Origin of the sequence: Sphingomonas sp. URHD0057 (assembly GCF_000620665.1) — a bacterium.
Classification (GTDB): domain Bacteria; phylum Pseudomonadota; class Alphaproteobacteria; order Sphingomonadales; family Sphingomonadaceae; genus Sphingomicrobium.
Map to the genome: position 1 here is coordinate 223923 of NZ_KK211162.1, position 107340 is coordinate 331262.

At 64.1% G+C, this 107340-nt stretch carries 134 protein-coding genes and 1 tRNA gene (1 of these 135 cut by a window edge); 87 read left to right on the forward strand and 48 right to left on the reverse strand.

The window, feature by feature from the left end; translation table 11 throughout:
• Nucleotides 1-13: 13 nt before the first annotated feature.
• Both N539_RS16480 and N539_RS0109775 read right to left on the reverse strand, forming a co-directional pair.
• A complete protein-coding gene (locus N539_RS16480) occupies nt 14-565 on the reverse strand; it encodes a L,D-transpeptidase family protein (protein WP_051531709.1) in 552 nt (183 codons plus the stop codon).
• A gap of 333 nt (nt 566-898) precedes the next feature.
• Nucleotides 899-2974: a hypothetical protein gene (locus N539_RS0109775; RefSeq protein WP_028970111.1), complete on the reverse strand. Its 2076-nt coding sequence runs from the start codon at nt 2972-2974 to the stop codon at nt 899-901.
• Nucleotides 2975-3093: 119 nt separating this feature from the next.
• On the opposite strand from N539_RS0109775, the gene N539_RS0109780 reads away from it, so the two are divergent.
• A complete protein-coding gene (locus N539_RS0109780) occupies nt 3094-3726 on the forward strand; it encodes a PilZ domain-containing protein (protein ID WP_028970112.1) in 633 nt (210 codons plus the stop codon).
• 10 nt (nt 3727-3736) lie between these two features.
• On the opposite strand, the gene N539_RS0109785 is transcribed toward N539_RS0109780, so the two are convergent.
• Nucleotides 3737-4105, reverse strand: coding sequence for a hypothetical protein (locus tag N539_RS0109785; protein WP_028970113.1), 369 nt, complete (start codon nt 4103-4105; stop codon nt 3737-3739).
• Between the two features lie 51 nt (nt 4106-4156).
• The gene (locus N539_RS0109790) at nt 4157-6445 is read right to left on the reverse strand and encodes an ATP-dependent helicase (protein ID WP_028970114.1); all 2289 of its coding nucleotides are present in this window, start codon (nt 6443-6445) and stop codon (nt 4157-4159) included.
• Nucleotides 6446-7447: 1002 nt separating this feature from the next.
• Between N539_RS0109790 and N539_RS0109795 the strand changes: the two genes are divergently transcribed.
• The gene (locus N539_RS0109795) at nt 7448-8047 is read left to right on the forward strand and encodes a hypothetical protein (RefSeq protein WP_156029867.1); all 600 of its coding nucleotides are present in this window, start codon (nt 7448-7450) and stop codon (nt 8045-8047) included.
• A gap of 6 nt (nt 8048-8053) precedes the next feature.
• On the opposite strand, the gene N539_RS0109800 is transcribed toward N539_RS0109795, so the two are convergent.
• Nucleotides 8054-8425, reverse strand: coding sequence for a cupredoxin domain-containing protein (locus N539_RS0109800; RefSeq protein WP_156029868.1), 372 nt, complete (start codon nt 8423-8425; stop codon nt 8054-8056).
• Nucleotides 8426-8769: 344 nt separating this feature from the next.
• Here N539_RS0109800 and N539_RS17810 point away from each other — a divergent pair, with 344 nt between their 5' ends.
• From N539_RS17810 to N539_RS16495, 5 genes are all read left to right on the forward strand, one after another.
• Entirely contained in the window at nt 8770-9180 is a 411-nt protein-coding gene (locus N539_RS17810; protein ID WP_156029869.1) for a hypothetical protein, read from the forward strand.
• The gene (locus tag N539_RS0109810; RefSeq protein WP_231463006.1) at nt 9080-10432 is read left to right on the forward strand and encodes a DNA-packaging protein; all 1353 of its coding nucleotides are present in this window, start codon (nt 9080-9082) and stop codon (nt 10430-10432) included. The genes N539_RS17810 and N539_RS0109810 overlap by 101 nt, the downstream gene beginning before the upstream one ends.
• Nucleotides 10433-10505: 73 nt before the next feature.
• Nucleotides 10506-11330, forward strand: coding sequence for a hypothetical protein (locus N539_RS16490; protein WP_197018397.1), 825 nt, complete (start codon nt 10506-10508; stop codon nt 11328-11330).
• A 72-nt stretch (nt 11331-11402) separates the two neighbouring features.
• Nucleotides 11403-12863 carry a phage tail protein gene (locus tag N539_RS0109820; RefSeq protein WP_028970118.1) on the forward strand — a complete coding sequence of 487 codons (1461 nt, stop codon included), beginning with the start codon at nt 11403-11405 and terminating at the stop codon, nt 12861-12863.
• A gap of 153 nt (nt 12864-13016) precedes the next feature.
• Nucleotides 13017-13859 (forward strand): outer membrane protein, encoded by an 843-nt coding sequence (locus tag N539_RS16495; RefSeq protein ID WP_051531712.1) that lies wholly within the window; start codon nt 13017-13019, stop codon nt 13857-13859.
• 162 nt (nt 13860-14021) lie between these two features.
• Here N539_RS16495 and N539_RS0109830 read toward each other — a convergent pair whose 3' ends face one another.
• Nucleotides 14022-15365: a L,D-transpeptidase family protein gene (locus tag N539_RS0109830; protein WP_081774306.1), complete on the reverse strand. Its 1344-nt coding sequence runs from the start codon at nt 15363-15365 to the stop codon at nt 14022-14024.
• 129 nt (nt 15366-15494) lie between these two features.
• Between N539_RS0109830 and N539_RS0109835 the strand changes: the two genes are divergently transcribed.
• Nucleotides 15495-16274, forward strand: a complete 780-nt coding sequence (locus tag N539_RS0109835; protein WP_028970120.1) for an SDR family oxidoreductase — start codon at nt 15495-15497, stop codon at nt 16272-16274.
• Entirely contained in the window at nt 16271-17101 is an 831-nt protein-coding gene (gene cysQ / locus N539_RS16500; RefSeq protein WP_081774307.1) for a 3'(2'),5'-bisphosphate nucleotidase CysQ, read from the forward strand. Before N539_RS0109835 ends, cysQ begins: the two co-directional genes overlap by 4 nt.
• Here the strand turns inward: cysQ and N539_RS0109845 are convergent.
• Nucleotides 17098-17361, reverse strand: a complete 264-nt coding sequence (locus tag N539_RS0109845) for a hypothetical protein (RefSeq protein ID WP_028970121.1) — start codon at nt 17359-17361, stop codon at nt 17098-17100. The two genes, cysQ and N539_RS0109845, sit on opposite strands and share 4 nt — an antisense overlap.
• Nucleotides 17362-17542: 181 nt before the next feature.
• Between N539_RS0109845 and N539_RS17815 the strand changes: the two genes are divergently transcribed.
• The 3 genes from N539_RS17815 (at nt 17543) to N539_RS0109860 (ending at nt 19379) form a co-directional block, all read left to right on the forward strand.
• Complete coding sequence (locus tag N539_RS17815; protein WP_051531713.1) at nt 17543-18442, forward strand: MarR family winged helix-turn-helix transcriptional regulator; 900 nt, start codon at nt 17543-17545, stop codon at nt 18440-18442.
• Nucleotides 18443-18565: 123 nt separating this feature from the next.
• Nucleotides 18566-19252 (forward strand): S24 family peptidase, encoded by a 687-nt coding sequence (locus N539_RS0109855; protein ID WP_028970122.1) that lies wholly within the window; start codon nt 18566-18568, stop codon nt 19250-19252.
• A 51-nt stretch (nt 19253-19303) separates the two neighbouring features.
• Nucleotides 19304-19379: transfer RNA gene (locus tag N539_RS0109860), tRNA-Val, on the forward strand.
• Nucleotides 19380-19438: 59 nt separating this feature from the next.
• Here the strand turns inward: N539_RS0109860 and N539_RS16510 are convergent.
• The 17 genes from N539_RS16510 to N539_RS17830 form a co-directional block, all read right to left on the reverse strand.
• Nucleotides 19439-20182 (reverse strand): tyrosine-type recombinase/integrase, encoded by a 744-nt coding sequence (locus N539_RS16510; protein WP_051531714.1) that lies wholly within the window; start codon nt 20180-20182, stop codon nt 19439-19441.
• Between the two features lie 59 nt (nt 20183-20241).
• Nucleotides 20242-20553, reverse strand: coding sequence for a helix-turn-helix domain-containing protein (locus N539_RS19190; RefSeq protein ID WP_156029870.1), 312 nt, complete (start codon nt 20551-20553; stop codon nt 20242-20244).
• Nucleotides 20550-20825: a hypothetical protein gene (locus tag N539_RS16515; protein ID WP_037552728.1), complete on the reverse strand. Its 276-nt coding sequence runs from the start codon at nt 20823-20825 to the stop codon at nt 20550-20552. The genes N539_RS19190 and N539_RS16515 overlap by 4 nt, the downstream gene beginning before the upstream one ends.
• Complete coding sequence (gene thyX, locus N539_RS16520) at nt 20822-21514, reverse strand: FAD-dependent thymidylate synthase (RefSeq protein ID WP_051531716.1); 693 nt, start codon at nt 21512-21514, stop codon at nt 20822-20824. Before thyX ends, N539_RS16515 begins: the two co-directional genes overlap by 4 nt.
• Entirely contained in the window at nt 21507-21734 is a 228-nt protein-coding gene (locus N539_RS18795; protein WP_037552850.1) for a DUF3310 domain-containing protein, read from the reverse strand. Before N539_RS18795 ends, thyX begins: the two co-directional genes overlap by 8 nt.
• Nucleotides 21731-21934 carry a hypothetical protein gene (locus N539_RS18800; RefSeq protein ID WP_028970124.1) on the reverse strand — a complete coding sequence of 68 codons (204 nt, stop codon included), beginning with the start codon at nt 21932-21934 and terminating at the stop codon, nt 21731-21733. The genes N539_RS18795 and N539_RS18800 overlap by 4 nt, the downstream gene beginning before the upstream one ends.
• A complete protein-coding gene (locus N539_RS0109890) occupies nt 21931-22311 on the reverse strand; it encodes a hypothetical protein (RefSeq protein WP_197018399.1) in 381 nt (126 codons plus the stop codon). The genes N539_RS18800 and N539_RS0109890 overlap by 4 nt, the downstream gene beginning before the upstream one ends.
• Nucleotides 22290-22487: a hypothetical protein gene (locus tag N539_RS0109895; RefSeq protein ID WP_028970126.1), complete on the reverse strand. Its 198-nt coding sequence runs from the start codon at nt 22485-22487 to the stop codon at nt 22290-22292. The genes N539_RS0109890 and N539_RS0109895 overlap by 22 nt, the downstream gene beginning before the upstream one ends.
• The gene (locus N539_RS17825; RefSeq protein WP_156029871.1) at nt 22484-23452 is read right to left on the reverse strand and encodes a hypothetical protein; all 969 of its coding nucleotides are present in this window, start codon (nt 23450-23452) and stop codon (nt 22484-22486) included. Before N539_RS17825 ends, N539_RS0109895 begins: the two co-directional genes overlap by 4 nt.
• Nucleotides 23449-24147: a lambda exonuclease family protein gene (locus N539_RS0109905; protein WP_028970127.1), complete on the reverse strand. Its 699-nt coding sequence runs from the start codon at nt 24145-24147 to the stop codon at nt 23449-23451. The genes N539_RS17825 and N539_RS0109905 overlap by 4 nt, the downstream gene beginning before the upstream one ends.
• Nucleotides 24147-24386, reverse strand: a complete 240-nt coding sequence (locus tag N539_RS0109910) for a hypothetical protein (protein WP_028970128.1) — start codon at nt 24384-24386, stop codon at nt 24147-24149. Before N539_RS0109910 ends, N539_RS0109905 begins: the two co-directional genes overlap by 1 nt.
• Nucleotides 24373-24588: a hypothetical protein gene (locus N539_RS0109915; protein WP_028970129.1), complete on the reverse strand. Its 216-nt coding sequence runs from the start codon at nt 24586-24588 to the stop codon at nt 24373-24375. The genes N539_RS0109910 and N539_RS0109915 overlap by 14 nt, the downstream gene beginning before the upstream one ends.
• On the reverse strand, nt 24588-24731 hold the full coding sequence (locus tag N539_RS0109920) for a hypothetical protein (protein WP_156029872.1): 144 nt from the start codon (nt 24729-24731) through the stop codon (nt 24588-24590). Before N539_RS0109920 ends, N539_RS0109915 begins: the two co-directional genes overlap by 1 nt.
• Nucleotides 24732-24772: 41 nt before the next feature.
• Nucleotides 24773-25066: a hypothetical protein gene (locus N539_RS0109925; RefSeq protein WP_028970131.1), complete on the reverse strand. Its 294-nt coding sequence runs from the start codon at nt 25064-25066 to the stop codon at nt 24773-24775.
• The gene (locus N539_RS0109930; RefSeq protein WP_156029873.1) at nt 25063-25308 is read right to left on the reverse strand and encodes a hypothetical protein; all 246 of its coding nucleotides are present in this window, start codon (nt 25306-25308) and stop codon (nt 25063-25065) included. The genes N539_RS0109925 and N539_RS0109930 overlap by 4 nt, the downstream gene beginning before the upstream one ends.
• Before the next feature lie 93 nt (nt 25309-25401).
• Complete coding sequence (locus tag N539_RS16530; protein ID WP_051531718.1) at nt 25402-25674, reverse strand: hypothetical protein; 273 nt, start codon at nt 25672-25674, stop codon at nt 25402-25404.
• Nucleotides 25674-26387, reverse strand: coding sequence for a S24 family peptidase (locus tag N539_RS17830; protein WP_197018400.1), 714 nt, complete (start codon nt 26385-26387; stop codon nt 25674-25676). The genes N539_RS16530 and N539_RS17830 overlap by 1 nt, the downstream gene beginning before the upstream one ends.
• A gap of 94 nt (nt 26388-26481) precedes the next feature.
• Between N539_RS17830 and N539_RS0109945 the strand changes: the two genes are divergently transcribed.
• From N539_RS0109945 to N539_RS17850, 17 genes are all read left to right on the forward strand, one after another.
• Nucleotides 26482-26700, forward strand: a complete 219-nt coding sequence (locus N539_RS0109945; RefSeq protein WP_028970133.1) for a hypothetical protein — start codon at nt 26482-26484, stop codon at nt 26698-26700.
• Nucleotides 26701-26938: 238 nt separating this feature from the next.
• Nucleotides 26939-27322, forward strand: a complete 384-nt coding sequence (locus N539_RS17835; RefSeq protein ID WP_028970134.1) for a helix-turn-helix transcriptional regulator — start codon at nt 26939-26941, stop codon at nt 27320-27322.
• Nucleotides 27319-27840 (forward strand): HNH endonuclease, encoded by a 522-nt coding sequence (locus N539_RS19195; protein ID WP_081774310.1) that lies wholly within the window; start codon nt 27319-27321, stop codon nt 27838-27840. Before N539_RS17835 ends, N539_RS19195 begins: the two co-directional genes overlap by 4 nt.
• Nucleotides 27834-27974 (forward strand): hypothetical protein, encoded by a 141-nt coding sequence (locus tag N539_RS18540; protein WP_156029875.1) that lies wholly within the window; start codon nt 27834-27836, stop codon nt 27972-27974. The genes N539_RS19195 and N539_RS18540 overlap by 7 nt, the downstream gene beginning before the upstream one ends.
• A 138-nt stretch (nt 27975-28112) precedes the next feature.
• Nucleotides 28113-28349: a transcriptional regulator gene (locus N539_RS18230; RefSeq protein WP_156029876.1), complete on the forward strand. Its 237-nt coding sequence runs from the start codon at nt 28113-28115 to the stop codon at nt 28347-28349.
• A gap of 157 nt (nt 28350-28506) precedes the next feature.
• Nucleotides 28507-28896, forward strand: coding sequence for a hypothetical protein (locus tag N539_RS0109980; RefSeq protein ID WP_028970136.1), 390 nt, complete (start codon nt 28507-28509; stop codon nt 28894-28896).
• A complete protein-coding gene (locus N539_RS18545) occupies nt 28893-29606 on the forward strand; it encodes a hypothetical protein (RefSeq protein ID WP_156029877.1) in 714 nt (237 codons plus the stop codon). Before N539_RS0109980 ends, N539_RS18545 begins: the two co-directional genes overlap by 4 nt.
• Complete coding sequence (locus N539_RS0109990) at nt 29603-29854, forward strand: hypothetical protein (RefSeq protein ID WP_028970137.1); 252 nt, start codon at nt 29603-29605, stop codon at nt 29852-29854. The genes N539_RS18545 and N539_RS0109990 overlap by 4 nt, the downstream gene beginning before the upstream one ends.
• Nucleotides 29851-30411, forward strand: coding sequence for a hypothetical protein (locus N539_RS0109995; protein WP_028970138.1), 561 nt, complete (start codon nt 29851-29853; stop codon nt 30409-30411). The genes N539_RS0109990 and N539_RS0109995 overlap by 4 nt, the downstream gene beginning before the upstream one ends.
• On the forward strand, nt 30411-30875 hold the full coding sequence (locus N539_RS17845; RefSeq protein WP_051531721.1) for an HNH endonuclease: 465 nt from the start codon (nt 30411-30413) through the stop codon (nt 30873-30875). Before N539_RS0109995 ends, N539_RS17845 begins: the two co-directional genes overlap by 1 nt.
• Nucleotides 30872-31141, forward strand: a complete 270-nt coding sequence (locus N539_RS0110005; RefSeq protein ID WP_028970139.1) for a hypothetical protein — start codon at nt 30872-30874, stop codon at nt 31139-31141. Before N539_RS17845 ends, N539_RS0110005 begins: the two co-directional genes overlap by 4 nt.
• The gene (locus tag N539_RS0110010; RefSeq protein WP_028970140.1) at nt 31138-31653 is read left to right on the forward strand and encodes a DNA N-6-adenine-methyltransferase; all 516 of its coding nucleotides are present in this window, start codon (nt 31138-31140) and stop codon (nt 31651-31653) included. Before N539_RS0110005 ends, N539_RS0110010 begins: the two co-directional genes overlap by 4 nt.
• Nucleotides 31650-31847, forward strand: coding sequence for a hypothetical protein (locus N539_RS0110015; RefSeq protein ID WP_028970141.1), 198 nt, complete (start codon nt 31650-31652; stop codon nt 31845-31847). Before N539_RS0110010 ends, N539_RS0110015 begins: the two co-directional genes overlap by 4 nt.
• Nucleotides 31844-32287, forward strand: coding sequence for an XF1762 family protein (locus N539_RS19030; protein ID WP_028970142.1), 444 nt, complete (start codon nt 31844-31846; stop codon nt 32285-32287). Before N539_RS0110015 ends, N539_RS19030 begins: the two co-directional genes overlap by 4 nt.
• Nucleotides 32284-33723 carry a replicative DNA helicase gene (locus N539_RS16565; protein WP_051531722.1) on the forward strand — a complete coding sequence of 480 codons (1440 nt, stop codon included), beginning with the start codon at nt 32284-32286 and terminating at the stop codon, nt 33721-33723. Before N539_RS19030 ends, N539_RS16565 begins: the two co-directional genes overlap by 4 nt.
• 53 nt (nt 33724-33776) lie before the next feature.
• The gene (locus tag N539_RS18235) at nt 33777-34796 is read left to right on the forward strand and encodes a DNA cytosine methyltransferase (RefSeq protein WP_443027628.1); all 1020 of its coding nucleotides are present in this window, start codon (nt 33777-33779) and stop codon (nt 34794-34796) included.
• Nucleotides 34796-35548, forward strand: a complete 753-nt coding sequence (locus N539_RS17850) for a YdaU family protein (protein WP_028970144.1) — start codon at nt 34796-34798, stop codon at nt 35546-35548. The genes N539_RS18235 and N539_RS17850 overlap by 1 nt, the downstream gene beginning before the upstream one ends.
• On the opposite strand, the gene N539_RS18810 is transcribed toward N539_RS17850, so the two are convergent.
• Complete coding sequence (locus N539_RS18810) at nt 35527-35967, reverse strand: hypothetical protein (RefSeq protein ID WP_197018402.1); 441 nt, start codon at nt 35965-35967, stop codon at nt 35527-35529. The two genes, N539_RS17850 and N539_RS18810, sit on opposite strands and share 22 nt — an antisense overlap.
• On the opposite strand from N539_RS18810, the gene N539_RS17855 reads away from it, so the two are divergent.
• The 23 genes from N539_RS17855 to N539_RS0110160 all read left to right on the forward strand — a co-directional run bounded on the left by N539_RS17855 (nt 35957) and on the right by N539_RS0110160 (nt 59072).
• Nucleotides 35957-36313 (forward strand): hypothetical protein, encoded by a 357-nt coding sequence (locus N539_RS17855; protein WP_051531723.1) that lies wholly within the window; start codon nt 35957-35959, stop codon nt 36311-36313. The two genes, N539_RS18810 and N539_RS17855, sit on opposite strands and share 11 nt — an antisense overlap.
• Entirely contained in the window at nt 36303-37835 is a 1533-nt protein-coding gene (locus N539_RS0110055; protein WP_028970146.1) for a hypothetical protein, read from the forward strand. The genes N539_RS17855 and N539_RS0110055 overlap by 11 nt, the downstream gene beginning before the upstream one ends.
• 44 nt (nt 37836-37879) lie before the next feature.
• A complete protein-coding gene (locus tag N539_RS0110060) occupies nt 37880-38059 on the forward strand; it encodes a hypothetical protein (protein WP_156029878.1) in 180 nt (59 codons plus the stop codon).
• 146 nt (nt 38060-38205) lie between these two features.
• Nucleotides 38206-38355, forward strand: a complete 150-nt coding sequence (locus N539_RS18550) for a hypothetical protein (protein ID WP_156029879.1) — start codon at nt 38206-38208, stop codon at nt 38353-38355.
• Nucleotides 38356-38551: 196 nt separating this feature from the next.
• Nucleotides 38552-40306, forward strand: a complete 1755-nt coding sequence (locus N539_RS0110070) for a portal protein (RefSeq protein ID WP_051531724.1) — start codon at nt 38552-38554, stop codon at nt 40304-40306.
• A complete protein-coding gene (locus N539_RS0110075) occupies nt 40303-40515 on the forward strand; it encodes a hypothetical protein (RefSeq protein WP_028970149.1) in 213 nt (70 codons plus the stop codon). The genes N539_RS0110070 and N539_RS0110075 overlap by 4 nt, the downstream gene beginning before the upstream one ends.
• Before the next feature lie 77 nt (nt 40516-40592).
• Nucleotides 40593-40802 carry a hypothetical protein gene (locus tag N539_RS18555; protein ID WP_197018403.1) on the forward strand — a complete coding sequence of 70 codons (210 nt, stop codon included), beginning with the start codon at nt 40593-40595 and terminating at the stop codon, nt 40800-40802.
• 22 nt (nt 40803-40824) lie between these two features.
• On the forward strand, nt 40825-41523 hold the full coding sequence (locus N539_RS0110085; RefSeq protein WP_028970150.1) for a hypothetical protein: 699 nt from the start codon (nt 40825-40827) through the stop codon (nt 41521-41523).
• A 5-nt stretch (nt 41524-41528) separates the two neighbouring features.
• Entirely contained in the window at nt 41529-42563 is a 1035-nt protein-coding gene (locus N539_RS0110090) for a major capsid protein (protein WP_051531725.1), read from the forward strand.
• A gap of 25 nt (nt 42564-42588) precedes the next feature.
• Nucleotides 42589-43032, forward strand: a complete 444-nt coding sequence (locus tag N539_RS0110095) for a Bbp16 family capsid cement protein (protein ID WP_028970152.1) — start codon at nt 42589-42591, stop codon at nt 43030-43032.
• 13 nt (nt 43033-43045) lie between these two features.
• Nucleotides 43046-43612: a hypothetical protein gene (locus N539_RS0110100; protein WP_028970153.1), complete on the forward strand. Its 567-nt coding sequence runs from the start codon at nt 43046-43048 to the stop codon at nt 43610-43612.
• Between the two features lie 82 nt (nt 43613-43694).
• The gene (locus N539_RS0110105) at nt 43695-44201 is read left to right on the forward strand and encodes a hypothetical protein (RefSeq protein WP_156029881.1); all 507 of its coding nucleotides are present in this window, start codon (nt 43695-43697) and stop codon (nt 44199-44201) included.
• Complete coding sequence (locus N539_RS0110110; protein WP_028970155.1) at nt 44198-45007, forward strand: hypothetical protein; 810 nt, start codon at nt 44198-44200, stop codon at nt 45005-45007. Before N539_RS0110105 ends, N539_RS0110110 begins: the two co-directional genes overlap by 4 nt.
• Nucleotides 45007-46650, forward strand: coding sequence for a hypothetical protein (locus N539_RS0110115; RefSeq protein WP_156029882.1), 1644 nt, complete (start codon nt 45007-45009; stop codon nt 46648-46650). Before N539_RS0110110 ends, N539_RS0110115 begins: the two co-directional genes overlap by 1 nt.
• A gap of 53 nt (nt 46651-46703) precedes the next feature.
• A complete protein-coding gene (locus N539_RS0110120; RefSeq protein ID WP_028970157.1) occupies nt 46704-47357 on the forward strand; it encodes a hypothetical protein in 654 nt (217 codons plus the stop codon).
• Nucleotides 47348-47656: a hypothetical protein gene (locus N539_RS0110125; RefSeq protein ID WP_028970158.1), complete on the forward strand. Its 309-nt coding sequence runs from the start codon at nt 47348-47350 to the stop codon at nt 47654-47656. The genes N539_RS0110120 and N539_RS0110125 overlap by 10 nt, the downstream gene beginning before the upstream one ends.
• A 4-nt stretch (nt 47657-47660) precedes the next feature.
• On the forward strand, nt 47661-48317 hold the full coding sequence (locus N539_RS16590) for a hypothetical protein (protein ID WP_051531726.1): 657 nt from the start codon (nt 47661-47663) through the stop codon (nt 48315-48317).
• Nucleotides 48314-50128: a hypothetical protein gene (locus tag N539_RS0110135; protein WP_028970159.1), complete on the forward strand. Its 1815-nt coding sequence runs from the start codon at nt 48314-48316 to the stop codon at nt 50126-50128. The genes N539_RS16590 and N539_RS0110135 overlap by 4 nt, the downstream gene beginning before the upstream one ends.
• Nucleotides 50129-50178: 50 nt before the next feature.
• Nucleotides 50179-50583: a hypothetical protein gene (locus N539_RS0110140; protein ID WP_231463012.1), complete on the forward strand. Its 405-nt coding sequence runs from the start codon at nt 50179-50181 to the stop codon at nt 50581-50583.
• Nucleotides 50576-51085 carry a virion core protein, T7 gp14 family gene (locus N539_RS0110145; protein WP_028970161.1) on the forward strand — a complete coding sequence of 170 codons (510 nt, stop codon included), beginning with the start codon at nt 50576-50578 and terminating at the stop codon, nt 51083-51085. The genes N539_RS0110140 and N539_RS0110145 overlap by 8 nt, the downstream gene beginning before the upstream one ends.
• Nucleotides 51086-53491: a hypothetical protein gene (locus N539_RS0110150; protein ID WP_028970162.1), complete on the forward strand. Its 2406-nt coding sequence runs from the start codon at nt 51086-51088 to the stop codon at nt 53489-53491.
• A gap of 50 nt (nt 53492-53541) precedes the next feature.
• The gene (locus N539_RS0110155; RefSeq protein ID WP_028970163.1) at nt 53542-56610 is read left to right on the forward strand and encodes a hypothetical protein; all 3069 of its coding nucleotides are present in this window, start codon (nt 53542-53544) and stop codon (nt 56608-56610) included.
• Nucleotides 56607-59072, forward strand: coding sequence for a hypothetical protein (locus N539_RS0110160; protein WP_028970164.1), 2466 nt, complete (start codon nt 56607-56609; stop codon nt 59070-59072). The genes N539_RS0110155 and N539_RS0110160 overlap by 4 nt, the downstream gene beginning before the upstream one ends.
• 1 nt (nt 59073) lies before the next feature.
• Here N539_RS0110160 and N539_RS0110165 read toward each other — a convergent pair whose 3' ends face one another.
• Nucleotides 59074-59298: a hypothetical protein gene (locus tag N539_RS0110165; protein ID WP_028970165.1), complete on the reverse strand. Its 225-nt coding sequence runs from the start codon at nt 59296-59298 to the stop codon at nt 59074-59076.
• A 77-nt stretch (nt 59299-59375) separates the two neighbouring features.
• Here N539_RS0110165 and N539_RS0110170 point away from each other — a divergent pair, with 77 nt between their 5' ends.
• From N539_RS0110170 to N539_RS0110205, 7 genes are all read left to right on the forward strand, one after another.
• Entirely contained in the window at nt 59376-61907 is a 2532-nt protein-coding gene (locus N539_RS0110170) for a hypothetical protein (RefSeq protein WP_028970166.1), read from the forward strand.
• A gap of 214 nt (nt 61908-62121) precedes the next feature.
• Nucleotides 62122-62505, forward strand: coding sequence for a hypothetical protein (locus N539_RS0110180; RefSeq protein WP_028970168.1), 384 nt, complete (start codon nt 62122-62124; stop codon nt 62503-62505).
• Nucleotides 62502-63116 (forward strand): glycoside hydrolase family 19 protein, encoded by a 615-nt coding sequence (locus tag N539_RS16595; RefSeq protein WP_037552731.1) that lies wholly within the window; start codon nt 62502-62504, stop codon nt 63114-63116. The genes N539_RS0110180 and N539_RS16595 overlap by 4 nt, the downstream gene beginning before the upstream one ends.
• Entirely contained in the window at nt 63113-63367 is a 255-nt protein-coding gene (locus N539_RS0110190) for a hypothetical protein (RefSeq protein ID WP_028970169.1), read from the forward strand. The genes N539_RS16595 and N539_RS0110190 overlap by 4 nt, the downstream gene beginning before the upstream one ends.
• A gap of 2 nt (nt 63368-63369) precedes the next feature.
• The gene (locus N539_RS18560) at nt 63370-63744 is read left to right on the forward strand and encodes a hypothetical protein (RefSeq protein WP_156029883.1); all 375 of its coding nucleotides are present in this window, start codon (nt 63370-63372) and stop codon (nt 63742-63744) included.
• Between the two features lie 11 nt (nt 63745-63755).
• Nucleotides 63756-63992: a hypothetical protein gene (locus tag N539_RS0110200; protein WP_028970171.1), complete on the forward strand. Its 237-nt coding sequence runs from the start codon at nt 63756-63758 to the stop codon at nt 63990-63992.
• 4 nt (nt 63993-63996) lie between these two features.
• A complete protein-coding gene (locus N539_RS0110205; RefSeq protein ID WP_028970172.1) occupies nt 63997-64200 on the forward strand; it encodes a hypothetical protein in 204 nt (67 codons plus the stop codon).
• Nucleotides 64201-64366: 166 nt separating this feature from the next.
• Here N539_RS0110205 and N539_RS0110210 read toward each other — a convergent pair whose 3' ends face one another.
• The 7 genes from N539_RS0110210 to N539_RS0110230 all read right to left on the reverse strand — a co-directional run bounded on the left by N539_RS0110210 (nt 64367) and on the right by N539_RS0110230 (nt 67312).
• Nucleotides 64367-64552 (reverse strand): hypothetical protein, encoded by a 186-nt coding sequence (locus N539_RS0110210; protein ID WP_028970173.1) that lies wholly within the window; start codon nt 64550-64552, stop codon nt 64367-64369.
• A gap of 9 nt (nt 64553-64561) precedes the next feature.
• The gene (locus N539_RS18565; protein WP_156029884.1) at nt 64562-65062 is read right to left on the reverse strand and encodes a hypothetical protein; all 501 of its coding nucleotides are present in this window, start codon (nt 65060-65062) and stop codon (nt 64562-64564) included.
• Nucleotides 65055-65426 carry a hypothetical protein gene (locus N539_RS0110215; protein WP_028970174.1) on the reverse strand — a complete coding sequence of 124 codons (372 nt, stop codon included), beginning with the start codon at nt 65424-65426 and terminating at the stop codon, nt 65055-65057. The genes N539_RS18565 and N539_RS0110215 overlap by 8 nt, the downstream gene beginning before the upstream one ends.
• Nucleotides 65423-66097 carry a hypothetical protein gene (locus N539_RS18570; protein WP_156029885.1) on the reverse strand — a complete coding sequence of 225 codons (675 nt, stop codon included), beginning with the start codon at nt 66095-66097 and terminating at the stop codon, nt 65423-65425. The genes N539_RS0110215 and N539_RS18570 overlap by 4 nt, the downstream gene beginning before the upstream one ends.
• Nucleotides 66094-66303, reverse strand: a complete 210-nt coding sequence (locus N539_RS0110220; protein WP_028970175.1) for a hypothetical protein — start codon at nt 66301-66303, stop codon at nt 66094-66096. The genes N539_RS18570 and N539_RS0110220 overlap by 4 nt, the downstream gene beginning before the upstream one ends.
• A complete protein-coding gene (locus N539_RS0110225; protein ID WP_156029886.1) occupies nt 66296-66595 on the reverse strand; it encodes a hypothetical protein in 300 nt (99 codons plus the stop codon). The genes N539_RS0110220 and N539_RS0110225 overlap by 8 nt, the downstream gene beginning before the upstream one ends.
• Nucleotides 66596-66748: 153 nt before the next feature.
• Complete coding sequence (locus N539_RS0110230) at nt 66749-67312, reverse strand: helix-turn-helix domain-containing protein (RefSeq protein ID WP_028970177.1); 564 nt, start codon at nt 67310-67312, stop codon at nt 66749-66751.
• 93 nt (nt 67313-67405) lie between these two features.
• Here N539_RS0110230 and N539_RS0110235 point away from each other — a divergent pair, with 93 nt between their 5' ends.
• The gene (locus N539_RS0110235; protein WP_081774312.1) at nt 67406-67909 is read left to right on the forward strand and encodes a DUF6456 domain-containing protein; all 504 of its coding nucleotides are present in this window, start codon (nt 67406-67408) and stop codon (nt 67907-67909) included.
• Here the strand turns inward: N539_RS0110235 and N539_RS18575 are convergent.
• Nucleotides 67906-68052, reverse strand: coding sequence for a hypothetical protein (locus tag N539_RS18575; RefSeq protein ID WP_156029887.1), 147 nt, complete (start codon nt 68050-68052; stop codon nt 67906-67908). The two genes, N539_RS0110235 and N539_RS18575, sit on opposite strands and share 4 nt — an antisense overlap.
• Nucleotides 68053-68133: 81 nt before the next feature.
• Here N539_RS18575 and N539_RS0110245 point away from each other — a divergent pair, with 81 nt between their 5' ends.
• Nucleotides 68134-68784, forward strand: coding sequence for a glutathione S-transferase family protein (locus N539_RS0110245; RefSeq protein ID WP_028970179.1), 651 nt, complete (start codon nt 68134-68136; stop codon nt 68782-68784).
• A 55-nt stretch (nt 68785-68839) separates the two neighbouring features.
• Here the strand turns inward: N539_RS0110245 and N539_RS17860 are convergent, their stop codons facing one another.
• The 4 genes from N539_RS17860 to rpsF form a co-directional block, all read right to left on the reverse strand.
• Nucleotides 68840-69388 carry a hypothetical protein gene (locus N539_RS17860; RefSeq protein ID WP_028970180.1) on the reverse strand — a complete coding sequence of 183 codons (549 nt, stop codon included), beginning with the start codon at nt 69386-69388 and terminating at the stop codon, nt 68840-68842.
• Nucleotides 69389-69554: 166 nt separating this feature from the next.
• Nucleotides 69555-70232 (reverse strand): 50S ribosomal protein L9, encoded by a 678-nt coding sequence (gene rplI, locus N539_RS16605; RefSeq protein WP_051531727.1) that lies wholly within the window; start codon nt 70230-70232, stop codon nt 69555-69557.
• A gap of 12 nt (nt 70233-70244) precedes the next feature.
• A complete protein-coding gene (gene rpsR / locus N539_RS0110260; RefSeq protein WP_028970181.1) occupies nt 70245-70469 on the reverse strand; it encodes a 30S ribosomal protein S18 in 225 nt (74 codons plus the stop codon).
• On the reverse strand, nt 70469-70870 hold the full coding sequence (rpsF, locus tag N539_RS0110265; protein WP_028970182.1) for a 30S ribosomal protein S6: 402 nt from the start codon (nt 70868-70870) through the stop codon (nt 70469-70471). The genes rpsR and rpsF overlap by 1 nt, the downstream gene beginning before the upstream one ends.
• 204 nt (nt 70871-71074) lie before the next feature.
• On the opposite strand from rpsF, the gene N539_RS16610 reads away from it, so the two are divergent.
• Together N539_RS16610 and N539_RS0110275 are read left to right on the forward strand one after the other, a co-directional pair.
• Nucleotides 71075-71554 (forward strand): OsmC family protein, encoded by a 480-nt coding sequence (locus N539_RS16610; RefSeq protein WP_051531728.1) that lies wholly within the window; start codon nt 71075-71077, stop codon nt 71552-71554.
• Between the two features lie 55 nt (nt 71555-71609).
• Nucleotides 71610-72785 carry an aromatic ring-hydroxylating oxygenase subunit alpha gene (locus tag N539_RS0110275; RefSeq protein WP_028970183.1) on the forward strand — a complete coding sequence of 392 codons (1176 nt, stop codon included), beginning with the start codon at nt 71610-71612 and terminating at the stop codon, nt 72783-72785.
• Here N539_RS0110275 and N539_RS0110280 read toward each other — a convergent pair.
• Nucleotides 72712-74076 carry an amino acid permease gene (locus N539_RS0110280; protein ID WP_051531729.1) on the reverse strand — a complete coding sequence of 455 codons (1365 nt, stop codon included), beginning with the start codon at nt 74074-74076 and terminating at the stop codon, nt 72712-72714. The genes N539_RS0110275 and N539_RS0110280 overlap by 74 nt on opposite strands.
• Before the next feature lie 67 nt (nt 74077-74143).
• On the reverse strand, nt 74144-75445 hold the full coding sequence (locus N539_RS0110285) for an APC family permease (protein ID WP_028970185.1): 1302 nt from the start codon (nt 75443-75445) through the stop codon (nt 74144-74146).
• Nucleotides 75446-75521: 76 nt separating this feature from the next.
• Between N539_RS0110285 and fabD the strand changes: the two genes are divergently transcribed.
• The 4 genes from fabD (at nt 75522) to dnaJ (ending at nt 80455) form a co-directional block, all read left to right on the forward strand.
• Entirely contained in the window at nt 75522-76460 is a 939-nt protein-coding gene (gene fabD / locus N539_RS0110290; protein WP_028970186.1) for an ACP S-malonyltransferase, read from the forward strand.
• Nucleotides 76460-77200, forward strand: a complete 741-nt coding sequence (gene fabG / locus N539_RS0110295; RefSeq protein WP_028970187.1) for a 3-oxoacyl-[acyl-carrier-protein] reductase — start codon at nt 76460-76462, stop codon at nt 77198-77200. Before fabD ends, fabG begins: the two co-directional genes overlap by 1 nt.
• Before the next feature lie 137 nt (nt 77201-77337).
• Nucleotides 77338-79275, forward strand: a complete 1938-nt coding sequence (gene dnaK, locus N539_RS0110300) for a molecular chaperone DnaK (protein WP_028970188.1) — start codon at nt 77338-77340, stop codon at nt 79273-79275.
• Nucleotides 79276-79339: 64 nt separating this feature from the next.
• A complete protein-coding gene (gene dnaJ, locus N539_RS0110305; RefSeq protein ID WP_028970189.1) occupies nt 79340-80455 on the forward strand; it encodes a molecular chaperone DnaJ in 1116 nt (371 codons plus the stop codon).
• Here the strand turns inward: dnaJ and N539_RS0110310 are convergent.
• Both N539_RS0110310 and purB read right to left on the reverse strand, forming a co-directional pair.
• Entirely contained in the window at nt 80452-81306 is an 855-nt protein-coding gene (locus N539_RS0110310) for a hypothetical protein (protein WP_028970190.1), read from the reverse strand. The two genes, dnaJ and N539_RS0110310, sit on opposite strands and share 4 nt — an antisense overlap.
• 82 nt (nt 81307-81388) lie before the next feature.
• Nucleotides 81389-82714 carry an adenylosuccinate lyase gene (purB, locus tag N539_RS0110315; RefSeq protein ID WP_028970191.1) on the reverse strand — a complete coding sequence of 442 codons (1326 nt, stop codon included), beginning with the start codon at nt 82712-82714 and terminating at the stop codon, nt 81389-81391.
• Between the two features lie 69 nt (nt 82715-82783).
• On the opposite strand from purB, the gene N539_RS0110320 reads away from it, so the two are divergent.
• The 3 genes from N539_RS0110320 (at nt 82784) to N539_RS17865 (ending at nt 86776) form a co-directional block, all read left to right on the forward strand.
• Entirely contained in the window at nt 82784-83317 is a 534-nt protein-coding gene (locus tag N539_RS0110320; RefSeq protein WP_156029888.1) for an RNA polymerase sigma factor, read from the forward strand.
• 681 nt (nt 83318-83998) lie between these two features.
• Entirely contained in the window at nt 83999-85702 is a 1704-nt protein-coding gene (locus N539_RS0110325) for a vWA domain-containing protein (RefSeq protein WP_231463014.1), read from the forward strand.
• An 84-nt stretch (nt 85703-85786) separates the two neighbouring features.
• On the forward strand, nt 85787-86776 hold the full coding sequence (locus N539_RS17865) for a hypothetical protein (RefSeq protein WP_051531730.1): 990 nt from the start codon (nt 85787-85789) through the stop codon (nt 86774-86776).
• Here the strand turns inward: N539_RS17865 and radC are convergent.
• Nucleotides 86773-87471: a RadC family protein gene (radC, locus tag N539_RS0110335; RefSeq protein WP_028970194.1), complete on the reverse strand. Its 699-nt coding sequence runs from the start codon at nt 87469-87471 to the stop codon at nt 86773-86775. The two genes, N539_RS17865 and radC, sit on opposite strands and share 4 nt — an antisense overlap.
• Before the next feature lie 114 nt (nt 87472-87585).
• Between radC and N539_RS16620 the strand changes: the two genes are divergently transcribed.
• The 8 genes from N539_RS16620 (at nt 87586) to N539_RS0110375 (ending at nt 93954) form a co-directional block, all read left to right on the forward strand.
• Nucleotides 87586-90801, forward strand: a complete 3216-nt coding sequence (locus N539_RS16620) for an intermembrane phospholipid transport protein YdbH family protein (RefSeq protein WP_197018404.1) — start codon at nt 87586-87588, stop codon at nt 90799-90801.
• Between the two features lie 25 nt (nt 90802-90826).
• Nucleotides 90827-91018: a YnbE family lipoprotein gene (locus tag N539_RS0110345; protein WP_028970195.1), complete on the forward strand. Its 192-nt coding sequence runs from the start codon at nt 90827-90829 to the stop codon at nt 91016-91018.
• Entirely contained in the window at nt 91015-91377 is a 363-nt protein-coding gene (locus N539_RS0110350; RefSeq protein ID WP_028970196.1) for a YdbL family protein, read from the forward strand. Before N539_RS0110345 ends, N539_RS0110350 begins: the two co-directional genes overlap by 4 nt.
• Before the next feature lie 135 nt (nt 91378-91512).
• Nucleotides 91513-91854 (forward strand): AtpZ/AtpI family protein, encoded by a 342-nt coding sequence (locus N539_RS16625; RefSeq protein ID WP_051531732.1) that lies wholly within the window; start codon nt 91513-91515, stop codon nt 91852-91854.
• Between the two features lie 34 nt (nt 91855-91888).
• The gene (locus N539_RS0110360; protein ID WP_037552732.1) at nt 91889-92638 is read left to right on the forward strand and encodes a F0F1 ATP synthase subunit A; all 750 of its coding nucleotides are present in this window, start codon (nt 91889-91891) and stop codon (nt 92636-92638) included.
• An 18-nt stretch (nt 92639-92656) separates the two neighbouring features.
• Nucleotides 92657-92893, forward strand: coding sequence for a F0F1 ATP synthase subunit C (locus N539_RS0110365; RefSeq protein ID WP_028970198.1), 237 nt, complete (start codon nt 92657-92659; stop codon nt 92891-92893).
• A gap of 28 nt (nt 92894-92921) precedes the next feature.
• Nucleotides 92922-93413, forward strand: a complete 492-nt coding sequence (locus N539_RS0110370) for a F0F1 ATP synthase subunit B family protein (protein WP_028970199.1) — start codon at nt 92922-92924, stop codon at nt 93411-93413.
• Nucleotides 93406-93954 (forward strand): F0F1 ATP synthase subunit B family protein, encoded by a 549-nt coding sequence (locus N539_RS0110375; RefSeq protein ID WP_037552733.1) that lies wholly within the window; start codon nt 93406-93408, stop codon nt 93952-93954. The genes N539_RS0110370 and N539_RS0110375 overlap by 8 nt, the downstream gene beginning before the upstream one ends.
• Before the next feature lie 126 nt (nt 93955-94080).
• Here N539_RS0110375 and N539_RS0110380 read toward each other — a convergent pair whose 3' ends face one another.
• The 3 genes from N539_RS0110380 to N539_RS18240 form a co-directional block, all read right to left on the reverse strand.
• The gene (locus N539_RS0110380; RefSeq protein WP_028970201.1) at nt 94081-94509 is read right to left on the reverse strand and encodes a CBS domain-containing protein; all 429 of its coding nucleotides are present in this window, start codon (nt 94507-94509) and stop codon (nt 94081-94083) included.
• A gap of 62 nt (nt 94510-94571) precedes the next feature.
• The gene (gene paaZ, locus N539_RS0110385) at nt 94572-96593 is read right to left on the reverse strand and encodes a phenylacetic acid degradation bifunctional protein PaaZ (protein ID WP_028970202.1); all 2022 of its coding nucleotides are present in this window, start codon (nt 96591-96593) and stop codon (nt 94572-94574) included.
• 87 nt (nt 96594-96680) lie between these two features.
• A complete protein-coding gene (locus tag N539_RS18240) occupies nt 96681-96836 on the reverse strand; it encodes a DUF3309 family protein (RefSeq protein ID WP_231463016.1) in 156 nt (51 codons plus the stop codon).
• 90 nt (nt 96837-96926) lie between these two features.
• Here N539_RS18240 and N539_RS0110395 point away from each other — a divergent pair, with 90 nt between their 5' ends.
• On the forward strand, nt 96927-97889 hold the full coding sequence (locus N539_RS0110395) for a threonine ammonia-lyase (RefSeq protein ID WP_028970203.1): 963 nt from the start codon (nt 96927-96929) through the stop codon (nt 97887-97889).
• Here the strand turns inward: N539_RS0110395 and paaG are convergent.
• Nucleotides 97876-98655 (reverse strand): 2-(1,2-epoxy-1,2-dihydrophenyl)acetyl-CoA isomerase PaaG, encoded by a 780-nt coding sequence (gene paaG / locus N539_RS0110400; RefSeq protein WP_028970204.1) that lies wholly within the window; start codon nt 98653-98655, stop codon nt 97876-97878. The two genes, N539_RS0110395 and paaG, sit on opposite strands and share 14 nt — an antisense overlap.
• A gap of 26 nt (nt 98656-98681) precedes the next feature.
• Here paaG and paaI point away from each other — a divergent pair, with 26 nt between their 5' ends.
• Complete coding sequence (gene paaI, locus N539_RS0110405) at nt 98682-99104, forward strand: hydroxyphenylacetyl-CoA thioesterase PaaI (protein ID WP_028970205.1); 423 nt, start codon at nt 98682-98684, stop codon at nt 99102-99104.
• Here the strand turns inward: paaI and N539_RS0110410 are convergent.
• Nucleotides 99097-99693, reverse strand: a complete 597-nt coding sequence (locus N539_RS0110410; protein WP_028970206.1) for an HdeD family acid-resistance protein — start codon at nt 99691-99693, stop codon at nt 99097-99099. The genes paaI and N539_RS0110410 overlap by 8 nt on opposite strands.
• A 78-nt stretch (nt 99694-99771) precedes the next feature.
• Between N539_RS0110410 and paaA the strand changes: the two genes are divergently transcribed.
• The 7 genes from paaA to N539_RS0110445 all read left to right on the forward strand — a co-directional run.
• On the forward strand, nt 99772-100752 hold the full coding sequence (gene paaA / locus N539_RS0110415) for a 1,2-phenylacetyl-CoA epoxidase subunit PaaA (RefSeq protein ID WP_028970207.1): 981 nt from the start codon (nt 99772-99774) through the stop codon (nt 100750-100752).
• Nucleotides 100753-100841: 89 nt separating this feature from the next.
• On the forward strand, nt 100842-101126 hold the full coding sequence (gene paaB, locus N539_RS0110420) for a 1,2-phenylacetyl-CoA epoxidase subunit PaaB (protein ID WP_028970208.1): 285 nt from the start codon (nt 100842-100844) through the stop codon (nt 101124-101126).
• Nucleotides 101126-101869, forward strand: coding sequence for a 1,2-phenylacetyl-CoA epoxidase subunit PaaC (gene paaC, locus N539_RS0110425; RefSeq protein ID WP_028970209.1), 744 nt, complete (start codon nt 101126-101128; stop codon nt 101867-101869). The genes paaB and paaC overlap by 1 nt, the downstream gene beginning before the upstream one ends.
• A 7-nt stretch (nt 101870-101876) precedes the next feature.
• A complete protein-coding gene (locus N539_RS0110430; protein ID WP_028970210.1) occupies nt 101877-102950 on the forward strand; it encodes a 2Fe-2S iron-sulfur cluster-binding protein in 1074 nt (357 codons plus the stop codon).
• A gap of 19 nt (nt 102951-102969) precedes the next feature.
• Nucleotides 102970-104169, forward strand: a complete 1200-nt coding sequence (locus N539_RS16630; RefSeq protein WP_051531735.1) for an amino acid aminotransferase — start codon at nt 102970-102972, stop codon at nt 104167-104169.
• Nucleotides 104170-104171: 2 nt separating this feature from the next.
• Entirely contained in the window at nt 104172-106223 is a 2052-nt protein-coding gene (locus N539_RS0110440) for an alpha-ketoacid dehydrogenase subunit alpha/beta (protein ID WP_028970211.1), read from the forward strand.
• A gap of 75 nt (nt 106224-106298) precedes the next feature.
• Nucleotides 106299-107340: the 5' portion of a dihydrolipoamide acetyltransferase family protein gene (locus N539_RS0110445; RefSeq protein ID WP_231463018.1), read on the forward strand. The gene runs 164 nt beyond the window's last position; only the first 1042 of its 1206 coding nucleotides appear in the window; its start codon is at nt 106299-106301; its stop codon lies beyond the right edge, outside the window.

Genomic DNA, 107340 nt, shown 5'->3' on the forward strand with positions numbered 1-107340 from the left:
GGCGAACATGTCGTCACGCGCCGATATAGACCGGCGTGCCGACGTCGGTGACCGAGAACAGCTTCTTCGCGAATGCCGGGGGCAGCCTGACGCAGCCGTGAGAGGCAGGGACGCCGGGGTTGTAGCCGGCATGCAGCGCAACCCCGTAGTCGGTGACGAACTGCGCGAACGGCATCGGCGCGTTGTCGTACTTTTTCGAACGATGCATCGGGGTCTTGGACAGGATCGAGAAGGTACCTGTCGGCGTGTCCCGCCCGGCCTGGCCGCTTGAAATCGTCGAGACGGCGACCAGAGTGTCACCGCGGTAAAGGAAGGCAAGCTGGTCGGACAGACTGATGACGACCCGTTGCCGCCCGCCGGCCGAAACGTTTCGCCACAGATACTGACCGGGCTTAAGCGCCTTCGGTCCGAACGCATCGAGCATGTCGATCCGCGCTTGAGACGCCGCGTCGCTCGCGACCATTTGTGCTTCGAAGGTTTCCAGCGCTGAAGCGGGTGTTGCGGACACGGAGAACCCAAATACGCACGTTCCCGATAGCGCCAGCATGAGGGCCAGCCGCTTCATTTTCACACCTGAACTTTTCTGTTGACTTTTGCGGCAAGAATGCACTGCCTCCGAGTCGGGTTCCCAGAAAACTGCGGTAGGTGCTCAGAGTGGCCGCCTCTCGGGAGGCGGAACTTGAAGGACGGGTTGTCCCTAAGTCTGTAGATTCAAGCGGTTTTCTGCGAATTACTCACCAATACGGCGAGTCCATCCAATGATATCCTGCGTGCGGGCGAACGACCTCGCCCAGGGGAGGGTTTTGAGATGGAATATGAGATCGAACGCAGCCGGACCTGGCAGCTCGCCGCGCTGCTGTTGACCGTGGCGGTTGTTGGAGGGGCGCTTGCCTTCGCTCTAGCCGGATAATTCGGTTCGCCGCTCAGCGAAGGAGCCGAAGAAGCGGTCGAAGAGCCAGACGCCAGTGACCGTGACGGTTTCGCCGGCGCGCAACCCGCTTTCGGCGGCGTCACGAAGGCCGCGCCAGGTCGCGAGATCCGGGCGGATGGCTGCCGCCTTGGTCGGATTCCATTCGCCGTGCGACGGAGCATCTGCCCCGAGCGGCCACACCCGACCGAGAGCTAACGTGGATCGCAAGGCTTCCACTCGCAGGCGCTTCTCGCCTTCGACGAAATCGGCATAATCGGCCCTGTGCGCTTCCTCACGGTGGAAACTGATCGAAAGGACAGACGCCGCTAATCGGGCCGCATCCGATAACCGCGCCTTCTCGAACGGAATAGGCGCTTCGTCACGTCCGCCCCCGCCGTAAACGTAGTTGGGCTCGTGGTAGTGACGCTCGCCGAGATCGACTGGTAGGTCGTCCGTTCGCCGCCATTGCTTCACCGGGGCATAGTCTGACCATTCCCCAGTATCCGGCTCTCGCACGGTCTCGTCATAGTGGAGGGGCCGGTCGACGGTACGGGCCAGCTCGGCGGTGCGCCACAGACCATCGTAAAATCCACCGGAGGTCACCAGGCGCTGCGGTGCCGGGCCGGTCTGTTCGCAATCGGCCCAGGACAGGATCGCGTCCTCGATGAATTGACGCATGCAGTCCCAATGGGCGGGCTGGGGCAAATCGCGCCCGGTTTCCGCCCGCCAAAGCCCGAGACACGCGTGGTGATCGATCCGCCACGGCCGGAGCTCCTGGTAACGATGCCGGCCTTGCCGGACGACGACCGGCCAGTCGAGACCGCCACCGGCGCATCGCAACAGAACCGAAGCGCCATCGGTGTCGGCATCGAGTAGCCGTTCGAACGTGAGGCTGGAACCGTTGGGCCCCACCAGACGGGCCAATTCTCGGTCGAAGTTGATTCCACTGCGAGCGACGGTGACGAGGGCCGGCGGCGGGGCGTCGGCGAAAGCCGCGACAAATTCATCGGTGGGAAGCGTCCGGGCCGCCCATGATCGCGATTTGAGATAGCCGGCCTGAATCCAACCTCTGTTGAGCTCGACCAGCTTGGGCGGTGCGAACACGCGCCTCTCGGTGAAGGCGCCACTTGGCACCTCGAACAAGGCCTCCGCAAAGCTCTCTGCTGCTCGCTCGACCAGAACCGGGTCTGCATCCCAATTCTCGCCGCCGCGATGATCTCTTTTCGGCTCCTTCCACAGAAGGCCGAGCAATCCTTTCGGGAACTCAAGGCTGGCGGGACGAAGGTTGTCTAGCCGGCGGGCGCCCAGCTCCACGCTCGCATAGTCGCCGACGTACCAGCGATCCTCCTGCCCGCGATAGCGCCCCGTGATCCTGTATCGATCCGAGACGAAATCTTCGTCGACATATGTCGCCTGTAGCGCGCCATTTTCATCCTCTTCGAGCAGGATCGCGCGGTCCTCGCAGGTAAGTGCGGGACCGCGGTCGATCATTGCCGCCAGACCCTGTTTGACGGCTCGCGACGAGGCGGACTTGGCGAGTGCGGCGCGGCTCGGTGCCGAAACGGCGGCATCGAGCGGGCGAAAGCTCCAGTGCCGCTCTACCGCATCCGGCTCCAGCACGCGGCCGCTGAGGAAAAGGCGTTGAACGCGGGCGCGCTCGTAGATGTGGTACCGGTCCCGAACAAACCTTCCGTCGCTCCAGCCGCCCTCTACAGCGACAAAATCAGGAATCTCGCCGAATATCTGCATCGGCCAGCAGGCGAGGCCGTCGGCCGCAATTTGCTCGAATGCCGCCCATTGCGCGTAGCAGGTTGGTGAAGGGCCCCGCGTGAAATCGGCGCGCCAGTAAAGATCCCGATATTGGCTCTGAAACCCGATTGGCCGGTGCTGAACTAGCAAGGGACTTTGGCCTTGGGTGCAGCCGATCAGGAACCGGAACCAGTGGCCCCCTCGGAAATCGAATTCTTGGTCCGCTGTGCCGAGGTATTTCAGGAAGGCACCGTCGTCGCGCACGAGCACCGTTCCGGCTTCATTCCACGACCAGCAGCCGAACCAACGTCCCATGAGTCATTCGCCCCTGAGGCCGAAATCTAGCCTCTGGCGCCAAGGCAGCAAGCGGTTGTCGTTAGCGAGTTGTTAGTTTCGCTGCGTCAGAGGTTTCACGACACGTGCCGGATGATGCAATGACGGACGCCGCCTCAATCACCGTCGTGGTCATGGGAGACCTGCTTCCGTGGCCCGAAGACGAACGGGTACCCGATGCGGGGCCGTTCGATCCGGCCGCCATCCATCATTGCGGGACCCGCCGCGAATGCGTGATCCGGAGGATTTCCTCGCTGGGGGTCACCGTTGGAAGCGACCTCGTGCCAACGCTCGGCGACCGCGTCGCGGTCGAGCTTGCAACCGGCCAGCGCCCCGCGGGGAAGATCGCTTGGACGGGGGCCCGACAGCTCGGTGTGTGCTTCGAGGATTCGATCGACGTAATCGCCCTGCTCAACCGCAAGCTGATCAGCCAGGACCGCGAGCGCCGCACCATGCCGCGAGTCGAGGTTCGCGCGCCGGTCCAAGTGAAGAGCGGCGAGCATTTCTGGTATGCGACGCTGCGCAACATCTCCGCCAACGGCCTGCAACTAGAAGGCAACGAGCTGCCGGCGCTCGGCGCTTATGTGACGCCCTTCATCGAGGGCCTTAATGTTCCGTCAGGCGAGGTCGTGTGGAAACGCGATGGGCGGGTTGGGATCGAAGTGATGGAACAGCTGAGCTGGACATCGATCATCCCGTGGATCCGGGCGACAGTGAAGAAGAGCGCTAACTAGGCGAACGGCGTTACGATTCGCGGACCGGCGAGAGTTCGGTGCCAAGGATGCATAGCACCCAGATGCCCAAGGTAGCGGCCAGCCGATGGAGATCGTCCGGGGATATTCCTTTTGGCGGCACGAACAGCAGAACAACCGCGAAGATCGCGACGTACACGCCGACGAGGCTGAGCATGTAAGCGCGCCGCTCGGACGTCGACAGCATCCGCAAGACCATCACTGTCCCGGCAAGGAGCACGACGAGCGTAACGTAGTCCCGGAGCGCGAGGGCTTGCATCGTGCCGAGGTTCGCGCCGAGGAGCGCGCCGAAAAACAGATTGAGGCCATCGATCGCCCCGACTTTCCCGCCGGCCGTGGTTCGTAACAGCTTTTTGATCATCGGCTTTCTCCACGGACGCATCGCGATCGACCGTCGCTCAAGGATGGGATTTCACTCGGCGCTAACGAAGCTGTCCAGCACCTTCTTGCGGCCAGAATGCTCGAAGTCGATCTCGAGCTTGTTGCCTTCGATCGCAGCGATGGTGCCGTAGCCGAACTTGCCGTGGAACACGCGCTGGCCGAGCGCGAGATCGTCGCGGCCCTTGTTGCCGAGGCTGACAGCGGAAGCGCGCGCTTCGATGATCCGCTGCGGTTCGGGATTGAAGCCGCCGCGGCTGGCCCGCTGCCAGCCTGGCCCTCGCGTTGAAGCGCGCATCGATTGCGCAGGTCCCAAGTGAGCAAAAGGATCAGCCCGCTCCGACCATTGGGCGCGCCACAGGCTCTCGCCGCCGGTCATGGTTGTCTCTTCTTCCACATGCGCCTTGGGCAGCTCGGCGAGGAACCGCGACGGGATCGAGCTGGTCCATTGGCCATAGATGCGCCGGTTTGCCGCATGCGAGATCGTTGCCTTGCGACGAGCCCGGGTGATCGCGACGTAAGCAAGCCGCCGCTCTTCCTCGAGCGCGGCAAGCCCGCCTTCGTCGAGCGCGCGCTGCGATGGAAACACGCCTTCTTCCCAGCCGGGAAGATAGACGACGTCGAACTCAAGGCCCTTGGCGGCGTGAATGGTCATGATTGTGACGCGCTCGCCCTGGCGCGCCTCGTCATTGTCCATGACCAGCGACACATGCTCGAGAAACGCCTGGAGCGAGTCATAGTCTTCCATCGCCCGGGTGAGCTCGGCGAGGTTCTCGAGCCGGCCAGCGCTTTCGGCCGAGCGATCGGCCTGAAGCATCGCCGTGTAGCCACTCTCGTCGAGCATGATCCGGGCCAGCTCGGGATGCGGCAACTCGCTCGCCATCTGCCGCCAGCGCGCCAAGTCGGCGATGAAATTGCCGAGGCTGCGGCGAGCCTGGGAGGTCAGCTCATCGGTATCCAGCGCGGCCGCGGCAGCGAGGAGAAGCGGCTGCTGCACTGCTCGGGCGTGGCGATGAATGGTGGCGACGGCCTTGTCACCGAGACCGCGTTTGGGCTGATTGACGATCCGTTCGAAGGCGAGGTCGTCGGCAGGCTGAACGATCAGACGGAGATAGGCGATCGCATCGCGGATCTCGGCCCGTTCGTAGAAGCGGAAACCGCCGATGATCTGATAGTTGAGCCCGATCGATATGAAGCGCTCTTCGAACTCGCGGGTCTGGAACTGGGCACGGACGAGAATCGCGACATCATCGAGCGACTTGCCCGCGGCTTCGTGGCGCTCGACCTCTTCGCCGATGCGGCGAGCCTCTTCCGGGCCGTCCCAGACGCCAATGGCGCGGACCTTTTCGCCATCGCCGGCCTCGGTCCACAGGGTCTTGCCGAGGCGCCCGGCGTTGTGGGCGATGAGGCCGTCGGCCGCTGCCAGGATGTGGCTGGTCGAGCGATAGTTCTGCTCGAGGCGGATGACCTTGGCGCCGGGGAAATCATGCTCGAACTTGAGGATGTTGGCGACCTCGGCGCCGCGCCAGGAATAGATCGACTGGTCGTCGTCGCCGACGCAGCACAGGTTGCGGCGCGGCTCGGCGAGCAGCTTCAGCCACTCATACTGCGCGCTGTTGGTGTCCTGATATTCGTCGACGAGCAAATAACGGAAGCGGTCGCGGTAGCGCTCGAGCACGTCCGGATGGCGGCGGAAGATCACCAGCATGTGCAGGAGCAGGTCGCCGAAGTCGCAGCAGTTCAGCGTCTTCAGGCGGTTCTGATATTGGGCGTAGAGCGCGGCCCCGCGACCCGCGGCAAAAGCCTCGGACTCGCCGGCGTCGACCTGCTCCGGAGTCCAGCCGCGGTTCTTCCAGCGGTCGATCAGCGCAACGAGCTGGCGCGCCGGCCAGCGCTTTTCATCGAGGTTGGCGGCACTGATGAGCTGCTTGAGAACGCGGAGTTGATCGTCGGTGTCGAGGATGGTGAAATTGGACTGGAGTCCAACGACCTCGGCGTGGCTTCGCAGCATGCGCGCGGCGACCGAGTGAAAGGTGCCGAGCCACGGCATGCCCTCGAGCGCGCCACCGGAGAGGCGCCCGACCCGCTCGCGCATCTCGCGAGCCGCCTTGTTGGTGAAGGTGACCGCGAGAATCTGGCTCGGCCACGCCAGCCGGGTCGCGATCAGATGGGCAAGCCGCGCCGTCAGTGCCGCGGTCTTGCCGGTGCCCGCACCGGCAAGGACGAGCACCGGGCCTTCGGTTGTAAGCACCGCTTCGCGCTGGGGCGGATTCAGGCCCTGAAGATAGGCAGGCTCGGGACTGAGGGCAGGAGATTCAGGCACTTGGCCGAGGTAGGCGGGGGAGAACGGAACGGCAACCGCGACGGCTGCCTCGAGTTGAGGCCGGATTCGCGATTCGCAACAAGGTTCCGACGGTTGTTACCGATATCCCCGTTATCCACAGGCTTCTCACCCAATTTTTCGCTTTTGCGACTCGGCGGACATGTGCATGGTTATCAGGTGATCGGGACGGCGGTCCCGGCCTCCCCAAGAGCCGGCAACGGCAGGCGGGAGCGGCAGGTGACCAAAGGTCCGATCTCCGCCGGCAGGCGATGTTGAAGCTCTTCGGAGCGGAAGCGCTGTCAGTCGGTATGAGGCGCCGGAAGAGTTGATCTTCCTCTAGCGCGACGCGGTTTTGAAGCGGTCTTCGGATCGGTGAGAAGCAAAGCGGGACGCAAGAGTGGTCGACCCAAGAAGGGCCGCAGAACATCGGACGGTTTTGGCTTTGCCAGGCCGGACAGGGCGAAGGACCAGCGAACCCTCGGGCCGCGCAGTCTGGTAGGTCGGTTGGGCTCCTCGCAAGAGGGAGCGGTTCGATAGGAAGCGACGCCTGAGCTGGTGAGCCAGGATCGAGAGCGGGTTGGGGCCTTCGGGTTTTAACCAAGTTGCGAACACCGGCATATCCTTCGCTCGGCGCAGTGGGGGCTGGCAGCAATGCCGGCCCCCATTTCCTTTGTGCCAACGCGCTTCGCTTATTGCCACAAAGGGTACTTCGCTGCCGAGACGGCAGCTTCGTTTCCTTTGAAGCGACGGCTGCGCGGATTGCTCCAAAGGCTAGTTCGCCGCCGAGACGGCAGCTTCGGTTCCTTTTCAGGAACTCCCCCAATCATCGACTGAGCGCAAAGTGGCGGCGGTCCGGCGCGGCGGCGACGGGGCGGGCGAGCGACCTCCCCGCGCCGCGCGAGCAATGCTGTTGGACACGAAACCGAACGTTGCGCGTTAGGGGGTGCAGGTGGGCGGCGGCAATTCAGTCGCCGGAGCGGCGGGCACGTCGGAGTGTTTCAAGTGATCCGCACCCTTGCCGCCTTGGCCCTGCTCACTGCTTCAGCCCACACAATCGCCGCTACCTCGGCCACCGATCAAGCGACACCAAAAGCCGCCAAGCCAAACGCGAGCTCGAAGGCCGACCCGGTCCTCAGCCCAACCTCCGAATGGTGGGAAAAAGTGACCGTCACCCTCGCCGGCGACGGCAAGTCCAACTCCTGCCGCTATGAGACCAGCCTGGTTCCCGAGACATCGAAGGACTGCGACGTGAGCGGCGACCCCAAGGCGCTCGGCGCTGACGCGCCCCAGTCCAAGGACCAGTTCACGCGGCTGACCTTCGAGCGCCGCTTCAACCCGGGATCGATGGCGCCCCAGGACGCCGCGCTGCAGACCGGCGACACGTTGCTCGGCCGCCAGGTCCTGTCGCTGGCGATCGACGCGGCCGGCAAGGTGAAAGGGTGCCGGGTGATCGCGAAATCGGGCGACATGACTCCGGCCTACAATTGCGAGGATGCGCAATCGGAGCATTTCGAAGCGAGCGCGGCGAAGCCTGGCGCCGCCGACGCGCACGAAGGCTTTATGACCATCCTCGTCTACGGCCACGAAGAGCATCTGGTCTGACGCGACCTAGTTGACGATGATCTGATCCGTCATGCCCATCGTGGCGTGGAGGAAGTGGCTGCAGTGCGCCTTGTAGACGCCGACCCGTGGAACGAGGGTGATGCGGCGCGTTTCGCCGCCGGCCAGCTCGATCTCGCCACCCGGCGCAGCGCCAGTGATGATGCGCGAGCTGGCGAAGAATGATTTCGCAGTGAAATCGTGGCCGTTGCCGGATGAGTTGACGAAGGTCAGCGTGACCGGCCGGCCGGCGGCAAGGTGAATCGGCCGCGGCGTGAAGCCATAGCTGTAGACTTGCACGACATAGCTGGCGGGCTGCGCCGCACCGGGCGCGCTGATCGCGAGCAAAAGAGCAGTGCCGAGAAACCGGAATGAACGCATGAGTACCTCCGCGCGGTATGTGCCCCCGATGCCGTGAACGGTTCAGATGACCACAACATCGAATAACCAAATAGGTAAAATAACGCTTGACATCGTGACGCTCATCAGGTACACCAAAGGCACAGTGAAGAATTGCGAGTCGGGCCGCTCCTCCGGGAGTTCGGCCCTTTTTTATTGGAGTAAAAGTGCCACGGAAGAAGCAGCTGACATTGGTCGCCGCGAGGAAGCCCCACCTGCGCAAGCGAGCCAAGCGGGATTGGTCGAAAGCCAAGGCGCGGGCGTTCCTGGAGGCGCTCGCCGACACCTGCAACGTCAGCGAAGCGTGCCGCCGAAGCGGCGTGCCGATGACCGTCGCCTATCGCCGCCGCAAGATGGACGCGGCGTTCCGCGCCGAGTGGGCGGAGATGATCGCGATCGGCTACCACCGGCTGGAAGCAGTGCTGCTCCGGCGCGCCTTCGAAGGCACCGTGAGGGTGATCACCAAACGAGACGGCAGGGAAGAGCGGATGCACGAATATCCGAACCAGCTCGGCCTGCAGCTGCTCAAGATGCACCGCGAGACTGCGCTGGAAATAGACGACGGGATGGCCGCCGAGGACGTCGATGAAATCCGCGAGCGGCTGGTCCGCAAATTGCAACGGCTGAAGAAGCGGGATGAAGCGCAGGAAGCGGAAAGAGCCCAATTACGGGGTGATGCGCCACGAGATGGCGATGCTGAAGAATGCAACGGAGGACCAACAAAGACGGGCGCTTAAGCATGCCACGCCCGAGAAGCTGCTCTCGCTCGATGCCGCCTTCGAGCACTGGGCGCACGCCAACCAGCTGCCGCCGAACGGTGAGGGCTGGCGCGTATGGCTGATGATGGCGGGACGCGGGTTCGGGAAGACCCGCGCCGGCGGGGAGTGGATCTTCCGCCTTGCCGAAGGAAAGCCCAAGAGCCGCATTGCGCTGGTCGGGGCGACGATCGCGGACGCACGCAGCATCATGGTAGAGGGTGTCAGCGGCTTGCTGACGATCGCGCGGCGGTTCCGCCGGCGGCTCCGCTGGCAACCTAGCCTCTCGCGCCTGACCTGGCCCAATGGGAGCGAGGCGCAGTTGTTTTCGGGCGACAATGGTGACGGACTGCGCGGGCCGGAGCATGATTTTGCCTGGGCGGACGAGCTGGCGAAGTGGCGCGAGGCCGATCAGGCATGGGTGAATTTACAGTTCGGGCTGCGGCGGGGCCCGAGGCCGCGGGCGTTGGTTACGACCACCCCGCGGCCACTTCAGTTGCTCAAGCAGATCGCCGACGATCCGTGGACGATCACCACGCGCGGTCGAACCAGGGACAATATCAATTTGGATGAGAAGACGATCGAGGTGCTGACCGCGACCTATGGCGGAACGCGGATCGGGCGGCAGGAGCTCGACGGCGAGATGCTGACCGACGTGGAAGGCGCGCTGTGGACCTGGGAGATGATCGACGGGGCGCGGGCGGAGCCTCAGAGGAGAGAGGATTTCGACCGGATCGTCGTCGGGGTCGACCCGCCGGCGGGCGCCAGCGAAGGATCGGATGCCTGCGGCATCGTCGTTGCCGGAGCAATCGGCGAGACCCTGCACGTTCTCGAAGACGCGAGCGTCCGCGGGCTGAGCCCGGAAGGCTGGGCCAACCGGGTGGCCGCGGCGGCCGCGCGATGGGACACGCATCTGGTCGTGGCCGAAGCCAACAATGGCGGAGCGATGGTCGAAAGCGTCCTCAAAGCCGCCGATCTGGGGCTCAGGGTCCGGTTGGTCCACGCATCGAAAGGAAAGAGCGCGAGAGCGGAGCCGATCGCGCTCAGGTTCGAACGCGGGAAGGCGCTGTTCGCCGGGAAGTTTCCGGCACTGGAGGCGGAGCTGGCGGGATTGCAGGCCGGCGGCGGTTACGAAGGCCCGGGACGCTCGCCCGACCGCGCCGACGCGATGGTGTGGGCGATGACGGCATTGAGCGAGGCGCGGAGCGGGGTGCCGCGCGTGAGGAGGTTGTGAAGACCAGCATGGCCGTTGGGTAACTGGCGAACTGTCCCGACCAAAGGTAGACGACAGGCCAGGGGGAAGCGGTATGGCGACAATTGCCGGGGGATTTTTCGAGCGCGAGCGTCGGCCCGATGCGCTATCCGGCACCCCGCGAGCGCATGCCATCGACCGCTGGATCTTCGTCGGCATGGCGGTCTGGTTCATCGCCATTACGCTGACCGGGTTCATCCCGGATTCGATCATGAAAGTCGGAATGGTGCAGGCCGGTGCGCGGCCGCCGTTCCCGATCGTACTGCACATGCATGCGGTTCTGATGGGATCGTTCCTGCTGATCTTGTTCACGCAGACGTGGCTGATGGCGACGGGGCGGCGCGGGCTGCACATGCAGCTCGGCGTCCTCGGGATGGTAGTAGCCGCCGCGCTTGTGGCGGTCGGCTTCGTCCTCGCGCCAACGATGTATTATCAGACCTGGAACGCCTTGCAGTCGGCTCCGCCCGCGGGCCGGGCGGAGTTGCAGCAAGTGCTCTCGGTCAAGGACAACATCCTGCTGCTGCAGATGCGGATCGGAATCCTGTTCCCGCTGTTCCTGGTGATCGGCCTGCGCGCACGAGGGGCAAACGCGGGATTGCACAAGAGAATGATGTTCCTGGCGACAGTGATGGCTCTGCCGGCCGGCATCGACCGGATCAGCTGGCTGCCAACGGCCTTCCCCGCCAGCCCGCTGTCGGTCGACCTGTATACCGTGCTGGCGATCTCGCCGATGCTCGTTTGGGACTTGGTCCGCAATCGCCGGCTGCACGAGGCCTATTGGATCTGGTTCGCAGTTACGATCCCGGCCGCGGTCGTGGTGAACCTGTTGTGGGATACGGCGGCGTGGCATGCGACGGCGAGGCAGATTCTCGGCGTGTGACACCTCGCCAATCCGGGCGACATTAGATTTACCAAGGGCTCCTTCGGGAGCCCTTTTCTTTAGGAGCGAGCGATGGGGTGGTTCGGGCGCATTTTGACATTCGAGGTCGTGGCCGACGCCGACGCGCCGACTGCGGGTGAAATCCTGTTTGACAGCTCGAATGGCGCAATTGCCGACGTGGGCGGTCGATCGATCGGGGGCTACGCCTGTTATGGCGCTTCCATCAAAGCCGCGGTGAAACCGCTGGTTGATTGCTGTGCCATCGACCTGCTCGACGACGGACTACAGCTCAGGTCCGTGCCGTCTGCGCTCCTGCCGATTTCGGATTTCGACCTGGGCTACAGCGCCGATGGCCAAGCATCATCGAAGATCGAGCGCGTGCAGGCGCCTGCACGAGACGTGCCGACCTCGCTCCGATTGAGCTATTATGACCCGGCACTGGACTATCAAACAGGCGAAAGCCGAGCGAGCACAGGCGAGCAAGACGGCAAGGAGGAGCGCGTCGAGTTGCCGGCCGTGCTCCCGGCGAGCATCGCAAAGTCGCTCGTCGAGGAAGCGATGGCCCGCGCCTGGGCGAAGCGCGACAAGCTAACCCTGCGTTTGCCACCAGCGCAACTGGACCTCCGGCCTGGAGTGCGATTGGAGATCCCGCTCAGCCCCTCGCACTGGACGGTCGAAACCTGCAATATCGAATCCTTCGTGGTCATTGCCGAGCTCCGGCCATGTCGCCCGACCGGGCTGGCGCTCATCGCGGACTCCGGCCGCATAGCTAGCAACCCAGACGTCGTCGTCGGGGATCTGACGCTGGCACTGTTCGAGACGCCCGCGGCTCTTTCTCTTCCCAACGCGCCATCGGTGATGCTGGCCGCGTCCTCATCAACGACCGGTTGGAAAAGCCGCGGCGTGGAGGTCGGCGTAGGGAATCAGGGCAGCATTCTCCGAACGCCCGCTCGAAAGTCCAAGCTCGGACGAGCGTTGAGCGCGCTGGCCTCAAGTGGCGATCCGGTGATTAGCGTCGACATAGAAATGGTCGATGCCAACCAATGGCTAGTGAGCTGCGACGATGACGCCCTGGCCCAAGGGGCGAACGCGGCAATTCTTGGCCGGGAAATCGTTCAATTCGGCGATGCGGTTCCGATCGGCCCGGGGCGGTTCCGGCTCTCTCGCCTTCTCCGTGGGCGCGATCGTACGGGATGGGCCACGGTTGGGCATACGACCGACGAATGGTTCGTGCTGATCGAAACCGATGCCCTGCGCGTCATCGAACTTCCGTCCTGGTCGATCGGAGCGCAAGCATCCGCCAAGGGAATCGGAGCGGGAGCAGGAGCTGCCGAAGCGCACGCAACGATCGGATGGGGAGGGTTGCGGCCGCTGAGTGGATCGGCCTTGCTTCTCGACGGAGTACAAGTGGTCGGAGCAAGATGCTCGGCCATTGCCTCGCCGACGGGCGGAACCACCATTGATACGCAGGCGCGCTCGACCCTGAATCAGCTGCTCAGCGCGCTCCGTCAGCACGGTCTGATCGAAATCTAAGAAATGCCAATGTTACAGTCGGTTGTTCGACTCTCGGGCGTCAAATGAGGCTTTTTGGCAACAGCCCGAGGCATTCCCCACCTTGCGCGGCACTCAGCGCTCTCATAATGTGCTTGCAGTTCAGACTTTGAACGCATGTGAAAGGGGACAAATATGCGCAAGCTGGCCATTGCGGCGGCGCTGGCATCGACTGCCATGGCGACGCCTGCTCTCGCCAAGGACGGTGCATGGTATGCCGGGGTCGAAGGCGGCTTGATGGTCGTCGAAGATACGGAGCTCGATTATCGCACCGCCAGCACCACCGTTGTCGACGGGTTCGTGATGAACCACAAAGTCGGCTTCGACGTCGATGCGCTGGCCGGCTACGACTTAGGTGTAGTCCGCCTCGAAGGTGAAGTTGCCTATAAGCACGCCAGCCTCGACGACACGAGAGTCGATCCTGCCCTTTCCGGGCCGGCTCCCCGGTTGTTCTTTGACACCAGCGGGCACGTCAATGTCCTGACGGTGATGGGCAACGCGCTGCTCGATTTCGGCGACGAAAACGGATGGGCCGGATACGTCGGCGCCGGCGCCGGTCTGGCGCAGGTGCACTATTCGCAGAACATCAGCCTGACTGGTCTGGATTTCAGCGACAGCAATGGCAGTTTTGCCTGGCAGGGTATCGCCGGGGTTCGCTATGCGATCAGCCCGTCGATGGACGTCGGACTGAAGTACCGCTTCCTGAACGTCAGCAACCTGGTGTTCAAGGAATCGAACTTCACTCTTGACGGTCGCCTGCGGTCACACAGCCTGCTGGCCAGCCTGCTGTGGAATTTCGGTGGCGAGGTTCCGCCGCCACCCCCACCGCCTCCGCCGCCGCCTCCTCCTCCGCCACCTCCGCCGCCTCCGGCGACGCAGACGTGCCCGGATGGCTCGGTGATCCTGGCGACAGACACCTGCCCGGCTCCTCCGCCTCCGCCTCCGCCGCCGCCACCGGCGCCTGAACGCGGCTTCTAAGCGGTCGTACCGGCAAAGAAATACCGGCTCGGGCAACTCGCCCGGGCCGGTTTTCTTTTGTGCGACGCACCAGCGCTAGGGAACACGTTGATCACCACGCCTGCACGGACCGGGCCCGCGCCGCGGACTATTCAAAGCTGGTCGGGTGTATTCCGGGACGTGTTAGTTGGACGCGAATTGCGGTGCGGTCCGGTCCCAGCCGTAGATGTCGGGTAGGTAGGACAGCTTGCCGTCCCTGACCTGAGCCGTGATGTAGGTCAGGTAAATCCGGGTGCCCTGCTGCAGCTGCACCCGCGTCTCGGCGTCGGTTCCCGGCGCGACCGGCTCCCTACCCAGCAGCCAACGGCCCAGCCGCTTTGCGTCCTCAACGCGGACGCAACCGTTGCTGAGATTGCGGTTGGCCAAAGCGAACTTGGCGTGGTCCGGCGTATCGTGAAGATAGATGTCTTCCGGGTTCGGGAACGGGAACTTCAGAATCCCCATTGAATTCAACGGACCCGGCGCCTGTTGGATCTTAAGGTGGAGCGAACCCGAGGCCGCAGCCTTCCAATCGACCGTCTTCGGGTCGACGACTTTCGGAGTTTCGCTCCAGTCCTCGATCACCGAATAGCCGTGCGACTTGAAGTAGCTCATCCCGAGTTTCAGCACGTTCGGAGCGATCGTCTTACGTACGAGATGGTCCGGCGCGTGCCAGTACGGATTGTAGGTGATGTAATACATTACGCTGGCGATCAGTGGCGTCGGAAGCTCGTTCGTTCCAGTGATTACTTTCATGGAATCGATTTGCTGACCGTTGTCGAACAGCGTCAGCATCGAGGTGCCGGAATCGACGAGAAGGAAGCGCCCGGTCGCGGGTAGCGAGCGTATGCGGTCGAGATTTGCGAGCAGGCGCGGGTCAGGCGTCAAATTGCCACTGGCCTGGGCTTGTGACCAGGCGGTATCGCGAAGCTGCGCATAGATAGGATTCACGCGGGCGGTGGTTGCCACGTAGCTCTCCAGCGAGGGAGCAGCGGCGGCAGTCAGCAAGATTTGATCGGCGCGCGATCCCTGCGGCTGCAACACCGGATAGGCGTAGATCATCCCCGTCGTGGGTTTCTTGATCGCCTGGACATACTGGACCCAGGCGGACGACATCGTGCGCTCAGCATTGTCCATGTCTTCAGGTCGGCCGCTGCCCGCTTGCGCAGCCGCCGCTTGCACTTGCGCAGCCAATTGGGGACCGGCAGCCAAGCCATCAAACGCCGCACGCTGAAGGATCGCGGTGAGCTGCGCGACGACAGCCGGATTTACGCCATTCCTGAACCAGATCGGCTGGGTCCGATGCGTATCATAAAACCCTGCGACCGAGGTGAGAACCGGAAGCGAAACTGCCGGGGGGGTCGGACTTAGCTGTGCGGAGACTGACGCAGCGGAGACCAGAGCCGGTATGCTCGCCCCAAGCACCAGAGCTTTCACGAAATCACGCTTCCCCATCATCACCCACCCCAACTGCTTCAGATCCCACATTTGTGTATGCCACGATATCCCTCAACCAAGATGCATTTGCGATGAACCGAGTCAGGTGACAGCCGAAGTGTGTCGCGGCATAGGCGTCGCGAGCGCTGGCCGGCGCACAACAATCGCGAAGGATCGGGAATGAACGTCAATGGGGTGGCCGCCGTGGTGACGGGCGCGGCATCGGGTTTGGGCGAGGCGACGGCGCGCGAGCTCGCACGTCGCGGCGCCAAGGTCGCAATCTTCGATCGCGACCAGGCGCGCGGTGAGAAAGTCGCGGCCGAGATCGGCGGAACCTTCTGCGAAGTCGATGTGACCTCGGACGAGAAGGTCGCGACTGCTTTTGCGAAGGCACGCGAGACGCACGGGCAGGAGCGCGTCCTGGTGAATTGCGCGGGCGTCGCCAATGCGGCGAAGACGGTCGGACGCGACAAGGAGACCAAGGCCGCCAAGGGCTATCCGATGCAGCAGTTTGAGCTCGCGATTCAGATCAACCTGATCGGCAGCTTCCGCTGCATCGCCAACAGCGCGCTGGGCATGGTCGACCTCGATCCCCTAGAGGATGGCGAGAAGGGCGTGATCATCAACACCGCCTCGGTTGCCGCCGAGGACGGCCAGATTGGGCAAGCGGCTTATTCGGCGTCGAAGGGCGGAGTGCTGGCGATGACCCTGCCCATCGCTCGGGATTTAATGAACGAAGGCGTGCGCGTGAACACCATCCTGCCGGGCGTGTTCAAAACGCCGATGGTCGGAATGATGCCGCAGAACGTCCAGGATGCGTTGGGGGCGCAGGTCCCATTTCCCAAGCGGCTCGGAGAGGCCGAGGAATATGCCCGGCTGGCGCTGTTTCTTATCGAAAATGTGTACATGAACGCCGCCTCCGTCCGACTCGACGGCGGGATCCGGATGGCGCCGCGTTGAACATCGACTACGGACGGCTCATCGACGATCTTGCCGACGCAGCGCGCGAGGCGGGCGAGGCAATTCTCGACGTGGTCAGCCGAGGCTTCGACGTAGAATCCAAGCACGACTCTTCGCCTGTGACCGAAGCCGATCGTGCGGCCGAGCTCGTCATCCTCGCGGCGCTGGCGCAAGCTGCCCCGGGGGTGCCGGTCATCGCGGAAGAGGAGGTCGCCGCGGGCCGGATTCCCGCGCACGGCGATATTTACTTCCTGGTCGATCCGCTCGACGGCACGAAGGAATTTGTGCGTGGCGGACATGATTACACGGTCAATATTGGTCTGATCGAGAGCGGATCGCCGACGCTCGGCGTCGTCTTCGCTCCGGCCACCGGACGCCTGCACGGTGGGTGGGTCGGGAGCGGGGCGTGGCTCGATGACGGTGCCGGCCGGAAATCGATCGCCACCCGGAGCCGTGGAGAGACGATCACAGCGGTCGCGTCGAAGTCGCACCTCAACCAGGCGACGATCGACTATCTCGAAGCGGCGGTCGGCACATGCGGCTATGTGTCGGTAGGTTCGTCGCTGAAGTTCTGCATCGTCGCAGAGGGCGGGGCGGATATTTACCCGCGGGCGGCGCCGACCAGCGAATGGGACACGGCGGCGGGCCACGCGGTGTTGCTCGCGGCCGGTGGCCTCGTCGACGGGCCGGACGGATCGCCGCTTCAATACGGCAAGCCGGCCTTTCTCAACCGGGCCTTTGTCGCAACCTCGGGTTGGAAGCCGCTGCGCCTCGATGCGTTCCTGGAGGATTTTGCCGGCGGTGGAGACTTGCCTCAGGGCGTTTAATGGGGTTCCCGGGCGGAGTCGTGCGCCCACGGCGTGAGATCCATCCAGTTCGGACCATATTCCCGCTGCGCTGCCCCGAATTGGCCGAGGCGGAGCGACTGAGCCTCGAGCCGGGCAGCTTCGAGGCGACCGTATAATTCCATCGCTTCGACGCTATTGCCGTCGAGGAGTCCCATGCGCCAGGCGAGCTTTTGCGCCTGCTCGAGCGCTTCGGCGAGATCGGTGAGCCAGCGGGCGCGCTCGTCGGCGGTCGTTTCCATCGGTCCTCGCCTCACGCGCGCATCCCCTTCGATCAGCTCGCACTATGGCGAGCAAGTTGACGTCTCGTTGGCATTAGGTCCGTTCTGGAGCCGAAATCGTCTGACTTTTCTTCGTAATGAGCGTTATCAAGCCATGCTCGGTCCACATCTGCAGCCTGGTTCAGGCCTTGGGGACTCGATTATGACCGAGACGGACCTTCCTTATCTCGACGTCCCTCCGCTGCTTGTCGCGGGTTCGTCCGATGGCGCGATCGAGCGAGCGAGGCAGACCGCGCAAGCCTTCGGGATACGGCTTGGCCATGCAATGCGGATCGACGATGTGCCCAGCCGACTGGACCGGCAGGCTTCGGCATCGGCATTGTGGATCGAACTCGACGATCTTGGCGCGAACGCCGAAGACTTCATTTCCGCCGTCAATTCCGAGGTTCGTGCCGGTCGGTATCCCGCGATCGTCGCGGCTTCCAAGAACCTGCTCGACCCGCTCGCCGCCTTGTTCGACGATGACGTCCAGATCCTCATCGAGGCGAATGAGGCGGAGCGAACCGCCGCGCTCGCCGTGGCGTTCGCCGGTCGCGGTATGGAGTCGCGATATTCCGACGTCGCATCCGATCGCAATGCCGAGCGATTGCGACAGTTGAGTGACGAGGTGAGCCGCATCGCGTCCACGCTCGCGCGGCTCTCGGCCGGGCCCGGCGCTCCGCCGCGACCAATTGATCGCGGCCCGGTTGCCGATATCCCGCAGGTGGCCGCCGATACGGTCCGCTCGGTCATCAGGGCGCGCCGCCTTCGCGCCCGGTTCTTCTCCGAAGAGATGTTCGCCGATCCCGCCTGGGACATGCTTCTCGATCTGCTTCAGGCCGAGATCTCCCAGCCTCGGGTCCCCGTCTCCAGCCTTTGCATCGCGGCCGCGGTACCGGCGACGACTGCATTGCGTTGGCTCAAGACGATGGTGAAGGAAGGCATCTTTGTCCGCCGTGCCGACCCGCACGATGGCCGGCGCGTCTTCGTCGAGCTTGCTCCCCAGGCAAGCCAGGCGCTGCGCCGCTATTTTGCCGAAGTCGCGTCGGTCCCCGTCATCTGATCGGAAACTGGCGCCTGGCTTGCCCATCAACGACAGTTAGAAAAATCTAACCATTACGTCAACGAAATATGTTCGATATCTCTAACGTTGCCGCTTTGGTTGCGTGCCGGGATAGTCGGCCGCATGGCCGAGGAAGCGCAGATATATCGCGAGCTCATGCGCTTCAAGCCTGAGGATCTTACGCCCAACGGCTGGGCCATCCGTGCCGGCGTCAGCCGGACGGTCTGGGCCGACATGCGCCGTCACGGCAATCCATCCCGACGGACGCTCGAGAAGCTGTTGGCGGCCGCTGGTTCGTCGCTGGCCGAATTTGAGGCCTTGCGGCTCGAGGGCGATCGATCGGGGGGTAAAAGCGCGATCAAGGGCGTGGAAGACACGCGCGCGTCGGCGTGGTCGCAGGCTCGGCTGCCTTCCCTTCCGTTGGTGGGCACCGATTTCGCCGGCGAATGGCCAGCGCCGGGAAGTGGGATAGCGCTGGTCGAAGTCCGGCCGGGCGAAATCATCGAACGTCTGCCTCGACCGGTCAGTATGGCTGGCGATCCTCGAGCCTATGCGATTACGATCGTCGCGAAGTCGATGTGGCCGCGGTTTCGCCCGGGCAGGCGGGTGGCCGTTTCACCGCGGGCTTCGGTCGCGATCGGCGATGACGTTCTCTTATCCCTTCGAAGCGGCGGCCTAGCCGTCATCGGCGAACTGGTGGAACGGGCCAACCATTCCGCGGAGCTGCGGCAGTTCAACCCGGATCGAACATTTTCGATCGATGGCGCCGAAATCCGTTCAATTCACAAGATTGTCGGTGACTTGATTTAGTTGAGCCGCGCTTGCGACGTTGGTGCGGGCGTGGCACGGGTCATCCTTCCGGGGCGCTTAGCTCAGTTGGTAGAGCATCTCGTTTACACCGAGAGGGTCGCAGGTTCGAGTCCTGCATCGCCCACCACAGTTTTCCGCCAAATTTGGCGCTCGACCCGATGGTTTCACGTGGAACGAATGAACCACTCACCAATCCAAAGCGGCCATCGCGTCGGCCATGAACCGGGGCGAATAGCGGGCATAGACCTGCTCGGTGATGCGGCTTGAAGAGTGGCCGAGGATCTGAGCGATCTTCTGCAGCGGGACGTCGGCTTGGGCCATCCAAACCGCCGCCGTGTGCCTGAACACGTGAGGCGAGCAGGGCACCTTGGCGCGTCTCGCCGCGGCCGCGATTGCCCGCTTGACGCTGGCCACCTGCTTGCCGCCGTACTCGATGACGTGATCCGAGAGCGCCGCTTTCCGCGCTTCGATCAATGCCTCGCGAGCCTTCGCCGCCATCGCAACGACCGTCCGGCGCTTGTTCGTCTTGTCGCGGCCGGCGGGCATGAAGTCGATCGTTCCGTGATCGAAGTCGACGCGATCCCATGTCAGGTCGAGGATCGCGCCCATCCGAGCGCCGGTCGCCAACGCCAAGGTCACGAACAGCTTCACGTGCGGCGTCTCGATGTGCTGCTCGAGCAATCGCGCCTCGTCCTTGGTCAGGTATCGGTCGCGCGGCTTTGACGGCGGTGGCGCGACGATGATCGGCGCCTCCTTGCCGTAGTGCCAGCGCAGACACGCGCGCAACGCTTCGAGCTCCGTCTTGACGGTCGAATTCGACTTGCCCTCGCGTTTCCGTTTGGCGGCATAGTCGCGGCATTCGGCCTTGGTGATCGCCCTGCCGAGCTTGTAGCCGAACGTCGGCTCGATCTGTCGCCACAGACTGTCCATGCGCGACTTCGATCCGCCGTTCGCGATTCGGTCGGCTTTGTACGGTTCCCATAGGTCGCTTACCCGTTCCTGGGCTGGTCGGTTGAGCCGGCGCCAGATTTCACCAGCGATAGCTTCGGCCCGTCCCCGATCATTCGTGCCAGTCGCAATTCGCTTCCGGGGATGCCCGTAGGCGAGGCTGTATTGTCCTCGGTGCTTGACGAGTCGCCAGTCAGACATTCGACACGATCAACCTCATTGGCAGGGATGCGGATCAGCTTGCCGAGCCGGAAATAGCTGAGATCCCCGCGGCGGCACATTTGCCGAACCATCTCGGATGAGCAACCCCATCGGTTCGCCAGCGTCTCGGGACTGAATGGCCGGGCGTTCATGCGTGAGACCCAAATGCCTGCGCCAGAACCTCGTCCACGCTCGGCTCGGCATCATCGGCAGGCTCAACCTCGGGAGCGGCTTCCTTCGGCGCAGGTTGGGCCTTCTCGCCCCGATAGGTGCGCGGTCGAACAGGGTGCAGCGGGCGGTTGGCGGACGTGCAGGCATCAACTTGCTCGCGCCATTGGCCTCCGCCGCCATAGGGGTCGTGGATGCAGTTGCGGCACATCGCATCGATCGCGGCTCGCAGGGATGGGCGGCGGGGCTTCGTCATGCGGCCTCCCGCTGCCTTTCCCACGCGCCAACCGCCACGGGAACGACAGCGCGGGCAAGATCGCGCATCGCCTCGGCGTACACTCTGATTTCATATTGGGCGTGTTCGTGAACTCGCAGGGTCAGGAAGCGGAACAGATTGAGCAGGTTCACGCTCGCGAACATGTGGCTGTAGGTGTTGACGGGTAGGACCGACCGCGCGAGTTCTCTGGGCACGCCATAGCCGAGCAATTCACGATAGGCCGCGAAGGACCGTTCCGACGAAGCGCGGATCGCGTTCACCGCCGCCTGTTGCGTTTCCGGGTCGGCTTCCACGCCGAACTCGCGCATTTGCTTATGGCTCTGGCTCTGCTTCCCGATTTTCGCGGGATCTGGAACGTAGAATTCTTCGGGCAGTTCGCGGTAACGGGCGCTTAGCTCGTTATATGACCAGGTGCGATGCCGGTGCCATTGCCGGAAAACGAAGATCGGCGCCTTGACCTCAAAGGTTAGCGCAACCGCTTCGAACGGCGATGTGTGCGCGTTCCGCCAGAGATAGTTGAGCAACCGCTTGTCGCTGCCTTCATCCTCGCCGGCGCGCCAATCGGCATCATAGGAAACTCGCGCGGCGCGGACGATTGAGAGATCGTCGCCCATGCTGTCGACGAGCCGAACGAACCCGTGGTCAAGAACGTGAACGAGATCACCCATTGCTTGCAGCCTTTCGAGCGGCGATCTCGCGGTCGAGATACCAGCGCGCCTTTTCGAGGTCTTGGACGGTCGCGCCCTTATGCTCGGCGCGCGCGATATATTTGACGGTGTTGCCGAGGCAGAAGCCGAGCTTCCACGCTTCGATCACCTTGATCGCTTCATAGGGATTGTCAGCGCCACCGTAGTGCGCCGGGTGGTTCACGGCCTCGCGCGGCTTCACCGCCACCACCCCTTGCGCGGCTCGTCGATGTGAACAGCCGCGCGCCGATCGCCCTCGATGTGGCAAGCGTTCCAGTTGCGCGCCATGATCGTGAGCCGCATCGCGTCGGACAGGTGCTTGCCCTCGCGCGCGCTCTGTTGGCGGATTTCGTCGACCGTCGGCTCGGTGGCGACCAGCTTCAAGGCGGGGGCGGGCTTCATGCTGCGCGCCTCGTGCCGACCTTTTGGCGGCTTCCATCGTTCCAGATGAATTGCCCACCCTCGCCGACGGGGAAGTAGTCGTGGCAATGGCAGCAGAAGGTCGAGCCGTAGTATTCCGGCTGCACCGCATAGGTTTCAGCACAAGCTCGCGGCATCGCCGTGACCGCGCCGCAAGCCTCGTGAATATAGTTGATGCGGAACGGCTCGACGTAGCCCTTCGCTCGATCCTCGGGGCAGAGGACGTAATGATCGGCGTTCTGGCCGTCTGCCAGCTTTTCAGTGGTCGGCGCGTGATGCGGAGCCTTAGCCGGATCGACGGCATTGCCTTTGACGGTGCAGCGTTTCTTTCTCGGGTTCATTGCTTCGACTCCCGGCACTCCGCGTGGCAGCCCTCAAGGAGGGCTTTGAGTGCGAGCATGTTATTGGTTTCGACGGTCAGCAGTGTCGTGTCGCCGGTGAAGGGGCCAGCGTCCGTGTATTCGTAGCCGCCCTCGGTGAGGCGCTTACGGAAGACGGGCAGCTTCCAGTTATCGACGGCAATCCCTGCCTTCACTTCGCCAACTCGCCCACCGGCGCGAACCGCGAGCGCTCTTGGTCGAGCGCAATTTCCAGCTTCGTCGCGAGCTCGGGGCCCATCGCGGCTTTGTGGCCTTCAGCCTCGGCGATGATCTTTTCGAGCGCTTCCGCCGTCGTTGCCGCTGCAGCCATCGCGATGACCTTCTCGACGGCCTGCTCGGCGACGGATTTTTCGGCGCCGGTTATATTCTCGGTTATATTTTCGGCGCTCGAATTAGCATCGACAGGCGGAAGGCCGAACGTGTCGGTTTCGCCTGGCCGGTCGGCGATCTGCTCAGCCATGCTCTGACCGCCGCCGCCGAGATCGTCGTCGTCGAAGCTCGAGCCGACCTTCAGATCAGCCGTGCGCGTGGCCAGTGCGGCCGTCACCTTCTCATGCAGCTCGGGCCGCGCAGTCGCGAGCTCGGCCAGCTTGGCGGCTTTCTCGGTGGCGAACGTCTGAAGCGCATCGAGCGTGGTGAAGTCGGCCAGCTTGGCGATGTAGCCGTTCGCCCATCGAGCAGCGCCGTCCTCGGAAGTAGCGGCCGGCGCGCGCTGCATCACCAGCGGCTTGATCTTGAACGGCGCCTTGCGTCCGCGAGTCACGAGCAGCGCCACCGTCTTGTCCTCGCTGATGTCGCTCATGTGGCTGATGCGAATGCCGCCGACCTGCAGCCCACCGAAGGCCACGGTCCCGTCGCGGTAGAGCGTCATCGAGCGCCCGACATATTTGCTCGCGTCCTTGCCCCATACGCCGACGAGAATGCGGCGCATCGTCTTGCACGGCTTGAACGGCTTGCCTTGGTCGCCTTCGTAGTGGATCGAAACCGGCTGCTCGGCCGCGTCCGGCGCCGCCGTCACCTTCGTGATGGTGATCGTGCGGGGCGCGTCCATAAGATCGTCGGCATTCATCTGATCGCTTTTCGCAGCGATGAAATCGGCCATGTTTACGGGCTGGCTCATATGATCATTTCCTCTTCAATCGTTCGTTCGGTCGGGGTCAGGCGCGCATCGCTCGCCATCGTCGCGGCATATTCGGCGACGACCTCGTTGATGCGGCTTTCGAACTTGGCGGCTGCGTCGACGATCGCGCTCTGAACGGCCTCGTCGGGAAACACGCGAATGACGATCATCGGCAACCCGCCGCTGTAGCTGATGAAGTCGCACCACTTGCGCTGCGTGACGAGCAATTCGCCTTGCACCTGCAGCAGATAATCGTCGGGCATCGCGTTGGCGCAGATCGTCTCGACCTGGTATTTCTGGCAGCGCGACTTGACCTCGATCATGCCGTCATCGCCGACCAACCCATCGGGCGAGCAGCCGAGCGTGAAGCCCCATCGGTTGTTCGTCACAAAGCCGCAGACGTCGACCTCGCCGTAGCGCTTCGAATATTCGGCGCGCGCCTTGATCTCGTCCTCTTGCCCGCGGAGCATCGCGTCGCTGATGTATTGCGGCTCGACGTATCGGCTGATGCGCTGAGCGGCCATTTCCCACAGATGCGAGCGCGCCTTCACGTTGTCGGCAATCTTGAGCGTTGGGGTCAGGATGCGGTCGAATTCGCTGGCGGTGAGCATGCCGCACCGAGCCTGCAGCCAGCGATCCGAGCCCTGGTCGAAATCGCAATGGATCTGGACGCCGATCTTCGCGGGCGCGTTCATCAGATCAGCGCCTCGGAATAGGCCGCGCGGAAATCCTCGACGCTCAGCCCGGTCGACTCAGCCAGGCGCACGTCGAATTCGGACTGCAGATCGGTGAGCCGCGTCTCGGCTTCGGTCGCGCGGTCCTCATGCTCATCGCCGAGCGCATCGTCATAATCGCGCTTCGCTTCCTTCAGGTCGAGCAGCACGTTCGACAGCGAGCGCGGGCGGATGGTGACGACGGCGTTATGCGGTGGCACGTTCACACTCCTCTTCGTCTTTCACGAGGCGATGGAGATCATTCGCGGTCAGCTTGCCGGCGCAGTCTCCGCAGACGTCGACCTCTTCCCATTCCGCGACGCGGCTGCCGTCACCGACCGACTGCATCACCTTGAACGAGAGATACGGCGGGCGGATGGGTTGGTCGCAGCCGACGCAATGGCCGAAGTGGACGCGGGGCATCAGACGGCCTCCTCGCGCGCAACTTGTTTGCTCATCAGATAGGCCAGCGTCCCGACGGCATCGATCAGTCGATCAACGCGGTTGTCGATAAGCTCCACGTCAAAGGCTCGGCTGGCGCGAGACTCTTGCGAAATCTGCTCCAATTGCGCGCAAAGGGCGTCGAGCCTGATGAGAAGGTCGGACCTCACGCTGCCCTCGCGTTCAACAGAGGATCGCCTCGGCACTCGGTCAGCTGCGCCGCATACCGCCGCTCAAACTCATCGACCTTCGCGCGATATTCAGCCCGCAGCGCATCGCGCGCCGTGATCTGATCCCACAGCTTGGGGATCGCCCAGGTCTGCTGGATCGCGTCCTGATGCTCGGCCAGTGCGGCGGCGAGATCGACTTCGCGCTGCGGGTCCGGCTTTGGGCAGACCATCGCGAAGAACTTGGCGCCGGTCATGCTGGCGGCGGGGACGGTGATTAGGCGGTCGGTCATTGCCACACCTTCGCGGCGATGATCGCTGAGCCGACCGTTGCCATGCAGCCCGCGTAAAAGCCGAGGTAGAATGGGATCATGCGAGGCGCGGACAAAGCGTCGCCGATGCGCTCCAATGTCGAGGGGCGGCGCGCACGGAGGGCTTCGATCAGGTCAGGCCGGCCCTCATTCTCGCGGGCAATGTCGTCCAGCGTTCGAACCGGCACATGCACGACGCGGTGAAGGTGGTGGAGGTCGCCCACGGTGTAATTCCCCAAGCGGCGGGATGCCGCGTTGAGGAGGTTATTTAGCACGATTGCTAAGCGATGCAACCCTATATTTGCAGCAATGCTAAATTATTCGCACAGGCTCGGCTCGCTCACGTCGGGCGGCAGGATCGCGACCTTGCCGTCGCTGCTGAAGTAGAACACCGAGAAACCGATGTAGCCGCCATAGCTGTTCTTTGCGTTGACCCATCCGCAGACGCCGCCCTTGCCGTCCATCGGTCGCAGGTCGCGGAACTTGGCTGAGTCGGCATCCTTCAATTCGGCCTTCACCGCGGCGATAGCGGCCTTGCGCTGCTCGGCGCTAACCGTAGGCGTAGCGAGCAGCAGGAGCAGGGCGATCATCAGTAAACTTCCCCGATGACCTTGTGGATCGCAGCGACCCGCTCCTGCTCGACGCGGAACGTGACTTCCGGGTTGAACTGCCGCAGCTCGATGAAGGTGGCGCTGCGCCGGACCATCTCCTTGATGAGCACGGTCGACACGCGATCCCGATGATCGCCCTCGCCTGGTCCGCCCTTGAGCTGAACCACGACGTCATCGCCGATCGACACTGGCGCGCGCGGGCTGACGATAACCCGGCGCCCTGGTCGGAAGCGCGGGTACATGGAGTCGCCCACGACGGTCAGCGCATAAGCCTCCTTGTCGCGCGCGAGGCTCACCGGGCGGGCAACGTGCTCAAGCACTTCCGCCATGTCTAATTCAGTTAATTCTATATCCCGCTCAGGATCAAAGGAATCTGCGCCCATAGCCGTCCCTACAAGTGGGATGGCCGGCAAATCGCCCGAGCCGTACTTTTCATCGAACGGCCGGTCTCCGAACGACGCAACCTCAGCCCTGACGGTTTGGTTCCGAATGCCCCAACCTGGGAAATCGGGGTAGCGCTGGCGCAGCTTCTGGACGGTATCCCGACCTAAGCGCGTGGTAGCCTTGCCGTTGTAATGGCGGGTGATGGTGGTCGCCGCTGCGCCGATTTCCTTGGCGACGCGACTCGGGATGCCACCGGCCCAATCGACCAGATCCCTGACGAGCTGATGATCGTCGTCGGTTTCCCCCATGTGGAGCAGATTAGCCGAAATGCTAAGCGGCGGCTCTTTGCAAGAGTGCAAATTGAGTTGTTGCATTGCGTAGCAATCCTGCTAAGTGATCCAAATGGACCAGCAGGACATCATTCGCGACATCGAAGAGCGGGCCGCCAAGCTTCAGCTCTCGATCAATGAGATTTGCGTGAAAGCCGGGGTCCACCCCACAACCTTCTCTCGCTGGAAATTAAGCGAGAAGAACCCTCAGCCGATAGGCGCCACCCTCAAAAGCCTATCGGCGATCACCCAAGAGCTGGAGCGCGTCGAGGCCCTGAAGGCCGCGGCGTGACCCCCACCATTTCCAACACGGGCGGCGCTTTCACAGATTCCCTGGGCGCCACGCTCGTCAGGGTTTGGAGAGGTCGCCCCCGCTCCAAACCCGCACTTTCTGATCGAGCGCCTTAAATGCCGCCGCGGGGGAAATTCGAGACGACCAGCGCAAAGGCTGGTGGCGGGGGGCGCCGGCGCATCGCTGGCCGTCTCGCTACAGGCAATGTTCGCACTCATTGCAATGCGGGTGGTCAATAATGGCGACCGCGGCCGACGTCCTATATCGCGCACCCGAAACATTTAGCCGGTCGCTGTTCGGGCGTCCGTCCAGCGGCTCTTATCGGGCCGCGGTGGCGCAAGTGATCCGCGAGGTCAAAGCGCGCCACAAGCTGTCGAACGAGCGCGTGGCCGAGCTGGTCGGCTGTTCCGAGCAGACCATCGCCAACGCCGAGACCGATCGGGCCGAAAACAACCTCAACCCGGTGACGCTCCTCAACATCGCCTACGCTTTCGGCGAGGAAGCGATCGAGCCGGTGCGGGCCCTCTATCTCTGCGCGCCGACTGAAGAGGTCACAGCCGAGACGCGGCTCAACCGCATCGAGCGCGAGGTCAATGCGCTGCGGAAGGAGATCGACGCATGAGCGAGTGGCGAGCAGTCGCGAGTGCACCGTCCTATGAAATATGTCGGGAAGGGCAACTCAGGCGAGCGGCACCAGGGCGCGGAGCTAAGGTTGGTCGCCCTGTGAGCGTTTGGGTCGACCGATATGGTTACGCGTTCGTGCGCCTCGGATTGGGGCGCGGGGTGCCTCGCAACTTCAAGCTGAGTCGTCTCGTTTGTGAGGCGTTCCATGGTCCCGCCCCATCTCCAACCCACCATGCGGCTCACAATGACGGGAATCCCGCCAATAACGCCGTCGACAACCTCCGTTGGGCGACTCCCGCCGAAAACAATGCTGATAAGCGATTGCACGGCACACATTTGCTCGGCGAGCGGCACGCCGGCGTTAAGGTTACAGATGCAGAACTCAGATCGGCACGACAACAGTTTACTGGTGCACGAGGCCAAGTAGCTCAATTCGCGCGCGACTTCGGCATCAGCCGTAGCACCGCATACAACCTTCTCCATCAGCGCGTTCGTTCGGGGCAGATGCCATGCTGACGCGCGCCCGCTCTTTGCTCAACGCCTACTTCGCCGCGCAGCTGTTGCTCACGATCATCGCGATCTCGTTCATCGCTGGCTTTTGGGCCGCGACCGCAATGGCGATCGGCATGGTCAAGGCGGCGGCGGCATGATCCAAGAGCTATTCCGCTGCGTCGTCTGCAACGCCGATTTCGACACGCCCGGCGAGCTGCGCCGTCACACATGCCCGGCCAAGGCCAAGCGCCAGCACGAACCGACGGGGCCCTGATGGCGCGGGCGGGGGGAATCCAATGAACGCGCCCTTCAGGCCGTGCCTTCGCGTGTCTGTGCGCCCTGACGCCTTGCTGGCGCGCATGGAGCCGGACGAGCTCGACCGGATCATGCGCTGGCTCGGTTGCCGGTCGAACGGCCAGATGGGCGAGCGGATCGGCGTCAATCGCGGGACTGTGCAAACGTGGCGCAGCGGGCGGGTCGGTGTGCCGCGCCACATCGCGATGCTGCTGCGGCTTCTGGCGGCTGAAATCTGACGTGCGGATGATCGACCATTTCGCGGAGATTCTTTCGCAGCACGGCGACGGCGACAGGGCTGCGGCTCAACTCGGCAAGTCCCGCGGATGGGGACAGGGCGCGCTGCGCCAGCTCCGCAAAGAACTTGGACCACAGGCAAACTGAAGGAGAAACATCATGGCACGATCCGACCCTAAAACCGCGCAAGTCACCGAAGTGATCGCTCCCGATTTCGCGAAGATGAAGCGCATCTTCCTCAACGACCTGAAGCCGGCCGACGAAAAGAGCGCCAAGATTCGCGGCGATCTCAGCGCGGCCTGGGCGATGATCGAGAAAGACTGCCACCTGAACAAGCGGGCCGCGAAGCTGCTGTTCAAGCTCAACGGCGAGAGCGAAGAGACGCGCGACGACTTCCTGCGCACGCTCTACGGCGGCATGAAGGCGCTCGGGATCGGCATTTCGCAGGATCTCGTCGACAAAATGAGCGGCGACGATGCGCCGGCCATGCCGACGGTCGACAAGCATGGTCTCGGTCAGGAAAATCTCGCGACGCTCGACGCGGCGTGACCCTTCACTACCACATGGGTCCGGTCACGCCGGAAGGAGCGCTTAGGCAGCTCGCCGGAGAGATGCTTGGCGTGTCCTTCGCCTACCCCTCGCAGGTGGAGACAATCCATGAAATTGCGCAGTCTGTTATGCTGGATAACGGCGCATTTACGGCGTTCAAGCAAGGCCGTCCGATTACTGATTGGACTGCTTACTACGAATGGTGCGCCCGTTGGTTGGACTATCCCTCCACTTGGGCGGTGATTCCCGACGTTATTGCTGAAGGATCGCAGGCCCAAGACCCCTTGGTCGATCAATGGCCGCATGGAGACCGCGGCGCTCCTGTTTGGCACACTGGCGAGCCGATCGCGCGGCTGTTGCGCCTGTGCGAAAAGTGGCCGCTCGTCTGCATCGGATCGACTGACGATCATTGGCAGGTCGGCGGGCCATTGTGGACCGTGCGGATGCACGAAACCTTCGAAGAGATAGAGCGAGCGTTCAAGCGGACGCCTCGGCTGCACATGCTGCGCGGCATGGCACAATGCGGAGGGCCTTGGCCATTCTACAGCGTCGACAGCTCATCGGTCGCCCAGAACCATTGGCGCCGTCGAGCGCCGCTATTTGCGGGTGAGGGCGATGCCGAGTTTTGCTCTGGCCCTTATGCGCGGCGATTCAATGTCGTTCAGTGTCCGCCGCGTTGGCAACCTCCAAGGGTCGAGGTCGCGGCATGAACATCTATCGCCAGCGCTTCACTGCGCCATGCTGCAACAATGGCTTGGTCGTAATCTACAAACTCAAGATCGAGACGGCCGACACGATCATGGTGGAGGATATTCAGGCCGCTTGCGTCGAAGCGGCCGGCTTGCCGAAGCCATATCACGAAAACATCGCCGACTTTCTGAGTGATCGCTTTGGCGGGCGACAGCGCATTCGCGCCCACCACCACGGGACTGACATTGAAACGAGGCGCGGCGAATGAACTTCCTCGCTCTCGACTTAAGTGTCCGCTCGACGGGATTCGCGCTGTGGTCTCAGGGCCAAGCGCTTCCCGTCAGCGGCACATGGGCGCTCGGCTCGCTTGAATGGCGCGGCCGGGCGTTCGTTCGTCTGCATAAGCAACTGCTCGACCTTCACCGTGTCGCATCCCTCGACGAGATCGTGTTCGAGGAGCCGCTGTCGCCCGGCTCGCTGCACGGGCACACGAACGTGGCGACGCTCTACCTTGCCGCCGGCCTAGCCGCACACGTCGAATCCTTCGCGGAAGCGGTCGGCGCTCGGCACCGGGCGGTGCATCAGGCGACATGGCGCCGTCACTTCATCGGCAAGATGCCGCGCGGGACCAAGACGCCGGACCTGAAGCATATGGCGATGACGCGGTGCCGTGATCTCGGCTTCGACGTCCAGAAGCATGACGCGGCGGAAGCGTGCGGGCTGCTCGATTATCAGCTGATCGTCGCGGGGATCATCGCACCTTGGCGGGCTGGCGTCCTTGAGCGCGAGATGATGCCAAGCATCGACGGAAGGGCGGCGGTCTGATGCCGACCGTCACGCCTTCGACCATCATTCCGATGGATCAACGCGATGCTTTTTGGGCCAAAGTCGAGCGGGGCGGCGAGGACGAATGCTGGCCGTTCATCGGATCGCGCACGGTCGGCTATGGCTATTTCTATTGGGGAAGCAGCTTCGGTGTTCGGGCACATCGCGTCGCTTATTCCCTCACCCACAACATCGAGCTGCGTCGCGACGATGTAATTCTTCATCGCTGCGACAACCCACCGTGCTGCAACCCCGCGCATCTCACTTTGGGGACACACGCCGATAACGTCGCCGACAAGGTGGCTAAGGGGCGGGCCCGGGGCGGCAATTCGGGAAAGACACATTGCCAGCGAGGCCATGCGCTTTCGCCCCCCAACACCTACGCCACGCCAGATGGCCGTCGGCAATGCCGCACCTGTGCCGCTGGCCGTCAGCGTGCTTACAAAGCCAGGGCAGCCGCGTGAGCCGCTTCCCGATCATCGACCGGCTCGACGCTGCGCTTGAGAAGGTCCGCGCGCGTCAGATGGAAGTGCGCGCGATCTATCTCACCGCCGAGGATCACGACAAGCTTGACCGCGCCGAATCCGCTCGATGGAAGCGCAAGGTCAGCGTCCTCGAATATCTCGGCCATCAGATCAGGCGCGGCGAGCAGTCGCGCATCTATTCGACACACGGCGTCGGCGTGGCGGTCGCGGCTAAGGTCAGCCCGCGCGTCAGGCTTGCGGCATGACGTTCCTCGGCACCAACCTTTTCGGCGAGGCGCAGCAAGCGCATCAGTCGCAGCTCCCGCCAGAGGCCAACAAGTTCCACGTCGGCAACGGCGACGACGGCAAGCATTACTGGCTGACCCCGCTCGCGCTTTATGCCGATCTGGACGCCGAGTTTCACTTCGACTTCGACCCTTGCCCGTTCCCGCTACCGGAGGGCTTCGACGGCCTGACGTGCGAGTGGGGACAGAGCAACTACGTCAACCCACCATTCGGCTCGATCACCCACCAGGGCAAGAAGAAGGGACCGACCGCTTGGGTGCGGAAGGCGATCGAGGAATGCCGCAAGGGCAAGCGCGTCGTGCTGGTCTATCCGGTCGATAAGTGGGTGCTGATGCTGATGCGCGAAATCCTCGGGGATCACGCGCACGTCCGCAATCTCGGCGATGTCAGATGGCTCGCTACTGAGGACGGATCGGCCGGCAAGGGAACGGGGCGCCACATCGCCTGCTTCATCTTGGAGCCGAGCGCATGACCGCCGCCGTCCTCCGCCTCACCCCGCGCACTGTCACGAAGGACGACGTTCTCCGCGCCTACGCCGTGCATCGCGCGATGATCCTGGCCGAGGTCGACGATCCGCGCTTGCTCGACGATCCGGCGCATCAGGCCGCGAAGGAAGAGGCGCGGGAGAAGTATCTGACCGCGTACAACGATTGGGTGCGGCAATGAGGCTGTCGGTCGCTCCCATCGACTTCGATCAAGCGGCTGCGTTCGTGCGCCTGCATCATCGCCACCACACGCCGCCCGTTGGTCACAAATTCAGCCTCGCAGCGCTGCTCGACGGCAAGCTCGTCGGCGTGGCGATCATCGGGCGCCCGGTTGCTCGCGGTCGTGACGACGGCCTGACCCTAGAAGTCACGCGCCTTTGCACCGACGGCACGAAGAACGCTTGCTCGTTCCTCTACGGCGCAGCTGCTCGGGCGGCATTCGCGCTCGGCTATCAGCGCGTCGGCACATACATTTTGAAGCGCGAGCCGGGCACGAGCCTCGCTGCGGCTGGCTGGAAACTCATCGGCGAAGTGAAGGGCCGCTCATGGTCGTGCCAATCGAGGCCGCGCACCGACAAGCATCCAACCGAGCCTAAGCTGCTTTTCGAGATCGCAGCATGAGTGCCGAGCTCGCCATCGTGGAAAGCGAACCTCAGCCGCTCGCGGTCATCGAGGAAGAGGCGGCGCTGCTCGGCGCGCTGATGTACGAGCCGATGCTGATCGATCCGATTGCCGATCGTGTCGCGCCCGCCGATTTCTTCGAGCCGCTTCACGCCCGCATCTTCACCGCGATCCTGTCGCTGCATGGCGAAGGCAGGACCGCCAACGCGATCACGCTCAAGCCATATTTCGACAGCGACGCGGCCATGAAGGACGTCGGCGGGGTCGGTTATCTCGCACAGCTCGGCGGCACTTATGGCGTCATGGGCGTGGTCGGTGCGCGCGACTTCGCCAATCAGATCGCCGACCACGCCAAGCGCCGCCGACTGATCGACGGGATGCTGGAGGTCATCGCCGACGCGCGCTCCGTCGAGGTGCCGGTCGCCAAGCTGGTCGATGCCGCCGACTCCGCGCTTACCCAGGCGCTCAGCCGCGCCAATGCCGTCGCCACCGTCAGCCTGGCGCAATCGTTCGACACGACCCTGAAGGCGATCGAGGACGAAGCTGCAGGGCTTGGACCGCAGGGTATCCACATCGACGGGCTCAAGGACTTCAACGAGCTGACCGGCGATCTGAGGCGCGGCGAGCTGATGTACCTCGGCGGACGCCCGAGCATGGGCAAGACGGCATTGGCTGTCGAGCTCGCGCTTGGCGCTGCGAAGGCTGGCAACGGCGTGTCGGTCATCAGCCTCGAAATGCGCGCCGCCGAGCTGACCACCCGGGCGATGACGACGCTGGTTTACGATCACGGCTCGTCCTGTCCGACCTTCGAGAATGTGCGCCGCGGCCGACTTGCTGAACGCGACAAGGACTTGCTCAAGCTGGCGCGTCGGCAAATCGCCGAGTGGCCGCTGCTCATCACGGATCCGCCCTCGCTCAGCATCGGCCGGCTCGCGATGGAGATTCGCCGTCACCGCCGCCGTCTCATCGCCGCGGGGCAAACGCTCGACCTGGTGATCGTCGACTATCTCGGCCTCATCAAAGGCTCCGACCCGCGCGCCAAGCGATACGAGGAGGTCGGCGAGATCAGCCGCACGCTCAAGGCGGTCGCCAAGGAATGCGACGTCGCGATGATCGTGCTCGCTCAGCTCAACCGCGAATGCGAGCGCCGCGACGACAAGCGGCCCATGCTGTCGGACCTGCGCGACGCCGGCGACATCGAGCAGGACGCCGACCATGTGATGTTCGTCTATCGCGACGAATATTATCTCGAGCGCTCAGAGCCCGACGTTCACGACAAGAAGCGCGCCGAGTGGGACATCGCGATAGGCCATGCGCGCGACAAGATCGAGCTGATCGCGGCCAAGGTGCGCAACGGGCGCGTCGGCAAGCGGACCTGCCATTTCTACGGCAAGCATCAGGCGGTGCGGGCCTCTGATTATTTGAGCGGCCGGTGAATGACCTGGCTCCATATCCCCTCCGAATGCTTGAGCTCTGCGCTGGCACTGGAATGCTCGGCCTCGGCGTTGAAGTGGCGCTACCGGGCGCTCGCACGGTCTGCCACGTCGAGAGGGAAGCATATGCCGCCGCGATCCTGGCATCGCGCATGGAAGCGGCTGAGCTGGCTCAAGCGCCTATCTGGACTGACGTTGCCACATTCGACGCTCGCCGTTGGCGCGGAGCGGTGGATTGCGTCCTGTCGGGGGATCCCTGCCAGCCCAACAGCGTCGCGGGAAAGCGCGGCGGAGCAGACGATGATCGGTTCCTCATCGATCAGGTCGTTCGCATCTTCGACGAGAGCGGGGCTGGTCGTCTCTTCCGAGAGAACGTCACGGGGAACGCCGACGGGCAGCTCGCCGCATTGGTCCCGGCACTGGAGCGATTGGGTTGCCGCGTTGCGGTCGGAATATGGCGCGCGTCCGACGTCGGCGCTGCTCACGGACGCGAGCGATTGTTCGTCATGGCCGACCGCGAAGGCGATCAGCGGTGGAGCGAACAGCAGGCGCGAGGAGCGCGGAGCCGGCGGTCCGGACCTGCAGGAAGTGGTCAAGGAATGGCGGACGCCCGCGGCGCACGACCCGGGGATCACCACGGAGCGACTGAAGGATGCGGAGGGTCGGACGTGGACACCGGGCCAACGAGCCTACGACCGCGAGACGGGCCGCATGGCGCAGACGGGCCTGACGCAGCAAGCCGAGACTTGGCCGACGCCAATGGCGGGTTCGCCGGGAACGGAAAGCTACAACGAAGCGGGCAACAGCGACTTCTCGCGGAGGGCAATGGAACTTGCGGAATCGCCTTCGCTCCAGGCCCAAACGACGGACGCTGGCCAACCATCCTTGAGCGAGCGCCGCACCTTGAACCCGCTGTTCGTCGAATGGCTGATGGGCTGGCCAATCGGGTGGACCGCCTCCGAGCCTGTGGAAACGGGGTTGTCCCATTGGCTGCAGCTTATGCGTGGCGTTCTCTCGACGCTCTGCTCGCCGAGGGAAGAGACGCAGGGGAAATTGCTATGACGGAGGCCGCATAATGGCCGAGTTTCCCGCGCTCCCGCTGTGGACCGACGCCTACCTGGGCGACACGACGCACCTGACCACGATTGAGCACGGCGCCTATTTGCTACTGCTGATAACGGCTTGGCGGACCAGCGAATGCTGTCTGCCCGACGACGACCGACTGCTCGCCCGATATGCCAGAATGAACGGCCAACAATGGAAGCGGATCAGGCCGATCATTGAAGCCTTTTTCGTGGTCGATGGCGGCCAGTGGAGGCAGCGCAGGCTAACCGACGAACGCGAGTCTGTTCAACAGCACCGTGCTCGACAATCAGAGAAGGGAAAAGCGGGCGCCGTAGCTAAAGCATTGAAAAAGCAGGGACGGCATAAAGCCCCGGCTAAATCCGGCTTAGCCTCTGCTGAAGCAGGGGTTCAACCGGACGCAAGCTCCCTACTCCATACCCAAGAAGAGAAGAAAGAAAGAACCCCCAAACCCCCGCAGCTTCCGGCCGACGCGCGATCGGTCATGGAAGAGGGCGGGTTCGTCTCACCGCCGCCTGACCTCGCCTTGCTGAAGGATTGGTACGCACTCGGCGCTACCCTCGACCAGGACATTCTGCCCGTCGTGCGAACGGTCAGCCGAAACCTCAACAAGCCGCCGTTCAAGCTCAAGGTGTTCGACGTCGCAATCCGTGAAAAGCTGGCCGCCGATCAGAGCGAGATCGAACGGTTGCGCCGCATCGCCGAACGCAACGACCTCAGTCGTCAACCGGCATCGAGCGACTGATGTTGATGGGGCCAGCCGTCGACCGCTACGAAAGCGCTCAATCTCTTGCTCGAGTTGCGTCGGCGCCCTTGGTCGTTTGCGAGCTCATCTTCACTGTGACGGAGGGAGACCGGCAGCATATCGCCATGATCCGTGATGGTCGCGGGGATGCTGAAACCTGGGCCGAGCGGTACGCGATCATTTGGGTCGCCCGTCAGTTCACGCACCACAGCTTTCCCGAAATTGGCCGGGCGCTCGCCTCCGACCATTCCAGCGTACTCCGCGGCTATAATCGGGCAAAGCTGTTGTATCGCACGGATCGCGAATTTCGAGCTCTTGCGGCGAACCTGGTCAAGCATCTGCCGCGACGACGCCGTGTGCAGAAGGGCGCTCGCGAAATCATGGAAGGCGTAAGGCGCTAAACCGAAGATGAATACCATCCGGACAAATCGCGCGCGCGCCAAGTTCCTCGCGACACTCGCAAAACACTGCAACGTCGCCGAGGCGTGCCGCTCTGCAAACATTAGCCGCTCGGCAGTTTATGACTGGCGAAGCGATGATAAGGCCTTCGCCAAGGACTGGGATGACGCCGAGCAAGAGGCTGCCGACAAGCTCGAAAAGGTCGCCTGGGATCGAGCGACCGGTACCGACAAATCGGACCGCATGCTGGAGATCCTGCTCAAGGCTCATCGGCCGGAGAAATTCACCGACAAGGTCAAAGTCGAAGTAACGGACTCGGCGCGCGAGTTGGAGGAAGCCCGCAAACGGGCACGCAATGGGCGCTAATCTGCAGCGCGAGATCATTGCTGACCTTGGCTCGTTCACCCACGACCCGCTTGGTTTCGTGCTGTGGGCGTATCCTTGGGGCGTCAAGGGAACGCCGCTCGAGAACGAGGATGGGCCAGACACATGGCAACGAGAGCAGCTCGCCGCCATCGGGGACAGGCTGACGGCCGATCCGTTCGCTCACGTTTTCGACCTGACGGCGAGCGGCCACGGCATCGGCAAGTCGGCCGAGGTGTGCTGGGTCAACCACTGGGCACTGATGACGCATGAAGACACGCGCGGCGTGATCACCGCCAACACCGAGACGCAACTGAGGACCAAGACATGGGCGGAGATGGCGAAGTGGCACTCTCTGCTCAACTTCGAGCTTCTGCGCCAGCTGTTCATCCTCGAGGGCACCAGCATCCATTCCAGCCAGCCAGGGCACGAGCGCACATGGCGGATCGATGCTATCCCGTGGAGCGAGAGAAATCCGGAGGCCTTCGCCGGACTGCATAACGCGGGCAAGCGCATCATCCTCACGTTCGATGAGGCGTCAGCGATCGCGGACACCATTTGGGAGGTCGCTGAAGGCGCGCTGACTGATGCCGACACCGAGATCCTGTGGCTCGGCTACGGCAACCCAACGCGTAACACCGGGCGGTTCAAGGAGGGCATCGCGGGCCGCCATCGCCACCGCTTCACGCACCGTCAGATCGACAGCCGCGAGGTCAAGCGTACCAACAAGACGCTGCTCAAGTCGTGGATTGATACCTATGGCGATGACAGCGATTTCGTGCGGGTCCGCGTCAAGGGCCAGTTTCCGCGGGCGAGCTCGATGCAATTCATCGCCTCCGATCTGGCGCAGCAGGCGCGTACTCGTGAGGTCCCGTCCGGCCTCGTCACAGACCCCATCATCTTCGGGGTCGACTGTGCCCGCTTTGGCGATGATCACTCGACCTTGGCCATCCGCAAGGGGCGGGACGGGCGCTCGGTGCCGTGGAAGCGGTGGCACAAACAGGACGCGATGCTCCTCGCCGGCGATATCGCGCTGGAAGCCGAGCGGTGGAAGCCCGACGCGATCTTCGTCGATGCCGGCAACATCGGGGCGGCGGTCGTCGATCGGTTGCGCCAGTTGTTCAGCAGCGGCGGTGGGCGACCAAAGTTTCCCGTTTATGAGGTGTGGTTCGGCGGTGCTGGACGGGAGGCGACCTGGTCTGCCGATATGCGTGTCAAGACGATGAACAAGCGATCGGAGATGTGGACGAACATGCGCGCCTGGCTGGCAACGGGCGCGATACCCGACGACGATGACATTGAGACTGACCTGACGGGCGTCGAATATGGTTACGGACCTGACCAGACCAGCATCCAGCTCGAGAAGAAGGAGCACATGAAGGCGCGCGGCCTGGCCTCTCCGGACGATGCAGATGCGCTCGCATGCACTTTTGCCGAGCCGGTCATGCCGCGCGTGCCGAAGCATCGCGATCCTGCCGCCTATATCGAAGGCACAAACTACGACCGATTTGCGGAGCTGGGGTGAGGCTTACCAACCTCCGTTGCCTCACTGACAGCCAGGGGGAGGGCATGCACGCCGATTTCACCGCACCTGATGGGCGCAAGGGTAGTGTTAGCGTGTCGCTCGCTGAGTACGAAGCCCATGGTGAGGCGGCGTTGATGGAGGCCGCGCGGTTCGTCGTCTTCGAGCAGCGCCGCCACGATGCCTACGCCCCGCCAGAACGTGACAGATTCAACGAGCTAAACTAACCGGCCTCATGGCCGAGATTCTCAGCGGCGTTGTGAGCCTGCTCATTGTGCTCGCGCTGATCGCCTACCTGCGCCGCTAGGCGCTGTGCATAAAGCCGCCCGCTAGACCCGCCACAGCGTAAGCCTCCGCCAACCACGGAGGCACCATGACGGTCTCAACCATCCTGCTCATCGTTGCGCTGATCCTGTTCATCCTCGCGGCTCTTCCGAAGGTGAGCATCGGCAGCGTCAATCTGGTCCCTGCTGGCCTCGCTTGCGTCGTGCTGGCGGTGCTGCTCGGCTCGGGCGCGCTCTAGCCCATGTGCTTCGGTGCTCCGAACATGCCCAAGCCGCCGAGCGTTCCTGAGCGGCAGACGCCCAAAACGCCTGTGCAAGCCGGGACCAGCCTCACTGATGAAGCCGACCGCCGCCGCCGCGGATACGCCGCGATGATGTTCTCGCAGAATACGGGAGCGCCAACGACCAGCGGCCCGACTATCACGGGGGTCTAGCTTGGCCGAGCGCGAAGTCCTCACGGTCCGCGAGGCGCCCGACGACAAGCTCAGGAAGCATGCCGAGAACCGCTTCAGGGCGATGGCCGAGACTCGCAAGGATGTCGACGCCGACGTGTACGACATCGCCGGGCTGTGCATGCCGTCTCGGTCCAAGCAGATCGTCGAGAATTACAAGGCGATCCCCACGTCTCGCGGCGGGCAACGGAAGAACGCCAGCAGCCGCAACACCCTCTACGACGGCCACGCCATTCGCTCGTTCGAGATTTGCGCCAACGGCATGCTGTCGGGCCTCTCGTCGCGCTCGCAGGCCTGGTTTCGCCCGACCCTGATCGACGAAGACCTGATGGCCTACCATCCGGTGCGGCTGTGGCTCGATGACGTCGCGACCCGCATGTACGCGGCCTTCGCGATGTCCAACTTCTACGAGGCGGCGCTCGCCGTTTACCTCGAGATGTCGGCCTTCGGCACCGCTGCGGATACGATGGTCGCCAATGATCAGTCGATCAGCGTCAATCATCCGCTGACCTTTGGCGAGTACGGGCTCAGCACGGGCGAGGACGGCCGGCCCAGTGCGCTGAGCAGAACCTTCACGCTGACGACCCAGCAAATGGTCGAGAAGTTCGTCGCCGACCGATTCGACAGCCAGAGCCTCGATTGGAGCCGCGTCACCCAAGGCGTCAAGGAAGCATGGAACGGCGGGTTCTATGGCCGGGCCTTCGTCGTCAACCAGCTGATCGAAGAGAATCCCGCCTACGTCCCCGGCAAGCTCGGCGCGATCGGGATGCGCTGGCGGTCGATCAAATGGCAACCCGACGAGACGACCAAGAAGAAATTCCTGTGCATTGAGGGTTTCCGCGAGCAGCCGTTCATGGCGCCGCGCTGGGAGACGCTGAGCGGCGAGGATTGGGGCACTGGCCGCGGCAAGAAGGCGCTCCCCGACATGCGCGCGTTGCAACTGGCGGCGAAGCGCTCTGGCGAAGCCGAGGACATGGCGGTCAAGCCGCCGACATTCGGTCCGCCGTCGATCGATCGGGTATCGATGCTGCCTGGCTCGCACACTGCGGTCGCGGCCGTGGACATGAGCGTTGGCATCAAACCGGTTTACGAGATCGATCCGAAGATCCTGAGTCTGCTCGACAACAAAATTGAGCGTCTCCACCGCGCCGTCGACGCGATGACCTACGCCGACCTGTTCATGGCGATCACCAACATGGACGGGGTCCAACCGCGCAATGTGGAAGAGCTGCTCCGCCGGCATGAAGAGCAGATGACGCAGCTGGGTCCGGTGATCGACCGCGCCAACAGCGAATTCCTGCAGGTGGCGTTCGACCGCATGTTCGGGATCATGGCGCGCGCCGGGATGTTGCCGCCGGCCCCTCCCGAAATCCAGGGCATGGAGATCAAGGTCGATTTCGTCTCCGTGCTGGCCCAGGCGCAGAAACTGCTCGGCATTTCGCAGACGGAGCGCTCGGTTGCTTTCGTCGGCAATCTCGCGGCGGCATTCCCCGAGGCGCCGGACAATATCGATATCGACGCTATCATCCACGATTATTGGGACCGCACGGGCGCACCAGCAGCGGGTCTCCGCGACACCAAGGTTCGCGACGCGATCCGCCAAGGCCGCGCCCAGCAGCAGCAGGCCGAACGCATGGCAGCCATGATGCCCGCTACGAAGGATGGAGCGGACGCGGCTCGTCTGCTGAGCGAGGCGGACACGGGCGACGGATCGATGCTCCAGCGGCTGGTCGGATGACCTACGGCGCCCGCAACTCGGGCGAGACGCGCGGCTTTAGGCGGCCGGGACAACAGAGCGGGCTCCAGGCATTGCCGACGACGCGAGTGCGCGATCTTTCGGCGGTAGCCCTCACCAACGCCGCCAATGACGCTGCCGCTGCGGCGGCTGGCGTGGGGATCGGCGAAACCTACCGGAACGGCTCGGTGCTGATGGTGCGGGTCTCGTGAGCACGCCCGTCGAGCTCGACCTCAAGGCGCTTTGTGCACAGCCCTCCTTCCGCCGTTGGCTATTGCATGTTGCGCGAATGAGCGGCATTTTCACGCCAACCGCTGGAGCCAGCGAGACCCTTCAAGCACGCGAAGGGCGAAGGTCTCTAGGGTTGGAAATCATCCTCGAAGCATCGCGCGGATTGCCGCGCGGAGCAGGCACCGAACAGATGTTCGCTCTCCTGCTGGCAAGCGAGGCCAACCCCAAGGAGACCCCAGATGAAGAACCTGATCCCGAACGCGAATAGTCCCCTCCTCAATGGAGTCCGGATGACGGCTGCCGAGCGCGCTCTGGGTCGATTCCTGCGTGCGCCGGACGGGCATGATCCAGCTCCGGCCGATCCGCCCGCAGACCCGTCCGCTGCTCCTGATCCGACGATCCTCAACAACGATCCAACCCCAGCGGACCCGCCAGCAGACCCGAAAGCCGCTGATCTCAAAGCGGCCGATCCGGCTCCTGCCGAGCCCGCGACCGTTCCCGAAAAATACGAGCTGACCGTCCCCGACGGATTCGAGGGCATCGACAGCGATGTTCTCGCTGAAGCCACCCCGGTGCTCAAGGAGCTGAACCTCACGAACGAGCAGGCCGACAAGCTCACCCCAATCGCCGCCCAGCTGGTCAAAAAGACAATGGACCGTGCCGAGCAGGCCGTCACCGACCGCGCGATCCAGAACCGCAAGGATTGGGCCGAAGCGTTCGACAAGGACGAGAAGATCGGCGGCGCCAACAAGGAACAGACGATCAAGGACGCCGCCAAGGCGTTCGATCACTATGGCTTGAAGAAGGGCGAAGGCCTGCGGCTCCTGCTCGATGAGAGCGGGCTCGGCAACCACCCGGACCTGATCCGCTTCGTCTCAGCCGTCGGTCGCGACCTCGCCGAGGGAACGCACGACCGCGGCTCACACGTCACCACCCCGAAGACGCCCGAAGGAGCGCTCTACGGGCCTGAATTCCAACCGAAGGGATAACGATCATGGCTGCACGCAACGGAGCACTTGCCACCCTCATCGACGTGACCGCCGGCTACGGCGAAGCGGGCGAGGCGCAGGGCGCGATCGCGGAAATCCTCACCAAGGAAAACCCGATCCTCGAGGACATGACCTGGAAGGAGGGCAACCTCCTCACCGGTGAGCGCACCTGGGTCCGCACCGGCAAGCCCGGCGTTGCGTGGCGCCGTTATAACCAGGGCGTGCCGGTTTCGAAGGGCACTGCCGGCTCGATCGACGAAGGCGCGGCTCAGCTCGCGGCGACGTCGCAGATGGACCGCAGCCTCGCCATTCTCGGCGGCAATCCGGCGCGCGCTCGCATGAGCTTCGCCAAGCCGTTCTTCGAGGCGATGAACGACGAAGCCTCGCTGAAGCTGTTCTACGGCAACGCGACCTTCGAATCGAAAGAGTTCACCGGCCTCACGCCGCGCTTCAACTCGCTCAGCGGTCCGACGGCTTCGCAAATCCTCGATTGCCTCGGCACCGGCACCGACAACCGCTCCATGTGGCTTATCGATTGGGACGAAGAAGCCATCACCGGCATCTACCCCAAGGGTACCAAGGCGGGGCTGCTGCACATGGATTCGACCGCCAACCGCGTGTCGGGCCCCGACGGCTATCCGATCGGCGACCTGACGCCGGACGCGAGCGGCAACCAGTACCTCGCCTACACGGACTTCTTCCAGTGGGACCTCGGCCTCGCGGTCAAGGATCCCCGCCACGTGGTCCGCGCGGCGAATATCGACTTCTCGCTGATGGCCAAGGACCGCAGCACCGGCGCCGACCTCGAGGACATCCTGGTGCAGATGTTCCATCGCGCCAACCGCATCGGCCCGAACGCGGCGTTCTACGTGCCCAAGCCCGTCGGCGCGATGCTTCACCGCCAGGCGCTGTCGGATTCGCGCAACGCTCGCGGGATCATCGGCTTCGACGAGATCGGCGGCCGCAAGGTCCCGTCCGCGCTCGGCGTTCCCATCCGCAGCGTCGACGCCTTGAACGTCGACGAAGCCCGCGTGGTCTGATTGAGCTTTTGAGGAGACAGACGAGATGAACACCGACAGGGAACTGCTCTGCTCCGAGAAGCAGGCAATCACTTCGACGCCGCTGGTTTCGACCGACAGTGTGCTGCTGACCGGCAGCACCCTTGGCCTCACGCGAGGTCGCCATCTGCGCGCCTTTGCCCAGATCGAGACTGCACTGGCCGGCGGCGCTGGCACCGGCATTACCGCGGAGATCATCGGCGCCGATGACGCCGCGCTGACTTCCAACGTGGTCAGCCTCTATTCGAGCGGCAACATCGTGAACGCGAGCGCGCCGGTCGGAACGCGGCTGATCGATCAGCCCATGCCGGCCACGACCAAAGCCTATGTCGGCTTTCGCTTCACGTCGGCGGGCGGTGCTTATGCGAGTGGCGCCATCACGGCGGGCTTTCTGCTCGGCACCGAGACGCCGCAGGCGAACCGTCCGGCGTACCAGGCCCACGGCTTCTAGGGAGTATTGAACGATGGTTGAGAAAGTCATCACCAAGGTCAGCTTCGTCGGCGAAGGCTATGCCGGCCGGCTGGCCTACCCGGGCGAAGTCGTGGACGTCGATGCCAAGACGGGCGCGCTCGCTCCCGCCGGTTCGACGCCGATTGGTAACCTGACCAACGAGCAGCTGCAGGCTGAGATCGATCGCCGCGAGGCCAACGACGGCGAGACCAAGCCAGTGTTCGGCAGCAACGTCGCCGATGCGAACGACACCAACACGGGCGCTCAGCCGCTCGTGATGGCGCCGATCCGTCCCGGCAGCGGTCCGGAGCCGCAGGGCTTGCCCCCGGGCACGGTCCCGCATGGCGACAGCTTCATCCGCCCGGCACCGTCTGAGGCGAATGCGGCGGTCGAGGTCGTGCTGGGCACTGGAGCCGACGTGGCTGCGCTCACGGGCGCTCCCGCTGCCTCGGACAAGCCGCTCGGCTCGCAGAACAAGGCAGAGCTGCTGGAGACCGCCAAGGCGCGCGGCATCGAGGTCGACGAGGGCGCGACCAAGGCGGATATCCTCGACAAGCTCGACGGCGCCTCGAACGCCTGACCGGGGGGGCAACGGAGGAGCGGTGCGACAGTTTCAACACCGCTCCTCTCCTCCCACCACCGCTTAACCGGGAGGAACGGGCATGCCTGACGTCCAAGAAAGTCCAATCGGCCCTGTCGTTCTCATTCCGGATCAAGACGGCGTAGAGCGGCGCATTCCAGCCCAGGTGCTGGTCGACGAAAACGGCAATATTGCTTCCCCGCAGACCGACGCGACCGGGCAGGCCATTCTTGACGTGCTGTCCACGCCGGCGGACACGCTGCCTCCCGCCGCCCTTTCAACAACGAAGCGCTTGGCACGGGCCGTTGCTTCGTCTTCGACCGCGACCACCACGAGCCTTGTCGCGGCCACGGCCTCGCAAACGACCCGCCTTCATCGCGCGGTTATTTCCGTTGCTGGCGCGTGCCTTGTCGAGCTGCTGGACGGCGCTACCAACGTGAAAACCATCCGTTTCGCGGGCGCCGGAATCGTCATTCTCGACTTCTCGAGCGAGCCTTGGGTGATCACCACCGTCAACACGGCCCTCCAGTTCAAGACCAGCGCCGCCGTCCAGGTGGACGTTGATGTTGAATATGTGAAGTCGGCATGAGTTCTTATACTTCGTTCGGCGCTGGCGGAGCAACGCAGCCGCTAAATCCGCCGATAACCTATGAGCCCTTGGGCTATGGCGCGACCGGCACCCTAATTTCCGTTCCCGGCGCCGGCGCGAACGTGAAGGGCGCTTATACTGCGATTGGCGCGACCAGCTCGGCATGGTGCGGCTTTGAGCTGGATATTAACTCACCCAACTCTGCCTCGAATCGCTACCTGCTCGATATTCGGATCGGCGGTGCGACCGTCATTCTCCCGAACCTTTTTGTTCAGGGCGGAAGCCAACGCATCTACCTCCCGCTGCAGGTTCCATCAGGAACTCTCATAGAAGCCCGGGTCCAGTGCCCGACGACCAGCGCAAGCCTCAAGATCGCAATAAGCGGCCATGTGGCCTCCGCCTCCCTGCCGCCCGGTTTTGCGGCGGCGGTTGATATTGGCGGAGCGGACACGACCAATACCCTGGCCTCGACGGTCGACGTAGCCGCAGCGTCGTCACAGGTTTGGACGCAGTTACTTGCCGCCACGTCGGAGGCGTACGGAGCGCTGCTGATGAGCGGCAGCTACAACGGCACTGTTCCGGCAACCGCGCAAACCGCGACAATGGCGGTAGCGACAGGCGCGGCAGCAGCCGAGGTGCAGATCGGCAAAATGGGCGTCATCACGGCGGTGAGCAATCCGACGCTCTCCCGCGCTGCTCGGCTCCTCGAACTGGCCATACCCTCGGGAACAAGGCTCTCAGGCGCATTTCAAGCGGCCGCGCCGGGAACGGACAACTTCCGCTTCGGGCTGCATGGGTTCAAATAATGAACCTTGGCCAGCTCTTTCGTTTGATCCGCGGCGGCGATGGTGCCGCGGTCGCACCTCCAACGGGGGGCGGCGGTGGTGGCGGGGGAGTGCCCCCTCCTATCGCATTGAGCATCACCCAGGTTAAGTGCCACGAGCCGAAGGCGCTCCCAATTGTCGGGAACCTTGCGACGGTTACGAGCACCGATTTAGCGACGATCGATTCCACCATGAGTGGCCTGCCCAACGGGTTCGGCCTTTCCCCATCGCGCAACGTGATCCAGTGGGACGCGGGGATGAACGACGACGCCGGGATCGTCACCTATCATCTGAGCGACGGCGTTAACAACAACGTGGCCGTCAGCATCGAAAAGCTGATGAACCTCTATCTGCCGGGGGTCGAAAAAACAGCCCCAGTTGGAACGCCGGTCGCATGGCTTTACGGCTATCACGGATCCACTCGGCCGACTCTCGGTGGTGCAGCGACCACCTACTTCGAGTTCAAGGGCTGGAACATCAACACCCGCTGGTATTGGTGGATCGCGGTCAAGGCTTCGCTGTCCGGCCTGAGTGCGCCGTCAACGGTCGCCTACACGGTGGCCGCGAGCGGGCTGACGGGCATCAGCGGCACGATAGACATTCTCGCCGGAACGGGTGCTGTTATGAGCGGCTGGGACGATCCCATTGCTCCTACTGCCCCGCTGTCGCCAACCTCGGTTCGTTCCTCCGGTGCGATCCTGGCGTCCAACCGCGCATACGACCGCGAGGACGTTACGGGCGTAGCCCTGCCCTACAAGCAGAACGTCACCGGGCTTTCTAATATCTCAATAACGAATGTGACCGGCGACAGCGTTGCGATCATTATGCGTAATTCGGGCGGGTCTGGGCTTACCAATTTCACTCTGTCCAAGGCGCTGATCACCAACGGGCGCTATTTGCAGGGCATCGGTCACGGCGGGGCCAAATTTGGCAACAACCCTTGCTACAACTGCCTTGTCGAGGACATTAGCTGGACCTCCATTCCCGGTGGCGCATTCGCAACCAGCGAAAGCGATATCGACGGCGGTGCCTGTATTCAGGGCAAGGACGCCACGAAGAGCTACGCTGGCAACATAACCTTCCAGCGCATCCACGTCGACGGCCTCTACATGAACTCCGTCTCTGCCGGCGGAGGTTCGATCTTCCCCAACGGCGATGGCTGCGCGACCGAACGTTATCATAGCTGGCTTGGCCCGATCACGATTCAAGACATCTGGTTCAAAGGCTCCGATGCCTGCGTGGACTGCAAGGCGATCACAGGAACCGTCATTCAGCGCCTTCACCATGAAGATGGGCATTATTGCATCAAGGATTGGGGCGGGAACACCTGGGATTGCTGCAAGGGCATCGGGGTCAACTCGTACCATATTCAGTGCGTCAGCTTAGGGACCGGCGACACGCCGCTGCGCGTGGTTCGTCGCTACGGCACTGCTCAGGCGGACGTTCCGCTGATCAATTTCGAGACCATCCCGAGCTGCGTTCTTATTCAGAAATACGATGTCCCCGCTGGCATCACCAAGTGCCATGGCGAAACCGCCTCCATCGGCTCGATTGCAGTGTTCCCCGACGGGACCGGCCTCTACCAGACCGGCAGCAACGCATTCACGCCCTTCACTCCCGTCTGACCCGCTGTGCATAAGACCGCTTGAGCCGCGGCCGGCGCGGTAATCCAGCGCGCATGGGCCGCTCGCCTCTCGACATCAAAAACATGGCGCTGGCCGAGGTCCCGTCGACGCGCATCGAGACGGAGGGTGAGGCGTCGATCGAGGGGCAAGAGACGCTTGCCGCATATCAGCCTGCGCTCGAATATCTGCTCGAGGACTTCGATTGGGGCTTTGCGATCCGTCGCCAGACGTTGGCCACCCTCCTCACCAACGACCGTACCGCCGAGTGGCAATACGCCTACGCGCTCCCAGAGGACATGGCGCGGCCGCGGTTCGTCCTTCCGTTCGGTGCCGACCTCGCGAACAGCGGCGTTCCCTCCTATCCCGCATGGGGGCCGTGGCGCGGTTTTGAGGGCATGGTTCCGTTCAGGATCAGCGGCTCCACCATCTATACGACACAGCAATTCGCCATCCTCGAATACATCAGCAACGCGCCTGAGCCTTCGACCTTCAGCGCTCGCTTCGCCCGCGCGCTCGCCCTGGAAATCGCCTCTCGCATCGTCACGCCGATCAAGAAGGACCGGGCCAGGCAAGGGGACCTGATCAAGATGGCCGAGGCGGCCCGCGAGCGCGCCAAGGCTGACGAGATGAACCGCGATCCCGAGAGCCCACGCGACTTCGTCTCCGAAAGTCAGCTCGTCCGCGCAGGAATCCTTCCATGGGCATAACCCGCATCGGCGTTCAGCCCGTAATCGGCTCGACCGGTCCAGCTCCCGGTCAGCAGACCTATGTCGTCGGAGAAGTAAACGGCGAGACGGAGACGCTGAGCGTGGCGGTCGGCTGCGTCAATGATCTCAGCGCGGGCGGCAATCTCAACGTCGTGCACTGGCAGGGAGCGGGCGACAATTATCGGATTTACAAGGCTCAAGAGGGTGTGCTTGGCCTCATCGGGGAAAGTGACGGCGCCGTGTTTCTCGACACGAACCTGCAGCCGGATCTGACGCAACCGCCGCCGAACGCTGGATAGAGCCGTGGCCTACCGCGCCGGGTCTCACAACTTTAGCAAGGGCGTCCTCACCGAAGAGTTGTGGGGTCGCTCCGACATCGTCCCCTATAATGCCGCGGTGCGGCAGGGCACCAATGTCGTCGTCCTCAAATATGGCGGCCTCAGGAAACGCCCGGGCACCCGCTACATCTACGAAATCCGCGACGGCCCGGGGAAGCTGTTTCCCTTCGAGGGCGCGTTCAACGCCAGCTACGCGATGCTCTTCACGCAAGCCGGAATGCGCCTGGGCGCGCTGGGCGGGATGGTTGTTGAAAACCCCCTTACCGTTGAGCTGGTGACGCTCGGCAATCCGACCACGATCAAGGCCTCGTACCATGGCTACTCGACCGGTCAGGAGGTCTATTTCCAGAACGTGCAGGGAGCGACCTGGCTCAACGGCCGCATCCTGCCCATCACCAAGCTCGACCAGCATCGCTTCACCGTGCCCGTCAACAGCAACGGCCTCGCGGCGAGGACCGGTGACCTGGGCGGCGTGATCAACTCGGCGCCGCCGGCGCCTCCACCGGCGCCTCCCGTCGTGCCGCCGCCATCTGCGCCGCCAACTCCGCCATCGATTGGCGGCGATGTTGGTTCAGGCGGCGGCGGACTCGGCGGCATCTACGATGGGACGATCCCGCCATGAGCGTGGCCCGCGTCTATAAGGCGGCAAGCCCGTTCAACTCCTCCGAGCTGGCCGATATCGACTACGTTCAGGCGTTCGACGTCGTCTATTTCGCGCATCTCAACCATGAGCCGACGAAACTCATCCGGACGGATCACACGGCGTGGACCTTTTCGCTTGTGCCGTTCGGGCCGCAGGTCGCGGTGCCCACCGGTGTCGGCGGAGCTGCGACCGTCCCCAATACCGACAACGACAATGCCGATACGGGCTCATGGGCCTATTTCCCCCAGGTCCGTTCCTATGTCGTCACCGCCGTCGACATCGACACGGGGCAAGAGAGCCGGGCGTCGGCCGCCGTCACGCTGATCAATGACCTCACCCTCAAGCGCAATTACAATACGATCACCTGGAGCGCGGTCACTGGCGCCGAGCGCTACCGGGTCTATGCCGCCGACAACCAGCAGGATTGGGGCTGGATCGGAGACACCGACGAGCTCACCTTTACCGACGACTATATCCTGCCCGATTACACCGATGGGCCGCCGAACGAATATAGCCCCTTCCAGTTCGGCAACCATCCATCCACCGTCACCTTCTTCGAGCAACGCCTGCTTTGGGCGCGAACGCCCTACGTTCCGAACGGCATCTACGCCTCGCGCTCCGCCGACTTCGAGAACATGGACGTGGCGCGGCCGACGCGAGCAGACGACAGCATCGTCTTTCGGATTGCGGCGCAGAAGGTCAATTCCGTCAATTCGCTGGTGCCGTTGGAGAAGCTCCTCGCGCTGACCGGCGACGGCGTGTTCCTGATCACGGGCTCCAATCAGGAATATCTGTCTGCGAATCCTCCGCCTCGCGCCGTGCGGCAGTCTGGTCGGGGCGCGTCGCGTCTGAAGCCATTGGTCGTGGATGAGGTAGTTTTCTACCAGCCCTCGATCGGCACCGACATCAGGACGCTCGGCTACACGTTCGAGATCGACGGCTACCGCTCGAACGACGTTTCGATCTTCTCGCCCGGGCTCTTCAAGGAATTCTCGATCGGCGCATGGTCCTATTCGCAGGAGCCGCTGTCGATCATCTGGGCGCCGCGCAACGACGGAAAGCTGCTCGCTTTCACCTGGCAGCAGGAGCAGCAAGTGTGGGGCTGGACGCTGTGCGAGACCCAAGGGAAGGTCCTCGATTGCGTCACCGTGCAGGAGCAGGGCGAAAGCCGGACCTATCTGATCGTGCAGCGGGTCATCAACGGCGTCACCCGCACCTTCTTTGAGCGCATGGCGTCGGCCAAGGTGAAGGACCAGCTCCAGGACTGCTACCTGGATTGCGCGATCAGCTTCTACATCGACCGGGCGACGCGGGTGTTCAACGTGCCGCATCTGGCTGGCGAGACGGTGCACGCACTTGCCGACGGTTTCGTGATCAAGGATCTCGTCGTGGCGGCGAATGGCAACGTCGACATCGGCTACGACGCGATGAAGGTCGTGACCATCGGCCTCCCGTTCCCCGATGTGCTGGTCGAGACGCTGCCGCTGATGATGCAGAGCCCGAGCGGAGAGATCGCGAACAAGAAGCAGCAGACCGGCGATATCGTCGTGCAGGTGGCAGACACGAGACTTGGCGGGCTGGAGATCGGCCGGCGGCTGACGAACATGTACAAGACCAAGGCGCGTGGCGCCGAGCCCATCGGCGAACCGTCAGCGGTGTTCACCGGCATGCGGACCGTCGCAAGCGAGCCTGTGGTGTCGGGCGAGACGACGGTGTTCTTGCGCCATAATGACCCGACGCGCTTTACCTTGACCGCAATCTACATCGACCCAATCGTCACGGAGCAATGATCACCATCGTCCCGGCGTCGCCCGCCCATGTCGGGAGGATCGCCATGCGCATGCGGGGCATCGACCGCCGTGAGTGCGAAGCCTTCGGGCGCGACCCCAAGACGGCGCTCAGGATCGGCCTCAAGGCCAGTGCGCTGTGCTGGACCGGGAAGAAGGATGATCGGCCCGGCGCGATGTTCGGAGCCGTGGCACGCAACGAGATCGAGAGCATCGGCACCGCGTGGTTCCTCGGCACCGACGAGGTTTTCGGCTGTGCAAGAGAGCTTCTGAGCATGGGTCCGGCTGTTATCGAAGCGATGCACCGCCGCTTTCGCAGGCTCGAAAACATGGTTTCGACCGAGAACAAGGCGGCGATCCGGTTGCTGGAAGCCTGGGGCTTCGAGCTGGGGAGTGACACAGTGGACGTGAACGGCGTCGAATTCCGCTGCTTTTGGAGGGAGGCGCCGAGTGTGTGACCCGGTCAGTCTCACCGTCGCCGCGACCGCCGTTGCAGCACTCGGCCAAGGCTATTCCGCCCTCTCCGCTAACGTTCAGGGGCGCTATGAGGCCAAGGTCGCCAGCCAGAACGCGCATCTCGAAGAGGGCCGGGCGAAGGACGCCCTTCAGCGCGGCACGACGGAAGCAATCCGCTACGGCAAACAGCTGAGCCAGGCCGAGGGCGAGCAGAACGCGGCGTTGGCGGCGAACGGCATCGACATCGGGTTCGGCTCGGCGGCCGCGGTCAGGAGCGACATGGCGCGCGCCGGCCAGGAGGATTCGCTCACCATCTACAAGAACGCTGCTCGCGAGGCGCAGGGCTACGAGATCAACGCCGCCAATTATCGCAGTGAGGCATTGGCCGACAAGGCGAAGGCCAAGGGCGCGATCGTCTCGGGCTTGTTCAACATCGGCTCGACGGTGCTTGGCGGCGCGACGCAGACCAGCAAACTTCGCGCCGCTCAGAATTTCGGGGTGTAGGTGGCGCAGGTTCCCGTCAGCCAAGGTCCGCAGATCGCACTTAGGCCATCGCCCGGCGCCAACTTCCGCCCGGCCGACTTCGGCAGCAGCGGGGAGGCGGTCGGTCGCGCTGCGGCTCAGTTCGGCGGAGCAGTTGGGGATCAGGCTGACGTCCGCGAGCAAATCCAGAGCCTTGAAGATCAGGCCGTCGTCAAGGAAGCGAACAACGCAATCGCGGCCCACTATGCCGATACCGGCTATTCCGGCGCTGACCCTTACTTCGGCAAGCGAGGGAAAGACGCGCTCATGGCGCGGCCCGACGTCGAGAAAGGCCTGAACGATTTCATCGGTACGACGCGCGAGGGCCTGCAGAACGAGCACCAGCGGGCGCTGTTCGATCGAGCCGTAAGGCCGCAACAGACCGAATGGTTGACGCAGATCGCCACTCACTCGCTCAAGGAAACCCGGACCTACGAAGACGATCAGAGCGTCGCGCGCATCGGCCAGACAACGGAGCTCGCCAAGCTCTCCTATCTGGACGACCCCAAGCATGGTGAAGAGCAGATCGCGAGCGCTCTCCTCGAGGTCGAGCAGCGGGGCGCGAGGCTCGGGTGGTCGCCCGAGGCCATCAGCGCTGAGAAGCTCAAAGTCGCATCAAGCACCTATCGCGATATCGGCAACCGCTTGGCGCTGACCGGACCCCAGGGGCCCGATGCCGCGCAGGCCTTCGTGGAAGCGCACGAGAGTTCGATGACGAGCGACGACCGCGACGCCGTTCTCAGCCGCGCAACCATCCAGCGCAACCAGATGGAAGCGGAGGCTCGCCGGCAGAAAGCCGAGGCGCGGCGCACGGCCAACGAGGCGAAGCACGACGCCCGCGACCGGGTTGAGAGCGCGCTCGGGCGCATCAGTGACGGCCTGCCATTGGGAGCCGACGAATATGCCTCTACGGTGGCCGATGCCAAGCTGACTGAAGATCCGAACCTTCTGAAGCGCGTCGAGGAGGGCCAGCTCAAGAATGGCCTGACAATCGAGCACGCGCACGACACGCCGACCCAGCTGCAGGATCGCATCAACGAGCTGTCGGCCTCGATCACCAAGGCGGGTGAAAAAGCCGATCCGAAGCAGATCATCGAACGCGACCATCTGCAGCAGATGTTCAACCGCGGCAGTTCCCAGCTCAACACCGACCCCCTGAGCTGGGGCGCAGCGCATCTCGGAATCACGGTCGCGCCGCTAAATCTTGACGACCCGACCAGCATCAAGAACCGGGTCGTCGCGGCGACTACCATCGCCAACCGCACTGGCCACTCTCCTGCGGTGCTCACGCCAACGGAGGTCGCGACGCTCGCTCCCCAGTGGCGCAATGGCGACGTGAACCAGCGTGTCGGTCTCGTAACCAAACTCGCCCGCTTTGGCCCATTGGCTTCGACGGTCGCGCAGCAAGTTGTGCCGGGCAACGACGGCTTCCAGGTGCTGATGGGGCTGGCGACGCATTCGAACAAGGGTGTGGCCTTCTCGCGCATCAACCAGGTGCTGAGCGGATCGGAGGCGATCAAGACGCTGCCCAAGTTGGTCGATAAGAGCGCCAGCAGCCAGCAGTTCAACCAGTTCGTTGGGGGCTCCCTGCAATTCCTCCCCGGCGTCAAGGCCGGCGTCTATGACGTTGCCACCAAGCTCCTCGCTGATGAGGCACGCGAGAACGGCTGGACCGACTTCAGCCAAGTCGGCCGGGGATGGTATCGGGCGGTCAACTCGGCGCTCGGGGCCTATGAGAAGAACGGCCAGCAATATGGCGGCCTCGCCTCACTCAACGGGGCTGTCACCGTGCTTCCAGAAAATATGGCGCAGTCGGACTTCGAAAGCCGCATCGCGCGCGCCGGTGGGACGCAGTTCAGGGCGGCGCAAAACGGCGTTCCCCAATATGGCGACGGCTCGCACCCGACCGCGACCGAGATCAAGCGCATGCAGTGGGTTCCTTCGGCAGAAGGCATCTATCGGCTTTCCGACGGCCACTCGTTCCTGCACACCGCAAGCGGCGGCTTCTACGAGGTCGATGTGGCGAAGCTGCCAAGCGCCGCAGGAGGGGGCACGCCGCGCCCTTTCGGCATGATTGAGACCGGCAACATCGACATCCATCACCGGACCGCTGTCCGCAACCCCGACGGCTCCATTTCAACGGTTCGCTCGATCTCGATCGGCACGGAGAAGGGCGAGGTTCTGATCCCCACGGTGGTCGGCGGAAAAGTCGTGAGCAATAAGGCCGCGATTGAGCATTTCCACAAAACCGGCGAGCACCTCGGGGTCTTCGCGAATGCGGCTGCCGCGACAGCCTATGCGAAGAAACTCCATGACCAACAGGCCCAGGAGTACGGGAACCCCGCGTTCAATGCACAGCTCGCAGCCCACGGCTACGTCCGCAGATGAGCGTTCTCGGCCAAAGTCGCGACACGGGGGCAGGAGCCGTTGCTCCTGTAATGCAGCGTACTCCGGACCGCACCGGCTTTTTTCAGAATGTCGGGGCCGGGTTCCAGCAAGCCGTCGCGGGGCCGCACTCGACCCGCAACGCCGAGGCCATCTATCAGACGCGATCCTATGATCAGATCGTCAAGGCGCTCAGTGCCGAAGGTGAGCAGGGCGTCGACTATATCGAAAGCCCCGTGCGCGCGAACAGCCCGCTTTATCGTCGGGTAGAGGGCGAGCGCGTCAACCCCAACGGCGTCGTCTATGTGCCCGTGCGGCGCTCGTTTCGAAATCCGTTCGTGTCGGGTCCATCACTCACCGTGAACGTGAATCCGATCCAAGGTCTCTATCTTGGTGGGGACCAAGGCGAGCGCGAGCAGATTTGGGCAGCGGTTCAGCGGGTCCGCCAGCGCAACCCCGGCTTTCTCAAGGGGCTGGACGAGGCGACCGTTGCAAAGCAGGCGCTCGATCAGCGGCAGAAAGACTTGGAAGCGGCGGGGCAGGTAACGGGCCGAGCCTCCACGCTGGGGCAAGTCGGCGCGTTCATCGGCGGTGCGGCCGGGAGCGTCGCATCACTGGATCCTGAGAACATTGTCGGCGGCGGCGCGGGAACTGCCGCCGGCAAAACAGTCGCACGCACCGTGCTCAAGCGGGCGGCGGAAGGGGCGGCAGTAAACGCGGCGGCCGGTACGCTCGCCCTTCCCGGGCAAGTCGTGGACGCTCAGCACCTGGGCCAAGAGATGACGCCAGAGGACATGCTCAGGAGCGTTGGTGAGAACGCGCTTGCTGGCGCCGTGCTCGGCGGCGCGCACGCTGCCGCTCCGGCAGGAGCGAAGGCGGCAGGCCGAGCCGCTCTGGTAGTGGCCGGCAAGGTCGCTGAGCATCTTCCAGCCTCCATCCGCGATCCGGTTGTCGCGGCTTCTATCAGAGCAGGGACGGTCAAGGATCGTGACCTGCTTCATGAATTCCAGCGACTGCATAATCCCTATGGCGTAGTCGACACCTCGCACCCAGATGAGCGTGCCGCCGCGCATGTCGTGATCCGCGACGCCGAGGTTCAGGAATCGTCGCCGCTCCAACCATCGGCAGTGGCTCATAACCAGAACCGGCTGCAGGCCGTGGCAGATTCGCTCGGCATGGACCTGAAAGCGCCGGACCTTCCCACGGCAGCACCGATCGCTACGCCGACGGTGCGTGATCATAGCGCTGCCGCCACGGCCCCCAAGCGCCCCGCGAGCTTTGCCGAAGGCATCAATGCCGCGGAGGGCCACACCCGCAATCCTCGCTCGACTGCGGACGGTTACGGCAACTTCATCGACGACACATGGCTCAGCGTCGCGCCCAAGGTGACGGATACGACGGGGCTTAGCCGTCAACAAATCCTGCAGCTTCGCCACGACAAGACGATCGCCATGAGGGCGACCGATTATTACGCGGCGCAGAACGGCCGCTACCTGCGCATTCGTGGCTTAGAGGACAGCCCGGGCAACCTGTCGCTCGCGCACTTCCTTGGGCCGGAAGGCGCAGCCAAGGTGCTGAAGGCCGATCCCGCAACGCCGGTCGAAAATCTGCTTCCTGGGAAGGTCATTCGCGCCAACCATGAAGTGCTGCAAGGCAAGAGCGCGGACGAGGTCATCGCGTGGGCGCACAGGCGCATCGGCTCTTCGGTCGATCATCCGCCAGCGCGCGCGGAAGCCGACGAGGGCTACGACTACACGTCGCCCGTTCCGTACACGATAGAGACGCTGCGGCCGGATGAGGTCACGACCAACGCCGCACTGATGCAATACAAGTCGGGCGGCGACGAGCATGGCGTGACCGATGCGCTCCAGGGCGTGGAGCAGTGGAATCCGCTTCTCTCGCAGCAGATTCTCGCATGGGAGCCGAACGAAGGCGGCAGGATCGTCGTTGACGGCCATCAGCGTGTCGCGCTGGCTAAGCGCCTGAGCGGCCAGGATGACAGTATCAGCCTGCCGACCATTATCGTTCGCGAGGCCGACGGCGTCACCGCTGAGCAGGCGCGAGTGCTCGGCGCGCTTCGCAATATCGCCAATGGCACGGGGACCCTGCTCGACAATGCCAAGGTGCTTCGCGACGCGCCTGAAGGCGCGGCCATGCTGCCGTCGAACGCCGCTCTCGCACGCGAAAGCATCGGTCTGTCACGGCTTTCCTACGAGGCCTTTGGGGCGGTCGTGAATGAGCTGGTCGACCCCCGTGTCGCAGCTCACGTCGGATTGAACGCTGGCCATGCGCCGGAAAGCCACATGACGTTGATCGATCTCTTGCGGCGCGAGCGCATCACCAATTCCAGCGAAGCTCGCGGCGTCATCCAGCAGGCCTTGGCGGATGGCTTCGGGACCGTCGACGAGCAACAGCTTTCGCTTCTGGGCGAGGCTCCGCAGCAGGCGCTGTACGTGCCCGCCGCTCGCATCATGGGATCTGCCGCCAAGCGGCTTCGGGAAGAAAAGCGCACCTTCAAGGTATTGGGCCAGAAGGCGGGCCAGATCGAGGCGGCCGGCAATGTCTTGGACCGCACCGCAAACGAGAGTAAGGTGATCAGCAATGACGAAGCGCTCGCCATACTCGAAAGGACCGCGCATCGGGCCGGACCCGTCCGCGATGCACTCATCCGCGCAGCCCGAGCCGAGCTTTCCGGTTCTCGACGAGGCGATGCCGTCGGCCAATTCCTCGACGAGCTCGGTTCCATCGACTTACGAGCTGCCGCCGCAGGAGTGGGAGAGGATGGCTCAGCTCGCGGCGCATCTGTCTCAGAGGGACTTGCTCTCGCCGATCAAGCGCCGGATGGCGACCTTTTTGAACGAAGCGAACCGCGCGCAGCTACGGTAGCGTTTTCCGATCCGGCGGGCGCAGGACCAAAAGCCCAGACCGACTCGCTCCTCCACGACCTCGGCATGGACGAAGAGCCGGTGCAGTTGTTCGACGTTCCGGACACCGGCTTCCGCCTCTCTGAGGAGGGCGACAAACCGCAGACCCTGCGTGAGATACTTGATGAAGCCGACAGCGACGAACAAGCCGCCCAAGCGCTCGCTGAATGCCTCAAGCCGCCCGTAGGTGAGCCATGAGCCTCCGTCGCTGCATTCCTGAGCTCCAGGGCCAGAACAAGCTCAGCCGCGATCAGGCGGATCGCGCCCGCGATCTCTTTGAAGGGCTCGAGCGCGATTACGCGGGGTTCGGTCCGTCTGCCGCGGAGGCGATGGCGAGCGAGGAAGCGGTCAAGCGATTGGGAGCCGAGGCCGCGCTCAAGAAACGTCAGGCGGCGCTCCAGATCAAGGTCCAGCAGGGCATTGCTGCCGATGTGCGGCGGTTCCGCGTCGACAGACCTGGAGCGGCAGCCGAGGCGTTGCTCGCTTCCGATGACCGTGCACCGTACTTCAACGTAGAGTTCCGCGAACAGGCGATCGCCAAAGAGCATTTCGCGATGATGAATTCGATCCTTGAGAAGCACAGCCGCAGCGCGCTTGGCAATGTGCGCGATGTCGCAAGCCTCCACGACGTGCTCAGGGAGGCGTTCGGCGAAAACAGCGGCAATGCTGCGGCGAGAGAATTGGCCGGCGCATGGCTCGATACGGCGGAGAGTCTGCGGCTTCATTTCAACGCGGCTGGCGGCGGCATCGGCAAGCTCGACAAATGGGGCATGCCGCAGGTCCACAACATGCTCGCCGTCCGTTCCGTACCCTTCGAGCAATGGCGTGACTTCATCGCCCCGCTGCTCGATCGCGAGCGGATGCAGGATGCGACAGGCAATCCCATGTCGGCTCAGCAGCTGGAGCTGTCCCTGCGCGCGGTTTACGAGACCATCAGCAGCGACGGCTGGTCCGACCGCAGGGCGGGCGCCTTCGCCGGTTCGAAGCTGGCCAACCGTCATGCCGACAGTCGCTTCCTGATCTTCAAGGACGCCGACTCATGGCTAGCCTATAGCCAGCGTTTCGGGCGGCCGCTTTCGGCTATTTCCGAGAAAATCGACCCCGGCGCGCCCATTCTCGACGCGATGATCGGTCATGTGCACGGGATGAGCCGGGACATCGCCTTGATGCAGCGGCTGGGTCCTAACCCCGCAGCCACGATCCGCTGGGTCAAGGACGGACTGATGATCGAAGCCACGCGAGCGGGGCGGCCGGCCAAGCGGATCAAGCAGGCCAAGGCCTCGGGGATTCGCCTGTCCAATATGTACCAGGAGCTGAGCGGCGGCTTCGAGATCGAGAACGAAGGCCTGGCACGATTCGCTGGCGGCGTCCGCGCGTGGGAATCGGCGGCAAAGCTTGGCGGGGCGGTGCTGTCGTCAACCGGCGACGTCGCCACCCAATATGTGACGCGGCGCTTCAACGGCCTGCCGGCGCTCAAAGCCGTCTCGGATTACGTGGGGAGCCTTCGGCCGCTGAGCCCATCCGAACGCGCCCACGCCGCCCGCCAGCTGCACATCGCGGAGAGCGCAACCCGGACGATGGGGTCGTATTCGCGCTGGACCGGCGAGACGATCACCGGCGAGATTCCCGCGCGGCTGGCCAACGCGGAGATGAACCTCTCGTATCTCACCAAGTGGACCGACGATGGCCACCGGCTATTCAACAAGCAAGTGTGGGCCGCGATCACCGACCACGCCGACACGCAATGGTCTGGCCTCAACAGCCGCTTCCGCGGCATGTTCGAACGCTACGGCTTAACCGAGCGGGATTGGGACACGATCAGAGGCACCCCCTTGCAGGAGGACGGCGGGGCCGAGTGGATATTACCAGGCGACATCTCCGACCCAGCACTGAAGACGCGGCTCGCCGAGATGATCCTGCAGGAGGCCGAGTTCGCGGTTCCAACGTCGTCTCTTCGCGTCCGCTCGGCGATCAATGCCCGTTTCCACCGCGGCAGCATCCCTGGTGAAATAGGCCGCACCGTGCTTCAGTTTCGCGGCTTCCCGATCCAGCTGTTCTGGATGCATGGCCGGCGGATGCTCGAGGCGGGCGCGGGGCGAGCGATCGACTATGCCGCGAGCCTGTTCATCGCTTCCACGGTGATGGGTGCCCTGGCGACGCAGCTCAAGCAGGTGACGGCGGGCAAAGACCCGCTTGACATGACGACGCCGGATTTCTGGATCAAGGCCGCGTTCCAAGGCGGCGGGCTCGGCATCATGGGCGACTTCATCAACTCGGCGACGGCGCGCACGGGGACCGACTTCTGGACAACCCAGGCGGGTCCGGTCGCGGGGACGTTCGACGACTTGCGCCGCTTCCTCAAGCTGAAGAAAGATCCGGCAACCGGCGAATTCCAGGTGTTCTCCGACCACCCGGGCCGCGCCTTCCGTCAGCTGATCCAAAACAATCTGCCGGGCTCGACACTATGGTACACGCGGCTGGCGTTTACGCGCGAGGTTCTCGATCGCCTGCAAGCCGAGCTCGACCCCGATTATTACCAGAGCTTCGACCGGATGGAGAAATACGCCCAGCAGCAGGGGACGCAATATTATTGGCGGCCGGGCGAAGCGAAGCCTGAGCGCTCACCCGACTTCAAGCGAGCCGTCGGCGCCCAACAGTAGGCTACGGCTTCACGCAATCGAAGACGACGGAATATCCCTCGGTGTGTTTCATCTGAGCCACCCGGCCATATTGGGCGCAGTGCTTGGTGGCATAGGGCAAAGCGTCGGCGGAGTTCCAGACGTTCGTGACCGTGACGAAGGTCTCGTTGCCGGACACGCCAGCGGGGAACAGGCGTGCCGCGCAGCCTGCGGTGAGCAACAGGCTGGCGATGATCAGCATTCGCATGGCGCACGCTCATAGCACCGCTTTTCGCTGTGCATAAAGCCCCTTAGAGGACAGGGGCGCGGTTATCCCTCTCGGCGATGTCCGTCACCGTCACGTCTCCGATTTCGGCTGGCTACGTCCCGAACGGCGTCACGATCGCCTTTGGCTTCGATTTCAAGATCAGCTCGGCCAACGAGGTCGCGGTCTACCAAGTCCTGAACGGCGTCGCGACGCTGTTGGGCAAGTCCGGCTACACGGTCACTCTCGCCTTCGGCGGCGAAGGCGGCACCGTGACAATGCACTCGGCGCCCGCTGTCGGCACGGGCACAATCTACATCGTCTCCGATCCGCTGTTCACGCAAACGGCCAATCTCTCGAGCGAGGGTCCGTTCGACGCGAAGACCTTGGTCGACGTATTCGACCGGGCCGCAATCCGCGACTTGGTACTCAAGAGCCGGGTCGATCGCGCGCCGAAGGTTCCGGTCAACGAGACCGCGCCGGCTTACCCATCGTCGGCAAGCCGGGCGAACCGCTACCTTGCCCATGATGCAAACGGCAATCTCGTTCCTGGTGCGACCAGCGGCACGATAGACGGCTACGCTGGTCAGATCGCGGCCCTGGGCGCTCAGCTGGCTGCGCTGGTTGCTCCATCTCTGAACGTCACTGGCGGGATCACGGTCGCCAGCAAGGCGGCCCTCGCTCTTCTCGCAAGCGCCAGTGCCGCTGCGACCCTGACGAGCGACGGCAGCCAGTGGGTCTGGTCGGCGATCGATTACGCGACGCGATACGGTATGTCGCTTGCGTCCGCCGATCCCTTGCAGGCTATGCACGTCGCCCCCTCGGGTGATCTCACCGGCGCTTCGGGTGCGTGGATTCGGGCCACTGGGCCTAGCGTGTGGTTCAACGCGGAGTGGTGCGGTCTCTCGGTCACCGGCAGCGCAGCCGCCAACGAGACCGCGTTCAAGAACGCCTGGCAGACTGCGCAGCGCATCGGCATGCGGACCGTCTTCGTGCCGCCGCGCGATTATCCCATGACCACAATGACGGCGATCACCGGCACGGTCATCGTCTCGGCCTGGGGCGCCCGCTTCTACGGCTCTCAGGTTCGGCTCCAGACGGCGGCCGGCTCCAATGTCAAATGGCTCGGCGGGTGGTTCGACGACACCAGCGGTGATGTGGCGACCTGGCTGTTCGATCACAGCGGCACATGCCTGATGGACAGCATCCGCTTCACGAAGGCCTTGGCGGCGAGCAGCACTTACCTCGGCTTCTTCCGTGCGACCTCTTCCGAATGCCTCATGGATCGCTGCACCTCGCTCTATGCCAGCGGCATTTTCATCGAGGGCACTCGCAACCGCATTCAAAATGTAGTGATGCTCGGCATTCCCAATGCGTCCGACGACTGCTTCGTGTTCAAGGGCGCGAACACGGTCACGGAGGGCTGCTCCGTCGAGGACTGCTTCGTCGCCGATTATGCCACCGCTGTCGCGTTTGGCTCCGAGGCTGGCACCGGCGGCGCCGACGATCCGACTTTCGCTTTTGGCATTCGGGGATGCACGGCCAAGAACATCACGGCCTTCCGTTGCCTGATCGGCGTCTATTGGAAACCGGGCGCAGTTTCGACCGTCGACTATCGCGACGGGTTCGTCGAGGATTGCTCAGCTGAAGTGAACCTGTTTGACCCGAACGGGTCGGCAGTTCAGACGCCGGTTCGTTATAGTGCGGACCGCGGGACGATCGTTCGCCGCTGCCATTCCAAGGTACGCTTCGCCGGACGCTTTGTTCAGGATTCGGCGTTCGTCACGGCCCACGTCTATTACTATTGGCCGAACGTCGGAACCAACGGTGGCACGATCCAGGATTGCCACGTCGACTATGAGGGCAACGACCGCTTCGATGGCGTCGCCCATGATGGTTCGCACGCGGGCTATCCTGCGCGCTACCTGATGGACGCAGAGCTGGCGGCGCCGGGCCACGGCACCGGCTCCCGCAACAGCGTGTGCATCAAGGGCAACGGTTGCCGGGACATCGGCATCAACATCGCGCCCGGCCTCGACGACATCTTCACGATCAAAAGCGGGACCCGAATCCGGAATAGCTGCCAAAGCACGATCGGGGCGCTCGCGGGCGGCATTATCGCTCAGTCGAGAGTGAAGATCGAAGACGGGATCATCGTCGAAGGCACGGGCGGCAGCAAGAAGCCGATCAACTACCCGACCATCACGACCCCGAACCTTTACAATTCGCTTCGCCGAACCGGCTACTTCGGCACCTATCCCGCGGCCACCAACTCGGGCGACGTCGCCGTCTTCATCGCGCCGTGCGACCTCTACGTCACAGACATCGACCTGATCGCCGCGGCCGCGATCACGCAGAACGACACCGACTATACGACCTTCGTCGCGCGGGTGGGCGGCGCCAACTTCCTCACCGTCGACACCAAGACGACCGGCTTGGCAGTCGCTGCCAACACACCGCTTCGCCTCAATGCGTCCGGGCTGCTCGTCGCGGACGCCTGCTACATGGCGAAGGGCGCGGTGCTGACGCTTAGCAAGACGGACACCGGCGCCGGCAAGGCGCTGAACAACGCCCAGGTTGTCGTCTCGTATGTGCCCTACGGTGAACTGTGAAGACGGGCACCTTCACGGCCAACCATCGCTCGCGCCGGAGCGGGATCCGCTGGAAGTATCCGGCCGCGCTAACCGGTAAGCCCGACAAACAAGGGCTGGTCACGCTGATGGTCGATCTGCCCGTCGGCCACCCTGACAAGCCTCAAGGCGGGCCGCTGCTCATTACCGTCGCGAAAGGCGCGTTTCGGCCCCATCCCTCGCAACCGAGGAGCCGATGAATGAGATCGCGCTCTTCAGGGAATGGGCTCCCCAGGCTTACGGCATCTGGACGCTTGTCCTGTTCGCGTTCGTCTATCTCGTCCGCGAATGGCGCGAGACGCGCAAGCTGTCGTCGGCGGATCGCTTGGCCCGCCGCGAAGGCTATGCGCTCCAGGTCGAGAACCTCCAGCGTGAGAACCGCCTGCTCCAGACCGATCTCAACGCGCTCCGCCACGAATATGACGACTACCGGCGCCTTTGCCATGACGAGACGGACGCACTCCGCAGCCAGGTCGTCCGGCTGGAGGACGAAGTGACCGGGCTCAAACGCCGGATCGACAGCCAGGCGGTGTCGCTGGCGCGTCAGGTCGACGACATGCGCAAGGACAGCGGCAAGTGAGCCTCGCCGATCCCAAGGCGTTCTTCGACCTGTTGAGAACGGGCCTTCTCGGGCCCGTCCTGACCGCCGAGGAGGTGAAAGGCTGCAATGCCGTCCTTGAGGCGATGGAAGGCTTGCCGATCTCCTACGTCGCCTACGCGCTCGCAACGGCCTATCACGAGACGGCTTCAACGATGCAGCCGATCAGGGAATACGGCGGCACGATCTATTTCACGCGCATGTACGATGTAACCGGAGCGCGACCGCAGCTCGCGCTCGCCAACGGCAACACTTGCGCCGGAGACGGCCCGAAATACTGTGGCCGCGGCTACGTCCAGCTGACCTGGAAGAACAACTACGATCGCGCCAGCAAGGAGTGCGGCGTCGACCTCGTGGCCTATCCAGACAAGGCGATGAACCCCGACATCGCCGCCAAGATCATGCGCAGCGGCATGGAGCACGGCTGGTTCACCGGGAAATCGTTCAAAGACTATCTGCCGATCCAGGGCAAGGCAACGCGCCAGCAGTTCCTGTTTGCCCGCTACATCATCAATGGCCGCGACAAGGCGGACAAGATCGCTGACCATGCGATCGAGTTCCAGCGGGCGCTCGACGCGGGGGGCTGGGAATGAAGCTCTTTTGCTCCGTCCACCTGTTTAACCTGGTCGCGTTCCTCGCCGTGCTGTCCTCGATTGTCGTCCTGTCGCTGGCCGGCAAGTCCACCGATCTCGCGATCATGACCGGCCTCGTGGGAATTTTGGGCAGCTTCAAGCCGTGGGGCCTCGCGCCGCCGCCTGACGGCCCGTCCGGAACGCCGGGCGACCCCATCGCCGTGGCCGGCGCGAACGCCGACGCCAAACCTGTTGAAACGAAGGAGAAGTAACCATGAAACGCGTGATTTTATGCGCAGCAGCGCTGGCGATCAGCGCCTGCGCTGCCGTGCCGAGCGCCAGCCCAACGCCAGTCGCCTCTTTACCCGGTGCGGCTCCCGTCTGCGCTACCCTGCGGTCAGACAAGTTCGACCTGGCGTTGCAGGCCTATGGCGCGGCCACCGACGCGGTGAACCTGCTGATCGATGCCCGCGTCCTGACGCCCGGCTCGAGCAAGGCTGTCGCCATCGCCAACGCCAACGACAAGGTGCTGGTCGCTTTCGCCACCGCTGAGCACGCGCGCCAGGCGTGTAACTCGGACAGCTATCTCGCCGCTCTCGGCCAAGCCCAGGCTGCAATTGCGGAAATCCGCGCTGCACTTCATTCATAGGAGCAACTAACATGGATCTGAAGAACCTCGCCGAAGAGGCGATTTCGCTGGCCAAGCTCGCTGGCAACGTGCTTCCTGGCGTAGGGGCCGGAGCCTCGGTTGCGGAAGGCATCCTCAATATCGTCGAGGGTCTCAAACCGCATGTGGACACCGGCACCGCCGAAGACCTGGAAGCGGCGCACAAGACCCTTTACGACGCGATGACCACCAACGGTCATGCGCTGTCTGACCGGCTGCGCGGCGGCTAGGGCGATGCCCGACAGGGTGCAATTCTACCAAGCGCGCCGCGGCTTGGTGGGCCGCAAGCAATACCGGGCCCGCGTCGTCGCGCCGAACGGTCGCGTCCTGTTCGTCAGCGCCGAAGGGTACAACAATCTCGACGACCTGTTGGCGATCAGTGACCGGCTGTTCCCGAACCTCCAGCGTGGCGGCGTCGGGCCGGGATGGGACAATTAGTGAGCGCTCGGCGATTCGCGCAGCGGGATCGAATGAGCTCGGCCCTTCGCTCGGCTCAGATTCACGTCGCACATGCAGCCGGGCCCGTACCAACCGCGCGCGTTCGTAGGCTTCCGACAGGCGATGCAGTAGATGATGGTCGACGGATCGGGAGCCATGCTTCCGCCTAGCCTTTTCGCTTCACCGCCGCCAACTCGGCCTCCAACTCGCGCACCCTGACCACCAGCCCGTCGCGTTGCTCGATCAATGCCCACCGCTGCTGCACTTCAAAGGCAGGATCGGCGCGCGTTTCGATCTCGTGGATATAGTCGCGGACGCGCTTGGGGAGGGCGTTGATCTCGTCGGGCGTCATGCGGCCGGCTTAGCGTGTGGCCGGCGGCTGCTCCAGCGGTTGTCCCCCTACTTCATCCGGTAAGACATTGGAGAGGGATGGTGGTTCGGGCAAAGATCGCCAGTGGGTGAACGGCCCGCTGCCTTCGTTGACCCCGCAAATATGGTCGCGGTGCAGCATGGCGACATCGTAAATCCATTCGCCGCCATCCTCGTAGAAATAGGCCGCAAGGAACGACGTTGCGACAGGCGCAGTTTCGATCAATTGCCACTCCAGCGCCTCAACCAGCCCTGTCTCGGGTGTTGAACCAGGGTTGGGCGTCTCGGCGCCTGTTGCGCCGACCGCGTGCTCATCGTTCCGACCAAGCCCTGCTTCGCGGTCTTGGCCCTCCGGGTTTCGCCCGACTGACGCAAGAAGCTGACGAAGATCGGTGAACGACACAGCCACGGTGCCATCGGGAGCCGCCAAACGTGGGAACTCATATTCTGCGCGGGAGCAGGCGCGTTCCAACCGATCTACGAAATCAGTCATGCTTCTTGTCCAGAAGCTCGTTCGCAGCCGCGACGGCATCTTCCACCGGCATCAATGTATAGCCGTGATGCGGTCGGGCATGGAGCGCGAACAGTAGCTGTTTCAGTGCCCGTTCTGTCTGCCCCGCCTTGAATGACGCTCGGTTGGCGTCGGCCAGCATTTCTTCCAGCATCCAACGTAGGTTTTCAGCCGACCGAATGCCCGCCCAAAGCGCCATCTGACGCGCGACCGCCCCTGCCGATACCTGTCCGTCCTTACGCTCAACCGCTACGTCAGCGTCCACGGCAGCATATTGCTCGGCGGGATAGACGAAGCACTCCACGCCCGCGAGGGTCACAGCTTCTGGATCGTTGGCCTTGGTCACTGTTTTTCTCCTGCGCTAGGGATGGTCGCGGGATCGCCAAGACGCGGAGCGGCTTGGTCCGGAGGACGACCAGCCCGGTCCCGTAGGGAAGCGCCCTGTTGTTGCTGGTCTGTCTCGGGTGTTGGGGAGAGGCGGGAGGCAATGCGTTCGAGGCGTTTAGCGGCTGCAATTCTCACGCCAGCTTGAAGCGCAAGCCCGTCGTAAAGCATGACGTGAATGTTCGCTCGCAGCCACTCCGCATCATCGTCCTGCACTGGTGCTGTTGGGGCGGGGTCTGCCGCGCAATCCGGACAGCCGTCAGACCAAGAAACGGGACAACCGGCTCGGGTGTGGTCCGGTGCTGTTGGGGTGGTGGCTCGCATGGCGATGTAGTCGATCTGTGCGTGTTCTACTGCGGCCACAATTGCTCGGCTTTCAGGCGACCCCAAGCAATAGCTCTTTGCCATGTCCAGACACGCGAGCTTAAACCTCTCGATCATCGCCTCACTCGGTAGCGCGGCAGAGCCTTGGCCAGCGACAAATGCGCGGGCGCGATCAGCCGAGAAATGCAGCGAGATTGAAACGCCTTCCTCAGCCGCCTCCGTGACGACCATCGCCGGACAGCCGGTGCGGTCAAATATCGCAGCGAGTGCCAACAGTAGTTGCTCGATCAGTGTCGGGTCAGGGGTCATGACGGTTGATCCTTGAACCAGCAGAAGCGCTCGCGCGGCCAGTGAATGTAATGATGCCCGTCACCTTCCTCGGCGTCGTAGCGGCTGATGGTCAGCACCGTGTTGTTGGCCGTGAAGAAGTAGCTTTTCACGCGCTCGTAGCGGACCTGTGCGGTGCTATCGTCCCGATAGAGCGTCAACGTGCGTCCGCGCTTATCGTCAGCCATGTGCCTGAGCTTTCCTATGATCTTTGAGGGCGGCGGCCGCTTTAACGCCTTTGGGGGTCAGCTTTGTGAGCAGCCCCATGCTGCCAGCGGGGATCAGCGTCTGGATCAAACCGGCGTTCTTCAGCGCCATGCTCGCCGCGTCAGAAATCACTCGAAAGGACAGCCCGCCGTAGATCGTGTTCGACCGCGCTTCGTCCAACGCGAGAATGTCGGAACGATACCTCTCGACAATATCCGCTGTGTTTGGGCTATCGGAGTTCATGGGAATATCCGAAGGCGTCGGGCGGTTCATCGCGTACCACCCGCGGAATGCGCCAAGAGGGACGCGCTGGCGAAACGCAGTCGTGAATTGCTCAGAAAATGACAGATTTGCGCGGGGCGCTCGCTTTTACACCGAGAGGGTCGGCGGTTCGAGCCCGTCAGCGCCCACCACCTTCGCTGGGATTCACAAGCCGCGGACGAGCTTTACCGCCATGCCGAGCCAAGGGGGATTGGCGACGACCTGCTGGCGTCCGCCGGCTTCCAGCGGCAGGATCTGGAGCTTCTCTTCGTCGCGGTTGATGAGGCGGCCGAACAGGAAGCGCCCGGCGGGGCGGGGGATCAGAACATCGCGATTGAGCGCCTGCGCGTAGCCGTCAGGTTGCAGCGTGTCGCACCAAATCTCGTCGCCCGCGCGATAATCGCCGATGCTGGCGGCGACGGTCAGCGCGACCTGGCCCGGATCGACGCGCGGCGGGACGACGATTGCCGAACGTCGCGGGGCGACCGCACCGCCTGGCCCAAGGATCGCCGCGACCTTGAGGTCGCCAGCCTCACCGCGTTCCACGAGATCCTGAGCGTCGACGCCGAGCGCCTTGGCGATCCGATTGAGCCAGCCGATCGATACCGTCCGCGTTCCGGTCTCGAGCCGACCGACTGTCTGCGGGGTGGTCGGCGGGTCGCAAGCCCGCGCCACATCGTCGAGGGTCATGCCGCGCGCGCGGCGCACTTCTCTTATGCGAGTGATCATGCCGGTGCCTCAAACTAACCAATAAGGTTTTTCTACTGTCCTACAGACTTGCCGATATGGCAAGCCATCGCGAATCGAGCGAGAGGAGCAGAAATGGATCGTGGAGGTCGGGCGAGACTGCTGAGCGAGCGTCCAATCGTTGGCAGCGAGGCTATTCCAGCGCAGGAACCAAACACCGGACGAAGCATCCGCTCCGTCACCGTGAATATCGCCGAATCTCCGCTGGGCTGGCTGTTTGCGCGCGGCTTTGTAAGTCCCCGCCAGTTCGACGCCGGGGAGCGGCTGCGCAGTGACTGGGAGCGTGCTCAACTAGCACCGCGCGTGACCATGGCATGGGATTCGGCGCCGATCGCGCGGGGGCGCAGCGGATCTGCGCCGCAACCCGATCTGTCGGGCGCGCAGATCGACGCCAAGCGCCGGTTCAACGACGCCGTCGCCAGCGCGGGGCCTGGCCTGGCGGACATTCTCTGGCGCATCGTCTGCGCCGGGGAAGGGATGCGCGAGGCGGAAAGCGCGCTCGGCTGGCCTGCCCGCGCGGGGAAGCTCGTCCTCACCTTCGCCCTCGACCGCGTCGCGGACTATTACCGGATCCACTAGTCTTTGCGGCCTTCGCGGTGGTCCGCGGGCACCTTCAGATCGCGTTCCTTGATCGCCGTCTCGCTCTTTTCCCGGTCGCGATCACGCAATGTCGGATCGTGCAGGTTGTTGCGGGATTCGTCCTTGCCGCTGTTGCTGCGCATAGTCTTCACTCCTAACGGTCGCACCAACGGGCAGGCAGGGGGAATTCTCCGCCTTACGTCCCGCATACGGGGAGGGCAGTCGTGATTCTCTATGGTTCGTCACTGTCGCCGTACGTGCGCAAGGTCCTCGCCTTTGCGCACGAAAAAGGCGTCGAGCTGGAGGTGCAGCCGGTCGCGCCCGGCGATCCCGATCCCGGCTTCCGGGCGGCAAGCCCGTTCGGGAAGATGCCCGGCTTTCGCGACGGCGATTACGCGCTCTCCGATTCCAGCGCGATCATCCATTATCTCGAGGCGAAATTCCCGCAGCCGGCACTGATCCCGGCGGAGGCCAAGGCCAAAGGGAGGACGATCTGGTTCGAGGAGTTCGCGGACACGATCCTCGTCTCGTGCGGTGCCAAGATATTCTTCAACCTGATTGTCGCGCCCCGCTTCCTTGGCCGCCCGGGCGACCCGGAAGCCGCGCGCCAGGCCGAGCTCAACGACCTTCCGCCGATCCTCGACTATCTCGAGCGCGCCGTCCCCGACGGTGACGGTTATTTGGTCGGGGATTCGCTGACGCTCGCGGACCTTGCGGTCGCCGGTCCCTTCGCAAATTTCCGGCACACCAATACGCGCGTCGATCCACGGCGCTACCCGCGGACCGTTGCGTACGTTGACCGCATCCTGTCGCGGTCGAGCTTCGCGCCCTGGATTGAGCGCGAGACCGCATTCCTGGCGCGCGAGCCGGCATAGAAAAAGCCGCGCCCCGAACCGGAGCGCGGCTTAGCTTGAACAGGCTGGCGATAGGCTAGAAGGAGCTGCCCTGGCCGCCGCCCGTGTCGTCGCTGTCCGACTCGTTGGTTTCCTCGTCGGTGGCGCCGCGGCCCTGGTTGGCGAAGTCGGTACCGCCGGTCGCACCGGCGCCGGAGGAGCCGGTCGTGCCGTCCTGGATCAGATCGTCCGACCCACCGGTTCCCTGCGAGCCGATGAAGCCTTCACCAGTCGAGCCGGAGGCGCCGCCGCCGCTGGCCGTGGTTCCAGCGCCGGAACCCTGGTTGCTGGTCAGCGTGTCCGAGCCGCCGCTCGACTGGGTCTGACCGCTGGAGCTCTGTCCGCCGCTGCCCAGATCACTCTGGCCGGACGACTGATTGTCCTGCGACCCTAAGCCGGAGCTCGAGCCTTCACCGCTCATCGTCTGCTGCGAGCCGAGCCCGTCAGCTTGCTGGCCCTGCTGTGCCTGGCCGAACTCACTTTGCTGGCCCCGTTGCCCGGTCGGCTGCTGATTCTGCCGATCGGTTGGTTGCTGGCCGCTGCTGCCTTCTTCGTCGAATTGCTCTTCGTCGCGTTCGTTAGCCATGCTGTTACTCCTCACATAGCCCCCGCTGAGCTCTGACCGCTAAACAAGGGTGGGCGAGGAACCGTTCCCAGCGTCGGACGAGCTTTGCGACGAACCGCTCGGCGCACGAAAAAACGGCCGCCGGTCGATGACCAGCGGCCGTTGTTTTCCTCGATGATCGAGAAGCTTAACCTTCCGGCTGTTCGGCTTGGTCGGACGCCGCCTCGGGCGCTTCAGCGGCGGCTTCGGTCGTGTCCTCGACAGCAGCTTCGGCGGCTTCCGAGGCAGCTTCGGTCGTGTCCTCGACAGGAGCTTCGGCTTCTTCCGCGACGGGCTCGAGTTCCTCGGTGACTGGCGCCGCCTCATCCTCGAACATCTGCTGCAGGACGTCGACGCCCTGCGCCTGCAGGTCGGCCTCCTCGGGTGAGCGCGCGACGTTTACTTTGACCGAGACCGAGACCTCGGGATGAAGCGCGATCCTCACATCGTGCACTCCGATCGCCTTGATCGGACGGTCGAGCACGACCTGGCTCTTGGCGACATGGGCGCCGACGCCTTCAAGGGCTTCGGCGATGTCGCGGGCGGAGACCGACCCGTAGAGATGGCCGACGTTCGAGGCCTGACGGATCAGTTGGATGGTCTTGCCGTCGACGCCCTTCGAAGCCTGTTCGGCATCGCCGCGCTTCGTGGCATTCTCTTCCTCGATCCGGGCGCGGTTCGTCTCGAACAGCTTGCGGTTGGATTCGTTGGCGCGGAGCGCCTTCTTGTTCGGCAGCAAATAGTTGCGGGCGAAGCCGTTCTTCACCTTCACCACGTCGCCGATTGCGCCGAGCTTCTCGACACGCTCCAGCAGGATAACTTCCATGGCGAGCGCTCCTTACTTCACGATGTAGGGAAGCAGGCCGATGTGGCGGGCGCGCTTGACGGCGCGGGCCAGCTCACGCTGCTTCTTGGAGGAGACGGCGGTGATCCGCGACGGGACGATCTTGCCCCGCTCGGACACAAAGCCCTGGAGCAGCCGCACGTCCTTGTAGTCGATGCGCGGCGCATCCTTGCCCGAGAACGGGCAGGACTTGCGGCGGCGGAAGAAAGCGCGGGCCATTATTCGACCTCCTCTTCACGGGCGCGAAAGTTGGGGCGGTCGTCGCGGTCGCCGCGATCCGAGCGCGAACGCTCCTTGTCGCCGCGGCGCATCATCGCCGAGGGGCCCTTTTCATGCTCGTCGACCCGGATGGTGAGGAAGCGGATCACGTCCTCGTTGATGTTCGACTGGCGTTCGAGCTCGGCGATCGCCGCCGGCGGGCCGTCGATGTCGAGCATCACGTAATGCGCCTTGCGGTTCTTCGCGATGCGGTAGGCGATGCTGCGAAGGCCCCAGGTCTCGGTCTTGGCGATCTTCCCGCCATTGTCCTGGATGATGTTGGTGGCGTTTTCCGCGAGCGCGTCGACCTGGGCCTGAGCCAGATCCTGACGCGCGAGGAAAACATGCTCGTAGAGCGGCATGCTTCACGTCTTTCTTTTGGCCGATCGCTGACGCCGCCCAGTGCGACGTCCCTCCGGCTGTCTTCCAAAAAGTACAGGCGCGGGGCAGGGCCACGCGCCAGCGGCCTGCCTATGGCGAAATAGCCGCCGAAAAGCAAGGCGATGCAAAAGCCCTTGTCGCAGCCGGGCAAACGTGCGGGAGCTTCGCCACGAAGAGGTGAGATCATGCTCGACGCTGAGGATGCGGTGGTTGCGACGGCCACCGGCGCAGGCAAATTCCAGGTTCGTATCGAGACAGGAGAGCACAGCTTCCTGATGGATGAACCGGTGGGCTACGGCGGCCTGTCGTCAGGGCCCAGCCCGTTCGACATGCTCGGCGCCGCGCTCGGCGCCTGCACCCTAATGACGATGAGGCTCTACGCGGAGCGCAAGGGCTGGGTCGTCGACGGACTCAGCGTCCGTGTCACCCATCGAAAGGCGTCGCCCGAGGCGCGCGACCAGTTCGAACGGCTGATCCATTTTCAGGGGGTCACGGATGAGCAACGCGAGAAGCTGCTGAGCATCGCCGAGCGGTGTCCCGTCCATTTGCTGCTCGAGCGCGGCGCCGATGTCACGACAAGCGATACCGATGCCGAGCTGCCAGGAGCCGAAGGCGGCGGGCTGCACGAGCAGGTGATCGACGAGCTGTGCACCAAGGCCGCTTAAGACAAACGCGCATTTTGATTGCCCGAACCAGCCCCGGCGTGGCAAATCGCGAGTCATGGCGACGCGACTGAAATCGATTGAGCCGGGCGCTGACCCGCTGGATGACCAGAGCCTGCCTGGCTGGCTTTACCACGATCCCGAATTCCTGGAGGCGGAGAAGGTGGCGTTCTTGCGCGCCGCACCGCAAATCGTTTGCCATGAGAGCGAAATTCGCGAGCCGGGCGAGTGGCGCACGCTGGAGTATCTCGGCGAAAGCGTGATCGTCATTCGCGGCGACGACGGCCAAATCCGCGCCTTCGCCAACGTCTGCCGGCATCGCGGCTCGCGCGTGGTCGACGGCGCCGCGGGCTGCGACAAAGTGCTGACCTGTCCCTACCACGCGTGGAGCTATGCCCGCGACGGGCGGCTGGTCGGCGTCCCGCACCGCAGCGAATATCCGGGCCTGCGGACGGAAGATCTGGGGCTTACCCCGCTTCCGCTCGAAAATTGGCACGGATTCCTGTTCGTCGCGCTCGAACCCGGCAGTCCCTCGGTCGCGGAGATGATGGCTCCGTACGAGCACGAGGTCGAGCCTTACCGCTTCGAGGATCTGCGGGTACTCGGCCGCGTCACGGTCCGGTCTCGGCAGCTCAACTGGAAGACGCTGTGCGACAATTATTCCGACCATTTGCACATCCCGGTCGGGCATCCCGGGCTGACCCGCCTGTTCGGCAAGAGCTATCGGATCGAAGCCCGGCCGCACGTCGACAAGATGGAAGGGGACCTGGTCGACAGGGTCTCGCTGAACCCCTCGGAGCGCGCGTACCAGAGGTGGCTTCCGAAGGTTGCAGCCCTGCCAGAGAGCCACCAGCGCAAGTGGCTCTATTATAAGCTGTTTCCGAACATCGCCTTTGACATCTACCCTGACCAGGTCGACTTCATGCAGTTTATCCCGCAGACCTCGACCACGACGATGATCCGCGAGATCAGCTATGCGCTTCCCGACGACCGGCGCGAGATGAAGGCGGTTCGATACCTCAATTGGCGCATCAACCGCCGGGTCAACGCCGAGGACACCGAGTTGATCACGCGAGTGCAGCTCGGAATGCAGTCGCCGAGCTATAAAGCGGGGCCGCTGGGGACGAGTGAAGTGTGCCTGCGAAGCTTTTCGAAGAAGCTCAGGCGGATGATCCCGGAGGCGCGGCTGGACTCGCCGCCGCCGGCCGGCTGGAGCCGGCTCGCGAACGCATGACCAGATAGACCGGGATGCCGGTCGCCAGGAGCACCAAGCCCCACGCCGTGGCTTCCAGGCCCGCGCCGTAGAGGGTCCACAGCGCATAAACCGTCCCGACGACCGTCACCACGGTCATGAAACCGCGTGGCAATCGGCCGAGCGCAGTCAGCCGCAAGGCCGCGCCTGCCGCGGCGAGGTAAAGCACCAGTGTCGCGACCGTCGCGACGAGGATGATGAATCCATAAAGCTCGGTCAGGCCCCGCGTGTAGTTTGAGGCGATCAGGACAACCGACAAAACCGCGCTTAGGATCAATCCCTGCGCCGGCATGCCGCGGCCGTTCAGCTTGGCAAACCATTTCGGGAATACTCCGCGTTCGGCGAGCGCGAGCGGAACGTCGCCGGCGATCAGGACCCAGCCGTTGAGGGCGCCGAGGCAGGAAATGGCCGCGAACACGACGACCAGCGTACCGGCGACCGGCCCCCAGTAGCGGCTTGCAAGGTCTGCGAACGGCGCGCTCGACTTCGCCGTGATGTCGCTGGGCAGCAGCAAATAAATCGACGCGAATGCCGTAAAATAGATGACACCGACCAGCAGCGTTCCGATGATCGTCGCGCGCGGAATGTTGCGCTCTGGGTCGCGCACTCGCTGCGCCGGGATCGCTGCGCATTCGAAGCCCAGCATCGCCCACAGGGTCAGGGCCGCCGCGCCGGAAATGCCGTTGAAGCTCACCGGCGTCGGGGCCGCCGGCGCCGCATGACCGCCGCCGCCGAACACCACCAGCGCAATCACTACGGCGGCGATCAACGGAAGGACCTTGAGCATGCTGGTGACGACCTGAACGCTGCCGGCCGTCCGCGCGCCGCTGAGCACAACGGCGGTGAACACGATAACCCAGCCTATCGCGGCGAGCGCCGCGACGCCAGTATGGGCGAACGCGGCTGGCGCTAGCGAGCTGAGATAGCTGACGGCGGCGATCGAGATGGCCGCGTTGGTCACCCAGGCCGCGATCCAATAGGCCCACATCACGAAGAAGGCGGGCGGTTCGCCGAGCGCCGTGCGCACATAATCATAGGGACCAGCGGCCTGCGGCATCGCCCGCGCCAGCATCGCGAATACCGCAGCAATGCAGATCGAGCCGCCGATCGTGAAGATCCAGCCGATGATCGCGTTGAGCCCGAACGGCGCAAGGTTGGCCGGCAACAGGAAGATGCCCGAGCCGATCATGTTGCCCACGACGAGCGCCAGCGCGATTGCAAAGCCGAGCTGGCGCGGCGGCGATGTCGGCTGCTGGACCAATGGCTCGTTCACTGGTCGGCGGGTGTTGCAGCTTATCGGGGCCCGTGCAATCCGCGCCTCGCAGGCCAGCTGCGCAAGCTCATTCCACCGGAGCGGCTGGCGCAAGCTCCGCCGGTGGGCTGGTCCAGGGCTTCCTGATCAGGAAGATCACGCCGCCAAGCACCACCAAGCCGAGCGAGAGCAGGAAAGCCTCCAGTCCCGATCCGTAGAAGGCGAACAGGACGAAGGCGAGGCCGATCACGCAAGCGACCGTCGTCAGCGGCTTTCTGTCCTTGATCATCGCAGCGATCGCCGCCGCCGAGTAAAGGTAGAGAACCGCATCGGCCGCGAAGAGTGTCATGAAGGTAAATAGCTGCGCCGTTCCCTTGGCTGCATTGAGCCCGAGCAGAATGCATCCAAGACCGGCGCTCGCCAGCTGCGCCGCATAAGGCGCGTTGAAGCGATTGGTGCGCCCGAAATATCGCGGCATGTCGCCACGAAGGCCCATCGAAAAGAGCATTTCGCCGGTGCCCAAAAGGGCGACGTTCAACGCTCCGAAGGCGCTGACCGCCATCGCAACGGCCGCAAGCAAGGCCGCGCCCTCACCACCGTAGCGGCCGATTGCGTCGGGGAACGGCGCGACCGACCCGGCGATGGTGGCATTGGGAATGATCAAGCTTAGTGCGAGTGTCGACAGCAGATAGCCGATGGCGATGATTGCCAGACCTATCACTAGCGCTCGGGCCAAATTGCGTTCCGGATCGCGGATCTTGCCAACCGGCGCCAGTGAGAATTCGAAGCCGGTGAGCGCCCACAGGCACAGCGCCGATGCCGTTGCGATATTGGCGAACGACGGGGCGGGAACGTCGATCTTCTGGAGCGGTTCGCCGCCGAAACCCAACGCCGCAGCGATCACGACCACCGCGACGAGTGGCAGGGTTTTGATCAACACAGTGACGAAATTCAGCTCTCCTGCTGCCTTGATCCCTCGCATGTTGACGAGCGTGACGATCAGCATGAACAAGAACGACACCGCGACCAGATGACCGGCAAGTCCCGGAAAGATGCGGCCGAGTGCAGCTGCCGTGGCGAGTGCCACCGCGGGGTTCCCGATCCATGACGAATTCCAGGTCATCCAGGTGACGAGGAATCCGGCCGTCGGGCCGAGCTCATGCTCGACATACGCCTGGAGCCCTCCTCCCTCGGCGCTGACGATCCGCGACGCGCAATAGGCCAGCGCCATCACGCCGATGCCGCTGATCAACCAGCCGATCGGAACGCTCGCGCCGAGTGGGGCTAGTGCGACCGGAAGATAAAAGATGCCGGAGCCGACAACCCCGCCAACGACGAGCGCGAGAGTCATCCACGGGCCGAGCAATCGAGCTTCGCGGTCCTTGCTCATGTATCCCCTCCCGCCTTGGCAATGGCGGCGCGGCGGCCTAGTCGCCCCCGCGGTTCATAACTGAACAGGGGCAATGATGCGCGCATTCCTTTTTCCGGGGCAGGGCAGTCAGGCGGTGGGCATGGGCGCCGCCCTCGCCGAGGCGAGCCGAACCGCGCACGACGTTTTCCACGAGGTCGACGAGGCACTCGGTCAAAATCTGTTCCGGCTGATGCGCGAAGGGCCGGAGGAGGAGCTCAAGCTCACCGAGAATGCGCAGCCGGCGATCATGGCGCATTCGCTCGCCGTCTTCCGCGCGCTGACCAAGGACGGCGGAGTCGATCTCACGAAAGCGGCAAACTTTGTCGCCGGTCACAGCCTGGGAGAATATTCGGCGCTGTGCGCGGCAGGGTCGTTCGACCTCGCGACGACCGCGAAGCTGCTCAAGTTGCGTGGCCAGGCGATGCAGCAGGCGGTGCCGGTCGGGGTCGGCGCAATGGCGGCGCTCCTTGGCGCCGATCTGGCCCTCGCCCGGAGAATCGCCGAGGCCGCGGCGCAAGGCGAAGTGTGCACGGTCGCCAACGACAACGACCCGACGCAGGTCGTCATCTCTGGCCACAAGGGCGCGATCGACCGCGCCATCGAGCTCGCCAAGGAGATGGGGGCGAAGCGCGCGATCCCGCTGCCCGTCTCGGCGCCGTTCCACTGCGCGCTGATGCAGCCCGCTGCCGAGGCGATGCGCGATGCTTTGGGGTACGTTGTTGTGAAGGCACCTGCCGTGCCCCTGTATGCCAACGTCACTGCCCAGCCCGAGACGGACCCGGACACGATCCGCAACCAACTCGTCGAGCAGGTGACGGCCATGGTCCGCTGGCGCGAGAGCATCGCCAACATGTCCGCGGCGGGGGTCGACGAATTCGTCGAGCTCGGCGGCAAGGTGCTTGGGGGCATGGTCAAGCGCATTGCCCCGGACTCGAAAGTCACGAGCGTGGTGACAATTGAAGACGTGGAAGCGCTGGCGAAGGAGATCGCGTGATGTTCGACCTCTCTAGCATGACCGCGCTCGTCACCGGTGCATCCGGCGGACTCGGAAGCTCGATCGCCAAGACATTGGCGGCGCAGGGCGCGCGGCTCGCAGTGTCGGGAAGCAATGTCGACAAGCTGGAGGCTTTCCGCGCCTCACTCGGCGGCGATCACGTGGCGTTGCCGTGCAACCTCTCCGACGGCGCCGCGGTCGATCGGCTCGTCCCGCAGGCGGTCGAAGCGCTCGGCGGCAAGCTCGACATCCTCGTCAACAATGCAGGAGTCACGCGCGACAACCTGTTGATGCGGATGAAGGACGAGGAGTTCGAGGAGGTCATCCGGATCAATCTGGAAGCCGCGTTCCGGCTGATGCGCGCGGCTGCGCGGCCGATGATGAAGGCGCGGTTCGGGCGCATTATCTCGATCACCTCGGTCGTGGGCGTGACCGGCAACCCGGGCCAGGCGAATTACGTCGCCTCCAAGGCGGGCCTGATAGGCATGACCAAAGCGGTCGCGCAGGAGCTCGCCAGCAGAGGCATTACGGTCAACGCGGTCGCCCCCGGTTTCATGGCGTCGGCCATGACCGATGCCCTCAACGATCAGCAGCGGACAAGCATCCTTTCGAGGATTCCGTTGGGGGCAATGGGCTCGGGCGACGACATCGGCGCGGCGGTCGTCTACCTCGCCAGCCGCGAGGCCGGGTACGTCACCGGGCAGACGCTGAACGTGAACGGCGGGATGGTGATGCCCTAAAGGAGCTGCGCGCGGCGGTTAACCCTCTCTTACCACGCTCCTTGTCGCTCCATGCATCGCACCTATATCCGGCCATGAAATTCAACATTTCGGCCGCCTGACGGGGCCGATTGGGGCTGAAGAGAGAGGGATAAAACATGGCCAAGGTCATTGGCATCGACTTGGGCACGACCAACAGCTGCGTCGCTGTGATGGAAGGCGGCAAGCCGAAGGTCATCGAAAATAGCGAAGGCGCGCGCACGACGCCTTCGGTGGTCGCCTTCACCAAGGATGGTGAGCGGCTGATCGGCCAGCCGGCGAAGCGCCAGGCGGTCACCAATCCGGACAATACGATTTTCGCGGTGAAGCGCCTGATTGGCCGTCGTTTCGACGATCCGATCACCAAGAAGGACACCGAGCTTGTCCCGTACAAGATCGTCAAGGGTCCCAATGGCGACGCGTGGGTCAACGCCGGCGGCAAGGACTATAGTCCGTCGCAGATTTCCGCCTTCATCCTCCAGAAGATGAAGGAAACCGCGGAGGCCTATCTCGGCGAGACCGTCACCCAGGCGGTGATCACCGTTCCCGCATACTTCAACGACGCCCAGCGCCAGGCGACCAAGGATGCCGGCCAGATCGCCGGCCTCGAAGTCCTGCGCATCATCAATGAGCCGACCGCCGCGGCGCTCGCCTACGGGCTGGAGAAGGAAGACGGCAAGACCATCTCCGTTTACGATCTTGGCGGCGGCACCTTCGACGTCTCGGTGCTCGAGATCGGCGACGGCGTGTTTGAGGTGAAGTCGACCAACGGCGACACCTTCCTCGGCGGCGAGGATTTCGACGCGAAGATCGTCAATTGGCTCGCCGACAAGTTCAAGGAGAAGGAGGGCATCGACCTCCGCACCGACCGGCTCGCGCTGCAGCGGCTCAAGGAAGCCGCCGAGAAGGCCAAGATCGAATTGTCATCGGCCCAGACGACCGAGATCAACCAGCCGTTCATCACTGCGCGCATGGAAGGTGGGGCGACGACACCGCTCCACCTCGTCGTTACGCTGACCCGCGCGGAGCTCGACAAGCTAGTGATGCCTCTCGTCGATCGCACGATTGAGCCGTGCCGGAAGGCGCTGAAGGATGCGGGACTCGATATTAAGGGCATCGCCGACGTCGTGCTCGTTGGCGGCCAGACCCGCATGCCGCTGGTGCGCGAAAAGGTGAAGGAGTTCTTCGGCCGCGAACCGCACACCGGGGTCAATCCCGACGAGGTCGTCGCGATGGGTGCGGCGATCCAGGCCGGCGTGTTGCAGGGCGACGTCAAGGACGTGCTGCTGCTCGACGTGACCCCGCTGTCGCTGGGCATCGAGACGCTGGGCGGCGTGTTCACGCGGATGATCGACCGCAATACGACCATCCCGACCAAGAAGAGCCAGGTCTTTTCGACCGCCGAGGACAATCAGAACGCGGTGACGATCCGAGTCTTCCAGGGCGAGCGCGAGATGGCGGCGGACAATAAGATCCTCGGCCAGTTCGACTTGGTCGGCATTCCCCCGGCGCCGCGCGGCGTGCCGCAGATCGAAGTCACCTTCGACATCGACGCCAACGGCATCGTCAACGTCTCCGCCAAGGACAAGGGGACTGGCAAGGAACAGCAGATCCGTATCCAGGCATCGGGTGGCCTGGCCGATGCCGACATCGAAAAGATGGTCCAGGAAGCCGAGCAGTTCGCCGAGGAAGACAAGAAGCGGCGCGCCGCCGCCGAGGCGAAGAACAACGCCGAAAGCCTCATGCACTCGACCGAGCAGCAGCTCGCCGAGCATGGCGACAAGGTCTCTGCCGACATCAAGTCGGAGATTGAGACCGCACTCGCCGAGGCCAAGACGGCAGTCGAAAGCGGTGATGCCGACGAAATGCAGCAGAAGACGGCGGCGCTGACTCAAGCGGCGATGAAGCTCGGTGAAGCCATGTACAAGGCTCAGCAAGCTGAAACGGGCGCTGCCGGCGATGCCGATGCCGGTGCTTCCGAAGCGAGCGAGGAGCAGCCTCAGGAGGAGGTCGTCGATGCGGAATTCTCCGAGGTCGATGACGAGAACAAGGGCTGATGATCGGGTGGGCGCCGGGACCGTGGGGGAACCGGTGCCGAGTAAGGCGTAGCGGGGAGCCGTGATGGTCGAGCAAGACTATTACGAATTGCTGGGTATTCAGCGTGGATCGGACGACGCAGCGATCAAGGCTGCCTATCGCCGCATGGCGAAGGAATGCCATCCTGATCGCCACAACGGCTGCCGCGACCAGGAAGCGCGCTTCAAGGCGATCAGTGAAGCCTATGACGTGCTCAAGGACCCGCAGAAGCGGGCGGCCTACGATCGCTTCGGCCATGCCGCCTTCCGCAACGGCGGCGGTCCCGACCCGTTCGCCGAGGGCGGGTTCAACGGCTTCTCGGACATTTTCTCGACCATCTTCGGCGAGTTCATGGACCCGCGCGGCGCGCGCCAGAACGCCGCCCGCGGGGCGGACTTGCGCTACGACCTTGAGCTTACATTCGAGGAAGCTTTCATCGGGGTCGAGAAGACCATCGCGGTCGAGGCGCTCGCCCGCTGCGAGGCGTGCAGCGGCCGCGGCTGCACCAACGCCGACCATTGCGCCGACGCCTGCCAGACCTGCGGCGGAATGGGGAAGGTGCGGGCGCAGCAGGGCTTCTTCGTCGTCGAACGCGGTTGCCCCACGTGCCGTGGATCGGGCGAGGTGATCAGCGATCCCTGCGCCAACTGCCACGGCGAGGGCCGGGCGATGACCCAGCGCAAGCTTTCGGTCAAAATCCCGGCCGGCGTGGATGAAGGCACCCGCATTCGGGTGGCCGGCGAAGGCGAGGCGGGGGTCCGCGGCGCGTCCAGCGGCGACCTTTACCTGTTCATCCACATGAAGCGCCACGCCATCTACGCGCGCGAAGGAACGACGCTCATCGCCGATTGCCCGGTAAGCTTTACGACGGCAGCGCTGGGCGGTGCAATCAACCTTCCCGGCGTCGATGGGCAGAAGGTCGAGATCAAGATTCCGGCCGGGGTCCAGTCGGGCGAGCAGCTTCGCCATCGCGGTTCGGGAATGAGCGTGCTCAACAGCCGCGGCCGCGGCGACCTGGTCGCCCGCATCCTGGTCGAGACGCCGACGCGCATGAGCAAGGAGCAGAAGCGCCTGCTCGAGGAGTTTCGCGCAACCGAGACCGGTGACGAATGCCCGGCGGCCAAGGGCTTCTTCAGCCGCGTGCGGGAAATGTTCGGCTAGCCGGCCGCCCGAAGGCGGTCGATTTCGAGCCGCATCGCGAACAATTGCGCGAACAATTCTGCCGCGGCATGCACTTCGAGATTCGGCTCGCGCGCCCGTCGGTGGTCGCAACGGAATTCACCGCCAGCGAAAGGAACCCGCATCACGGCGCGGACGCCCGCGTCGCGAAGCGAGTTCATGTTGCCTGAGCGCATTAGCGCCGCATCGATCGCTTTATCGTTGGGCTCGCGCGGGAACACCGCCACCGATTGCGCTTCAGTATCACCGATCAGCATCGGCAGGCTCGCTTGCGGTTCGGCCGGCGCGGGATAGTTGCCGCGGCTGCTTTCAGCGCGGCGGTCGCCGAGGAACAGGGTGACGCGGTCGTATCCGGTCAGCGCGCGCATGCGCCGCGCGCCGCCTTCGAGCAGCGCATCGCCGTGGACGTCGGAAAGGCCTTCGATCAATCCGCCGATGGTGCCGAAAGCCTGGCCGAAGCCCTCGCTCGCGCAAGGCACGGCTTCAAGCAACACGCGGCCCCCGGATAGCTGGAAGGCGACGTCGTACAGGTCGCGGTCGCGGTCGTCGGTCAGCCGAACCCCATAGGCACGAGCGATGCCAGTGGAACCGCTGAGCCGGGAGAACAGGTTGCGAAGGTCGTGCAGCGCCTGCGCCTGGACGAAATTCCCCAGCGGCTCGTCAATCAAAGTGACGTGCGATTGACCGAGAAGATGGTGGATGTTTTCGGATGCGCGGCAAACGATCCAGTCCAGTGACAGCTCGAGGAGATAGGCGCCGGCGTGGATGCCCGCGCCCTCGCCCGGCCGCGAATCGGCGGTCGCTTGCTGGCGCAGTTCCTGAACGGTCTCCATCGCCCCCGACCTTTACGAACGATAAGGCAGCATAGCCGACTTTTGCTGCCCCGCATCCCGAAAATTGGTTTGCAGGAAGCGCTTAAGCGGCCGGCCCGAACACCCGGTCGAAAACCGCGTCGACGTGCTTTAGGTGATAATCGAGGTTGAACAGCTGCTCGAGCTGGTCGTGCGGCAAGCGTTGCGAAACGTCGAGGTCGTCCTTGAGCAGATCGAGCAGCGATAGTTTGCCGTCCGACTCCCACACCTTCATCGCATTGCGCTGGACGAGCGCATAGGATTCCTCGCGGCTGAGGCCGGCCTGGGTCAGCGCGAGCAGCACCCGTTGCGAGTGAATCAGCCCGCCCATGCGGTCGAGATTTTTCTGCATCCGCTCGGGATAAATCAGGAGCTTGTCGACCACGCCAGTCAAGCGCGCGAGCGCGAAATCGAGGGTGATCGTCGCGTCCGGGCCGATGAAGCGCTCGACCGATGAGTGCGAAATGTCGCGCTCGTGCCAAAGCGCGACATTCTCCATCGCCGGCAGCGCGTAGCTGCGGATCATGCGGGCGAGACCCGTCAAATTTTCGGTCAGCACGGGATTGCGCTTGTGCGGCATCGCCGAGCTGCCCTTTTGCCCCGGCGAGAAATATTCTTCCGCCTCGAGCACTTCGGTGCGCTGGAGGTGGCGGATCTCGGTCGCCAGCCGCTCGATCGACGAGGCGATGACGCCCAGCGTCGCGAAGAACATGGCGTGACGGTCGCGCGGGATGACCTGCGTGGACACCGGCTCCGCCGTCAGCCCGAGCGCGGCCGCGACATGCTCCTCGACGGAGGGCGGGACATTGGCGAAAGTCCCGACCGCTCCCGAGATCGCACAGGTCGCGACATCGTCGCGCGCCGCGATCAGCCGCTCGCGGTTGCGCGCGAACTCGGCATAGGCCTGGGCAAGCTTCAATCCGAACGTCGTCGGCTCGGCATGAATGCCGTGGCTGCGGCCGATCGTCGGCGTCAGTTTATGTTCCTGCGCGCGGCGCTTCAGGACCACGAGCAACGCGTCGATGTCGGTGATCAGCAGCTCCGCCGCTTGCTTGAGCTGTACGGCGAGCGCGGTGTCGAGGACGTCGGAGCTGGTCATGCCCTGGTGCAACCAGCGCTTCTCCGGGCCGAGCTTCTCGCCGGCCCAGGTCAGGAAGGCGATCACGTCATGCTTGGTGACCGCCTCGATCCGGTCGATCGCGTCGATGTCGATATGTCCAAGCACGTCCGAATCATAAGCGGCGCGGATCGTCGCGGCGTCGTCGGCCGGGATCATGCCGATCTTGCCCATCGCCTCGGCCGCGAACACCTCGATCTGCCACCAGATGCGGTAGCGGTTTTCGGCCGACCAAATGGCCGACATCTCGGGGCGCGAATAGCGGGGGACCATAAGCCGAGCGGCTAGCAGAGCCGTTGCCGGGCTTCAAATCACGACGCGCGCGGGTAATGACTCGCGGCGATGGGGGATATCGGCGACGATCCGGATGCTGGGCTTGTCGCTGCTGCGCGCGCCGGCAACCGCGATGCCTTCGAAAAACTGCTGCGCACCCATTACGATCGCGTCCACGGGTTCGCCTGGCAGCTGACCGGGTCGCGCGCCGACGCCGACGATATCGCGCAGGACGTATGCTGCACTTTCGTCGAAAAGATTGGCGGCTTCCGCGGAGATGCCAAATTCTCGACCTGGCTCATCGGCATCACCTTCAACGCCTGCCGCGATTTCAAGCGCCGCCGCCGCTCGTTCCTCGGGCTCACCGAGAAGCTCACCGTCTTGGCCGGGCTGACCGCGCCAAAGGACGGCCGCGATCTCTATGACGCCATTTGGGTCCGGAGCGCGATCGCGAAACTGAAGCCAGTTTACCGCGAAACGGTCGTCCTCGTCGCCGGCCAGCAGCTCACTCACGCCGAGGCGGCGGCAATCCTCGGTATCGCCGAAGCGACGGTGTCATGGCGCATGAGCGAAGTACGGCGGATGCTCTCGGCGGGCGATTGAGGCGAAAGCTCCGTCCATTGGGAGCGGCCAATGTCTGAAATGGGTGGAAAGCGGACATTAGCCATTCAACGCTAAGCGGGGCATGGCCAATCACTTGCTCGAAAGGGCTGATCAAATGACGCCACGATTTGGAGTCACGCAGTGGCCGGCAATCACGTTTCTCGCGCTTGGGGGTTGCCAAGCCGAATGTGGTCGTGATGTCTCAGGATGCAACGAACTTTGGAACTACCACGAAAACTCGCTCCTTGGGGTATATTACTCTCGCCTCGAGAACCGAACTCACGGCCGAACTTTCTTGTACTTTCCCAATGTCGACGACGATGGGCTCGATATCATTGCTCTTCCCTTAGAAGGTAGAAATCGCGGCTATGGGGTCGTGTTTGCCAACTCGAATGTGCCGCCGCGCGATAAAGGCATGGGAGAGCCGTTTGTCCTATCGCAAGAGACCCTTCGACAAATACGGAGCGGCACTAAGCTCACGAAAGAAGTCGACGCATTTCTGAGCGATGTGGCTAGCCGGACCGACGCTAATGAGCCTCCTTAAGAGTTAGCGGTCATTCGAAATTCGGCAGCGCGAAAGCGGCCATCAAAGAAATTCTCACAACCTCCCAAGGAAATCCTCCGTCCGCGCGTCGAAGGGACATGCGGGCGATCCTGCCCGCGGTTTGGAAGGGGGTCGTCATGCTCCGCTTTAATCGCTCACTGGGCTCCGTCCTGGCGGCAGTGTTCGTCGTGTCCTGCTCGAATTCCGGCGTCGAGGAGGGGGCCGGGGCGCCGCCCGTCACGACCGCAAACGCGCCGAAGACAACCAACGAGATCGTCGTCACCGGCGGCTTGGCGGTCCGGATGGAGAAGCGTTCCGCGGATTCGCTGTCATACTCGCCATCGGCGCCTCCACCTCCGCCCGGACTCTACGCACAGAGAGACCCGAAGTGGGTACCAGCGTATCACGACCAGGGCAGAGACAAGTTTACCGCGACCGCCGAGAACCCGTTCAAGGTGGTGCGCGAAGACCCGGTATCGACCTTCTCGATCGACGTGGACACCGCCTCTTATTCCTGGATACGCGCCTCGTTGAACCAGAATGTGCTGCCACAGCCGGCGGCGGTGCGGACCGAGGAAATGGTCAACTACTTCCCCTACGACTACGCGACGCCGAAGAGCACCGCGCAGCCCTTCACCACCAACGTCGCGGTGATGCCGTCGCCGTGGTCCACGGGCCGCGAGCTCGTCCGCATCGGCATCAAGGGCTACGACATTCGCCGCGCCACGCGGCCGCACGCCAACCTCGTCTTCCTGATCGACACGTCGGGGTCGATGCAGGAGCCGAACAAGCTTCCGCTGGTCAAGCAATCGCTGGCGATGCTGCTGAACGAGCTCGACGGCAACGACCGCGTCGCCATCGTCACTTATGCCGGAACCGCCGGAACCGCCCTCGAGCCCACCCCGGCAAGCCAGAAGCAGAAGATCCTCTCGGTGATCGACCAGCTCGGAGCCGGCGGAAGCACCGCGGGCGCCGAGGGTATCCGCCAGGCCTACAACCTCGCCGAATCAAATCTCGACCGCGAAGGCGTCAATCGCGTGATCCTGGCGACGGACGGCGACTTCAATGTCGGCATCACCAATCAGGACGAGCTCAAGGGCTATATCGAGCGCGAGCGGGGCAAGGGCGTGTTCCTGTCGGTGCTCGGCTATGGGATGGGCAATTACAATGACGCGTTGATGCAGACGCTGGCCCAGAACGGCAACGGCGCCGCGGCCTATGTCGACACTTTGTCGGAGGCGCGGAAGATTCTCGTCGACGAAGCGAGCTCGACGCTGTTCCCGATCGCCAAGGACGTGAAGATCCAGGTCGAGTTCAACCCGGCCACCGTCTCCGAATATCGGCTGATCGGCTACGAGACGCGGATGCTCAACCGCGACGACTTCGACAACGACAAGGTCGATGCCGGTGACGTCGGGTCCGGCCAGACGGTTACCGCGTTGTACGAAGTGGTCCCGGTTGGCGGGCCGCGCGCGATCGGCGACCTGCGCTATTCCAAGCCCACGGCCGTTCCCTCGCGCGGCGGCGAACTGGGCTTCGTGAAGATCCGCTACAAATTGCCCAAGTCTGACGTCAGCCGGCTGATCTCGACCCCGATCAATCAGGGCAGCGCCTTCCGCCGCTTCGAAGATGCGCCGCAGGACGCGCGCTTCGCCGTCGGGGTCGCGGCCTTTGCCGAGCTGTTGCGGGGCGGCAAGTATAGCGGGACGATCAGCTATGACGACGTGCTGAGGATCGCCGCCGCGGCGCGCGGACGCGACGAGTTCGGCTATCGCAATGAGTTCGTCCAGCTCGTCCGCGCGGCGAAGAGCGCCCGGACGATAGCGTCCCTCGGGGAGTAGGGACGGGGTGGCCGTCGCTGCTGCCCCCACGGCGGCGGCCGCTCTCTTCGACGTTGCGGCGACATGCCGCTATGAGGTCTTGCGATGCCTGCCGAACGTGATTCCGCGCTGTTGCCCAACCCACCGCCACCGCGGCCGGCGGCGCGCGACGCGGCAATCGCCGCAGCCATGCGCCGCTTCGATGGCGTGGAAGACAAGCCGGCGGCGTCCGCGCCGAGGTCTTTGCACTGGACCCGCAAGCCGCAGTTCGGAGTGCTGGTGACCGCCGCGCTGGTCGCGGTGTTGGGTATTCCCGCCGCCCTCATCGCGCTTCGCAGCGACGATCTCCGCCCGCGGCCCCAATCGTCAGTGCCCGCGCCATCCGTGACGGCGGTCCGCCGGACCAGCGTTGCGCCGACACTGCCGCCGGAAGCGCCCGTCACTCGCCTTACCGAAGAGCCGTCGGTTGCGCCTCCCGTTCATCACCGCGACGTCGCCGTCACCGAAAGCCGCGACAGACAAGAGATCGGTGCGGCCGCGAGCAATGAAGAAGCGTTGGAAGAGGCGCCAGAACCTCGGGCGATGATAGCCGCGCCCGTCGCGGCACCGCCGCCGCCTCCGCCTCCCGCCCCGGCTTTGGCGCAGAACCGCGCCGGCCAGGCGGTGGCGGACGAACTCGTGGTTACGGGCTCGCTGATGCGCGCACCGCCCGTGGAAAAATCAAAGAGGGCGCGCGCGGAAGGGGGGTATGCGCCGATCGCGCCCGATTGGGTGCTTAAGGATCGCGCCTACGCTGCGTTCCTTACCGGCCTGCAGGCGGCCGTCCGGGCGAATGATCGAGACGCGGTGATTCGACTGGTCGCTTTTCCGCTGCGGGTGAATTCCAATGGCCGCAGCCAGCTCTATCGCGATGCGGATTCGGTCCGGCGCGATTACGGCAAGATTTTCACGCCGCGGGTCACGGGTGCGATCGTCAGCCAACGGTTCGATCGGCTGTTCGTCCGTGACCAGGGTCTCATGATCGGCGACGGCCAGGTGTGGTTCGACCATGTCTCGCCGTCCGGACCGGTGCGCATCCGCGCGATCAATCCCTAGATCAGCCCCATCGCCCGCATGCTGGTGCGCCCTTGCGCGCCGACGATGACGTGGTCGTGAACCGAAATCTTCATGTGGCGGCCGGCGTCGACCAGGTCGCGGGTGAGGCGAATGTCCTGCTGGCTTGGGCTGGCATCGCCGCTCGGGTGATTGTGGACGATGATCAGCGCCGTCGCGCCGAGCGCAATCGCGCGGGCAATGACCTCGCGGACGTGGACCGAGGCTTCGTCGACCGAGCCCTGCCACAAAGCCTCGTTCGCGATCAGCGTGTTCTTGGCATTGAGGAAGAGGATGCGGACTTCCTCGGTTCGGCGATGGGCCATGGCCGCGTGGAGGTAGTCGCCGAGCGCCTCCCAGCTAGACAGTACGGGCTGGCCCTCGATCCTCGCTTCCAGCATGCGAAGCGCGGTCGCTTCAGCGATTTTCAGTGCAGCGACGGTGGAATCGGTCAGGCCTTCGTTTCGAAGCGTTTCGGCGCGGGCGGAGAGCAGCGGACCAATCCCACCGAAATCCTGAAGCAGGCGCTTGGCCAGCGGCTTGGTGTCGACGCGCGGGATGGTGAGCGCGAGGAGGTATTCGATCAACTCATAATCGAGAAAGCCAGCGGGACCGCCGTCAAGGAGCCGCCGCCGCAGTCGCCCGCGATGCCCGCCGGTCGTATCGGTTTCTTCCTGGCTACTCGCGCGACCGTTCATGCCGCCCCTTCTGCGACTGGTCCGAGCAATGCTTACCAACCATAGATGTCGGCGCGATGGAAGGGGTCATGCCGCCGCTGGAACGGTCCCGGCACAAGCGGGTTAGTAAGGCCCATGGCTGAACGGCCGGATGACGAGCAAACCGTGATTGTACGGCGCGGCCCACGGTGGGGGCGAATCGCGAGCTTCGCAACGCTCGCGGTGTTGCTGTTTCTCGCCCTCGTGATCGTGGGAGTATGGATCGAGCGCCGGCCAATCGCGACCCATTTCCTCAAAGGCGAGTTCGAGCGGCGCGGGGTCCAGGCGACCTATCATCTCGACCGCGTCGGCCTGAGGACCCAGGAAGTCCACGATCTCGTCATCGGCGACCCCAAACATCCCGACCTGACCGCGCGGCACGCCATAATCCAGATGCGCCTCAAGTGGGACGGCAGCTTCGAGGTCTACCGGGTCTTTGCGCGCGGGGTGCGTCTCCGTGGCAAGCTGGTTCGCGGTAAGGTCAGCTGGGGCCAGATCGACAAGCTGCTTCCGCCGCCGACCAACAAGCCCTTCGCGCTGCCCGCCTTTTCCCTCGATATCGCCGACAGCAGCATCGCCTTGGCGACGCCGTTCGGCCCTCTCGGCCTCGCGCTGGAAGGCAATGGTCAGCTGAGTGGCGGCTTCAAGGGCCGCGCGGCCTTGGCCAGCCCGCGTCTCGTCCCGGGCCGCTGCGGTGCCGAGGATCTGCGGATGAACGCCGCGGTCGCGGTGGTCGCCAGGCGCGCCCGCGTCGAAGGCCCGGTTACGCTCAGCCGTTTTGCGTGCCCGGCGAGCCGGTTCGAGGTGGTCGCTCCGCGTTTCGACGCCAAGGCGAGCTTCAACGAGGCGTTCACAACCGTCGACGGCAGCGGGCTGATGGCGATCCAATCGATGACCGCCGGAGCGAACGGGCTTGCGGCTGCCGCCGGTGAGTTGACCTACGAGGGGCAGCTCAACCACGTTAAAGGCCGGGTGAAGCTCGCAGCGCAGAAGTCCCGGCTCGGCACCATCTATGCCGACCGTACGCGGCTCGACGGCGGCTACGGCCTCAATTCGCGGGAAGGCACCTTTGCCCTGGTCGGCAATTTTGCCGCAGACAGCGCCAGCCTCGCTCCGTCGATGATCGCCGGCGTGACCGAACCGCTTGCCGCCGCGCTCAAGACACCCATCGGCCCGATCGCGTCGAGCATCGGCAACGCGATCGCGCGGACGGCGCACAACTTCAACAGCGCCGGGGCGATCCGCATCGTCAATTTCCCCGCCGGCGGAGGCGCGCGGATCGCCGGCGCCGACATCAAGGGGCCGAACGGCGCGCGCGCCCGCGTATCTGGGGGCAGCGGGGTGACTTATTACTGGCCGTCGGGCGGGCTCAGAATCGACGGGGATATCGAGATGGCGGGTGGCGGCCTGCCCACCGGCCGAGTGTCGCTTCGCCAGCCGAGCCCGGGCGCGCCGATGAACGGCGTCGCGCAGCTTGCGCCTTACTCGGCGAATGGCCAGCGGCTGGCGCTCAGCCCGATCCGTTTCGGGCCGGGCCCCGGCGGAACCACCCAGGTCAGTACTTTGGCTCAGCTTGATGGGCCGTTCCCCGACGGGCGGGTGCAGGCGCTGCGGCTCCCGATCACCGGGCGCATCGGCAAGGGCGGTACCTTCGCGTTCGGCACATCGTGCGCGGTGATCAGCTTCAATTACCTGCGCACCGGCGTGCTGGAGCTTGGCCAGACCCGCCTGCCGGTGTGCCCGATCGGCCCGGCGATCATTTCGAAGAGCCCTGGCGGATCGGTCCTGGCGAGCGCCCGGTTCAGCGGCCCGGTGCTCAACGGCCGGCTCGGCAGCTCGCCGCTCCATCTGGCTGCGGGCGGCGGCCAGATCATCGGCAAGAACTTTGTCTTCAACCGCCTGGGCCTGCGGCTCGGCAAGCCGGCATCGCCGATCGTCTTCGATGCCGCGCGGCTCAATGGCAGCTTCGTCGGCGCCGGCATCAGCGGCAGGTTCGGCGACGCGCGAGCGACCATCGGCAACGTGCCGCTGCTTCTGAGCGACGCGTCGGGAAGCTGGCGCGTCCATCACGGCGACTTGAGCGTCGACAGCGCGCTCACGGTTTCCGACCGCGACGCCAACCCACGCTTCTATCCGCTGAAGAGCGACGACGTGCACCTCACCCTCGCCGGCGACTATGTCCACGCGAACGGGGCGCTGAGGCATGACAGCACGCTCGTCACCAATGTGGCCATCGAGCATCAGCTATCGAGCGGCGCCGGCCACGCGGACCTGAACGTCCCAAGCCTGGTCTTCGGGCCGAACCTCCAGCCCGAGGAGCTGACGCGGCTTACGGAAGGCGTCATTGCGCTGGTCAACGGAACGATCACCGGCCACGGCCGGATCGACTGGAATACTCTCGGCAAAGTCACCTCGAGCGGCGATTTCTCGACCGCCAACCTCGACCTCGCCGCGCCGTTCGGCCCGGTGACCGGCATGAGCGGCACGGTCCATTTCGATGATTTGCTCGGCATGACCACGCCGCCAGGCCAAGTGCTCAGCGTCAAGTCGATCAACCCCGGCATCCTCGTCGAGAATGGCGTGATCCGCTACCAGTTGCTGCCCAACCAACTGGTCAAGATCGAGCGCGGCGACTGGCCGTTCATGGGCGGGCGCCTCATCCTCCATGAGACGGTGCTCAATTTCGCCCGGCCGACGGCTAAGCGCCTGACCTTCGAAGTCGTTGGCTTCGACGCCAAGCAGTTCGTCGACAGCCTTGGCTTCTCGGGCCTCGAGATTACGGGCACCTTCGACGGCGTGCTGCCGATGATCTTCGACGAGAACGGCGGCCGCATTGTTGGCGGTCGGCTCGATTCGCGGCCGGCCGGCGGCGAGTTCAAATATTCCGGCACCAAGCCGAAGGCCGGGATGATGGCCGGTGCCGTGTTTGAGCTGCTTCGCGACCTTAAATATCGGTCGATGATCGTGCGATTGGACGGCGATCTAGCCGGCGAGTTCGCGACCAGGATAACCATCGACAAGATCTCGCTGGGAAGCGGCGGCGGACTTGCCGGCAAGATCATCCGCGGCGCCTTCAGCAAGGTCCCGTTGAAGCTCAACCTGAACATCAGCGGGCCGTTCCGGGCGCTGATCCAGATGGCCAAGGCGTTCAAGGATCCGCGCGAGGCGATCGCGCCGGTGCTGCCGTTCCCGATCGACTCCCCGAGCCTCGACGTCGTGGTCGAGCAGAACCGCAAGGAAGAAGAGCAAACGCCGATTACCCCCACCAATGACGTCCAGGTCACCCCCACATCCCCACCAAGCGAGAAGTGACATGAGAAGCTGTATAAAAACGACGATGCGAATTGCCGGAGCAGGGCTGGCGCTGCCTCTGACGAGCTGCGTGACAGTCAAGGCGCCCGACAAGCCGATCGAGATCAACCTCAACGTTGCGATCAAGCAAGAGGTGCTTGTCCGGCTTCAGCAGGATGTCCAGCGGTTGATACAGCAGAACCCGCAGGCCTTCCCAGCGCCTCCGACGCGGCCATGATACGCCAACTTACCCTCGCGCTGATCATCGTCGCGGCTCCGGCAGCGGCGCAAACGCCGGCGGTCGATGCTGCCCGCGCGGTGGGCGGCGTAGGGGAGCGCTACGACGGCTATTTGGGCATCGCTGGACCGGTAGCTCCGGCGGTTCGGTCTCAGGTTTCCAGGATCAATATCCAGCGGCGCGCCCTCTACAGCAATCTCGGCTCCCAGAAGGGGGCGAGCCCGCAGGAGGTAGGGGTCACGGCTGGGTGCCAGTTGCTCGCGCGGGTTGGGGTGGGGCAGGCCTATTTGCTTGCCGACGGGGTGTGGCGGCGGCGCGCAGCCGGCCAGCCGGCGCCGGTTCCTGACTACTGCCGCTGAGCACGGCCGCGCGGTTGACTATCTAAACTCCGGTTCATAAAGGGGCGGCGCCTTGGCGGTGTCGCTTTCCGCCATGTTCCTCGTCCTTGCCTGGCCCTGTGGATTTCCAGCAGGGGCGACGCACAGGGGAGACGCATGGCAGAGGACGAGACCGAACAGGCCCCGAAGCTTCCGCCCGACGCTCGGCTTGAATCGCTCGACGAGCGGCTCGACCAGGCGCAGCAGCGCGAAGCCAACAGGGCCGCTAAGGCGCAGCCAGATCGGACCCGCCAGTTCGGCCAGCGGATGGCTGGACAGATGATCGGCGCTCCGGCGGGCGGATTTTTGTTTGGCTGGGGCTTGGACACGCTGTTCGGGACCAAGCCGCTGTTCATGATTATCCTGATGTTCGTGGGCTTCGGCGTCGGCATTCGGAACGTTTATTATTGGTCCAAGACGACGCCTGCGGGCGACGACGGTCAGGCGAAAAAGAGGTAGGATACAAGTGGCGGGCGGAGCCAAGTTAGACCCGATGCACCAGTTCGAGGTGCAGCCGATCGTTCCCCTTCGTGTTGGCGGCTACGACATCAGCCTGACGAACAGCGCACTGTGGATGCTGATCGCGCTCGGCGTAATCGTCGTCTTCATCGGCGTCGGCATGAAGCGCGAGCTCGTGCCCGGACGATGGCAGATGGCCGTCGAGCAATTGACCGGCATGATCGACAAGATGGCCGGAACGACGATCGGTCCGGAAGGGAAGAAGTTCGAACCGCTCCTATTCTCGCTGTTCACTTTTATCCTGGTTGCCAATTTTCTCGGGATTTTGCCGTTCGCGATCGTTCCGGGGCTGCATCCATTTGCATCAACCAGTCATTTTTCCGTCACCGGCGTCCTTGCGGTCATCAGCTTCTCCACGGTCCTGATCGTTGGGTTCACCAGGCACGGATTCCACTTCTTTTCGCTGTTCTTGCCGCCAGGCGTGCCTTGGTACATGCAGGCATTCCTGTTCCCGATCGAACTAATCAGCTTCCTGGTTCGGCCATTCAGCCTCGGCCTTCGTCTGTTCGTCGCTATCCTTGCTGGTCACGTTCTAATGGACGTGTTCGGCAGCTTCATCGTGAGCGGCCTGAACGGCGGCGCGCTCGGCTTCGGCGTCAGTGCGGTCAGCTTCCTGTTTGTTGTATTCATCGGGCTGCTCGAAATTCTGGTCTGCCTCATTCAGGCTTACGTCTTCACCCTGCTGACTGCTGTCTATCTCAACGACGCGGTCAACCTTCACTAGTTCAAAAAGGAGTTCGTTATGGATCTTGCATCTGCCCAAGTGATCGGTGCCGGCCTTGCCGCCATCGGTGTTGGTGCCGCCGCGATTGGCGTTGGCAATGTTTGGGGCCCGTTCCTGGAAAGCGCGGTGCGCAATCCTGCTGCTTCGGACAGTCAGTTTACCCGGGTCCTGATCGGCTTCGCGCTCGCCGAGTTGCTCGGACTTATCGCGTTGGTCGTCGCGATCATCATCCTTTACGCGCCGCCGTCGCACTAGTCCGCGCGTCGTTGCTAGCGGGTCAGCTATGCCTCAGATCAACCAGCTTTCGGCAATCTTCTTCTCCCAGCTGTTCTGGCTGTTGGTGGTATTTGGGATCATTTATTTCGTCATCGGGCGAGGGATGGTGCCGAAGATCCGCTCGACGGTCGAAACGCGCGAGAAGAGGATCGCCGACGATCTCGCCCATGCTCAGGCTGCGCGGGTCGCGGCTGACGAGACGGAAGCAGCGTGGCGCGAACGGATGGACGCTGCACGGGCGGAAGCGGCCAAGCTTTCGAACGAGGCCAAGCAGGCGAGTGCCAAGGATACTGAGACAAAGGTACACGCCGCCGCTGACAAGCTCAACGCAAAGCTGGAACAAGCTGAGGCCAAGATTCGGGTCGCGCTCGACGCGGCGCGCTCAGAGATCGAAACCGTTGCCGCAGATGCGACTAAGGAAATCGTATCACGGCTGACCGGCAAGAGGGTCGATCAGAAGCAGGCCGTTGATGCGGTGAAGGCGGAAATGAATGTCTAATATTGTGATGGCCGCTGTCATCGCTTCGGAAGTGCCGCAGGCTGCCGAACCCTCTGCATTCGGCTTTCTCACTGCTCCCGTAGCCATCGCGCTGGCGATGATCGTTGTCATCGCGATTCTCATAAAGGGTGGAATGCATCGGACCGTTGCCAGGACACTCGACGACCAGATCGCGACCATTCGCAACCAGCTCGCCGAGGCGGAATCGTTGCGCAAGGAGGCCGAGGCGCTGAAGGCGGAATATGCGGCCAAGGCCAAGTCCGTCGACAAAGACCGCAAAGCCTTGCTCGAGCGGGCCAGGCACGAAGCCGAGGAAATCGTCGCTAAGGCCAAGGCCGATGCGGAAGCACTGATCGAGCGCCGCGGCCGGATGGCTGAGGAGAAGATCGCCGCGGAAGAGCGCGCCGCGATCGATCAGTTGCGCGCCACCGCAGCCGATGCAGCGACCAGGGCGGCCAAGCGCCTGATCGCCGAGCGGCACGACGCGGCCGCCGACGAGACGCTGGTCAATCAAGCCATCGACGAGATCGCTTCGCGCTGAGTAAGTGCTTCGAGACGCCGCTTCGACAAGCTCAGCGGCTCCTCAGCATGAGCGGGATAATGCAGGGCCGCTCATCCTGAGGAGGGACTGAGAGCGCGAAGCGCGTCGAAGGTCCGTCTCGAAGGGCTATTGCTGGTGCTGGCCTCCGGGCTGGCTGACGCCTTCGAGCGCCTGCGCCGCGGTCTCATTGTCGCTTTCACGGCTGAGGTCGCCGAGGCTGACGATGCCGCACAGCCGCTCGTTTTCGTCGATGACCGGCAGACGGCGGACTTGGGCCTCGCTCATCTTGCTCGCGACGTCCTCGACGCTGTCATCGGAACGCGCGCAGACGACGTCATCGGTCATCAGCTCGCGGACCGGCGTGTCGGGGCCATAGCCCTTGGCGACGCCGCGCACCGCGATGTCACGGTCGGTGATCATGCCGACCAGGCGATCGCCATCGGTCACGGGGATCGATCCGGCGTCGGTCCTCAGCATGAACCGGGCCGCTTCCTGGGCCGACTGGTCGGGGCGGATGGTCTCGACGTCGCGCGTCATCACTTCGCTGATTTTCATGGTCGCTCTCCTTTCAGGAAATTCGACCACCCAACGAACGGCCGTGAGCGGCGTTGCGTGCTTTACGGGACGTTCTCGGTCAAAAGGTCGTAGGTCGCGACCAGCTCGTCCTTTTGGTTGAAGACCTCGACTGCCCAGCGGACGACGCCGGTGTCCTCACTCTTCAGCGACTTCGCCCGGACGGTCAGCTCGACCCGCATTGAATCTCCGGGATAGAGCGGGGTCAGGAACCGCAGATTCTCGAGCCCGGTATTGGCCAGCACGGGCCCCGGATCGGGGTCGACGAACAAGCCGGCGGCGAAGCTCAAGATCAGATAGCCGTGGGCCACGCGCCCTTCGAAGATCGGCGAGGCCTTCGCGGCTTCATCGTCCATGTGGGCGTAGAATTTGTCGCCGGTAAACTCGGCGAAATGCTCGATGTCGGCGAGGGTCACGGTACGACTGCCGGTGTTCCACGTGTCGTCGATGTTGAGCTCGCTCATCCTCCGGCGGAATGGGTGAACGTCGATCACATGCTTGGGCGCGCCGGGCACGTATTGCTCGGTGATCGCGGCGATCATCGCCGGCGTGGATTGGAGGGCGGTGCGCTGCATGTAGTGCTTGACCCCGCGCACCCCGCCCATTTCCTCGGATCCGCCGGCACGTCCGGGACCGCCGTGCACAAGCACCGGAAGAGGCGAACCGTGGCCGGTGGATTCGGCGGCATTGTCGCGGTTCAGCACCAGCATTCGCCCGTGATAGGCGGCCGCGCCCTGGACGAAGGTGCGCGCGGCGTCGGGTGAGTGAGTGAACAGTGACAACACCAGGCTGCCTTTGCCGCGGTTGGCAAGGGCGATGGCGTCCCCAATGTCCTTGTAGGGCATGATCGTCGAGACCGGGCCGAACGGCTCGCAGTCGTGGACCGCGGCGGTGGCCCAGGGATCGTCGGTTCGCAACAATACTGGCGGCAGGAAGGCGCCCCCCGGAATCGGTGGCTCGGCATCGGGATTCCCGGCGACGATGCGCGCGCCGGCAGCCTCCAGCTCGGCGATCTTCTCACGCACGTCGTCGCGCTGGCTGACGCTGACGAGCGCGCCCATCCGCGTATCCTCGGCGCGCGGGTCGCCGACCTTGGTCTTGGCGAGTCGCTCGGCGAGCGCTTGCTCGACCGCGTCGAGATATTCGGCCGGAGCCATGGCGCGGCGGATCGCGGTGCACTTCTGCCCGGCCTTGACCGTCATCTCGGTCGCGACTTCCTTGATGAACTGGTCGAACTCGGGCGTGCCCGGCGCGGCGTCCGGGCCGAGCAGCGAAGCGTTGAGGCTGTCCTGCTCGGCGACAAAGCGGACCGATTCACGAACCACCGCCGGGTGGGTGCGAAGCTTAAGCGCAGTCGAGGCGGAGCCGGTGAAACTGACCATGTCCTGCCCGGTGAAATGGTCGAATAGGTCGCCGACCCCGCCGACGATCAACTGGATCGCGCCCGGCGGCAGAATGTTTGCCGCAATCATGATCTTGAAGGCGGCTTCGGCAACATAAGCGGTGGCCGACGCTGGCTTCACGATCGCGGGGACGGCGGCGAGCAGAGTCGGGGCGAGCTTCTCCAGCATCCCCCACACGGGGAAGTTGAAAGCGTTGATATGCACCGCCGCCCCCTGAAGCGGGGTGTAGATGTGCTGGCCCACGAAGGTGCCCTGCTTCGACAGGCCTTCGAGCTGGCCGTCGAGCAGGACATGGGCGTCGGGCAACTCGCGCCGGCCCTTTGACGAAAAAGAGAATAGCGTGCCGGCGCCGCCCTCGATGTCTATCCAGCCGTCCTTGCGGGTCGCGCCGGTTAGGTAATTGAGCTCGTACAACTCTTCCTTGCGGGCAATGATCGCCTGGCCGAGCGCCTTGATCATGCGCGCGCGGTCGTGGAAGGTCAGCTTTCTTAGCGCTGGACCGCCGACTTCGCGGGCGTGACGGAGCATGCCGCCGAAATCGAGCCCATTCGAGCCGGTCATCGCGACCGGCGCGCCGTCGATCGCGCTTGCGATCTCGGCGAGCGTGCCGTCGCCGGCGACCCAGCGGTCGCGTTCGTAATTCAGCAGTTGGGCGGTTTTCATCGTGATCCGTCATTGCGAGTGCAGCGAAGCAATCCAGCTGGATTGCCGCGTCGCTACGCTCCTCGCAATGACGGGTCGAGGGTTATGTCAGAGCCTGCCCATCAGCAGTAGGATCACGATCACGATCAGGATGACGCCGAGAATGCCCGACGGGCCATAGCCCCAATTGGCACTGTGGCCCCAGCGCGGCAGTGCGCCGACCAGCATCAGGATCAACAAGATGACGAGAATGGTCCAGAGCACGATGTCCTCCTTCTGTCGCTATTCGCGACGCGTAACGAACGGTTGCTCGGAGGGTTGCAGCGCCGCTGCCGCCGCGCCATCACGCCGTCGATGGTCGATCCGGTCCGCCCAATCTCACTCGCCGAGATCGAGGAAGCGCGCGGCCGCGTCGCCGGCACGGTCCTGCGCACGCCGCTGGTCAGGCTCGACGCCGGCGCCGGCGCGCCCGAGATTTATTTGAAGCTCGAAAACCTGCAGCCGACCAATGCCTACAAGATTCGCGGCGCGACCAATGCGGTCGCCTGCCTGTCGGACGAACAGCGCGCACGGGGCGTGTGGACGATCAGCGCAGGCAATGCAGGCCAGGGCGTTGCCTATGCCGCGCGGGCCCGCGGCGTGCCCTGCTCCATCGTGGCGATCGAGACGGCGCCGCAGACCAAGCTCGACCGGATGCGCGCGCTCGGCGCAACCATCGTCCCCGTCTCCTACACCGAAGCCTGGAAGGCCGCGGAGGCCCATGCCTTCGAGGGGATGGCGGGCACCTTCATTCATCCGTTCGACAATCACGATTTCATCGCCGGGCACGGCACCATGGGCCTGGAAATCGTCGAGGACTTGCCTGACGTGCGGACGGTCATTTGCGCGATCGGCGGCGGCGGGCTGATCACGGGTGTCGGTAGCGCGGTGAAGGCTGTGCGGCCGGGAGTTGATGTGATTGGCGCCGAGCCCGAGACCGCTGCGCCTTACGCTTATTCTCTCGCGGCGGGCGCGCCCTCGAAGTTCCCGGACTGGCAGGCGTCGTTCGTCGACGGCGCCGGCGGCCAAAGCGTCACGGAACGGATGTGGCAACGGATGCGGCCGCTCGTCGACCGATCGATCGTCGTCACCCTCGACGAAACGCGCCGGTCGATGCGCCTGATCGCCGACAAAGCGCGCGCGATTGCCGAAGGTGCCGGCGCCCTCAGTCTCGCCGCGGCGCTTTCAGGAAAAGCGGGTGACGGTCCGATCGTCTGTGTCGTCTCGGGCGGCAACATCGACCTCAAAAAGTTCGCCGAGCTCGTTACTGCCCCGTGAAGTTGGCCTGGCGCTTCTCGAGGAAGGCCGCGACCCCCTCGCGATAATCGTCGGTGAAGCCGAGGCGCCGCATTGCTCCGGCCTGCCGTTCCAGTTCCTCATCGAGGCTGTACTGCCACGACGAGCGGATCATTTCCTTGATCGCCGCCAGACCGAGCGGCGGCAGCGAAGCGAGCTTGGCGGCCGTCGCGTCGACCTCGGCGTCGAGCGCCTCGTCGTCGACGGCCTTCCAGATCATGCCCCATTGCGCGGCCTTCTCTGCCGGCAACGGCTCGCCGGTCAGTGCGAGACCCATCGCCCGCGCCTGTCCGACGAGGCGCGGCAAGTGCCAAGTCCCGCCGCTGTCCGGGATCAGGCCGATTGCCGAGAAGCTCTGGATGAACTTTGCCGATTTGGCCGCGATGACGATGTCACAGGCCATGGCGATATTCGCGCCGGCGCCGGCCGCGACGCCGTTGACCCGCGCGATCACCGGTTGCGGCAGCGAGGTCAGGCTCCGGATCAGCGGATTCCAATACTTCTGCACCGTTTCGCCCAGATCGACCGCTTCTCCCGGCGCAACCGCGCGGTCGTTCAAGTCCTGGCCGGCGCAAAAGCCGCGGCCGGCGCCGGTCAGCACGACGACCCGCGCTTCGCCGAGGCTGCCCAGCGCGTCGCGCAATTCGTCGTGCATCTGCGCGGTGAAGCTGTTGAGCCGGTCGGGACGGTTGAGCGTGATGCGGGCGATCGGACCGTCCGCCTTGAAGTCGATGGTCTCGTAAGCCATGCCTGCGGCCTAGCGAAGGAGAGGGCGTGGACGCAAACGAACTTGCGAACCGGGTCGCGCACGAGATGCTGGCCGGCGAGGGCACCGGACCGTCCTGGGGCATCAAGATCGAGGAAGCGCGCGAGGGCTATGCCCGCCTGTCGATGACGGTTCGCGCCGACATGCTGAACAGCCACAAGATTGCCCATGGCGGGATGATCTTCGCGCTTGCCGACACCGCTTTCGCCTACATCTGCAACGGGGCAAACCACGCCAGCGTCGCGGCGCAGGCGTCGATGGTCTTCCTCGACAAGGTGAGCGAAGGCGAAACGTTGATCGCCGAGGGCGAGCAGGTCGCACGCGAGGGCAGAGCGGGCGTTACCCGCGTAGCGGTGCGGACCGCGGACGGCCGCGCGGTTGCCGAGTTTACCGGCTATTCACGCACCATCGGCGGAGCGGTGATCAGCTGACGGGCTTCGCGATCCTCTTGAGGCTGAACGCCTGCGCCACCAGGACAAGTCCAGCGGCGAAGGCATAAATCGCGATCAGCCAAGCCGCCGACAGAATCGTCGCGACAGGATTGGGGATCACCAGCACGAGGATCGCCATCCCAAGCAACAGCGAGAAGGCGCCGGCCAGGCCGAGAAGCCATTCGCCCTGGATTGCCTTGCGCAGGCGAATCGCCGCGGAGATTTCGAAGATTCCGGCGATCACCGACCAAACCGCCACCATGACCACCGTCAGGAACGCATAAGTGACCGTCGCCAGCATCGGCAACAGCACGAAGATCACGCCGACCAGGATCCCGGTGATCCCGCGAAAGACCATTGCCCCCCAGCGCTCGCCGCTCCTGGCGCTGCGCGTCCCGGCGACCAGCGAGGCAATGCCGTCGACAAAGGCGTAGGCCGCGAACAACAAGGTGAAGGCGAATATGGCGCTGAGCGGAAACATGATCGCCGCAACGCCGAGCGCCAACGCGAGTATGCCGCGCAGCAGAACCCAGCCCCAGGCGTGGGCTGCGAGTGATGAGAAACCGGTGCGTATAGAGTCGTCAGCCATCCTGTCCTCCTGTTCTTCGGGAACTCGCCTCGGCGGCGCTCATTTGAACCGCGGCGCGGCAAACGCTACATCGGCGCCATGTACACGACCGAGCTTCAGAAGACCGCGAAAATCGAGAACCTCGAGGATCCCCAGCTCCTCGAAGCGTTCGAGGCAAGAGTGGCCGCGGATGACTTCATCGAGCCCAAGGACTGGATGCCCGAGGCTTATCGCCGCACGCTGACGCGGCAGATCAGCCAGCACGCGCACAGCGAGATCGTTGGCATGCTGCCCGAGGGCAATTGGATCACGCGCGCCCCGTCATTGCGGCGCAAGGCGATCCTGCTCGCCAAGGTGCAGGACGAGGCTGGGCACGGGCTCTACCTGTATTGCGCAGCGGAGACGCTCGGCACCAGCCGCGAGCAGATGGTCGCGGCGCTTCACTCGGGCAAAGCCAAATACTCGACCATCTTCAATTATCCGACGCTGACTTGGGCGGACATCGGCGCGATCGGCTGGCTGGTCGATGGCGCCGCGATCATGAATCAGGTGCCGCTGCAGCGCACCAGCTATGGGCCCTACGCCCGAGCGATGGTTCGCGTGTGCAAGGAAGAGAGCTTCCACCAGCGCCAGGGCTACGAGATCATGATCGCGATGGCGAACGGCACGGTCGAGCAGAAGCGGATGGCGCAGGATGCGCTCAACCGCTGGTGGTGGCCGAGCCTGATGATGTTCGGACCACCGGATGAAAATTCACCCAACACCGCGCAGTCGATGCGCTGGCGGATCAAGCGCGAGACCAATGACGAGCTCCGCCAGAAGTTCGTCGACATCACCGTTCCGCAGGCGGACTTCCTCGGGCTCACCGTCCCGGACCCCGAGGTCAAGTGGAACGAGACGAAGGGCAGCTACGATTTCGGCGAGGTCGATTGGGAAGAATTCTACGCCGTGGTCCGCGGCGAAGGCCCGGTCGCCAAAGAACGCATGAAGGCGCGCCGCGAGGCGTGGGACAACGGCGCCTGGGTGCGCGAAGCGGCCGCCGCCCACGAAGCCAAGCGCCGCGCAAGGAAGGCGGCGTGACGATCGTCATTGCGAGGAGCGAAGCGACGCGGCAATCCATTGGCGCGAGGCTGGATTGCTTCGCTGCGCTCGCAATGACGGAGGAGTAAGTGTCTGGCGACTGGCCGCTCTGGGAAGTGTTCGTCCGCTCTAAGGGCGGCTTGTCGCATCGCCATGTTGGCAGCGTTCATGCTCCTGACGCGGAGCTCGCGCTCGCCCATGCGCGCGACACCTACACGCGGCGGCAGGAAGGGGTGAGCCTATGGGTCGTGCCGTCGGCGGACATCGTCGCCTCGGATCCTGACCAGGCGGGCGAGCTGTTCGAGCCGGCGGAAAGCAAGATCTACCGCCACCCGACCTTCTACGACATCCCCGACGAGGTGAAGCACATCTGATGGCGACGGTCGCTGTTGATCCTCGCCACGATTACCTCCTGCGCCTCGGCGACGACGCGCTGGTGCTCGGGCAGCGCCTGGGCGAGTGGTGCGGGCACGGGCCGGTGCTCGAGGTCGACATCAGCCTTGCCAATCTCGCGCTCGACCAGGTCGGCCAGGCAACGTTGCTGCTCGGGGAGGCGGGGGACGGAGACAAGCTCGCCTTCCATCGCGATGTGCTCGATTTCAAAAATTGCCTGCTGGTCGAGCAGCCCAACGGCGACTTCGCCCAGACCATCGCCCGGCACCTGCTCTATACGACGTGGCAACACATGCTGTTGGGGCGGCTGACGCAGTCGAGCGACCGGTTCCTGAGCGAGTTCGCGCACAAGGCCGTGAAAGAGGTCGCCTATCATCGCGAGCTGGCGTCCGAATGGGCGATCCGTCTCGGCGACGGCACCGATGAGAGCACGCGCCGCATGACCGAAGGCCTCGACTGGTGCTGGCGCTTCATCCCAGAGTTGTTCGAAGTTGACGAAGCCTTGCAGGCCGCGATCGATGGCGGGATCGCGCCCGACCCGCGCGAATTCGAGGGTGACTATCGTTCTGCCATCGCCGCCGTGCTCGCCGATGCGCAACTCGATGCACCTGCGGATCAACGTCCAATCCTCGGCGGACGGCGCGGTCACCACAGCGAGCATCTCGGCCATTTGTTGGCGGTGATGCAGTTCCTGCCCCGCACCTACCCCGACGCGACCTGGTAGCGTCGACTTGGCCGAGCATTTTCACGCGCTCAAGGTCGCGGAGATCGTGCCCGAAACTGCGGAAGCCAATTCCATCCGCTTCGCAATTCCGCCCGAGTTGCGCGGGCGCTTCACCTTCAAGGCGGGTCAGCATTTGACCCTGCGCGCGACGATCGACGGCGAGGAGGTGCGGCGCAATTATTCGCTGTGCACCGCGCCCGACGAGGCCGACTGGATGGTGACGGTCAAAAGGATCGGCGGCGGGCTCTTCTCCAACTGGGTCGGCGACCAATTGAAGGCCGGCGACACCGTCGACGTCATGCCGCCGCATGGGAGCTTCACGACTGACTTCAATGCAAAGGCGGGCCGGCACCTGGTCGGCGTCGCAGGCGGCTCCGGGATTACCCCCGTGATGTCGCTGATTAGGACCGTGCTGCGGACCGAGCCGGGCAGCAGCTTCACCTTGTTCTACGGCAACCGCGACAGCAGCTCGGTTATCTTCCTCGAGGCGCTGGCGGGCCTCAAGGACAAGCATCTCGGCCGGCTCGAAATCTACCATTTCCTCGACGCCGAGGAGCAGGACATCGACCTCTTCAACGGCATGCTCGACCGCGCGCGGCTCGAGGAGGCAATTCCGGCACTCGTCCCGGACGCGGCGGAGGTCGACGGCTGGTTCATCTGCGGGCCCGGGCCGATGATGGATGCGGCCGAAGGCGCGCTGCTCGATCGCAACATTCTCAAGGAACGGATCCACATCGAGCGGTTCACCGCCGATCGCCCCGCCGGCGCGGTCGCGCGCGAAATCGCCGAGCTGCAGACCAAGGCGGAAGGGGTCAGCGTCGCGGTGACGCTGGACGGTCGCACCCGTCGGGTCGCCTTCAGCCAGGGCAATATCCTCGACAGCGCCCGCGCCGCGGGCCTCCCCGCGCCGTTCGCCTGCAAGGCCGGCGTCTGCGCGACCTGCCGCGCGAAGGTCACCAAAGGCAAGGTCGAGATGGCCGCGCGCTACGGACTGACCGATGAGGAGGTCGCGGACGGTTATGTGCTGACCTGCCAGTCGGTTCCGCTCGGCGACGGCGTCGCAGTGGATTACGACGCCTGACTTCGCTAATCGCGATTCCATGCTGACCCGCACCGACGCCAGGGCGAGAAGCCTCGCCGATCTCGAGCCCGTTCCAGCTGACTCGCTCATCGCGCTGATCGGCATGGTCAATGCCGATCCCCGGCCGGACAAGATCGACGTTGGGGTCGGAGTCTTCCGCGACGCCGCCGGCAACACGCCGATCCTGAAGGTGATGAAAGAGGCCGAGCAGCGGCTCGTCGATACCCAGGTGACCAAGGCCTATCTGGGGATTGCCGGCGACAAGCGTTTCGCCGAACTGCTGCGGCCGATCGTGCTCGGTGAGCATGCCGGGGATCAGCGCATTGCCGGGCTCCAGACGCCCGGCGGCTGCGGCGCATTGCGCCTCGGTTTCGAGCTGCTCGCGACCGCGAACCCGCAGGCGCGGGTTTTGCTTGGCATGCCCAGCTGGCCAAACCACGCGCCGATCATTCATGCCGTGCGGCTCGAAGCCGTCGAATATCCTTATTATGAGCGCGGGCAGGGCGCGATCCGCTTCGAGGACATGGTGGAGACGCTGCGGTCGGCCAAGCCCGGCGATATCGCCCTGCTCCACGGCTGCTGCCACAATCCGACCGGCGCCGACTTGAGCGAAGACCAGTGGCGCGAGGTGCGCGACGTCGTCGTCGACCGCGGCCTCATCCCGCTGATCGACATCGCCTACCAAGGTTTCGCCCGCGGACTCGAAGAGGACGCGTTCGGCGTCCGGCTGATGCTCTCGGCGTGCGACGAGGTCGTCATCGCACAGAGCTGCGACAAGAATTTCAGCTGCTATCGCGATCGTGTCGGGTCGCTGTGGGTCAAGACCGGTTCGGTCGAGGCGACGGTGACGGCGATGGGCCACGTCTTCCAGCACTCGCGCGAAATGTGGTCGATGCCGCCGGATCACGGCGCCGCTTGCGCGCACATCATTCTCGAGGACCGCGGGCTTCACGCGCGCTGGCTGGTCGAGCTGGAAGGCATGCGCAACCGCATCAACTCGGTGCGGCAGCGGCTGGCGGCGGCGGACCCGCGCCTGGCCTTCATCGGGCGCCAGTTCGGAATGTTCTCCATGCTTCCGCTGAGCCCGGAGCAGGTGCTAAAGCTGCGCACCGACCATGCGATCTACATGGCCGAAAGCGGGCGCTTCAACGTGGTCGGGATGAGCGACGGACAGATCGATCGATTTATCGCCGCCGTGGTCGAGGCGCTGGACGCCTGACCATGGCCGAGCGCGACCCGGGCAAGGTGTCCGCAAAGGTGGACTGGCGCGAGGTCGCAAGGCTGGTTCTGACCAGTCGCGAGATGGATCGCCTCGAGGAGGAGGAGCTCGCGCCGGCCAAGAAGGTTCTCTACCAATTCTCGGCCCGCGGCCATGACCTCGCCCAGGTGCTGCTGGGACTTCACCTGAAGGACGGCGACGCGGCCTGCGGATATTATCGCTCGCGGCCGCTGCTGCTCGCGCTCGGGGTGCCGCTTGCCGACGCGCTCGGTTCGGGCATGGGCCTTGCCGGAGGATACTCCGACGGCCGTGATATCGGCGTCGTCTTCAATTATCCCAACCCGGGCGGGGCGCATGCGCTGCCGATGTGCGGCGGGGTCGGCGCGCAATACACGCCGGCGGCCGGTTGGGCGCAGGCGATCGCGTACAAGCAGACAGTGTTGGGAGAGGGACCGGAAGACTCGATCGCGCTGGTGCTCGGAGGCGACGCGAGCTGTGCCACGGGCGGATTTTGGTCGGCGCTAACTATTGCAACTACACAACAGTTGCCGTTGCTAATTTACGTCGAGGACAATGGCTACGGAATCTCGGTTCCCTCGGAATATCAAACACCTGGCAGGGATATCGCGGCGAATCTCGCCAGCTTTTCGGGCCTGACCATCTTCAACGGCGACGGCACGGACCCGTCCGAAGTGTCCGGCCTGATCGACGAGGCTGTGGCGCACGTCCGGACGAGGCGCGCGCCGGCGCTGCTGCGCGTGACCGTTCCACGTCTCGAAGGGCATAGTTTCCAGGATACGCAAACCTACAAGTCGGAAGCCGAAGTGAAGGCCGAATGGGCGCGCGATCCGCTACCGAAGCTCAAGACCTTCGTCGCCAAGCTCCAGATCGGCGATGAGCAATGGAGCGACCTCGAGCGCCACGCCGCGTGGCAGGTCGAGGCCGCGCGGGTCGAGGCCGAGGCGCGCGGCGTCTCGTCGCCCGAAACGGTCACCAGCCAGGTCTTCTTCGAAGGCGACCTGCAGCAGATCGGCGGCCGTGCCGGCCTCGGCCTCGACGGCACGACTGACCAGCCCACCGGCTCGGGCCAGCGGCTCAACATGGTCACCGCGCTCCGCCGCACGCTGGAGCAGGAGCTCGAGGCGAACCCGCGGGTGCTGCTGTTCGGCGAGGACATCGGTCCGAAGGGGGGTGTCCACGCCGTGACGCTCGGCCTGCAGGACAAGTTCGGGCGCGATCGCGTGTTCGACACCTCGCTCAACGAGGAAGGGATCGTCGGCCGCGCGGTTGGCATGGCGCTGGCGGGCCTGATGCCAGTGCCCGAGATCCAGTTCCGCAAATATGCCGAGCCGGCGACCGAGCAGATCCACGATTGCGGCACGATGCGCTGGCGCACGCACAACCGCTTCGCCGCGCCGATGGTGCTGCGCGTGCCGGGTGGCTTCTTCAAGTGCGGCGACCCGTGGCATTCGATGACCAACGAGGTCGAGTTCGTGCACAATCCGGGCTGGAAGGTCGCGGTGCCGTCCAACGCCGAAGATGCGGTCGGCCTTTTGCGTGGAAGCCTGCGCGGCAACGACCCGGTGTTGTTCTTCGAGCATCGCGCGATGCTCGATGACGCCTGGGCGCGGCGCCCGTGGCCGGGCGACGATTATGTGCTGCCGTTTGGCCGAGCGAAGAAGACGCGGGAGGGCGACCGGATCACCATCGTCACCTGGGGCGCGATGGTGCCGCGCTGCGAGGCAGCGGCGGAAGGGATCAGCGCCGATGTCATCGACCTCCGCACTTTGATGCCGTGGGACAGCGAGACGGTGCTCGACAGCGTCCGCCGCACCCGCCGCTGCCTGATCGTGCACGAGGACCTGCGCACCGGCGGCTTCGGCGCGGAGATCGCGGCGGTCGTTGCCGATGAGGCGTTCCTCGACCTCGACGCGCCGGTTGCGCGCGTGACCATGCCCGATATCCCAAGCCCGCATCATCCCAAGTTGATGGAGTGGGCGCTGCCGTCCCCGGCGAGCATCCGCGCGGAAATCGACCGGCTGGCGGGCTTCTAGCGTGCTGCGCCGCCCCCTCCACCACCGAACTCCGCTCGGCGGTCCCCCTCCCCCAGAAAAGCTGGGGGCGGAATAGTGATCGAAGTCCGCGTCCCTGACGAGCAGGAGGGCACCAAGGCGGTCGTTCGCGCCTGGCTGAAGGCAGTTGGTGATGCGGTCGCGGAGAATGATCCGCTCGTCGAGCTCGAGACCGACAAGGTGACCCAGGAGGTGCCGGCGCCGGCGACGGGGGTGCTGGCGGAGATCGTGCTCGACACGGACGCGGAGGCGGTGCCGGGCGCGCTGCTGGCGAGGATTGAGACTGACGTTGAGCAACACTCAACCGTTCGCCCTGAGCCTGTCGAAGGGCTGTCCTCTCCTTCTGGTCTTAGTCAAGAAAAACAGTCCTTCGACAAGCTCAGGACGAACGGTGAGAGTGAAACGCGTCTCTCACCATCCGTCCGCCGCGCATGCCAACAGCACGGCATCGACCCGGCGCGGATCGAGGGGACCGGACGCAATGGCCGGGTCACCCGCGAAGACGTCGATCGCGCGGTCGCGTCGGCGACCGTCGTCACGGTGGGCGAGCCTTCGACCGCGCAGCCGCGCAAGTTCGCCGGCGGCGACATTCCGCACGACCGCATGCGCCTGGCCATCGCCGAGAACATGGCGCGCGCCGTCGCCGAGCAACCGCATGTCACCGCTGTATTCGAGGCCGACTTTTCCGCGGTCGCAGCGCACAAGGCCGCGCTTGCGGCGAACGGCACCAGGCTCAGCTACACGGCATATATCGTCAAAGCCGCGGCCGAAGCGATGGCGGTCGCGCCGGCGATCAACGGCCGCTGGGAAAAGGATCGCATCGCCATCGCGCCGACGATCGACATCGGCGTCGGCACCGCGCTCGGCGAGAAGGGCCTTGTGGTCCCGGTGGTCAAGGATTCCGGCTCGCTCAGCCTCGAACAGATCGGGGCGAAGCTCGACGACCTTACCCGCCGCGCCCGCGACGGCAAGCTCGACCGGGCGGATGTGTCGGGCGGCAGCTTCACCATCTCCAACCATGGCGTGTCAGGCTCGCTCCTCGCAGCACCGATCATTCTTCACCAGGGGCAGGCTGCGATCCTCGGCGTGGGCAAGCTCG

Coding starts and splice junctions, on each gene's coding strand:
- N539_RS18230 (WP_156029876.1), top strand. CDS start 28,113: ATGAACGCGCCCTTCAGGCCGTGCCTTCGCGTGTCTGTGCGCCCTGAC.
- N539_RS0109780 (WP_028970112.1), top strand. CDS start 3,094: ATGACGGACGCCGCCTCAATCACCGTCGTGGTCATGGGAGACCTGCTT.
- paaC (WP_028970209.1), top strand. CDS start 101,126: ATGGCGACGGTCGCTGTTGATCCTCGCCACGATTACCTCCTGCGCCTC.
- dnaJ (WP_028970189.1), top strand. CDS start 79,340: ATGGTCGAGCAAGACTATTACGAATTGCTGGGTATTCAGCGTGGATCG.
- N539_RS0110285 (WP_028970185.1), bottom strand. CDS start 75,445: ATGAGCAAGGACCGCGAAGCTCGATTGCTCGGCCCGTGGATGACTCTC.
- N539_RS16490 (WP_197018397.1), top strand. CDS start 10,506: ATGGCGACAATTGCCGGGGGATTTTTCGAGCGCGAGCGTCGGCCCGAT.
- N539_RS16515 (WP_037552728.1), bottom strand. CDS start 20,825: ATGACGAAGCCCCGCCGCCCATCCCTGCGAGCCGCGATCGATGCGATG.
- N539_RS0110380 (WP_028970201.1), bottom strand. CDS start 94,509: ATGAAAATCAGCGAAGTGATGACGCGCGACGTCGAGACCATCCGCCCC.
- N539_RS18550 (WP_156029879.1), top strand. CDS start 38,206: ATGACGGTCTCAACCATCCTGCTCATCGTTGCGCTGATCCTGTTCATC.
- N539_RS0110120 (WP_028970157.1), top strand. CDS start 46,704: ATGGGCCGCTCGCCTCTCGACATCAAAAACATGGCGCTGGCCGAGGTC.
- N539_RS0110395 (WP_028970203.1), top strand. CDS start 96,927: ATGGTCGATCCGGTCCGCCCAATCTCACTCGCCGAGATCGAGGAAGCG.
- N539_RS0110075 (WP_028970149.1), top strand. CDS start 40,303: ATGACCTACGGCGCCCGCAACTCGGGCGAGACGCGCGGCTTTAGGCGG.
- N539_RS0109835 (WP_028970120.1), top strand. CDS start 15,495: ATGAACGTCAATGGGGTGGCCGCCGTGGTGACGGGCGCGGCATCGGGT.
- N539_RS0110205 (WP_028970172.1), top strand. CDS start 63,997: ATGCCCGACAGGGTGCAATTCTACCAAGCGCGCCGCGGCTTGGTGGGC.
- N539_RS0110275 (WP_028970183.1), top strand. CDS start 71,610: ATGGCGACGCGACTGAAATCGATTGAGCCGGGCGCTGACCCGCTGGAT.
- N539_RS17855 (WP_051531723.1), top strand. CDS start 35,957: ATGAATACCATCCGGACAAATCGCGCGCGCGCCAAGTTCCTCGCGACA.
- N539_RS17860 (WP_028970180.1), bottom strand. CDS start 69,388: ATGGCTAACGAACGCGACGAAGAGCAATTCGACGAAGAAGGCAGCAGC.
- purB (WP_028970191.1), bottom strand. CDS start 82,714: ATGGTCCCCCGCTATTCGCGCCCCGAGATGTCGGCCATTTGGTCGGCC.
- N539_RS17850 (WP_028970144.1), top strand. CDS start 34,796: ATGGCCGAGTTTCCCGCGCTCCCGCTGTGGACCGACGCCTACCTGGGC.
- N539_RS16480 (WP_051531709.1), bottom strand. CDS start 565: ATGAAGCGGCTGGCCCTCATGCTGGCGCTATCGGGAACGTGCGTATTT.
- N539_RS0109980 (WP_028970136.1), top strand. CDS start 28,507: ATGGCACGATCCGACCCTAAAACCGCGCAAGTCACCGAAGTGATCGCT.
- N539_RS18555 (WP_197018403.1), top strand. CDS start 40,593: ATGAGCGGCATTTTCACGCCAACCGCTGGAGCCAGCGAGACCCTTCAA.
- N539_RS0110055 (WP_028970146.1), top strand. CDS start 36,303: ATGGGCGCTAATCTGCAGCGCGAGATCATTGCTGACCTTGGCTCGTTC.
- N539_RS16565 (WP_051531722.1), top strand. CDS start 32,284: ATGAGTGCCGAGCTCGCCATCGTGGAAAGCGAACCTCAGCCGCTCGCG.
- N539_RS0109845 (WP_028970121.1), bottom strand. CDS start 17,361: ATGGAAACGACCGCCGACGAGCGCGCCCGCTGGCTCACCGATCTCGCC.
- N539_RS0110210 (WP_028970173.1), bottom strand. CDS start 64,552: ATGACGCCCGACGAGATCAACGCCCTCCCCAAGCGCGTCCGCGACTAT.
- N539_RS0110190 (WP_028970169.1), top strand. CDS start 63,113: ATGAAGCTCTTTTGCTCCGTCCACCTGTTTAACCTGGTCGCGTTCCTC.
- N539_RS0109915 (WP_028970129.1), bottom strand. CDS start 24,588: ATGCCCCGCGTCCACTTCGGCCATTGCGTCGGCTGCGACCAACCCATC.
- N539_RS0109820 (WP_028970118.1), top strand. CDS start 11,403: ATGGGGTGGTTCGGGCGCATTTTGACATTCGAGGTCGTGGCCGACGCC.
- N539_RS0110060 (WP_156029878.1), top strand. CDS start 37,880: ATGCACGCCGATTTCACCGCACCTGATGGGCGCAAGGGTAGTGTTAGC.
- N539_RS0109830 (WP_081774306.1), bottom strand. CDS start 15,365: ATGTGGGATCTGAAGCAGTTGGGGTGGGTGATGATGGGGAAGCGTGAT.
- N539_RS16610 (WP_051531728.1), top strand. CDS start 71,075: ATGCTCGACGCTGAGGATGCGGTGGTTGCGACGGCCACCGGCGCAGGC.
- N539_RS16495 (WP_051531712.1), top strand. CDS start 13,017: ATGCGCAAGCTGGCCATTGCGGCGGCGCTGGCATCGACTGCCATGGCG.
- N539_RS0110220 (WP_028970175.1), bottom strand. CDS start 66,303: ATGGCTGACGATAAGCGCGGACGCACGTTGACGCTCTATCGGGACGAT.
- N539_RS19030 (WP_028970142.1), top strand. CDS start 31,844: ATGAGGCTGTCGGTCGCTCCCATCGACTTCGATCAAGCGGCTGCGTTC.
- N539_RS16530 (WP_051531718.1), bottom strand. CDS start 25,674: ATGATCGCCCTGCTCCTGCTGCTCGCTACGCCTACGGTTAGCGCCGAG.
- N539_RS0110155 (WP_028970163.1), top strand. CDS start 53,542: ATGCAGCGTACTCCGGACCGCACCGGCTTTTTTCAGAATGTCGGGGCC.
- N539_RS18570 (WP_156029885.1), bottom strand. CDS start 66,097: ATGACCCCTGACCCGACACTGATCGAGCAACTACTGTTGGCACTCGCT.
- N539_RS17865 (WP_051531730.1), top strand. CDS start 85,787: ATGCCTGCCGAACGTGATTCCGCGCTGTTGCCCAACCCACCGCCACCG.
- N539_RS17845 (WP_051531721.1), top strand. CDS start 30,411: ATGCCGACCGTCACGCCTTCGACCATCATTCCGATGGATCAACGCGAT.
- fabD (WP_028970186.1), top strand. CDS start 75,522: ATGCGCGCATTCCTTTTTCCGGGGCAGGGCAGTCAGGCGGTGGGCATG.
- N539_RS17835 (WP_028970134.1), top strand. CDS start 26,939: ATGGCGACCGCGGCCGACGTCCTATATCGCGCACCCGAAACATTTAGC.
- paaA (WP_028970207.1), top strand. CDS start 99,772: ATGTACACGACCGAGCTTCAGAAGACCGCGAAAATCGAGAACCTCGAG.
- N539_RS0109925 (WP_028970131.1), bottom strand. CDS start 25,066: ATGACCGACCGCCTAATCACCGTCCCCGCCGCCAGCATGACCGGCGCC.
- N539_RS0110310 (WP_028970190.1), bottom strand. CDS start 81,306: ATGGAGACCGTTCAGGAACTGCGCCAGCAAGCGACCGCCGATTCGCGG.
- N539_RS0110365 (WP_028970198.1), top strand. CDS start 92,657: ATGGATCTTGCATCTGCCCAAGTGATCGGTGCCGGCCTTGCCGCCATC.
- N539_RS0109905 (WP_028970127.1), bottom strand. CDS start 24,147: ATGAACGCGCCCGCGAAGATCGGCGTCCAGATCCATTGCGATTTCGAC.
- N539_RS0109990 (WP_028970137.1), top strand. CDS start 29,603: ATGAACATCTATCGCCAGCGCTTCACTGCGCCATGCTGCAACAATGGC.
- N539_RS0110100 (WP_028970153.1), top strand. CDS start 43,046: ATGGTTGAGAAAGTCATCACCAAGGTCAGCTTCGTCGGCGAAGGCTAT.
- N539_RS0110360 (WP_037552732.1), top strand. CDS start 91,889: ATGCACCAGTTCGAGGTGCAGCCGATCGTTCCCCTTCGTGTTGGCGGC.
- N539_RS17825 (WP_156029871.1), bottom strand. CDS start 23,452: ATGAGCCAGCCCGTAAACATGGCCGATTTCATCGCTGCGAAAAGCGAT.
- dnaK (WP_028970188.1), top strand. CDS start 77,338: ATGGCCAAGGTCATTGGCATCGACTTGGGCACGACCAACAGCTGCGTC.
- N539_RS19195 (WP_081774310.1), top strand. CDS start 27,319: ATGAGCGAGTGGCGAGCAGTCGCGAGTGCACCGTCCTATGAAATATGT.
- N539_RS16625 (WP_051531732.1), top strand. CDS start 91,513: ATGGCAGAGGACGAGACCGAACAGGCCCCGAAGCTTCCGCCCGACGCT.
- rpsF (WP_028970182.1), bottom strand. CDS start 70,870: ATGCCGCTCTACGAGCATGTTTTCCTCGCGCGTCAGGATCTGGCTCAG.
- N539_RS0110135 (WP_028970159.1), top strand. CDS start 48,314: ATGAGCGTGGCCCGCGTCTATAAGGCGGCAAGCCCGTTCAACTCCTCC.
- N539_RS0110115 (WP_156029882.1), top strand. CDS start 45,007: ATGAACCTTGGCCAGCTCTTTCGTTTGATCCGCGGCGGCGATGGTGCC.
- N539_RS0109775 (WP_028970111.1), bottom strand. CDS start 2,974: ATGGGACGTTGGTTCGGCTGCTGGTCGTGGAATGAAGCCGGAACGGTG.
- N539_RS18565 (WP_156029884.1), bottom strand. CDS start 65,062: ATGACTGATTTCGTAGATCGGTTGGAACGCGCCTGCTCCCGCGCAGAA.
- N539_RS0110325 (WP_231463014.1), top strand. CDS start 83,999: ATGCTCCGCTTTAATCGCTCACTGGGCTCCGTCCTGGCGGCAGTGTTC.
- rplI (WP_051531727.1), bottom strand. CDS start 70,232: ATGGAAGTTATCCTGCTGGAGCGTGTCGAGAAGCTCGGCGCAATCGGC.
- N539_RS0110440 (WP_028970211.1), top strand. CDS start 104,172: ATGGCCGAGCGCGACCCGGGCAAGGTGTCCGCAAAGGTGGACTGGCGC.
- N539_RS0109800 (WP_156029868.1), bottom strand. CDS start 8,425: ATGCGTTCATTCCGGTTTCTCGGCACTGCTCTTTTGCTCGCGATCAGC.
- N539_RS18575 (WP_156029887.1), bottom strand. CDS start 68,052: ATGCGCAGCAACAGCGGCAAGGACGAATCCCGCAACAACCTGCACGAT.
- rpsR (WP_028970181.1), bottom strand. CDS start 70,469: ATGGCCCGCGCTTTCTTCCGCCGCCGCAAGTCCTGCCCGTTCTCGGGC.
- N539_RS0110345 (WP_028970195.1), top strand. CDS start 90,827: ATGCGAATTGCCGGAGCAGGGCTGGCGCTGCCTCTGACGAGCTGCGTG.
- N539_RS0110225 (WP_156029886.1), bottom strand. CDS start 66,595: ATGAACCGCCCGACGCCTTCGGATATTCCCATGAACTCCGATAGCCCA.
- N539_RS18810 (WP_197018402.1), bottom strand. CDS start 35,967: ATGGTATTCATCTTCGGTTTAGCGCCTTACGCCTTCCATGATTTCGCG.
- N539_RS0110010 (WP_028970140.1), top strand. CDS start 31,138: ATGACGTTCCTCGGCACCAACCTTTTCGGCGAGGCGCAGCAAGCGCAT.
- N539_RS0110370 (WP_028970199.1), top strand. CDS start 92,922: ATGCCTCAGATCAACCAGCTTTCGGCAATCTTCTTCTCCCAGCTGTTC.
- paaG (WP_028970204.1), bottom strand. CDS start 98,655: ATGGCTTACGAGACCATCGACTTCAAGGCGGACGGTCCGATCGCCCGC.
- N539_RS0110375 (WP_037552733.1), top strand. CDS start 93,406: ATGTCTAATATTGTGATGGCCGCTGTCATCGCTTCGGAAGTGCCGCAG.
- N539_RS0110235 (WP_081774312.1), top strand. CDS start 67,406: ATGGATCGTGGAGGTCGGGCGAGACTGCTGAGCGAGCGTCCAATCGTT.
- N539_RS0110320 (WP_156029888.1), top strand. CDS start 82,784: ATGGGGGATATCGGCGACGATCCGGATGCTGGGCTTGTCGCTGCTGCG.
- N539_RS17815 (WP_051531713.1), top strand. CDS start 17,543: ATGACCGAGACGGACCTTCCTTATCTCGACGTCCCTCCGCTGCTTGTC.
- N539_RS0110090 (WP_051531725.1), top strand. CDS start 41,529: ATGGCTGCACGCAACGGAGCACTTGCCACCCTCATCGACGTGACCGCC.
- N539_RS0110140 (WP_231463012.1), top strand. CDS start 50,179: ATGCGGGGCATCGACCGCCGTGAGTGCGAAGCCTTCGGGCGCGACCCC.
- N539_RS0110230 (WP_028970177.1), bottom strand. CDS start 67,312: ATGATCACTCGCATAAGAGAAGTGCGCCGCGCGCGCGGCATGACCCTC.
- N539_RS0110095 (WP_028970152.1), top strand. CDS start 42,589: ATGAACACCGACAGGGAACTGCTCTGCTCCGAGAAGCAGGCAATCACT.
- N539_RS0110350 (WP_028970196.1), top strand. CDS start 91,015: ATGATACGCCAACTTACCCTCGCGCTGATCATCGTCGCGGCTCCGGCA.
- N539_RS0110085 (WP_028970150.1), top strand. CDS start 40,825: ATGACGGCTGCCGAGCGCGCTCTGGGTCGATTCCTGCGTGCGCCGGAC.
- thyX (WP_051531716.1), bottom strand. CDS start 21,514: ATGGGTGATCTCGTTCACGTTCTTGACCACGGGTTCGTTCGGCTCGTC.
- N539_RS16510 (WP_051531714.1), bottom strand. CDS start 20,182: ATGGACAGTCTGTGGCGACAGATCGAGCCGACGTTCGGCTACAAGCTC.
- paaZ (WP_028970202.1), bottom strand. CDS start 96,593: ATGAAAACCGCCCAACTGCTGAATTACGAACGCGACCGCTGGGTCGCC.
- N539_RS0110110 (WP_028970155.1), top strand. CDS start 44,198: ATGAGTTCTTATACTTCGTTCGGCGCTGGCGGAGCAACGCAGCCGCTA.
- fabG (WP_028970187.1), top strand. CDS start 76,460: ATGTTCGACCTCTCTAGCATGACCGCGCTCGTCACCGGTGCATCCGGC.
- N539_RS0109995 (WP_028970138.1), top strand. CDS start 29,851: ATGAACTTCCTCGCTCTCGACTTAAGTGTCCGCTCGACGGGATTCGCG.
- N539_RS0109855 (WP_028970122.1), top strand. CDS start 18,566: ATGGCCGAGGAAGCGCAGATATATCGCGAGCTCATGCGCTTCAAGCCT.
- N539_RS16620 (WP_197018404.1), top strand. CDS start 87,586: ATGGCTGAACGGCCGGATGACGAGCAAACCGTGATTGTACGGCGCGGC.
- N539_RS18540 (WP_156029875.1), top strand. CDS start 27,834: ATGCTGACGCGCGCCCGCTCTTTGCTCAACGCCTACTTCGCCGCGCAG.
- N539_RS0110015 (WP_028970141.1), top strand. CDS start 31,650: ATGACCGCCGCCGTCCTCCGCCTCACCCCGCGCACTGTCACGAAGGAC.
- N539_RS0109785 (WP_028970113.1), bottom strand. CDS start 4,105: ATGATCAAAAAGCTGTTACGAACCACGGCCGGCGGGAAAGTCGGGGCG.
- N539_RS0110410 (WP_028970206.1), bottom strand. CDS start 99,693: ATGGCTGACGACTCTATACGCACCGGTTTCTCATCACTCGCAGCCCAC.
- N539_RS18560 (WP_156029883.1), top strand. CDS start 63,370: ATGAAACGCGTGATTTTATGCGCAGCAGCGCTGGCGATCAGCGCCTGC.
- N539_RS18235 (WP_443027628.1), top strand. CDS start 33,777: ATGCTCGGCCTCGGCGTTGAAGTGGCGCTACCGGGCGCTCGCACGGTC.
- N539_RS0110170 (WP_028970166.1), top strand. CDS start 59,376: ATGTCCGTCACCGTCACGTCTCCGATTTCGGCTGGCTACGTCCCGAAC.
- N539_RS0109810 (WP_231463006.1), top strand. CDS start 9,080: ATGAAGCGCAGGAAGCGGAAAGAGCCCAATTACGGGGTGATGCGCCAC.
- N539_RS16630 (WP_051531735.1), top strand. CDS start 102,970: ATGCTGACCCGCACCGACGCCAGGGCGAGAAGCCTCGCCGATCTCGAG.
- N539_RS0110125 (WP_028970158.1), top strand. CDS start 47,348: ATGGGCATAACCCGCATCGGCGTTCAGCCCGTAATCGGCTCGACCGGT.
- N539_RS0109945 (WP_028970133.1), top strand. CDS start 26,482: ATGGACCAGCAGGACATCATTCGCGACATCGAAGAGCGGGCCGCCAAG.
- N539_RS0110165 (WP_028970165.1), bottom strand. CDS start 59,298: ATGCGAATGCTGATCATCGCCAGCCTGTTGCTCACCGCAGGCTGCGCG.
- N539_RS0110160 (WP_028970164.1), top strand. CDS start 56,607: ATGAGCCTCCGTCGCTGCATTCCTGAGCTCCAGGGCCAGAACAAGCTC.
- N539_RS0110200 (WP_028970171.1), top strand. CDS start 63,756: ATGGATCTGAAGAACCTCGCCGAAGAGGCGATTTCGCTGGCCAAGCTC.
- N539_RS0110180 (WP_028970168.1), top strand. CDS start 62,122: ATGAATGAGATCGCGCTCTTCAGGGAATGGGCTCCCCAGGCTTACGGC.
- N539_RS19190 (WP_156029870.1), bottom strand. CDS start 20,553: ATGAACGCCCGGCCATTCAGTCCCGAGACGCTGGCGAACCGATGGGGT.
- radC (WP_028970194.1), bottom strand. CDS start 87,471: ATGAACGGTCGCGCGAGTAGCCAGGAAGAAACCGATACGACCGGCGGG.
- N539_RS17810 (WP_156029869.1), top strand. CDS start 8,770: ATGACCGTCGCCTATCGCCGCCGCAAGATGGACGCGGCGTTCCGCGCC.
- N539_RS18800 (WP_028970124.1), bottom strand. CDS start 21,934: ATGAAGCCCGCCCCCGCCTTGAAGCTGGTCGCCACCGAGCCGACGGTC.
- N539_RS17830 (WP_197018400.1), bottom strand. CDS start 26,387: ATGGGGGAAACCGACGACGATCATCAGCTCGTCAGGGATCTGGTCGAT.
- N539_RS0110105 (WP_156029881.1), top strand. CDS start 43,695: ATGCCTGACGTCCAAGAAAGTCCAATCGGCCCTGTCGTTCTCATTCCG.